The organism is Pseudomaricurvus sp. ABR4_320, assembly GCF_056159445.1.
Genome location: NZ_JBSWVF010000004.1, coordinates 173,014 through 288,356, shown reverse-complemented (window position 1 = coordinate 288,356; position 115,343 = coordinate 173,014). Strand labels below are relative to the sequence as shown.

Genomic DNA, 115,343 nt, shown 5'->3' with positions numbered 1-115,343 from the left:
TTATCGGTTTGTTGATCTTAGGCCCTTCCATGTTACCGGCGATACTGGCACTCTGCCTCCACAACGGCGCAATTTTAGCGCATCTGTTAGGCCGGTTTAGTGAGGATGTTCGTCTTAGGCAGGATGCCTGCCGAGGAGCCAATCGCTATGCTTACGAATTGCTGCCACGTCTTTACCGGCGTTTCCTGGCACTGCTGTTATATCGTTGGGAGGTCATTTTGAGAGAGAGTGCGATACTGGGCATGCTCGGCATCGCAACCCTGGGCTTTTACATTGACTCAGCCTTTGAAGAGCTTCGATTCGACCGTGCGGCATTACTTATTTTATGTACCGCACTGCTGAACATCTGCGTTGACAGTTTCGCCCGCTGGCTGAGGCATCGCTTACACTTAGCGACCACCGTAGAAAGCCGCTAAATGAAGCCGTCCGCCACCTATTATCAAGACCTTGTTCTCGTCGGCGGAGGCCACAGTCATGCGCTGATGTTAACGATGTGGGCGATGCAGCCCCTTGCCGGGGTGAGAGTTACACTAATTTCCAACCAATCCCTAGCGCCCTATTCCGGTATGCTCCCGGGTTTAATCGCGGAGCGCTATACACACGCCGAGACGCACATTGATCTCCACGAATTGACCACGGCCGCCGGAGTTCGCTTCATTCTCGGCAGAGTGACGGGTATTGACCTTGAGAACAAACAGATTCTACTGGAAGACCAAAACCCGGTGGGATTCGATGTAGTCTCAATCAATACAGGTATTCAGCCGCGGGTCAGCATTCCAGCAGCGCCGGGCCGCTTAACTCAGGTCAAACCCATCGCCGATTTCTACACACGCTGGCAACACGTTAAAAACGTTATAAACAGCGCGCCAGAAAAGTCGCTGTCCATAGCCGTCGTCGGCGGTGGCGCAGCAGGCGTCGAGCTGAGCTTTGCCATTCATCAAGCACTGGCAAAACCGGATAAAAAACACTGCCAAACGCGAGTTTCCCTTATTCAGGGAAGCCACCAGCTGTTGCCAAATTATCCGCCGACCGTAACTCGACGGGTGGTATCCCTCATGAACGAAAGAGGTATTCACTACGAAACAGGCAGCCGCGCCGTTGAGATCAGTGCAACCGACGTTGTATTAAGTAATGGCCGACAGCGACCTGCCGACCATATCTTCTGGTGTACACAGGCTGGCGCGCCTTCGTGGCCTGCTCAATCAGGACTCGCAACCACTGCCGGCGGGTTTGTCGCCGTGAATACTTTTCTACAATCAGAATCCCACCCATTTGTCTTTGCTGCGGGAGATGTTGCCCAACAACCAGACCAGCCATTGCCGAGGGCGGGTGTCTTTGCTGTAAGGCAGGCTCCCGTATTATTCGATAATCTGCAGCGTTATTTATTGCGACGTACACTACACCCCTTCCGGCCCCAGAAATACTTTCTCAGCCTGTTGGAATGTGGCGATACCGCAATTGCCGCACGAATCTCCTCCGGTCAAGGCGCGGGTTGGATACGCCGTCAAACCAACGGAATCTTAAGCGCCGAAGCGCCGTGGGTCTTACGCTGGAAAACTAGGATTGATCGCCAGTTTATGGCGCAGTTCAGAGAGCTGCCACCATCCAGTGATATGTCGCTCCAGCAAAACCGAATTCATCCGGTGCTAAAAAAGTCCGAAGATACGGATACTCTACCTCCAGATATGCGCTGTGGAGGGTGTGCGGCGAAGGTGAGCGGCGATACGTTGAGCCGAGTACTTAAGGACATCCAACCGTTTACGAATGATGATGTGGTCAGCGGATTACGAGGCGGTGAAGACGCCGCACTGATTCGTACCCGTCCAAATCAGCTACTGGTGCAAAGTGTCGACATGTTTCGCACCTTGATTGACGACCCCTGGCTGCTCGGAGAAATTGCCGCAGAGCATGCCCTCAGTGATTTGTTCGCCATGAATGCCACCCCTCACAGTGCCTTGGCGATCGCTGTGGTTCCCTTTGCAGCAAACACCCTGATGGAAAGGGATTTACGACGATTGCTGGGCGGTGCCAACCATGTTCTGACACAGCACCAATGCGCATTGATTGGTGGTCACAGTGCCGAAGGACAGGAACTGGCGCTAGGGTTTTCGGTCAATGGCTGGCGCGAAGAAACGCAATTATTACGCAAACACGGACTTAACCCGGGTGACCAACTGATTTTAACCCAGCCCCTGGGGTCAGGCGTCACCTTTGCTGCACAGCCGTTACGGCAAGTCGCCGCACCGTTGATTGATAACGCCCTACACTGGATGCGTACCAGCAACCGGCAGGCTGCTGCCATATTCAGACACTACGGCGCGAGCGCCTGTACCGACATCACCGGCTTTGGCTTGGCGGGGCATCTAAGGGAAATGTTGCACGGTTCGTCACAGCAGGCGGTCATCTCGCTACGATCGATTCCTACCCTTCAAGGAGTGGAAAAATTGTTTACCCAAGGCATCGTCAGCAGCCTTCATCAAGCCAATCAACGTCAGCTGAAAAGTCAACTGATCGTGGTAGCCAATATAAGCGATCACTTGCTTCCCATCATTTATGATCCTCAAACATCCGGAGGTCTACTGGCAGCCGTTGCCAGCAATCAAAGCAATGCCTGTCTCGTTGCACTGCAAGACGCGGGCTACAATGAAGCGAGAATTATAGGTCGAATTGAGCCGGCAACGACAGACAACTCTCGCATCGTGATCGCAGATTAAATCCTCGTCTTTCTCACATATTTAAACGTTGTAAAAGAACCCCTACTCTCAACTCTCGATCACCTTAATTTAAATACCTTCTCGGCATTTCGTTGCATTAACTTTTGCTTAGTTAACAGCGACACATCCAATAAATCGTGGGTACGAACTTCGTCGGGGACATATTGGTAGGGATAGTCCATAGCGTACATAACTCGATCCTCCCCCAGAACATTCTGAGCAAACTTAATCGCCGGCGCCCATGCCATACCGCTGGTGGTCACATAGACATTGGACTGCATGTATTCAGAAATGGTTTTTTTCAGCGGTCGCAGACGCTCATACCGCTGAGACCTGACACCCGCCTGATGCATATAATCAAGCCGATATAACCAGTAAGGCAAGGCCTCCCCCATATGCCCCACAACAATGTTTAAACTTGGGTAACGATCAAAAATGCCGGTCGTGATCAAGCGCAACAAGTGATAACCCGTTTCCACGCCAAAACCAAACACCGCGCCATCCAAGCCGGCGTTGACCATGTCCCCCATCATCGAATCCGGTAACGTTTGGGGATGTATGTAAAGAGGCTGATCGACGTCCACCAGTGCCCGGAAAATCGGGTCAAACTTTTCTTCATCCAAGTACGCACCTTGGGTATGACTGTTAATTTGCACACCACGAAATCCAAGTTCCGCACCACGACGAATTTCAGCAGCACTCCACTCCGGGTCCTGCGGTGCGACACAGGTCATTCCCACGAAGCGATCTGGATGCTTTGCGATCGCATCGGCAAGATGATCGTTCGCCCGTTCGGCCATGCCCCGTGCCAGCTCGACGTCAAAAGGCTGAACGCCCGGCGACGTCAATGCGAGTACGGCCACGTCAATTCCTGTCGCGTCCATATGAGCGATACGTTGAGCGTCCAGATCAAGCAGTCTCTCCATGATTTGCGTAGCGCGCTCCGATGGCGATTGTGCGTAAAACCCCCACAGAGATACGACGCCCTGATCGGCTTTTCCCTTTTTGATTAACGTTAAAAATGCGTCAATTTGCTCTCGCGTTGCAAAGGCTTCTTCCGTAGCAATTCTGCGATAACCACGATCGCCGCCAGTATTAAGTTCGTGAGACATAGTGACCTCAAAGGTTTGTTGTTATTGTTGAGTCAATCATTACTTGAGTGGCCTGACGGTAGATCAGATCAGCCTTCATGGACGGTTTTCGTCACCAGACAGGCATCCAATCCTTCGGGACCATCTTCATGACCATGCCCCGACCATTTCATGCCACCAAACGGTGAATCTGCACCACCGATCATGACCGAATTAATTCCAACCATTCCGGCTTCCAGATCTGTTCCCAGACATTTTTGGCGTTGAGCATCCTGGGTCCAGGCGTAGGCAGCTAAACCATAGGGCAGCCGGTTGGCTTCAGCGATCGCCTCATCGTATGTAGAGAAAGAATTGATCAATGCCACCGGACCAAAAGGTTCGGTATTCATTATCTGCGCTTCCAACGGTACGCGCGTCAGTACTGTGGGTTCAAAGAAAAAGCCTTTACCGGGTACAGGATTTCCACCGCACTGGAGTTCAGCCCCCAAGGAGATCGCTTCGTCGATCAAACCTTTGATATTTTTACGGCCTCGGTCGTGAGCCATCGGCCCCATTTGCACATCGTCTTGCAAACCATCGCCAACGGTTACTGCCTTAGCACGTGTAACAAATCCTGCGATAAAATCATCCATGATTGAATCGTGTACGAGAAATCGTGTAGGAGACACACACACCTGTCCGGCGTTGCGATATTTGTGGCCGACGGCGGTGTTTAACACAGTTTCCAAATCAACATCGTCAAACACCAGCACGGGACCATGGCCGCCCAGCTCCATTGTCGTACGCTTCATATCGTCGCTGGCGAGGCGCATTAAATGCTTGCCGACCACCGTCGATCCGGTGAAGGAAACTTTGCGAATAATGGGTGACGCCAACAGCTGAGTCGAAACATCATCGGGCACGCCAAACACCGCCTGGGCAACCTCGCCGGGTAAACCGGCATCAAGCAAACATTGTAAAACACCGAGCGCCGACGCCGGTGTTTCCTCCGCCGCCTTCATAATGACCGAGCAACCCGCCGCGATGGGCGCACCTAATTTACGGCCGGGATTTCCCAAGGGAAAATTCCAGGGAGCAAATGCCGCTACCGGCCCTACCGGAACTTTGATAACGGTCGATCGCTGGCCCTGCGGGCGCACCAGCGTACGACCATAAATTCTCTGGCACTCTCCGGCATAAAACCGAAAGAGACCAACGTTCATCAAAACTTCGATACTGGCTTCCGCCAGGGGCTTGCCTTCCTCCAAGGTCGCGACATAAGCCAGTTGCTCCTGTCGCTCCAGCATCAGATCCGCCGCCCCCAAAAGCACCTGTTGCCGCTGCTGTGGTGTCGACTTTGACCAAAGCTCGAAGCCTTTAGCTGCGTTATTCAGAGCCAACGCCAGGTCGTTCGAGGTTGCCAATGGCAGATGGCCAATAACGTCTTCCGTGGCGGGATTGATAACCGCTTGTGTCGAGCGCCCCTCAGCAGAGACCTTCTCGCCACCGATGATCATATGAAGTTCGGGATACTGTGACATGCTCATTCCTATGAATCCGCTTCGACGGCAACGGCAGGCATTACTCCAGAAACCATTACCGAAGGACGGTCACGCTTGAAAACGCGACACCCGTCGTGCTCTTGGCGCATTATTATTGTCGAGGGAAATAACACTGTGTTGTTATTTCGCCATACAGGCAGAGTGTTGCGGAAGGGGAATATTTCCGTCAAGCGCAAAGGCGTGTTGGAACGACCTGTTCCAGCGATATCCGCTTATCGCTCGATAGGTTTCAATGCAGTTGGTAACGTTCAACCAGTGACTGCAACTCAGTCGTCAAGCCGCCCAATTGAGCACCATCATCAACCACTCGTTTTATACCTGCGGAAGTTTCAGAATTAAGTGTGTTGATGCTGTGTAGGTTTTCACGAATTGACTGAGTGACGGCCACCTGCTCAGTCACAATCGCGACAAGAGAATCATTGATTTCATTCATCGAACTGACGACATCCGTAATCGCCTTAAAGGCCATACCAGTAATTTCTATCGTCTGAACAGACTGCTCCGCTTGCGAGCGCCCTTGCTGGATCAAATCATCGGCTTCCGCTGTTTTTCCTTGCAGGCGTCCTACCGCCGATGAAATCAAACCGGTATATTCGGTCGTGCGCTTTGCCAAAGCGGCAACCTCACCGGCAACAACGCCAAAGCCGCGCCCGGCATCTCCAGCACGTGCAGCTTCAATACTGGCATTAAGCGCCAACAGTCCAGTCTGACTGGCGATTTCGTCAATTACGCCCGACATTTGACTCACTTCACCAACAAATTCGTTTAAATCCTCCATGACCGGTAGCAATCCTGCGATGAGTTGCTGCATGGCAGAGATTGCCCCCATCGCCATTTCAATCACCTGCGAGGTACTTCCCATTTCGGCTTCTGCTTGTTGCGATGCATTGGACACCCGACAGGTTTCAGCATGTATGGTGTCGGTCATTTCCGTTAATTGCTCGACTGCGTGGGTGATCTCTCTGGTATTGTTCGACTGCACAGAAATGTTCGCTTCTGCGTGATCGCTAAAGGTTAGGACGTTATCCGAGATGGATTTTACTGTTTGCGAACTAATGAGTATCTGCTTTAGATTGAGACAAAAGTCATCCATCAACAAATTGAACTTCTGCGCAACATCACCCGCTTCGGTTCCATTTTCAATGTCGATACGACGCGACAAATCACCACTTTGCGTAATTTCGTGCATCGCCTGCATGGTGTCATACAACACCGTACGCGCACCATGCTCTGCAACATTCAATCCGATGCCTTCTGCGTCAGCGCTTACGCGTAAACGACCAAAGGCTTTTAATAAACAGAATAACAAGAGACCACAGAGGAAAGACCAAACAAAGATTGCAGCAACACCCAGCAATTGAGTCAACAACTGGCTACCCATTGACCCGCGATAGTCAGCCCCACAGAAAAGGGCAACCGCTATAGCACCCCATATCGCAGGAAACCCGTGTATTCCGATGGCGTTTAAAGGATCATCCAGACGCAATACCTTCAACACAAATACCGAACTTAAACTGGCAATTGCACCACCAGCCATACCAACAAGCACTGCTTCTCCAGGTGAAAGCCAAGCGGCACCCGCTGTCACGGCAACCAGCCCCCCCAGCAAACCATTGATACTCTGATCGATACGAATGGTTTGACTGAAGATGCAATTCCACAGTAGGCACACCGCGCCCCCCGCGGCCCCGGCCAACACCGTATTCACCCCGACGAGAGGAATCCCGGCACTTGATTCGTTAAAACTACCGCAATTGAAACCCAACCAACCAAACCACAGTAAAAACGCGCCCAAAGTGGCTAGCGCCAGATCATGGCCATAAATGGGCTGGGGATTACCCTGCTCATCAAAACGGCCCTGGCGAGGGCCCAGCACAATGACACCTGCAAGAGCAATCCACGCACCTAAACTATGTACCGCCGTGGCACCCGCGAAATCCATATAACCCATCGCCTGCAGCCATCCCTGAGGGTGCCAGACCCAGTGAGCGACGACAGGATACACAACAGCAGCCCCTACAAAGGAAATCACCAAATAGCCAATAAATTGCATACGCTCGGCAACGGCACCGGATAAAATTGTAGCTGCAGTTCCGGCGAACATCGACTGGAACAAAAAGGAAGAGAGAGTGCTTGGATCCGCCGTTCCCGACAGCGAACTGCCTCCCCAACCAAACAATCCCGCGATAGATGTACCATTAGCCACCGCAAAGCCGACCAAGAAAAACGCCAGTAGTGCGACCTTGAAATCCGACAAATTCTTTACAGCGACGCTGAGGCTGTTTTTGCGGCGAACACTGCCCGACTCCAGCAGGCAAAACCCCGCTTGCATCAACAAAATTAACGCAGAACAAACCAGCATCCAGCCAAGATCCAGCAGATCGGGAGAAACATCATCCAAGGGTGACGCGATGCAAAATGAAGGGATGAAGAGCAAAACGGCGACAAGCGATCTCATAACAACAGAAATGTATGCTCAAATCAGGTTTGACAAACTACCGGTGTCACTCAATGGCGTATCAAACAACACTCCGGCCTCGAATCCTAAGCTTAGTCAAAAAAATGCTATCAGGAAGGCCTGTTAATGGTGAAATTTAATAACCATAGGTAATCCTGGCGGATCACGCCCGCTGCAATCCCCTCCACCAGAAAGGAAATCTCGACGGCTTGTTTGAAACCCCGCGCTAGTTACGACTAAAGAGGTAAGAGGTCATGGCTAAAGTCCTGGTGAATTCTCCACCATAAGTGGTGTAATCTACGAATTCATAATCACAAAAAACCTGTAGCAAGCGACGCCATGCGGGCATCTAAAAAAATAACGACCATTATCGTTGCTATCTATATGTTCGCGTTTATTGCGCTGGCAGCCCTGATGTTTAATCAGGCGCAACGCGACATACATAGAGAGAGCCGCTCCGCCTTCGCCCTGGCGGAATCTCTCGTATCGCAACAATTACCTGCCCTCTCCCTGGAGACGATTCTGAAACACAATCGGCACCTGCGGACCTGGTGGGTGCCCGCTAACGAGTCCAATCCGGACTTCCAACCTTCCCTTAATTCTTCGTGGCTATACCCTGCAGAAGATAAAGCGTGGCACATTTTGTACAAAGATCCTGACGGACGTGCACAGGACTTACTGATTTTTGGCAATCAGCGGGCAGAAGTCGACGAAATCACATCAACCGTGTTTCAGGTGTTTGGCGTCTTTGCCGGCTCACTGTTGATCACATTGCTGACATTGAGGATTGCGGTATCCGCGAAATTACGCCCCTTAAAAACGTTGTGCAGCGGCTTACGCTCCGTTGAGCAAGGCCACTACGACGTTGCCGTCGAACAGAGCGACATCAATGAGATCAACCAGCTCGTTGATCATTACCGCCAAATGGCAGAATCCCTAAATCGTAAGCAGGGTCAAGTGCTACGCCTGCGCTCTCGACTCGCGAAATTACAAGAACAGGAACGGCGCAATCTGGCCAGAGAGCTCCACGATAACCTGGGGCAATTGGTCACAGGTCTCACCGTACAGGGGTTCATGCTAAAGCAACAAAGCAGCAATACCCCCTATGTCGAACAGACTTGTGATCTAATCCAGCATCAATGCGACGAAATGCAACGCAGCCTGAAACACCTCACCAATCAACTCTACCCGATGCCCCTCAATCGTGTCGGCCTCATACCAAGCCTGAGGCTTTTATGCGAACGCTGGCAGAGCATTCATCAAATAACCGCTAATTTCCGGAGCCTCGGTGAGGACCTCTCAATCGACGTAGACAGGGACACCCACATCTATCGCATTGCTCAGGAGGCTCTAAACAATGTCGCCCGTCATGCCCAGGCGACTTTGGTACACGTCATGTTTGACGTCAACCAGGAAGAAATCACCCTTATCATCGCAGACAATGGCATCGGCATTTCGGTATCGGCAGATTCGCAAATGTCAGAGGGGCTGGGACTGGAGTCCATGCGCGATCGAGCCGCACTGCTGCAGGGACAGCTTGATGTCGACAATAACAATGATGGCGTGCGCTTGCGCCTAAAAATACCATTAATGACTAAAAATGAGACCATATCCCATGAATATTCTGCTTGTGGATGACCATGCTGTGGTTCGGCAAGGCTATGCCGCCCTTTTGTCCATGATGCTTCCGGCAACGACTGTCTTTGAAGCGGAAAGCCCACAGCAAGCCTTAACGTCGCTCAACAACCAAGTTATGGATCTCGTCATCCTTGATATCAATTTGGAGCAGGCTAGCGGCCTGAGTTTGGCATCACGCATATTGAGCCGTTGGGAAGGCACAAAAATCATCTTTTTTAGCATGTTTGATGAAGCCAGCGTTGTTTATCGAGCCATGAAAACTGGCGCCAGAGGCTACCTGAGCAAACGCAGTAAGCCGGAAACCATGATAGAAGCCATCCGCGCCGTTATGGAAGGCAAAACCTACATCGAGCATGACTTAGCCATCAGCCTGGCAACATATTCCTGCAACGAAGAGAAGGACATCTGCGATCAGTTGACTCAAAGAGAGTTCGATGTGTTTATGGGCGTGGCAAAGGGCTTAAAGCGCAATCGAATCGCCACAGATCTGAATATCTCCGACAAAACCGTCTCCAACGCCATCACCCAATTGAAAAGCAAGCTGCAAGTTTCGACCAGCACAGAACTGGTCCACCTGGCGATTGAAAAAGGGTTTGTTAAGGTTGCGGTTTAGCGCTTGTGGGAATTCTCTTCACTGAAAACGGGAAAACTTCCCTTTCCTGAATCATAGCCAAGCGGGATACTGGATTTGGCTTGAAACTTCCCATTCAAGCCATGTCTCCTTGAGAACGGGCCACATCCCGTTGTCATATAGAGCCAACCCTAGCGGGTTGGCTTTTTTTATCCCAAATCGCCACTCTAAAATTCCTAAAAATGAAATGATTAGTTGAATAGCTTTACGGACGAAGAGTCGCTGAATTAAACCAACTACATCTGAAGACTGGACTAGCTCGAGGGAATGGGGTGAGCGACGGGGATCGAACCCGCGACCACTGGAATCACAATCCAGGGCTCTACCAACTGAGCTACGCCCACCATAGAAAATGGTCAATTTCTGTTTCGCCAGAAAATCCCATTTGTATTGCCATTAAAGACGGAAGCACAACCTGACACCGAGCTCGACTGCATCCACGCCGGTGTCGACTACCAAATGGCGCGCCCGGCAGGATTCGAACCTGCGACCATCCGCTTAGAAGGCGGATGCTCTATCCAACTGAGCTACGGGCGCTCTTTCATGCCAGAGCGGCACGGATTGAACCCCGGACGTGAGAACTAAGGAAAGATCTCGACATCGTTGATCATTGGTCGGAGTGGAGGGATTCGAACCCCCGACCCTCTGGTCCCAAACCAGATGCGCTACCAAGCTGCGCTACACTCCGTACATTCACCCCAAGTTGAGGAGGTGCGCATATTACCGATGGGGCCCGACTGCGTCAACGTTTTTTGCTTAAGATTTTGCAAATCACTTGAGAGCAATCTGATCGGTAAATCAATCGGCTAAGCCCCACATGCCTAAATGTAACTCGTTGGAGACCATAACATTTTCTGATTTAAAGAACAAAAACCTAGACCGCGTTTCAACACATAGCTGTCAACGCGCTCCAACCACAAGGCATTCTGGTCCCAACTCCTCGCGCCAGCGTATTGATTGCGATACTGTCGAAAGTCGCGATATAGTCGACGAGACTGTAATAATTACGTCACCTGTCAAAACGAATTCCAATCGCTTTGAAGTGAGCGTGTGTAGTATGAGGCGAGAGAGGCCAACGTATGGCCCAACAGGCAAATTCTTCCATGATTCTGGAGCGACTCCGACAGGAAACCCAAGATCTGCACGACACGGTAGAAGCCGTCGTCGATAGGCACCTTTTCCAAGACGAACTCTCGCCGAACGCTTTCTATACCCTACTCTGTGGATTCTACAAGGCCTATAACCGGTTAGAGACGGCGGCCCAGGCCTTTCCTCTAGGTAGAGAGCTGCTGCAGGAAAGAGCCAAAACTGGGAGACTGCTGCAGGATCTCAACAACTTAAAACAACTGTACTCACCGGCCTCTTCGGACAATCTAACTTGCCAAGCTTTTGGATTTGACTCAGAAGCTAAGATGCTCGGCGCCTGGTATGTTATGGAAGGTGCAACTCTGGGTGGCCAGATCATCGAACGACAATTGCAGCAGCGTCATCCTTGGATCGATCCAGCACAACACCTGAATTTTTTTAACAGTTATGGCGAGAAGCGAGGCTCCCGCTGGCGAGAGTTTCGTCAGCTTATTGCCGATTATGCAAGCCAGCAACCCTTACAACAGAATACCATTATTGAGGGGGCACGTGCCGCCTTTCAGTTGATTACTGACGAAGTCAGAAGAGCTTCCAGCCAGCGGGGAAAGGATGAATACGCGCTTTGATGTAACCCTCGACAACTGTCATGAGGAGCCTATTCATCGCCCACAAAGCATCCAGCCTCACGGGATGTTTTTGGCGCTCCACCAAGAAACGCTCAACGTCGCCTACGCCAGTCGTAATGCCAGTGACATCTTTCAAAAACCGCTGAAAACAATTCTTCAATTGAGCGCTCAGGATCTCCTGCAAGATGGAATCGTAAAAAACCTGCGAGAGGTGGTCTCCCAGGCAGAATGCGATCGCATCAACCCCGTTACGGTTGACTTACCTAATTCCGGAGAACAATTGCAGTTAATTGTCAGCTGCAATGAAGACTATCTTTTGTTGGATTTTGAGCCTTTTCTTGATTTTCAGATGTTACAGACTGCTGACTACTACCACAGTATTCGAAATTTAAACAATCAGTTAGTCAACCTGGAAACGCTAGAGGAAATCTTCTCGACGACGGTCAATGAAGTTCGAGCACTTACGGGATTCGATCGCGTCATGCTGTATCGGTTTGACGATAACTACAATGGCGAAGTGGTCGCGGAATCAAAGATAGAATCGCTGAATTCGTACCTGAAGCAGCATTTTCCTGAATCGGACATCCCTGCACAAGCCAGAGAACTTTACCTTCGCAATCGCATTCGGTTGTTCGCCAATGTCGACGCCGTGCCAGAGCCAATTTTCCCCGATGACCGCTTTATTGATTTAAGCAGCAGCACCCTGCGAAGCGTCTCTCCCATTCACGGGCAATATCTTCGCAATATGGGAGTACAAGCCTCAATGTCGATCAGCATTGTGGTTGAAGATAAGCTTTGGGGGCTCATCGCTTGCCACCATTACGCGCCGCATATCGTTCCATTTCAAGTGCGGGAGATCGCCACCCACTTGGGGATGGCGGTTTCGCATTTAATCACGGTAAAAACCCGCGCACAGGCTCGGATGGTCGTCGCCAGCCTACAGACAATTAATGCAGCGTTGAGCGAGAAGATGGCCAACGCCGAAGACTTTGTCGCCGCACTACGTCGCGAACATCAATTGCTTTGCGAACTCGTGAATGCCGATGGCGTTACCTGGCGCTTGGATAAAGATCTGGAGAGCTTTGGTGTGACCCCTCCAGATGACGTAATTCATCAGATCTTCGACTGGATAAAGTCCCAAGAACTGGAAGATGAATCCATCTATTTTACGGATAATCTTTTTCAGGCATCCGGGAAATTTGCCCATATTGCCGCCGATGCAAGCGGTATTCTGGTGCTACCTATCTCCGTTAAAGAACGAAAGTTTTTGATGTGGTTCCGCAAGGAAGTCATTCACACGAAAAACTGGGGTGGAAAACCGGAAAAAATCATTGAGTTCTTAGACGACGGCAGCCACCGCTTAATGCCACGCAAGTCGTTTGAGCTCTGGAAAGAAAACGTCAAAAATACCTCCCATGGTTGGCAGCAAGTTGAAGTCTCCACTGCCCTCAATTTTCGAAATACCGTTGTCAATTATGAACTGCGGCGCACTGAACAGATCTCCGCACAGAATCGCAAGCTGGAGCGAATGGTCGGGGATCGCACCAGCAAGCTCATGAACGAAATCACCCAACGAGAAATGGCACAGGCCGAGTTGACCAAGGCCCTGCAATCTGTTCAAGCTTCTAATCGTGAATTGGAGCAATTTGCATACGTTGCCTCCCATGATTTGCAGGAACCACTACGTAAAATTCAATCGTTTGGAAATCGACTGCAACACCAGTTAACTAACGGCGGCGTACTCGATGAACGTGGTCTCGACTACCTTAATCGCTTGATCAATGCCTCAAAGCGCATGCAGCTTCTCATCCAGGATCTCTTGACCTTCTCTCGGGTGAGCAAAAAGAGCAAGCCTCAGCAATGCGTCAAAATCAAACCTCTCGTGCAGGATTTAATTGCCGATATTGAGCTCGGTGATAATGAAAGCCAAGTCAGTATTGATGTCACAGATATCGATAAAGTATCAGCCGAACCACAACAATTGTATCGTCTGTTTTTAAATATGCTGCAGAATGCCATCAAATTTCGCAGCCCCGATCGTCCGTGCCAGATTCGAATTACCCAGCACAGTAGCACGACTGATGACATCACCATCTCGGTGCAAGACAACGGAATTGGATTTGAACAGAAATACGCAGAAAAGATCTTTGAATTGTTTGAACGTCTGCACTCTCGCAAAAGCTACGACGGCACAGGTATCGGGCTGGCTATCTGCAAAAAAATTATTGATCAACACCACGGAACTATTTGGGCAGAAAGCACGCCAGGTGAAGGTGCAACGTTTTTTATTAAATTGCCCCGCCATCAGCGCCCATCTGACTCTGACTCCGAAGAGCCGTCAGGCGGCTGATTGTCATCACCATTTAGCTGGGCGACTTTTTCCTTAAGTAACTGGATATCCGCCTCTAAGTGCTCAATTTTACGGGCATCGACAAGCTGCTCCTGAGCAAATACACTGGTGATCTTGCCTTTGACTTTCCAGATTTCGATGACGCTCTCTTGAGAAATACTGTAAGTCCGAAATTCAGGGTTGTCGCTTTTCAGCAGCAGAGTATTTTCTTCATCAGCGTGCCGATAGACACGTTTGGCAACAATGCCATCTCTCGCAATCACGACACACAAAGTGCCGTTTTCTATCGACTCTAGTTCGCCGGCATGCTCACAAATAACAATTTCACGAGGATAAATTGACGGCAGCATGCTGGTCCCGGCCACCTCGAAAAGGCGATATACGCCCTCTTCATAGCCAGGAATTCGATAAACATCCAGGGTGCTGATATAAGCTTCATCACTACAACGATCGATATAACCCGCGTGTGCCTCTTCCTTAATCAGGGGAATCAAACACAAATCCTGCCAAGATGGCTCTACCATACTGTCTCTAACAGCCTGCTGTTTCTTTCTGAGAAATACGACACTGATGCCATTGATCAACCAGTTACAGTCTACGTTATAGGCCTGACTGATTTTCACAATAGAGTCTAACGACAATTTGGATTTACCGGACTCCAACTGCGACAGCGCACCTTGAGTAATCCCCACCTTATCGGCAAATTCACTTTGCGACAGCCCCAACAAATCCCTCAACTCGTTGATTCTACCGCTAACTGTGGTCTGATCACTCATGGGCAGCTATATTACTATAGTAATAAATTTCAAAGTATATTAACATTCTAATGGCTTCAATGAAGATCGTCGATTGAATCAAGTCGCAATAACGAGCACACTCTGTTATGCGCAATTTTAGTAGGCGAATTGTGAAGGCGACCCCGATCAGTATCCTTGAGCAGAGCAAACCATAGATGTGACGTCATGATTTCCAGTTGGCGTCAATTTCCTCTTGACAGAGGGCGATTGAACAGCAGAGTATGCTTTGCCTGTACGTGAAACGCTCAAATTAGCTTTGATCCATGACTAAAACATTACATCCCTTAGCAAAGCCGCCACAGCTGATCATAGCGGAAGATGATCTTGACGATCAATTCCTGCTGCAGGATGCGCTGAAAGATAATGGGATAGATGCTAAAAATGTCACTTTCGTGGAAGATGGGGATGAGCTTCTGACAGCATTACACGGGCTGGAGCAAAAACCCACCATAATCCTTCTCGATCTTAATATGCCTAAGAAGGATGGTCGCGCCGCCTTACAGGAAATCAAAGCAAGTACAAATCTCCGACATATACCGGTCATCGTATTTACTACGTCCAGCTCGGAGGAAGACATCAAGCTCACCTACCAACATGGTGGCAACTCCTTTTTTACTAAGCCTGTTCTCTATGAAGAGCTGGTGGACATTGTCGCTCTCATCAAGAAATACTGGTTTGAATCCGCGCTGTTGGCGTTTCAACCCAACACGTAGAAATCCTGATTAAGACCGCCCAGGCCTTCAGCACCCAATTAACACGGTAGTATGAAGGCGTTTCCACGTTGTGAACCCGCTCTCTGGCGCGCATTTCATTGCGCGATGACCGCACGAGTCATTTCTCAAACCTTCTCAAGGTTCGCACACCACCACAAAAGATCTCTAAACATCGGCGAAAATTTGTTAGGCTTGCCAATTTAGCGCTGATATAAAGAACATCACTTTTCCAACATGCGTCTCGATAAATTTTTGTCCGCAACCACCGACATGTCTCGCCGTGAGGCGAGGTCCTGCGTGAAACGAGGTCGGGTAACTCTAAACGGGGCCATCGTTAAAGACTTTGCCATCGCCATCGATGGACATGCTCAAATCCATTTAAATGGTGAGTTGCTGTCTGCCTTACAGACCCGCTATCTAATGCTAAACAAGCCCAGTGGATACGTATGCACCTGGAAAGACGCTCATCACCCGCCGGTACAAGAGCTTCTAGAGTTACCAAAGCGTGAAAACTTACAAGTTGCGGGCCGCCTGGATGCTGATACAACTGGCTTGGTTCTACTAACCGACGATGGCAGCTGGAACCACTGGATCACCTCTCCTCGGAGGGAATGCTGGAAAGTATACCGCGTGGACTTGGCCGACAAAGTATCCCCACACATCATAGAGCAATTCGCGGAAGGTGTTCTTTTGCATGGAGAGCGCAAAAAAACACTCCCGGCAAAAACAGAAATTATCTCCGACCACTGTCTTCGTTTAACCCTACAGGAAGGCCGCTATCATCAAGTGAAACGCATGTGCGCTGCGACTGGAAACCGCGTTACCGCGCTACATCGTGAAGCCATTGGCGGTATTGTTCTTGACAATCACTTATCTTTTGGTGAGTTTCGAACGTTGAGTGAACAGGAAATTGCATCTGTTACACCGTCCACAAAGCAACAATAACTGATTTAAGAAAGACAATGACCGACCCCAGTGTTTCACTTCTCGTTTCCCGGCTATCCGCTGTTGAAGGCAGTAAGCTGCTGATCGCAGACGAGAACCTGACCCCCAGTCTGGCCAACCTGGTTGGAATCGATAAACTCCAGGTCATCACCAATCGCTTTGATATTTTTCAACAACTTCGGCAAGCAAACATTGACGTGACGCTGAATGATTTTGACTTGGTCTCACTCAATGGAAGCTTTGAAGCGATAGGCTATCGAGTCTCTAAAGAAAAGGCGATTACCCACCGGGTGATTAATCAAGCGTGGGGCAGTTTGAACGTTGGCGGAAGCCTTGTGCTTACCGGCGCAAAAAATGACGGCATAAAGACTTACGTTACCAAAGCGGGCAACTGCTTTGGTCAATCTGGCAAGGCACGCAAGTCAGGCAATGCCTATAGCGGAACCTTGCAACGCTCGGAGAACGACAAACCTGACGCTTGGCTTGACGATGACAACTACACGCACCTTAGAGCCATAGACTCTCTTCACGATCTCCCAATCATGAGCAAGCCCGGCTTATATGGCTGGAATAAAATCGATCAAGGCAGCCAGCTGTTGATGGATACAGCGGACTCATGGCGTGAACAGGTGTTAGATTCACCCACATCGATTTTAGACCTTGGCTGTGGCTACGGCTTCCTGACGGTCAGCACGTCTCGATGGCCAAATATTTCCAAACGTTCAGCCACGGACAACAATGTTGCAGCAATCAGTACCATCACGGAAAATGCGAAAATATTTGGTATTCCTGTCGATGCCACCTGTGACGATTGTGGCTCAAATCTTCAAGAGCAATTTGATCTTATTTTGTGCAACCCCCCTTTTCATCAAGGTTTTGCGACAGAAACCAGCCTGACGGAAAAATTTCTAAGTCACAGCCGACGCTTGCTAACCTCTCAGGGGTACGCGCTCTTTGTTGTCAATCGTTTCATACCCATCGAAGAGCGCGCTCAAGCGTACTTTCAACGCTGCACACTTCTTGCGGAAGACAATCGCTTCAAGGTAGTGGCGCTTTCTCTGTAAGCGTTATATCACCGCTCGGCTGATGCCACTACCCAACTCGACGATGACGCTTTAACACCTCGTAGGCGTGATTAATTTTCGCCGAACTGGCTTCGCTCCCGCCTCGATCAGGATGAGCTGCCATCATGCGTCGCCGGTACTGGCGCCGAATGTCTTCAGAGTCACTGTTAGCATCGCATCCCAATGCCTGCAGAGCCTCAACCACATCATCCTGGGTCAAATAACGCGCCCAAAAGTCATTGAGCAAGGCATCGACACTGTCGTCTGTGGATTGTCGAAAATTTTCCCAGTTAAGGTAGTAAGCAGATAACCCCAGACAAGAACTCTCTATCAACTCACCGTCGGTATCACGAGTTTCCAGGGCCTTGACCAGTGGACGAATGACAAGCGGAGAAATAGATACCCCCCCCATCCCTAGGCTTAGCCGCTGCTGATGGCAGGCATAAAGCGCATTCATCACGCAAAAATGCGTGCGAAACAGTGTCAGAGGCGTTGCACCATAATTCTCTGACAGGGCGCCACGAGCTACCAGCACACCTAAAAGTTCGTGTTCAGACAAAGGCCAAAGTGTCGGCTCTTCCAGAAGCGTCATGACAACAGGGTATAGCGGATTGTTCATAAACAACGAGGCTCCGACGAACAGTTCGTGTGCACGTTTTCACTAAGCCTAGCAAACTTGCCGGGCGGTAAAGCCACTCCCTGACAATTCACGTAACTATCACGATTCTCCAATTGTTTTGTTTTATGAGTCCTACGCCAACAACCAGCCCGACAGTCACAGAGCAACTTTTCGACAGCGGTGATGCGTATTTCGACGGCCTTATTGCGGATATCAACCAAGCTCGTAAACATATCGACCTGGAATGCTATATATTCGCGCGGGATACGATCGGCGACGCCGTTGCCGATGCACTCATTGAAGCCCACCATCGTGGTGTGGCAGTGCGGGTGCTGCTCGACGGCGTCGGCAGCTGGCGCGCAGGTGACTACTACGCTGAACGCCTGGAAGCTGTCGGCATCGAAGTAAAAATATTTCATCCGCTTCCCTGGCAAATACACCATTATCGCCGAGCCCTGCTGCGCGACACTTGGGTCAACAAGCTGGTGTATTTCTTCCGCCGTATCAATAATCGAGATCACCGCAAGCTCTGCATCATTGATCAAGACCGTTTTTGGACAGGCAGCTTCAATATCTGCGCAGACCATATCAGCGTCGCAGCTGGAGGCGCAGGCTGGAGAGACTATGGCTTGCGAGTAACGGGCCCCCTGGTCGCCGACATTCAACAAGATTTTGACAGACTCTGGAACCGACGCCGCCCTCGCCCCAGCAAAAGTTTGTTTCAGAGCTACTGGAGCAATTTCACCCTCAGAGCCAGACGCCGCAAGAGCCGTTTTTTGATAAAACGTATATTGCAGGCGAAAAATCGGGTGTGGATTGTGAGTGCCTATTTTGCGCCGTCTATCCGAGTCGTGAGGGGTTTACGCAAAGCCAGTAAGCGCGGAGTGGATGTACGGCTAGTCGTTCCCGCCAAATCCGACCATCAATTGTCTCGCGCTCTGACCAGCACCTACTATGCTGACCTATTAGCCGGAGGTGTTAAGGTCTACGAATACCAGCCGGCAATGATCCACGCAAAAGCATTGATTCTTGACGATCTGCACATCATCGGCAGCACCAACTTTAATCACCGTAGTTTTCTTCACGACTTGGAGCTCGATGTGGCTTTGCAGGAACCAGACAGCCAGCAAAAACTCCAACAATGGCTGCGGCGTGAGATGTCGGAATCTATCGCACTTGACGCAGCTTCCAGCCGTCAACGACTTTTGCGACGACTGTTCGGATGGTTTGCCATTCTACTGCGCTATTGGATGTGAATATGCCTCAAAAGATTAGAGTTCTCACCTATAACATTCACAAAGGTTTTACACGGGATAACCGCTCCTATGTCCTGGAGCACATTCGCAACGCCATTCGCCGAACCAATGCCGATCTCGTCGCATTACAGGAAGTCCAGGGGGAGCATAAAGAGCGAGCAAAACAAGTCGACGACTGGCACCCAGAAGGTCATTTTGAGTATTTGGCCGACAGCGTCTGGCAACATACCGCTTACGGCAAAAACGCCATTTATGAGGCCGGCCACCACGGCAACGCGCTGCTGTCAAAATATGCGTTTCAGCACCTCAAAAACGACGACATCAGTCTGACCCGCTATTCTCGTCGCTCAATTCTGCATGGAAAAATCGCCCCGACCGCTGCTACCTGCGTTCATGCCGCCTGTATTCATATGGGGTTTATGCCCCTGGAGCAATACCGACAGACACGAAAATTGCAGGACTGGTTAGCAGCGATCCCAGATGATGCGCCCTTGGTGCTTATGGGAGACTTCAACGATTGGCATCTGCGCATCCATCGCAGCCTATCGCAACGCAACAACCTTGAGGAAGCCGTAACCCGCTTCTACGGAAAATTGCAGCCAACCTACCCATCCCATCGCCCCCGCATGCCACTTGATCGCATTTATTTTCGCAATCTGGAAATCTCTCACTGCGAAGTTTGCCACGGAGAACCCTGGGCAGATTTGTCAGATCACTGTCCGATTCTCGCAGATCTAGAGTTCTAATTTCATTTAACGCGCCAAAATTAAGAAATACACCTCCTATTTTAGGTGAATCTCGGCAACTTTTATCTCCCAGAACTACACTAATAGCAGTGTTCATGTACTTTCCGTACAGCAAAAGGAGAAGCACACCGGTATGACACAAGCACAGGAACAATTGATTCGCAGACTGAGCGCTATGCCATGGATTTACTATGGCCTGAATCCCCCGGAGCAAAGCTGGGCAGACGATTGGCAACGTCAATTTCAGGCACAACTCACCGCTCCAGACACCCTATCGGTGGGAGGCGATTGCTTTATTGCACCCGACAGCCGATTCTTGTCTTCATCAGAGAGCGCAATTCACGTCGGCAACTGCTGCCAGATTGCTTGCGACAGCTTTTTAAAGGGCCCGCTTTATATCGCAGATCGGGTTGGTATCAATCGCGGTTGCCTACTCGATGGTGGGCGTGACGGCATTCACATCGGTGCGAATGGCTGGATTTCTCGCGATGCAAAGCTGATCAATAGCCGCTCCTTATTTCGCCAGCTTGATACCCATGTGGATGTCCCGCTCGCGGCGAGCGGTCCATTGATTATTGGGGAAGAAGTCTGGATCGGCGCCGGCGCGATCATTGGGCCCAGTATCACCATCGGTGACCGAGCGGTGATCAGCGCTGGCAGCATCGTCACCCGAGACGTCCCTGCTGACGGCAAGGTGGACAATGCGCCGACAACACCGAGTTTTACCCGGCGATAACGCCCGAGACTGTCTTTAATTGTTCTAGCCCCCGTCAATACTCGAGCCACGGCATTCTTGATTGCGTATAACTCTCCACATCAACGCGCAATCAGAGGAATTTACCGATGGAAACCAGCCATCATTCACTGAGCTCTCTGTTCGACCAACTTGGCTTACCAAGCTCATCGTCGGAGATTGACCGCTTTATCGACGAGCATCGCCCCCTCCCTCGACAGGTCGAATTACATGCAGCAACATTTTGGTCCGAATCTCAATCGAAATTCCTACAGCAAACTCTAAATGACGATGCGGATTGGGCAGAAATTGTCGACCAACTAAACACCCGACTGCGCTAGAGACATCAAATCTTCTGGGGCGAGCTTCGTTCAAGCCCCATAAAACCTGACACTATGGGATGCGCGACGCCGACCTTCTCTGCGATAGACCGTAGATGGAACCCCATTTGTCGAGAAGATTTACACGCCACGTACAATAACTCCCTCATTCTTCGTAGATTTACATCTAACTCTCTGATCTAAAAGAATTTTTAATTTTTGGCACCAAAGCTGCTCTAGTGACCTCAGAAGCCAATACCGGCTCTTACAGTTAACACCATCAGTCAGTGAAGGTCAGTCAGTATGAAGAAGTTTGTTGCCAGCCTGGGCGTCGCAGCCATCCTTACCACCAGTGCTGTACCCGCTTTGGCGTTCAGCCACCAGAAATATGAGAAAGAGCATCTGCCCAACCTTATCGAGTTGATGCGTAAAAAGCGTGCTCAGTTTCAGCAGTTGGATCACCATAAATTTGCCAAGCTGGAAGGCAAAAAATCGCACTTCCACAAGCATGGTCATCGTCCAGGCAAAGGTCCAAAAGCCTCCGTTGACGCTCCTGAGATCAATGCCGCTGGCGCAACCATTGCCCTCTCGCTGATCGCTGGCCTTATTTCTATCGCCCGCGAGCGGAAAGTCCGCCAAGACTGATAATCTGGCGCCAAATCGATGAAAAAGCCCCGGCCGCTCCTCCGGGGCTTTTTTTTGCCCGTCAGATTTGTAACCATTAACGTCCCACCAGGGCCTGCTCCAACTGAACGCCTGCAGAAGCCAGCCGCCAGGTAAAAGTCGCTCGAATTCACCAGTTGTCGCTATCAGTCTGCTATTCTTAAGCAGAATTCTTGTGGATAGTTCTGTGTTGTTACGCGCCCAATCGTTACCGGCAATCAGCCTCGCTCTCGCCGCGCTCCTCCTTCTGGAAATCCTCCTCATCAGTCAGTCTTTCGACGCTCGCATTCTGTTGGGTTCGGACCAACTTACAGGATTGGGACTCGGATTTGCCTATTTGGGTGATCTGGCTAAAGTGGGTGTGCTGACGTTATTTGTATTCGGATTTTTCCTATACCCACGTTATGGTGAATACCTAGAAGCGCTCCAAGCATCCTATTCCTTAAAACGCAGTCTGCTGTTTTTCGTCGCCCATCTCATCTGCCTGATTCCATTTTTCCTGGTCACTCAAATTATCTTTTCAAGCGCCGATACACAGCGATTGTCGCTAGGAATCTACAGCGCCTGGGCGGCCAGTGGCATTGCACTTCTTGTCTGCTGGTTATTGGTACTGGCGCCGACCTCGGTTTTAACGCAATTGCTCCGACGAGAGTGGTTAAGCCTTTTGGCTGCACTCATTATCGGTGCCGCAACCTGGCTGCTTGCGACGGCGAGCCAGGATTTTTGGGACCCCTTAGCAGACAAAACTTTTGCGGTGACTGTCTGGCTTTTGGGAGCTTATCCCGACGAACTCCTCTATGTGGACGCGTCTCGGAAAACACTTGGGCTCGGTGATTTTATCGTTTCAGTCGCCCCCGCGTGCTCCGGTTACGAAGGCATTGGGTTAATCAGTGCCTTCGTTGGGATCTATTTGTTTATCCATCGCCAAGAACTGCGCTTCCCACGTGCGCTTCTCCTATTTCCAATCGGTGCTTTGGTGATATGGCTGCTCAATAGCGCCCGCATCGCTCTTTTGGTCATGATCGGTTATCACTGGTCCCCGGACGTGGCTGTCGGTGGATTTCACTCACAAGCGGGTTGGATAACCTTTATCTTGACGTCTTTGGGCGTTCTCTGGTTCGCCAGCCGCAGCCACTGGTTGGCTCGTAACCCACTGCAAGCGACGCCTTCAAGCGGCAAAATGTCTCAACCGGTAGCGACCTTACTCCCCCTGGTCATACTTCTGGCGTTTACCTTGCTCAGCTCTGCCTTAGTCGCGGATTTCGATTACCTTTATCCCATCAGAGTGATTGCGGTGGCCGCGATTTTGATAAAAGTTTGGCCAATCCTGCAGTTAGGCCCCTATCGCCCTCGCCTTGAGGCGTTTATCGCAGCGGTTGTTGTCGCCGCCCTGTGGGTGATCCTGTTAGGCCAAAATATGGAGGCTAATCAGAAGTTCGTAGAGGGCTTCAGCAGTATGCCCCTGGGATGGGCGCTGGTGTGGCTAGCATTTCGCTTTGTGGGTTCTGCGATTACCGTGCCCATCGCTGAAGAGCTGGCATTCCGAGGTTATTTGCTGTGTCGTTTTTCTCGACACCCTCTGTTGTTAAAAGGCAGACTCCCTTGGGATATTGCAGCCATTTTACTGTCTTCATTAGCATTCGGTGCGCTTCACAACGCCTGGTTGGCCGGCTCGGTCGCGGGCGTTATTTACGCGCTGGTACGTCTTCGAACCGGGCATGTCGGCGATGCCATTCTCGCCCACGCGGGTACAAACGGGTTACTGTGCATTTATGCTGCTACGACCGGAAACTGGTCCGTACTCTAGCGTAAAAAATCTATACGCCAGACTCAAAAAAGAGATGTCGAGAAGATTTACACGCCACGTACAATAACTCCCTCATTCTTCGTAGATTTACATCTAACCCTTTGACCCAAAAGAAATTTTAATTTTTGGCACCAAAGCTGCTCTAGTGACCTCAGAAGCCAATACCGGCTCTTACAGTTAACACCATCAGTCAGTGAAGGTCAGTCAGTATGAAGAAGTTTGTTGCCAGCCTGGGCGTCGCAGCCATCCTTACCACCAGTGCTGTACCCGCTTTGGCGTTCAGCCACCAGAAATATGAGAAAGAGCATCTGCCCAACCTTATCGAGTTGATGCGTAAAAAGCGTGCTCAGTTTCAGCAGTTGGATCACCATAAATTTGCCAAGCTGGAAGGCAAAAAATCGCACTTCCACAAGCACGGCCATCTTCCAGGCAAAGGTCCAAAAGCCTCCGTTGACGCTCCTGAGATCAATGCCGCTGGTGCAACCATCGCTCTCTCCCTGATCGCCGGCCTTATCTCTATCGCCCGCGAGCGGAAAGTCCGCCAAGACTGATAATCTGGCGCCAAATCGATGAAAAAGCCCCGGCCGCTCCTCCGGGGCTTTTTTTCGCAACGACTTTTTGTCGGGATTAATTTCCGAGCAGGTTTTTGACTTCATCCATAGCGCGCTTGGTGTCTTCTTCACCCAGCTTTTCCTTAAGCTTTTCTTGCAGCGCTTCTGTCGCCTTACCTTTCGCCTCTTTTGTTACATAATCCTGAACGGCTTTTTTCGCAGTTGCCAAGACGGGTTTCAGCGCTTCCGCTGCCAACTGTTCCGGCGTCAGACCGTTTTCCGCAGATCCCAGATTCTCTAGAGAGATAGATGGAAGATCCAACTCAGCATCTCCGAGCTGCTCAGACGATAACTGGATTTTCCCTCCCGCAAAGGTGAATTTCTTCACTGCAAGCAACACAGGTTCGCTCGCTCCAGTATCTTCTTCTGCTGGAACCTGCTCAGAGGAACCCGCCCCGGATGTCACCTTATCTAACAAAGCTTGCAGATTGTTGTCCGTGAGATTCTTTTGCTCTGCCAGCAATTGAATGTCACTGATGAGTACCTCGTTGATGACCTTAACGTCCCCCCCGATACTGGCGGGGTCAATCTCAACGGCGACGGCACCCAAACTGATGGCGTTTGCATCACTGAAGCCTTCAGGGTTGTGAACGGTTAGATTATGCAACTCTGCACGCCCGTCTTTAAGAGTGATGTCGACTTCCTGCAAGCCTACCTCAGTTCCCAAAACTCGGGGCCCAACCTCTTCCACGGTGGTTTTCACAATCTTGTCGAGATTTCCTAACACCACGCCAAATACCACCGCCACCAGTAATACAATGACGATGACAACGCCGAGTAGTATTTTCAATGCTTTCATTGCTTTCAGTTCCTTGCTTTAGAAAGATAAAATGACAAGCGACGAACAACAGGGTACGTCTGCCTTTCAAATGTGCTCAATGCCCTCAGGCGCTTTGGGAGTCTGGGGTCTGGTATCTGGCCGCGCTTGCTGTTCCGATTGCTTTTGCTCCTGGGGCGCCGGCTCGCTGATGTCGCCCTCTTGCTCTTTAAGAGCTTCTCGCGCCGACTCAAGCTCGTCTTCAATCGAATTCATCAACGTCTGCCAACCATCGATGATCGCACCATTGGCCTGTCGCACAACGCCCTGAATACTGGACTCATCCAAAGCCTTTACCTGTCCACGCAGTTCATCCACTTCGGCTCTGAGCCCTGCGACCTCTTCTCGCAACTGTGCAGAACTCGCCATCGACTTCTCGAGCTGATAGTGGCTATCCATGTAGGCAAGGCCCAGAGCAATCAATAACAACAGGCCAATGGCAGCAACAATTCGTTTCATAGGATCTCTAATCTCACCTCAGGACTCAAAAGCACATTCAACGTCATCGACCGCCTCGCGCCCCATTTTTGTGACAGATGAACGACCGCCCCAGGGCTTTTGATCTCATCAATGTTGGCCAGTTCCCGCAACCTAAATGGCCAATATCCGGAAACTGGGGAATTTTTTGCCCTCAAGCATGCCCAATAAAAGCGAAACTGGTTAAAATTCGCCCTTTGAACTGCAGTATCCCACGCGTTACCGCATTGTACGTGGACACACCATAATTACGTCAATATGAAAGCACTTTTTAAGAACTCTTTGCCCTTACGTCGCACCCTTCACGCGGTCACGCTGATTGCGCTGACACTGTCTCTACCAGCCGCGGCCCAAGACGATGGCACAACACTCGAAAATCTCTCTTGGCTAGATCGGCAGTATCTGGAAAAGCAAACTGAAAAAATCGATGACATCGCCCGACTGCAATTAGGTATGCAATTGCACGGGAATCACGACGATCTTGAGATACTGCAGCGCATCATTTACAAAGGGCTCATCGCAAAAGACGATGTATCAGGCTTACAGGCAATGGGCGCAGTACTCGGCAACATAATGGTGGAAGAAATTGGGTTGGAATGGAAAGTCTATGAAGACCGGGTTGGACGCAGCCGTGCCACATGTGTGCCCAACTCGTCAGATTGCCTGTTCCCGATAACAATGCTGTCACGACGCATGGAAGTAGGCCTGCTTCCGGACGTCAATAAAGTTTACAGTGAAGCCAAAGACATGATCACCCCTCGCCTGCCCAAGAATCCCTATTTTACCGAATAATTAGAATGAGATTGTCTCTTGCTCGATGGCTAGCATACCGCTATCGTTAACGCCGTCCTTTAAAAACGAACGATTGTCTGCTGTCGGTGACTGTTTTCTTTCAAATCTTAGGATGAACAACCCAGCAGATACTCATCGTTCGATGGGTAGATTGTTGCCTCAATCTGCCTTCAGACAAGCATCCCTGCCACTCCATTTAGCCAACGTCGGAAGCAAAACATGGAAGAAGAATTAGCAGCGAACCTGGAACAGGCACAAGAAATTTACAACATGATCATCGAGTTTTTTGTGAAGTACAGCTTCCAAATTCTCGGTGCAATTATTGTACTACTGATTGGAATCTTCATTGCCCGCAAAGTTGGCAATACGGTCTTAAAACTCTGCCAGAAGAAAAATCTCGATGTCACCCTGAGCCGCTTTATCGCCTCCACGGTGAGAATCATCATTGTGGTCATGGTCGCGGTCATCGCACTGGGCAAACTGGGTATCAGTGTAACGCCTTTTGTCGCGGCCATAGGTGCAGCCTCTCTCGGTGCAGGTCTTGCAGTACAAGGGCTTCTGTCAAACTACAGTGCGGGTCTCAACATCATTTTAGCTCGCCCCTTTATCGTAGGAGACACCATATCTGTTCAGGGCGTGACCGGTCAGGTAGAAGAAGTCCATTTGGCAATGACGGTTCTCACCAACGAAGATGACATCAGGATTACCATTCCAAACAAGCATATCGTCGGCGAGATCATTCACAATTCATTCTCCAACACCTTGGCAGAATTGAGCATCGGTATCGCTTACAGTGAAGATCCTGAAGTCGCCATAGCAGTAATCGAAAAAGCCCTGGAATCAACGGGCGGCTACGACACGGCCAAACCACCGAAGGTCGGCATAGAGTCTTTTGGTGATAGCAGCGTGAATATCGGCATCCGGACATGGATACCGACGAAGACTTACTTTGAGAATTCCTATCGGCTGAATAAAGCAATTTTTGCTGCGTTACGGCAGAACAACATCGATATTCCTTTCCCGCAACAGGAAGTCAGAGTCCTCAACCCCGGCGATTTCGCCAACCAGACCAAAGAAACAACATAAAACCGATTAGCACCAGATTACCGCAGGATGAAATCATCCTGCGTTTTTGGAAAGGTGCTAACCGGTATTTATCAGTAAGCGGCTTCAGCGTTTATCGGGCGATCAGGGTCCGAATCGTCTTTTAGTAGGGCCAGCTCGCGTCTCACGCGCTTCAACTCGACCTGGTAAAACTGCAGTTTAACAAAAAGGTCCTCGAGCTCTTCAGTAAACAACGCAATATCAACGTCATCGCGAGCACGAAACTTTTTGCGATTAATCTGAGCATATTTACGCAGTGACTGACTGTAGAGCCGTAAAAACTTTGTCTCTTCCTGCATGCACTGCCACTGTCTGTACAGCGAACTTTCATGAATCTTTGGCAAAATCGGTATTCTCAATCCACCTGTCCTCAACGAGGTTGATACAGTTAAGGCCAATCGAAAAATCCTTGTGAAAGGATTATTACAATGTAGATAGTTTGGCTCAAATTTCGAAAAATGGTAGAAATTGACGAAAACTTTTTTGCCTCATAAGGCATGTTGAAATAGACGAAAAACCACCGATGAGAATCACATCTCTCGACTGGAGCTTTGCTTTTCAATCAGCAATGCTTTGATCTCATCCAATTGCCTTTGAAGATCTTTCAGCTCCGGCTCTCCGGCCTCTTCCGCTTCCAGCTTTGCAACACGCTGATGTTCTTCTTCCAAGACGTTGACGATAATGCCGATCACCATGTTTAGAAACGCGAATGCCGTCAAAAAAATGAACGAGATATAATACAGCCAGCTCAAGGGATAGACTTCCATGGTGGCGTACATCACGTCCGTCCAATCTTCGAAGGTCATCACCCGAAAAAGTGTTAATAAGCTGAGAGCAATATCGCCCCAAAGCGTCTCATCCACACTTGCAAACAATGTACTGCCAATAGCCGCATAGATATAAAAGATGATGAACAGCATTGCCATCACGTAGCCAAGCTGAGGCATCGCCCGCATTAACGAATTCAGCAGCAACCGCAACTCGGGGATGATCGACACCATCCTCAAGACTCGGAAGATTCGAATTAACCGTCCAACAACCGACATTTCGCTATTGTCGATAGGCACCAGACTGACAATAACGATGAGGGAATCAAAGAGGTTCCATCCGTTGCGAAAAAAATTACGTTTGTCCGGCTCACCCAGAAACCGAATAATAATTTCTGTAAGGAAGATGATTGTGATCAGCCAGTCGAGGACGGTCACAAGTCTAATCAAAGGTGTCGGCAACTCGTAGGTTTTTACACCAACGACCAACGCTGAAAATATAATAATGAAAATAACAAAGGCTTCGAAAAACTTATTCGAGCGAATTCGGAAAAAGCGCTCTTGCAGCTGCGTGCTAAGGGTTGTACTCATGGAAGACAATAACTCAAAACGAAAAATTGGGGAAAATAATCAGTCCACCAGACAGGTTAAAGAAAAGCTCTTCGCTTCAGCATCCGTCCATTCGCTATTGGCTTTTTCCATCATCATTTCACACCATGCCTCGCCGACCAGTGGCTCTGGCTCTGGTTCTGGTTCTGGCTCAGACACCAGAGTCAGTCCTACCATAGCAACCAGCAAGCCGACCAATAATAAAACCAAGACTCCAAGATATTTTTTCAACGATCCCCCCCTGCAGATATATCGTGTTCTGAGGTCATGCTTAACGCAACCATTCTGCTAGGTCGAGAGCGTAGTAAGTAATAATCAACTGGCAGCCTGCTCGCTTAAACGCCGTCATAGTCTCCATTACGATGGCTTGCTCTTCAATGACTCCCGCGTTTGCTGCGGCTTTAATCATGGCGTACTCACCGCTGACATGGTAAACCGCGAGAGGACGTGAACACTCCTGATGTATCCGTTGAATAATGTCCAAATACGCCAGGCCAGGCTTAACCATAAGAATATCGGCACCTTCCGCCTCATCAAGCACCGATTCAGCGACAGCCTCCTGCCCATTCGCCGGGTCCATCTGGTAGGTACTGCGTGTTCCTTTGAAAGTACTGTCCACGGCATCGCGAAAAGGCCCGTAGAAAGCGGAAGCAAACTTGGTCGAATAAGACATGATGGGAATATGGCTATATCCGGCCTCGTCGAGCCCCTGTCGAATAGCCGCCACCATGCCATCAATCATTGTGGATGGCGCAATCATATCGGCGCCGGCGCGCGCAGCAACCACGGCTTGTTTTTGCAAGTTCGCCAAGGTTAGATCATTATCGAGATCGATTCGCCCGCCCGGTTGGGCCGAGACGACGCCACAGTGTCCGTGATCCGTATATTCACAAAAACAATTGTCGCTGATCACCAACATTTCCGGAACAGCTGCCTTCGCCGTCCGAATAAACCTTGCCATCAGTCCGTTTTCATCCCAGGTATCGGACCCACAGTCATCTTTATTTCGGGAAACCCCAAACAGTAGGACTGCTTTAATGCCTTTCTGCCAAACCTGCTGAACCACATCAGCCAATTGTGACTCAGGATAGCGAAACACTCCCGGCATACTGGAAATTTCTACCGGCTGGTCGATACCTTCTTCGATAAACAACGGTAGAATAAAATCATCAACAGTAATCTGAGTTTCCCGCACCAATGCGCGCAGGGTGTCAGTTTGTCGCAAACGCCGAAATCGAAAAGGAGGTGTTGTTAACCTGGACATGGAAAAACCTGTGATCAAAAAACAAAAACGTCACTCAAGCCGCGCCGAAGTGACGTATCGATTGAAAGACGTCTTTACTGGCGACGCCAGCGAGTCCCCTCGCGAGAGTCTTCCAATACAATGCCTGCGGCGCTCAGTGTTGCGCGTACTTCATCAGCACGTGCATAATTTTTATCCAGCTTGGCCTGCTGCCGCTCAGCGATTAATGCCTCAACGTCTTCTGCTGAAATTTCGCCTTCCGCACTGGCCTGCGTAAACCAAGCTTCCGGATTCTCTCGAAGAACCCCGATAAACTCACCCGCCTGCAGCATATCGCCTTTTATCTTGGCCTGGATTTCAGGGTCTTCCTCTCTGTGCAGCCGTCGGGCCATCTGGTGCAATTCACTGATCGCCAGAGGGGTATTGAGGTCATCTAGCAGCGCTTTGTAAAACGTTGTTGAGCGCAGATCACCACTCATATCTGCCGGTACGTTGACCACCTGCCGCAATGCGTTGTAAATGGAGTCGAGACTTGCGCGCGACTGCTCCAACAATCCGGCAGAGAAGTCTAACTCCGAACGATATTGAGCAGAATGCAAGGCAAAGCGGATAACTTCACCGGGGTATTTATCCAGCAATTCACGAACGGTAAAAAAATTGCCCAGCGATTTGGACATCTTCTCGCCGTCGATATTGATGTAGCCGTTATGCATCCAGTAGCGCACATACTCCGCTCCGCCATGCGCACAGCGACTCTGGGCGATCTCGTTTTCGTGATGAGGGAAAATCAGATCCCTGCCACCGCCGTGAATATCAATCGTTTCGCCGAGGTGAGTTTCAATCATGGCGCTACATTCCAGGTGCCAGCCGGGACGACCAAAACCGAATGGGCTGTCCCAACCAGGTTCACCGTTGTTTGAGGGCTTCCACAAGACAAAATCGTTTCCGTTCTTCTTGTAACTTGCAACCCAAACCCTTGCACCCGCCAGCATATCTTCCGGTGTCCGGTTCGACAGCTCGCCATAATTTTTCATCGAATAAACGTCGAAAAGAACATGACCGTCCGCCTTATAGGCATGCCCACTCTTAAGCAGCCTCTCGATCATCGAGATCATCTGCGGAATGTGTTCTGTAGCATAGGGCACCAAAGTCGGCTCTAGCGTATTTAACTGCTGCAGATCCTTTTTATACTCCAGCGCATAGCGCTGGGAAATATCGACAATGGACTCACCGCTTTCGTCCGCAGCTCGCATAATCTTATCGTCGATATCCGTAATGTTGCGGGCGTAAATAACCTCAGGATATTCAGAGCGCAGCACACGAAATAAGGTATCGAAAACCACCGCTGGGCGCGCATTGCCGATGTGGATCAGGTTGTAAACCGTTGGACCACACACGTACATGGTGATGCGCTCAGGATCCAGAGGTTCAAACAGTTCTTTGGTGCGCGCTTTGGTGTTGTATAAATGTAACGCCATAACAGGGTGTCTTACCTTATGTTGATGTGAGCGTATCTCCGCTCGATGTATATCATACCTTGTTTGCCCAATTGTCTTTGAGGCCGATGGTACGATTGAATACCGGCATCTCGGCAGTGGTATAGCGGCTGTCCAGACAAAAATAACCTTCGCGCTCGAATTGATAGCTTTTTTCGTTTTCCGCTGTCAGCAAACTGGCTTCAGCCTTGCAACCGCTTAATATGACCAAGGATTCGGGATTGAGGAAATCGAGAAAGTTCTTATCCCCCGAATCCGGCTGCGGGTCATTAAAGAGACGATCATAAAGGCGAACCTCGCAATTAATACTGGTTTGCACAGGTACCCAGTGGATAACACCACGCGGCCGCACCCCCTCGGGAGGGTTCTCGCCAACGGTACCCGGCACTACGCTGGCCAGGATCCCGGAGACATTACCGGCCTCATCCCGCTCGATGTCATCCGCGCGAATGACATAACCGCCTCGCAATCGAACATAATCCCCCGGCACCAGGCGTTTGAACTTTTTACGCGACAAACTGCTGTCTTCATTGAAATCGTCGCGGTCAATGTAAACTTCCCGCCCCATTTCAAGGATTCGCTCCCCCATCGATGGATCGTTAGGATGCACCGGCAGATGCAAGGTCTCGCAATGATCTTCCGGCAGGTTCGTCAACGTCACTTTCAATGGTTGCAGAACACACATGGCACGAGGTGCGACCTGATTGAGGTCGTCGCGCACACAGAACTCCAGCTGCCCCATATCGATCGTACTAGCAGCCTTGGTGACACCGATCATGTCGCAAAAATTACGCAGTGAGGCCGGTGTGTAGCCCCGGCGACGCATGCCCGAAATGGTCGGCATACGCGGATCATTCCAACCATCGACATGGCTCTCATCTACCAGCTGTTTTAATTTGCGCTTAGACGTCACTGTGTAATTAAGTTCCAAGCGAGCAAATTCATACTGTCGCGGTTCCACAGGAACGGGCAGATGCTCGATAAACCATTCATACAATGGCCGGTGGTCAGCGAATTCCAAGGTGCAAATCGAGTGGGTCACCCCCTCGATAGCGTCTTCCTGGCCGTGGGCATAATCATACGTTGGGTAGATGCACCACTTATCGCCGGTCTGGTGATGGCTCACCTTACGAATTCGGTAGAGCGCCGGGTCTCGCAGATTCATGTTTGGGCTGGCCATGTCAATCTTGGCGCGCAAAGTACAGCTGCCCTCATCGAATTCGCCCAGTCGCATTTTCTCAAAATCCGCCAAATTCTCTTCAACACTGCGGTCGCGCCATGGACTGTCTTTTCCCGGCTTGGTCGCCCAGCCGCGATATTCTTTTACTTCTGCAGCCGTTTGATGGCAAACATACGCCTTTCCCGCCCGAATAAGATGTAACGCCCACTCGTAAAGCGTGTCGAAATATGAAGACGCGTAGCGGACGTCTCCTCCCCAGGTGAAGCCGAGCCAGCGCACATCGGCCATGATCGACTCGACGTATTCCTGCTCCTCTTTGGCAGGGTTCGTATCGTCAAAGCGCAGGTTACACTGGCCTCCAAATTTTTCCGCCAATCCAAAATTCAGGCAAATGGACTTGGCGTGGCCAACGTGCAGGTAGCCGTTTGGCTCGGGAGGAAATCGGGTGATCAGCTTTGCGGTCTTACCGCTATCGAGATCAGCCTGAATGATTTGTTCGATAAAATTGAGGGGCTTTTTAGGCTCTGAATGATGTTCGCTCATGCGTTTCCAGTTCGTGATAATGATGCACAAATTATCATCGTGGGCCGGTGAACCGGCATTGGTAAATCGTGTATTATAGCCGTCTCATGCTGAGTGAAGCACCCATGATTGTCTTTTTAGAGGCAATATTTCCCTATATGACGCCCTGTAAACTCCCCTCCGACCGGAAGTTACGCGACTGGGGGAAACCTTGGGCAAAATACCACCACCAATCATGACGAATTGATGCCCGCGGCCCCTGAGCACCGGGCGAATCACCGCAATAGAGGATTACTGATGATTACCTTACACACCAATTTTGGCGACATCGCCCTGGAACTGGACTTTGAAAAAGCACCCAAAACCGCCGCCAACTTCAAGCAGTACGCTGAGGACGGCTTCTATGACGGTACGATTTTTCACCGGGTCATCAACAATTTCATGATCCAAGGTGGTGGATTCACAGCAGACATGGAACAGAAAAAAACCCGCGAGCCCGTTGAAAACGAGGCGGACAACGGTTTGGCCAATGACGTTTACACGATTGCCATGGCCCGCACAATGGATCCTCACAGCGCAACTGCTCAATTTTTCATCAACGTCAAAGACAATGACTTCCTGAACTTTTCCGGCAAAAACACTCAAGGCTGGGGCTACTGCGTGTTTGGTAAAGTCGTTTCCGGTACCGAAGTGGTCGATAAAATCAAAGGGGTCAAAACGACCAGTGCTGCCGGCCACCAGGATGTTCCAGCTGAAGCAGTTATTATTGATAAAGTTACTGTCGGCGAATAACTCCCCTCTCGCCGAAATCACCAGGCTGCCAGTTGTTGGCAGCCCCGCCATGCGCCCACGGTTACTATGAGCAGAATATTTATTTCCGACCTCCATTTAGAAGAGGCACGGCCCGATATTACGTCGGCATTCGAACGCTTTCTGAGCCAGCGAGCCAATGAAGTGAAGGAGCTTTATATTCTCGGTGACTTCTTTGAAGTGTGGCTTGGTGACGATGATCTATCCGACTTCAATGTGCACATTGCGGCCTGCCTGAGACGTTACACGGAATCGGGTCATAAGGTCTTTCTGATGGTTGGCAATCGCGACTTCCTACTGGGCGAAGCCTTCGCCCAGAGCTGCAACGCAACCTTGTTGGCCGACCCCACGCAGATTCGTGTGGCAGACAAACCAACGCTGTTGATGCATGGTGACAGTCTATGCACTGGCGATAGCGAGTATATGGCCTTTCGACAAATGTCTCGCTCCCCGGAATGGCAGCAACATATGCTGTCTCGAACCCTGGAAGAACGCCGAGCTTTTGCTCGTCAGGTTCGAGCTCAAAGCCAGAATGCGAACAGCATGAAGGCCGAGGATATCATGGACGTCACACCTGCCGAGGTCATCAATACCATGGAATCCTATCAGGTTACCCAGCTTATCCACGGGCACACCCACCGCCCTGCACGACACCCTGTTACAACCCAAGATGCTGATGCAGAACGCATAGTACTCGGCGACTGGGATACCCAGTGCTGGTGGCTCAGAGAATCAGATGCTGGCGACCTGGAATTGCAACATTGCCCGCTTAGTGACGTGTAATTGCGCGATATAGATTCAAATGGACGCCTTTCTCGTCGAACCCATCGCCAGAATCCGCACCCCTTACCCGGAAAAGTTTGCCATCCCACGTCAGCCTGGCCTCGTCTCTGCCGCCAGCGCACAGGTTGAATTACTGCCACCTTTTAATCGCGAAGAGTTACTGCGTGGCTTAGAGGGCTTTAGTCACATCTGGCTGCTATTTCAGTTCCATCAAACACCCGACAATGCTCGTATGACGGTAAGACCTCCTCGACTTGGGGGCAATCAACGACTGGGAGCCTTCGCTACGCGAAGCCCGTTTCGGCCAAATCGTATTGGCATGTCTGTGGTTAAACTGAATCAGGTTATCTGCCGGCAGCAACAATGGTGCCTTGACGTGGACGGTTGTGATTTATTGGATTTAACGCCGATTGTTGATATCAAGCCCTATATTCCCTATTGCGATGCAGTGCCAGAAGCAACCGCCAGCTACGCCGACGCTCCCCCTCCAGGAGACAGATCCGTCGTCTTTTCTAAAGATGCCGAGGTCCATCTAACCGCAATCGCAATGAGCTATCCAGAACTACGCCAACTGATCGAGCAACTGTTACGGCAAAAACCGGAGCCCGCCTACCATCGCAACAGCTCAAGAATCTATGGCATGCAACTCTACGATGTGAACGTACGCTGGCAGTGGCAAGGTAATACTGCATCGGTGATCTCAGTGCTGAGGGCTTCTGAGCAAGAAGACCCTACGACGACGCCTTAATCGCCTCCCAAATAGCCAAGGTCCGCTTAGCTTCCTCAACGTGTAAAATTTCAACCAGTTTGCCATCAACGAGAACCACAGCGCTTCCCTGCACCTCAGCTTCCTGCCAAGCGACCAGAATTTTTTCTGCCCGCTCGACCTCGAGAGAATGAGGGCTATACACCTCGTTAGCCGCGGACAGCTGCTTAGGGTGAATCAAAGACTTGCCGTCAAATCCAAGTTGCCGCCCCTGCTCACAAGCCAAACGAAAACCGACATCATCCTGTAGATCCAGGTACACCCCGTCGATAATATCCAGATTGTTTGCTCTCGCCGCGATAACACACCGACTCAAGGCATATAAAAATCCGATTCTGTCCGCGGTGTGAGGAACGCGCAATTCTTTCGCTAAATCCGATGTCCCCATCATCAACAAGGTCAATCGTGGATCCGCTGCGGCAATTTCCTCTACCGCGATAACACCTGCTGGCGTTTCGATCATAGCCCAGATATCTGGTCCACTGCCCTCTACCGACTGATTCAGCATCGCACTGACGGTTGCGATTTCCTGAGCACTTTCCACCTTTGGCAGACACACCGCCGCAATGGGGGCATCCACAAAAGCCGCAATGTCATCCATCCCCCATGGAGTGGAGAGGCCATTCACACGGACGACAAGCTCCCGGTTACCGTAGCCACCTGCTTGCACCATGCTCAGTATTTGTTGACGCGCCTCGGCTTTTTGTGATGGCGCGACGGCATCTTCCAGGTCGAGCACCAGACTATCTGCGGGCAGTGTTTTGGCCTTTTCCAGCGCCCTGGCATTGGAGCCGGGCATATATAGCACCGAGCGGCGTGGTCTCAGCGAATGGGAATCTGCCATTATTCACTCCTTGTTTGGCTTGCAGTCGTCAGCAGCGAGTCTACGCGAAAGCGAACACATTTTCTTAATCCTCTCGGAAGAAAAAACGTTAGCTGGCGTTTTGTTTACTTGTTACACATCAACAGCCACGGACGACACCACTGCTAAGGTTAAAAATCAACCAACCAGAGGCTCCCTGTGCTGTCACTTATCGCCAAACTCTCTCGCTCCTTAGCGAGCAGCTTTCGAGACCTGATCCCTATTTTGGCTGTCATCGTGTTTTTTCAGGTTTTCATTCTGCAACAACCGCTCCCCAACGTCGCCCAGCTTTTCATCGGCGTATTGCTGGTTGTTTTCGGGCTGACCTTTTTTATTCTCGGCCTGGAGCAAGGGCTTTTCCCGATTGGTGAAACTATGGCCCATACCTTTGCCCGGCAGGGCAAACTCCTGTCCCTGCTCGTCTTCGCATTCTCACTGGGTTTTGGCACGACCGTCGCAGAGCCCGCACTGATTGCCGTCGCCGCAGAGGCTGCTGCCATTGCAGCCGAAGGTGGTGTCATCAACGATAATATGGATGCTCGTGATGGCTACGCCCTGGGGTTGAGGCTAACTGTCGCGGTGGCTGTCGGCATCGCCATCGTCATCGGCGTATTGCGAATTCTGCGCGGCTGGCCCATTCAATGGCTGATTATCGGCGGCTATATTTTGGTGGTCATTTTGACCTTGTTTGCCCCTGCGGAAATCATCGGTATTGCCTACGACTCAGGCGGAGTGACCACTTCCACGATAACCGTGCCTCTGGTAACCGCGCTCGGCGTGGGATTAGCGTCGTCAATCAAAGGACGTAACCCCATGCTCGACGGATTTGGCTTAATCGCGTTTGCGTCGCTGACACCAATGATGTTTGTAATGATCTTCGGCATGGTGGTGGCATGACGTTTTTGCTACTGCTCCTCTCCACCTTAGTGGGTACAGTGCGCGATGTTCTTCCCATCGCTGTCATTATTTTTGTCTTTCAGACGCTCGTGATTCGCCGTAAGCCTGCTCATCTGGGTCGCATACTCGTGGGCTTTGTATGGGTTCTGATCGGTCTGTCGTTCTTTCTGATGGGACTGGAACTCTGCCTCTTCCCCCTCGGGCGCTTGATGGCGGAACAACTCACTGCCCCGGCGTTTCTCTACAGCAACGACCCGGTACAAATCGCTGCGGCTGCTGCGACCGCAGTAAACTGGCGGGACTACCTTTGGGTCTACATTTTTGGCTTTTTCATTGGCTTTAGCACAACCATCGCTGAGCCATCACTGATGGCTGTCGCCATCAAAGCACGAGAAGTCTCTGGTGGCGCCATCAGCATCTGGGGACTAAGAATCGCAGTTGCACTGGGTGTTGCTGTGGGTATCTCACTGGGCTGCTATCGCATCGTCGTTGGCGCGCCGCTTCATGGGTACATCATCGTCGGCTATCTTCTCGTGGTCTTACAAACCGCAACAGCCCCCAAAATGATCATTCCTCTTGCCTATGACTCGGGCGGTGTCACCACGTCTACAGTGACAGTGCCGTTGGTTGCGGCTCTTGGTCTTGGACTTGCCGAAACCGTGCCCGGACGTAGCCCATTATTGGACGGCTTTGGTTTGATTGCCTTTGCCAGCCTCTTCCCCATTATTTCAGTGATGGCCTACGCGCAGCTCTCCCAGGCCATAACCCGCTTCAGTGGACGCAGATCCGAGGTGTAATGCCATGCAATTTAAATTACTGATAGTCTTCGCGGAAGACAACAAAACCAGCGCCATTATTGACGCAGCCCGCAACTTGGGAGCCACGGGTGCCACCGTCATAGGCAATGCTCGAGGTGAAGGCCTAGTGCAAAGTAAAACCTTCTTTGGACTGTCTTTGGATACCCAGCGAGACGTCATTCTATTTTTGGTGGAGCAGCATTTAAGTCGCAAAATTTTGGAAGAAATCAGCCGCACTGGAAAATTTGATGAGCAGCCCGGCTCTGGTATTGCTCTGCAGTTGGATGTTGAGGATGCCGTGGGCATATCCCATCAAGTCAGCAAAATCACCGACGACGTGCAGGAGTTACTATAATCATGAATCGCAGAGTCATCAAAGCCAGAGACATCTTGAATATGGACTTTCTCGAATTGGAAGGTATGGCAACGGTCGCTGACGCATTGACCAAAATGAAGGCGGCCTCTGCCACAGCGGTTATCGTGCGAAAGAGAGATGAGCATGACGCCTACGGCATTGTGCTGCTGGCCGATATTGTCAAAAAAGTGCTGGCGGTAGATAAGGCGCCCGAGCGCACGAATCTCTACGAAATCATGTCCAAACCCGTGGTCAGCGTCGAGCCAGATCTTGATGTTCGCTACTGCGCCCGCCTCTTCGACGCCTTCGGCCTGTCGCGAGTTCCCGTCATTGAGCAGGGGAAAATTCTCGGACTCGTCAGCTACAAAGAGCTGGTGTTTAACGGACTCTGCGAATTGATGGATTGATTGTCTGACACGACCGGAACACCAGAATGAAATCGAAAGCGCCGATCAGGAGAGGTAATATAGTCGGCCTCTGCGTCGAGAAACACAGCAACTCGAGCGCCAATATCCTCTTTGGAAACGTCGCTCGCTAAACCCAGGTAGTCTTGGTAATGACGTGCCTCACTCTTCAGTAGAGACCGATAAAAGCTTGCCAATTCATCGTCCAACAATGGGACAAGAGCGGCAAAGCGCTCACAGGAGCGCGCTTCGATAATCGCCCCCATGATCAGCGTATCAACCAGATTCTCCATCTGCGGCCGCCGGATCAACACCGCCATGTTGCTGGCATAACTACCCGCCTTCAGGATTCGATGAGTTATCCCACGCTTTTTTAGGATTTTCAAAACCTGCTCGTAATGCAGAAGCTCTTCGCGGGCGAGACGACTCATTTTATTGATCAAATCCAAGCGGGTTGGATTGCGAGCGATCAAGGTCATGGCTGACTGTGCGGCTTTCATTTCATTGGCTGCGTGATCCAGGAGCATGATGTCCTGCTGTTGCAGTGCCTTCTCAAGCCAGGCTGCGGGCGTTCGGCAACGCAGAAAATCGTAAATGGGCTCGAGATCCGTCGTTTTTTTCTGGTTTGTCATAATTCAGGAAATACAGGTAACTGCGTCGAAGCGCTTAGCTCTGCGCCGCAGTCGATGCAATGATTTCGGGGAAATAGCGCTCATAATGAGCACAGGATAGCTCGTAGAATTCCCGATCAATCGCCGCCTTAATGGCCTCGGAACCCATATCAAGCCACTCATCGGTGACCACCAATCCCAGCCGCTCCGGCTCGGCCAGAAGGCCAGCATGACTGCGCATCAGTTCCAAGAGCCAATAGTAGGGATTGCGCAACCGATCAAACCGAATCTTCCGTTGCTCAAGACCGGCAATAAAAAGACTTCGATTGACAATCCTCACCTTGTTGCGGATCACCGGCAACAGCAACTGTTCAAGGCGCTTATTCACCAGCTGCCGCTCTGCCGCGGAATAACGGTTCCAGTCAACAACTTCATGGGTGAAGCGTTTACAGCCTCGGCAGACCTGGTCTCCCAGTCCGGTTGTACAGATTCCGACACACGGCGTTCTGGCAGAAGTTTCAGTCATAGGTGGGGCGAGTTCGGACAGTCAAAATTGCGTCGTAAAATTATAGAGCATTTACAGTCTCTTAGCAGCCGTTAACCGATCGAGCACCACAGACCGAAAAAGCCGCTGGAATACGTAGCTATGGCACAGGTATTCACGAAGCGAATATTCACTATAAGCCCTTGATTTTGAACCTAACTTACACGGGTGTTGGAGCTTGTAGTATACTCCTCTGCCCGCGGAGACCCGAAATACCAGCCCGTCAAAGTGTTTTCGGGTACAACGTCAAAAAATGGCGCCCCACATGCTGTCGCTCTGTAAAGATGGCCTCGTCCACGCCCCGGAGCGAATCACTATCATAAATTTCGAGGAACTAATCGTGTTAGAAGCTTATCGTACTCACGTTGCGGAACGTGCCGCTCAAGGCATCCCCCCCAAGCCCCTCACTGCTGATCAAGTTGCCGATCTGGTAGAGCTGCTAAAAAATCCACCAGCGGGTGAAGAAGAGGCGTTGCTGGAGTTGATCACGGACCGCGTTCCTCCCGGAGTGGACGAAGCCGCCTACGTCAAAGCGGGCTTTTTGTCTGCCATTGCCAAGGGCGAAGCCAACTCTCCTCTGATAGACAAAACTGCTGCAGTAAAACTGCTGGGTAACATGCACGGTGGCTACAACATCGAAACTCTCGTTGGTCTTTTGGACGACAGTGAGCTTGCCAATCTGGCGGCAGAAGAACTCAAGCACACATTGCTGATGTTCGATGCCTTTCACGACGTCGCCGAGAAAGCCAAGGCTGGCAACGAAAATGCCAAGGCCGTTATGGAATCCTGGGCCGAGGCAGAGTGGTTTACCAACAAGCCTGAAGTGGCCGACAGCATCAAAATGATCGTTTTCAAGGTCACCGGTGAAACCAATACCGATGACCTTTCCCCCGCACCGGATGCCTGGAGCCGTCCAGACATTCCTCTGCATGCGCGCGCCATGTACAAAATGACCCGCGACGGGCTGAATCCTGAAGAACACGGCGTCGTTGGCCCTATGGGTCAGATCGACGAGATCAAATCCAAAGGACTCCCCGTTGCCTTTGTCGGTGACGTTGTCGGTACCGGTTCTTCGCGTAAATCTGCCACTAACTCAGTTCTTTGGTTCTTTGGCGACGACATGCCTGGCGTTCCGAACAAGCGCGGTGGCGGTGTCTGTATCGGCGGTAAAGTTGCGCCAATTTTCTACAACACCATGGAAGATGCCGGTGCGCTGGTTTTCGAGGCGCCTGTCGACGATTTGAACATGGGTGATGTTATCGAAATTCGCCCATACGACGGCAAGATCCTGGCTGAGGATGGCAAAGTCCTGTCTGAATTTGCTCTCAAGTCTGACGTTTTGCTGGACGAAGTTCGCGCAGGTGGTCGTATCAATCTGATCATCGGTCGCGGCCTCACGTCCAAAGCACGTGAAGAGCTGGGTCTTGAGCCATCGACTCTGTTCCGCACCCCCGTTGCTCCAGAGGACACCGGCAAGGGCTTCACGCTTGCGCAGAAAATGGTCGGTCGCGCTTGTGGATTACCGGAAGGTCAGGGCATTCGTCCCGGAACCTATTGCGAGCCGAAGATGACTACCGTTGGCTCTCAGGATACTACCGGTCCGATGACTCGGGATGAACTGAAAGATCTGGCGTGTTTGGGCTTCTCCGCAGATTTGACCATGCAGTCCTTCTGTCACACCGCGGCCTACCCAAAACCTGTCGATATCGACACCCAGCATACCCTGCCCGACTTCATCATGACCCGTGGCGGTGTTTCCTTGCGCCCTGGTGACGGCATCATCCACTCCTGGCTGAACCGCATGTTACTGCCAGATACCGTTGGTACTGGTGGCGATTCCCACACGCGCTTTCCGATGGGCATCTCTTTCCCGGCGGGTTCAGGCCTAGTGGCTTTTGCTGCAGCGACCGGCGTAACCCCCCTGGATATGCCAGAGTCTGTTTTGGTTCGCTTTAAAGGCAAGATGCAGCCTGGCATCACCCTGCGTGACCTGGTCCATGCCATTCCTTACTACGCCATCAAGCAGGGCTTGCTGACTGTTGAGAAGAAAGGCAAGAAGAACATCTTCTCCGGCAAGGTTCTGGAAATTGAAGGTCTGGATCACCTCACCGCTGAACAGGCTTTTGAACTGTCTGACGCCTCTGCAGAACGCTCTGCTGCGGGCTGTACCATTAAACTGTCAGAAGAGTCTGTGGCTGAATATCTGCGCTCCAACATCGTCCTATTGCGCTCCATGATTGCCGATGGCTATGGCGATGCCCGCACCCTGGAACGCCGCGCACAAAAAATGGAAGAATGGTTGGCCAATCCTAGTCTGATGTCTGCAGATGCGGACGCGGAATACGCTGCGGTAATCGAGATCGACCTGGCGGACGTCAACGAGCCTATCGTCTGCTGCCCGAACGATCCGGACGATGCCAAACTGCTGTCAGAAGTGGCTGGCGACAAGGTTGATGAAGTCTTCATCGGGTCTTGTATGACCAACATCGGTCACTTCCGTGCAGCCGGTAAATTGCTGGATCAGCACAAGGGTAGTATTTCGACTCGCATGTGGATCTCTCCACCCACCAAGATGGATGAGCATCAGTTAATGGAGGAAGGCTACTACAACATCTTTGGCGCTGCCGGTGCCCGTACCGAGATGCCCGGATGTTCTTTGTGTATGGGTAACCAAGCACGTGTAGCGGCTAACAGCACCGTACTTTCGACGTCGACTCGCAACTTCCCCAACCGACTCGGTGATGGCGCGAATGTCTACCTGACCTCAGCTGAACTCGCAGCAGTCGGCGCGATTTTGGGCAAATTGCCGACGCCAGCGGAGTATATGGAATTCGCAGATAAGCTGGATTCCATGTCTTCCGAAATCTACCGTTATATGAATTTCGATCAGATCGCTGAGTTCCAGGCGAAGCACGATCAAGGCAAGAAAATTGCCGCCGTGGAAATTCAAGAGATTTCAGCGTAGGCGCTGGCGCTTGTCTTGCACCGCGGTGCAAGACTCCGCGGTTATCTCAAAAAAGCCGACAGTAATGTCGGCTTTTTTGAAGTGAGTTTGATGTCAGTGTTTGCGACGGACAATAGAAAATTCTTCTTTATCAAATTCTCGCATACGAATAGCCACAATGTCGTTGGATTCCGCCGACACATCGCAACGTCCAAATAACTCAGTCACTTTATCACTGGCTTTACGCATAAAGCCCCCACCGGGCTTGTACTGAATGTTGTAGTACAGATAATTCATGTTCTCTTTCACATCATAACGTGCGGCCCGATCGTCGCTCTCAATGGACACTACTTCACCCTCTACCGCATCGCGCACCGCCTTTTCGCAAGTGGTATAGTTATCGAACACGTCAAAACGCCGAGGTATCGGTGCATTCACATCTGCCGTTTTTGCTTTGGGATCAAAATAGACCAGATACAGTGTTGAAAACGCACTGAGAAAAACGACCAGCAAGCCAATAATGACCGGCAGAACCCACTTAGGCATGTAACACCTCTCCTTTCTCTTTTCATCCGTTGAAGCCACAACGACGCTGCATCAACCGATACTCTCAAAAAACACTGGACATCGCGCCTACTGGAACTCGCCAGTATTCTCACGTTCACGCCTTACTTGCCACAGCAAAAAAATCGAGCAATCTATCTTTCTCCCACATGGTATCCTGGTAGCCCAGGTCAATCAGTTCGTCGATAAATGGTCGCTCAAACAACAGATAACTGGCGGTCGCTGCACCACCGCCTTTTGCCGTTCCACCCGTAGAGCGCATAAAACCACGCACACTGCGTGGCATATAACGCACCTTGCGACCGGCGATCTTGTCCAGGTGACGACTGGGAGAAATGACCAAGGTTTCAGCTGGCTTTAACGCAATACCCTCTTCTTTGAGCCTAGACTCCGGAATCACTCTCAACAACTCATTAACGCGTTCAATGTGCTCTATGTCGCCTTCCAGTCCATCGATAAAGGCACTGCTAAACAGGTGACCGAATACCTGTGCAATAGAGGGAGAATGGCGCTTGGGACGAGCGGCTTTTGCCCAGGAAACAGGGTTGCGATTACCAGAAACCCCAATGACCAAGATGCGGTCTGCTCCCATGTGCAACGCAGGACTGATCGGGGCAAGTTGACGCAAGGCACCATCCCCAAAGTAATCAGTTCCGATTTTAACGGCGGGAAACAAACCGGGAATGGCGGAAGATGCCATGAGATGATTAAAATCCAGACGAGTGGGTACACCAATCCTGCGGTATCTGCGCCAGGGAGCAATCTCTCTGGCGCTTTGAAAAAAAGACACGGATTCGCCACTGTTGTAGTTCATCGCAGTGACAGATACGGCTTGCAAATTGCCTGAACGAAATCCCTGTTCCAATCCAGCTAACGAAATGTGTCGTTGTAGATAGGCCAGTAACGGCGCGTTGTTCAACAAGGCTATGGAGCGACTGCGACCAACCCCCTCGTGAAAAAGAGAGGCAAACAGCCGCCAGCCGCCCCCCAGTATGTCCATCCAGCCAGTTTTGAACACCTGATCCGTCGAGAGATCGCACCAAATGTCCCTCAGATTCTGTACGGCATCGCTGAACTTTCCTGTATGTGTCGCTAGCGCAAGTGCATTTATTGCACCGGCAGAGGTACCGCAAATAATCGGAAATGGATTGGCCGTCGATGTCGGCAGGAGTTCATTGAGCGCCGCCAAAACCCCCAATTGGTAAGCCGCTCTGGCTCCACCACCGGATAAAATTAGAGCATTCGTGGGCATAGTCTACAATGAAAGCCTCTTCCCGCTTCAGGCTTAACGCTATATAGATTATAGTTTCTGTCTGCTACCGCGTTAGAAATCCCCAGCAGCTCTATCCATTACCCTTTCGCGACAACCTCCCTTTTCTCCAATCTAGGACTATCCATGAAAAACCTGCTCGACTTTTCCCAGCAGATCATCGTCATTAACGGTGCCACCAGTGAACTGGGTAAAGCCCTGGCAACGGCTCTCTCTGATAGAGGCGCGAAACTATTATTGTGTGGAAATAATGAGAGTGAATTAGAAAGTCTTGCCACCAATGTTTCCGGACCAGCCGCCGCCCTGGTGTGTGAAACCTGGGATGATGCGCACGGTGAAGCTATGATCGATGCCGCGCTGGAAATCTTCGAAGACATCTCCATGGCGATCAATATCAGCTCACCAGAAGCAGGCCAAGCCTTTCTCATGGAGTTAAACGCAGACGAAGCAGGTCAAGCGCTTACATCGGGATTAGAGCCATTTTTAATACCAATGCAGTACCAGATCGACCATTTTCAGCGACGTGGAGGCGGAGCCATTCTTAACCTGGCCTTTGGTGGTGCGCTGGGATTGGGAGGCTGGCAGGATTTTGGCGCCCTGCCTCACTTAATGTCTGGACTTATTCGAGAGGCCGCGATGCAGTGCCAAGCAGAGAATATTCGCGTGAATGGAGCCATTATTAACAGCTCTGCAATTGTGGAAAACGACGCGGCAAACGATGCCGGACTCGTCATTCAAAAAGACCATTTGGAACAATTGGTTGATGCCATTCTATTGATGTCGACACCCGCCAATCGCCTTTTACAAGGCCAAATGTTGCGCCTTGGCTGATTGCATACATCCATCAGCAGACGCACAAATGTTGAACGTCTATTCGTTTCCCGCAGACCGGCGACCGCTCGCCCGCATCCGTTGGCGGCGGCCTTCTGAGCCGCCTTCAGAATCATCGTCGTCTTCGGTGTGAATAAATTCGAGTAGCATATCCAGGTAGCCCAGAGCCCTGAGTACCGCAATAACGTTTACAAATTTACCAGATCCTCGCACCAGCTTGCCGTAACTTACGCGAGAGAGACCAATAGACTCTGCCAGTTCCTGCTGAGTGAGGTTTTTTTCCAGACGCAATTGCTCTATTCGCGCCCCGAACTCTTCAGCGATATCGCGATCTGACATAATCTCAATGTTCATTGAGCCCCCTTGAAATACACACTATGCTTCCTGCCTGAGAGTCATCAATTGACTGTTTCTCGGGCTTTTCCCGTTACCTTGGTGTTAATGTCGGCAGGCAGAGTCTCTGCCAGACACCGCGCGTCCCTATTAACATCCATGAACTGCTGTCGAATCTCGCTCCGCAAAGGTGTTAACCGGAGGTGTCGATAATTTGACGATCAGTTCAATTTCCACAATACCACGGTCACGAAAATCAACCAGCAATTTTTAACGCCACATTCCTGGGATTGATGTAAACGTAAGTCTTCTTGATACTAAGGTATGATGGGAGAACATTTGATCAGTTTTTATACGGCCCTAAGGCGTCGAACCAAGCTCTCTTGCCAAGTCAGTACGAACCTCAACGGGTGAGGTATTGAATGCCGTGCTCAATACCTTCCAATGTTAATGGGTACATATGATCATCCAGTAACTCCTGGGCAATCTTAATCGTCTGGGTGTATTGCCAATACCGCTCTTGTGTCGGGTTAAGCCAAATAACCTTATCAAAGCTGTCTTGCAAACGTGACATCCAGACATGTCCGGCCTCGTCATTCATATATTCAATGCAGCCATACTTATGGGTAATTTCGTAGGGGGCCATCGTAGCATCACCGACGAAGATCACTCGATAATCACTGGAATAGGTATTGAGAACATCAAAAAGCGGGATGGTTTCCGTACTTCGACGACGATTATCTTTCCACAGGAATTCATAAATAAAGTTGTGAAAATAAAAGTATTCCAAGTGTTTAAACTCGCTGCGACACGCTGAAAATAACTCTTCACAAACTCGGACATAGGGATCCATCGAACCTCCGACGTCGAGAAACAGCAACACTTTAACGGCGTTGTGCCGCTCGGGAACCATTTTTACGTCGAGTAAACCACCCTTTTCAGCGGTGGAGCTGATGGTTGCCTTTAAATCCAGCTCAGTGGGAGCGCCGGAACGAGCGAACTTTCGCAGCTTGCGCAACGCCATCTTGATATTGCGGGTGCCCAATTCCACGTCATCGGAAAGGTTGCGGAATTCACGTTTATCCCACACTTTTGCGGCGGATTTATTTCTGCTCTCACCGCCAACTCGAATACCCTCAGGATGATAACCGCTGTTGCCAAAGGGTGAGGTTCCCCCCGTACCTATCCATTTATTGCCGCCTTGATGACGCTCTTTCTGCTCCTCAAGACGCTGTCTAAATTGCTCAATGAGCTTGTCCAGACCACCGAGCGATTGGATCTTGGCTTTGTCTTCATCGGAAAGTGTCTTGAGAAATTCAGCCCGCGTCCATTCGTCGGGAATCAGCGCCTCAACAATGCCTTCAAGGCTTTCCAAACCTTTAAAATAGGCACCAAACGCACGATCAAAGCGATCAAAATACTTCTCGTCCTTGACCAGGCAAAGGCGTGACAATCGATAAAAATCATCGATACTGCCAAAGGCCAAATGCTGCTCCATAGCTTCGAGCAGAACCAGCAACTCCTTCAACGTGACTGGCAGACCCGCTTTCCGCAATGTGCTGAAAAAGTTAACCAACATGGAACCGCCTCATGGGTAGCTCAACCTTTCCGACATTGAGTCATCAATCGTTGCGACGACGAGTCATAAACGCCAAGCGCTCCAGCAGATGCACATCCTGCTCGTTTTTTAACAGAGCCCCATACAAAGGCGGAATCGCCTGGCGCGCATCCCTGTCTTTAAGAACTTCGTCGGGAATATCATCCGCCATTAGCAGTTTCAGCCAATCCACTAACTCAGAGGTGGAAGGTTTCTTTTTTAGCCCGGGAACATCACGCAATTCAAAAAACATTTCCAGCGCTTCCCGGACCAATGCCGATTTAATGTCCGGAAAGTGTACATCGACGATTTTTTGCATGGTTTCCCGATCGGGAAAAGCGATGTAGTGAAAGAAGCAGCGACGCAAAAAAGCATCCGGCAACTCCTTTTCATTATTACTTGTTATGATGACAATCGGCCGCTGTCGAGCTTTGATTACCTCACCTGTCTCATAGACAAAGAACTCCATCTTATCGAGCTCGACGAGCAAGTCATTGGGAAATTCGATGTCGGCCTTATCGATTTCATCAATCAACAACACCACCTGCTCTTCAGATTCAAACGCCTCCCATAACTTACCTTTTTTCAGATAGTTAGAGATGTTATGAACCTTTTCATCTCCCAGCTGAGAATCTCGCAAACGGGAAACAGCGTCGTATTCGTAAAGGCCTTGCTGAGCTTTCGTCGTAGACTTGATGTGCCACTGCAATAAGCGTTTACCCAAGGCCGCAGCGACCTGCTCGGCCAACATGGTCTTGCCTGTACCAGGCTCGCCCTTGACCAACAATGGTCGCTGGAGAGTCACGGCAGCGTTCACGGCCATGGTCAAATCGTCTGTGGCAACGTAACTGTCGGTACCTTGGAACTTCATAGACACTCCTCCGCGGGTATCGGAAGAGTCTATCATAAGCTTGATGCAGATTAATGCAGAGTTGGAATTAGGAAAGATGCGATATCGCCGAAGATGCCGGTGAGTAAACCACCGGTCACTGCGACAGATTTTGTTTTTGATGAATTATGCGCCAAAAAAACACGCGAACCCCTTGCCTGTTAGGCAGCGCTGGATCCTTTCTTCTGACGCATCAATTGCAGCAAGTTGGCTTCCGCGCGGGAGATACCACAACGACGAGCTACTTCTTCAGGGCTGATACCTGCCCCCAACAAACTGCTTGCTTCCTGCAGTTCCAAGCCCCCAGGCGCCGTTAGCGCATCGCCACTGGCTGTCGTTTCCGAAGCAATCCATTCAGAGGCAGACTCATCCGGTTCGACAAACGTGGTGGGAATATCCTGTTCTGGAATGACCGGCGATTGAGCAACCTTTACAAGCTCATCCAAGGATTCATCAGGAGTATTCATCTGGTCGACCAGCTGCTCTAACACCAGCAGACGACGCCCCATTCCAACGCCAGTGCTGCTCAGTTGATCCGCGCGATCCACCATATGTCTTTGCCAGTGGCGCTGCCTTTCGTCCAGGAGCTTTTGCTTCTGCAAACGCACCAGACTGATCCAGAGTGCGGCGACAGCCACAATCAGAGCCAGGATACCAAGCAACAATTCGGGGGTGATTTGCACAACAGACACAGGTTGTCTCTTAGTCAGTTTCGTTAGAAGTCGTCCATCTCCGCCCACTCGTGCTCGCTCAATAACTTGTCGAGCTCAACGAGAATAAGCAGTTCTTCGTTCTTGTGACAAACGCCCTGGATGAATTTTGCACTCTCTTCATTGCCAACATTAGGCGCAGTCTCAATCTCAGACTGACGCAGGTAAACCACTTCCGCCACACTGTCGACCAGAATACCTACGACATGGTTATCCGCCTCTATGATGACAATACGGGTATTGTCATTGAGTTCGCCGGGCATTAATCCAAAGCGGTGTCGGGTATCAATTACGGTGACGACGTTACCCCGCAGGTTGATAATGCCGAGTACATAATCCGGAGCGCCCGGCACCGGCGCAATCTCGGAGTAACGCAACACTTCCTGCACCTGCATAACATTGATGCCGTAGGTTTCCCCTGCCAGGCGAAACGTCACCCACTGCAGGATGGGATCGTCGCTGCTCTTACTCTTGGTCGAACTGGTTGCCATAAATCTTTCCTCGGTGAATGCTGGGCTGCTGATCCTTGCCGTCGGCCTGTCAGGCTGTCGATATCAGCATCGCCGTATCATTTCGTGCGACTGGCGCCTGCTAAAGTGCGTCCACTCTTTCATTACTATAGTCCAATACCGGCGTTGCCAAGGGGCTTTTAGAGCCGGAGGCCCTCTACTGTCGGGTCGACGGATCTGAGGCTTGTAAAGCGTCGCCCACTTCCGCCAAATCCAACAGCGCACACATGTGTTTTTTCACGGTTCCCGCCAACCAACGCCGTCGAGAGTTTTCGCCGCGCCACTTCACTTCATCAGGCGTCAGCGCAATGGGTTGCTGCACATCACACACGGCAAGGGCCCATGGCAGCCCGTGAAAAGTGACGATATATTTCGCCTCACCGGCATATTCCGGCTGATATCGCTCAGGCATAACAAATTGCGCCGTATTGACCACGCGTACGTTACCCGTCGGAGTATGGGCAATGCCCATCATCCATTCAGCCTGTCCGAATATCGGAGTCAGGCTGTCATCCATCGGGTAGATCTGCCCAAGTAACGTCAAAGGTACGGCGAGAGTCAGACCGCTCACCCCAACCAACAATACATCGAATTCATCCTGGGCCCAGACAGGTTTGCCATCAACCCAGGTTTCCTGAATCTGCTCGACGTCGGTTTCTACCTCTGTAACTGCCTCAAGCTCTGTGGCAGTTTCCACCGCTGTTTCCGTGACAACGGCTTCGGCAACGTGGGTGTCGACCACCGTTTCAACAACGGGTTCGACAATTGTCTCGGCCACAACTGTGGTTGGCGCGGCGACTTCGACCGGTGTTTCGGTTATGACCGGAGCTTCTGCAACGGCAACTTCCGGCAGGGTTTGTAGCATCCGGTTAAGACGCTCAAGGGCCAAACGTCGAAGGTCTTGAGGGTCTGTTTGAGCCTCGGGCAAAGTATCGGTCGCGACCTCTACTAGCGGCTGCCGCAGCAATTCTGGAGAAGAGGGTTCAGGCGTAGAAGGCTCGGGAGAAGCCGCCGGCGTCATCTCGACCTCTGCAGGCTCAACACTTACTGAGAAATCCTCGGCAACCGCAGCCATTGAATTGTCAGCGGGATCTACAAGATCAGCCGATAACGATTCAGCGACCACATTGTCCTCGACAGGAACCTGTTCGACGGATATGTCCTCAGATGCTGAATCAGAGAGGGCCACTTCTGGCTCTGGCTCTGGCTCTGGCTCTGGCTCTGGCTCTGGCTCTGGCTCTGGCTCTGGCTCTGGCTCTGGCTCTGGCTCTGGCTCTGGCTCTGGCTCTGGCTCTGGCTCTGGCTCTGGCTCTGGCTCTGGCTCTGGCTCTGGCTCTGGCTCTGGCTCTGGCTCTGGCTCTGGCTCTGGCTCTGGCTCTGGCTCTGGCTCTGGCTCAATAGATGTTGCCAGCTGCGTATCTTCGATAGCAACCGCCTCTGCAGACTTTTTTACAACTTCCTTATCATCGGAATCGGAGACAAGCAGCTCCGACCCTCCGAGTAAATCATCAAAATAATTCTGTAACACATCGCCAGAATCTTTTGCTGTTGGCGTCATGACACCATACCCTCACTGGCAGACAGAGGTTCGGCGTCGGCGATGACGATCGGCGCCGCACGACGCTTTTTGCCGGTATGCTGCAACAGCGGGTCATCTGAACGAGCGGCCAGCCATTTAAACAGCGAACGGTACGCCTCGACGGCGCGACTTTGTGACTGATAAAGGTTCGGTAACATTCCCGCTTTGCTGGCATCACGCAATTTGGTGTCGACAGGAATCATCCCCGGCCAGATCGATTCGGGATAACTGTTACGCAATTGTCGCAAGCTGGTGACCGATGCTTGAGTACGTCGATCAAACATAGTCGCAACAATCGTAGCCGGTAGCGGTTTGCGGAGAGATCGTGTCAACATATCCAACGTATGCGTCATTCGTTGCAAGCCTTTAATCGCAAGGAATTCTGTCTGCACGGGAATCAATATTTGCTGGCAGGCCGCCAGTGCATTAATCAAAAGTACTCCTAATATCGGAGGGCAATCGATTAACACCATATCAAAATCATCAGCAACCAATTTCAGCGCACGACTGATCACCAATCCCATGCCGTCCTGCGAGATAACTTGTCTCTCCAGCGTAGCAAGCCCAAGTGATGCGGGAAGAATGGATAAATTAGGAAACTCTGTCGGCTGAATACACTCGTGGACCAGGTGTCGATCCATTTTCTTCCGCTGCTGAAAGAGCGTGAAACAGCCTTGATCAACAAGATCCGGATCGCATCCAAGGTAGCTGGATAGAGATCCATGGGGATCCATATCGATAACCAAAACACGCAGATTTTGCTCGGTGCAAAGTCCAGCCAAAGATACGGTGGTTGTGGTTTTACCCACCCCGCCTTTTTGATTCGCAACAGTCCAAACCAACAAAATAATTACCCCTTCTCCGTGTTCGTTTGTCACGGATGAATTCTCTGGCGGTATGACCTATTTCCAATCAACGCCAGCGCGATGTTGTCACTTCAACTCGGCGTCAAGGGTTTGTCGCCAAAGTCACTCTATGAACTGTTGAGCAAGGCCCGTACCAGCCATTAAAGCGCGCTGAATATGCCGTTAAGAGTGACACTGTATGCTCAGAGTTACAGATTCAATTTCTCGGCAAATCCGGATCTGAACTGAACAGCAAACCACCATTTTCGGTTTCGACAGGAGTAATATCGCCGAGAGGTTCTAACCTCTCGACCTGAGATCTCCCATCCTCTTCCTGGTTAGCGGCAGCATCTGGGTTTTCTAAAGGGATGAGTGGTGAGACGCCACTGTCAGAATCATTTTGCTGCAAAGCCGGCTCCGGGTAGGGCGCCGATTCCTCTCTCAAAGATGGCGAAACGGCTTCTTCAACCGCTTCTCGCGAATCCACCGTCGGTCGTTGCCAACGCTCGCGGGCAATCATCACCGCCACCCGCCGATTAGCAGAGCGCCCCTCTTCAGTGTTGTTATCAGCAACGGGCTGAAATTCGCCGTACCCCACCGCCGCCATGCGCTCTGGTTCAATCCCCTCTTCAGCAAGCAGTTTAACAATCGCTGCCGCGCGTGATGCGGAGAGCTCCCAGTTACTCGGAAAGCGGTTGGTGTTAATGGGAATGTTGTCGGTAAATCCTTCGATTTGAATCGGGTTATCAAAGCCTTTTAAAACGTCGGCGACCTCTTGAAAAATGGACTCCGCCTCAAAAGTAACTTCTGCGTCACCACTCTCAAATAAAATTCCCGCGGGAAGTTCCAACTCTAACCAGAATTCATTGCTGTGCACCTGTACAACTTTATCGTCGATCAGATCAGCAAATCGATCTTGAAATAAATCTGATAGCTGAGGTAGGTCTGCAGTACGATCAAAGGCACCGTCGCCCGTAGTGAGATGATTGGTTTCCAATTCTCCACCGTCGGGAATTACCGCAGGTTTTGACTCTAAAGACGGACTACCAATATCGATGGGATTGAAATCCCACGATGTGGCCTGCAGTCCGAAGCTCTGGGTGAGAGTATCGGACAGCACACGATACTTGGTTTCGCTGACCTGAGATACCGAATACATAACAACGAAAAAAGCAAACAACAAGGTAATGAAGTCTGCATAAGACACCAGCCATCGTTCGTGATTGGTAGTAATATCTCTGGCATACCGACGCGGCATCGACAGCCCCCTGTCAGCGCAGATACCCATCGAGTTTTACCTCGATAGATCTTGGATTCTCACCTTCTGATATGGCAATGATGCCTTCGATCATCAGCTCTCGAAATTGAGACTGCTCATAGATACACGTTTTTATTTTATTCGCGACCGGCAATAACAGCAGGTTGGCAAAGGCAACGCCGTAAATGGTGGCGACAAACGCGACCGCTATGCCTGGCCCCAATTCAGCCGGATCAGCCAAATTACTCATCACATGGATAAGGCCCATCACCGCACCAATGATACCGATAGTAGGAGCATAACCTCCCATGGCCTCGTAAAAACGCGCCGCGTCTAAATCCCGTTGCTCGGCGACAATCATGTCTGTTTCCATGACCCGCCGAATCGATTCTGGCTCGTTGCCATCGACCAAGAGTTGTAGCCCTTTACGAGCGAATTGGTCTTTCTCTCTTTGCGCCAGGTTTTCCAACCCCAAGAGTCCTTCGCGACGCGCAGCGTTAGCCCAGCGCACCAAGCGCTTAATCCCATCGCGGTGTTTCTGCGGTGGAGGTCGAAATACCCAAGGGAGAAGCTTAATCGCTTGGCGCAATTGAGTGATAGGCGTCTGCAGCAAACCTGCCCCTATGGTGCCACCGGCAACTATAAGTGCAGCCGGACCATTGACCAGCGATTGCCAGCTGCCCCCCTCCATCAGATTACCGCCAATCAAGGCGGCAAATCCCAGAATGACGCCGATGACGCTCAACAAATCCATGCTTAGAGCTCTCGCGTCAACGTGGAACCAATATCACGTAAGTTCAACACTTTATCCGTCAAATTCGCTCTCGCAACGGCCATCGGCATGCCATAAATCGTGCTGCTATCTTTATCCTGACTCCAGATATGGCCACCGCGCAGTTTGATCAGACGGGCACCTTCACAGCCATCACTGCCCATGCCGGTTAAAATCAATCCCAATGATGCCTTGCCAAAGCTGTTGGCTGCCGCCCCAAAGGTAATATCCAAAGAAGGCTTATAATTCATACGAGCATCACCCGGTAATACACGCACATCACCTTTAGCATCGACCATCATCTGCTTGCCACCCGGGGCAAGTATGGCCAGTCCGGGCTGCAATCGATCACCCGATACGGCTTCCTTAACCGTAATTTTGCAGTTCGTATTGAGTCGCTCAGCAAAGGCCCGGGTAAAGTTCTCCGGCATGTGTTGTACCAATAAAATCGGTACTGGAAAATTCGCAGGTAATTCCGTCAGCACATGATTCAAGGCTACCGGCCCACCCGTAGACGCACCGATGACCAGCAATTTGATGCGGCCTTTTAACGAACCTTGACTCGATGGCGCTGCCGAGGCTGGCTTTCGAGGCGAGGCGGATGGCGTCGCGGGCTTCAACGGCAGTGGACTGGCAGTTGCAATTCCCGACACTTTTTTCTCGACGGTCTGAGTAACCTCAGCACGCCCGACTTTTACCGCAGGTCGCGCAATGGTTAACACGCGCTGATGCAATTTTTTCTTTAACCTCACGGAATCGTTGGCAACTTCCGCGAAATTTTTAGGCAAAAAGTCGACCGCACCCGCCTCTAACGCATCTAACGTTATACGCGCGCCTTCATAGGTCATCGATGAAAACATAAGAATAGGAACGGGACGCTCGCGCATGATCTCTCTGACAGCCGTCACCCCGTCCATCACCGGCATTTCAAAATCCATGGTGATAACGTCTGGCTGCAATCGCCGAGCTTTCTCGACCGCTTCACAGCCATTGGCTGCGATCCCCACAACCCTCAACTGAGGGTGATCCTCCAGCAGCTCACGTAGCCGATTCTGAAAAAAATGGGAATCATCAACCACCAGTACTTTGATGGTCATGAGCTACAACTCCACGCCCGAAGCAGATGATCCACGACGGCAATCATCTGCGCATCAAACACGACCCGCATAACGCTTGAGCATGCTTGGAACATCCAGAATCAGGGCGATAGTCCCGTCTCCGGTGATGGTCGCACCCGCCATTCCAGGGGTTCCCTGCAGCATCTTGCCCAACGGTTTAATGACAACTTCTTCCTGGCCGATCAGCTGATCTACCACGAAGCCAATTTTCTGTGTTCCCACAGTGACAATAACAACGTGGGCCTGATCTGGCTCGTCGAACGCACAGCTACTGCGCACCAGCCATTTCTTCAAATGGAATATGGGTACAGCGCGTTCGCGCACTGTCACACATTCCTGTCCATCAACCACATTGCTTTTGGTGAGATCCATGTGAAAAATTTCATTCACACTGACCAGCGGCAGAGCAAAGGTCTGCTTACCCAGCATAATCATCAGCGTGGGCATAATGGCCAGCGTCAACGGCACTTTAATATTGATTCGGGTGCCCTTACCGGGCGCAGAATCAATTTCAATGCTGCCGTTCAATTGGGTGATCTTGGTTTTGACCACATCCATTCCGACGCCGCGGCCGGATACATCAGAAATCTCTTTCTTGGTCGAAAATCCCGGGGCAAAGATCAGTGAAAAGGCTTCGGTATCGGACAGGCGATCTGCCGCGTCCTGATCCATCAGGCCTTTTTCCACAGCGATTGAACGCAGCTTGTCCGGGTCCATGCCACCACCGTCGTCGGTGATGGAAAGCAGAATGTGATCACCCTCCTGCTCCGCCGCAAGAATGACTTTCCCAACTCTCGGCTTGCCTTTAGCCTCTCGATCCGCAGGCAATTCAATACCGTGATCGATGGAATTGCGCACCAAGTGAACCAGAGGATCAGCCAGAGCCTCGACCAGATTTTTATCGAGATCCGTTTCCTCACCTTGCAGTTCCAGATTGATCTCTTTCTTCAGATTTCTCGCCAGATCACGAACCACTCGAGGAAAGCGGCCAAACACCTTCTTGATCGGCTGCATCCGGGTTTTCATCACGGATGTCTGCAAATCTGCGGTGACAACATCGAGATTTGCGACGGCTTTCGACAGAATTTCGTCGTTCGCCTTAACCCCGAGCCGAACCAAGCGATTGCGGACCAACACCAGCTCACCGACCATGTTCATGATATCGTCGAGACGCTGAGTATCTACACGGACCGTCGTTTCGGTAGCTGCGGCATTTTCCTTGGAAGCCGCTTTTGGTGGCGCGGCTGGCTTCGCCGGAGCCGCCTTAGGCGCAGCCGCGGCAGGCTTAGCGGGTGCAGCGGCTGGCTTCGGCTGTGGTTTGGGTGCAGGCTTCGCAGCAGCGGGTGCAGGCGCTGGCGCAGCAGCAGGAGCCGCCGGAGGGGGAGCTTCGCCAGCCGCTTCTACTTTCGGACCTTTACCTTTGCCGTGTAACTGATCTAACAGTTTCTCGAATTCATCGTCGGTGATCAGATCGCTACCGCCGGCAGCCGGTGCTGGCGCGGCAGCCGCGGGGGCGGATGCGGCTTCTGCGGGAGCGGCCGGAGCCGTTTCGCCACCAGCCTCGGTTCCTGGACCTTTGCCTTTGCCGTGCAGTTGATCGAGCAGGGATTCGAATTCGTCTTCTGAAATATTTTCGGAATCACCAGCAGCGGCCGGAGCTGGCGTGGGTGCGGGCGCTGAAGCAGCAGGCGCCGGTGCTGCGGCCTCACCTTCTGCACTCGGACCTTTCCCTTTACCGTGCAACTGGTCTAACAGCGCTTCAAATTCATCTTCTGAAATATCATCACTGTCCGATGCAGCGTTCAACTCCTGACTTTCATTCGGCGCAGCGGGCGCGGCAGGCGCATCATCCAATGCATCGAGCAGCTCTTCAAATTCCTCGTCGGTAATATCCGCGGCCTGTTCCCCGCCAGCGTCAGCCGCTGGTGCCGCCTCTACCGGCGCCTCTGCGGCTTCTACAGGCGCCTCAGGTTCGGGCTCTGCCGCGACTTCTGCCGCCTCCCCAATGTCTTCACAATTCACGAGACGCTCAAGCGTCTGCAGCAATTCTGGCGGAGCTGGCTCCAATTCAGCGCGTTGCTGGACTTGCTCAAACTGGCTGTTTACCGTATCCAGAGCTTGTAGCACGACATCCATTAATTCGGATGTCACTTCGCGTTTGCCGTTACGTAAGATATCAAACAGGTTTTCTGTTACGTGACAACATTCCACCATGGCGTTGAGCTGCAAAAACCCCGCGCCACCTTTTACTGTGTGAAAGCCACGAAAAATCGCGTTCAACAGATCCTTATCGTCTGGCGACCGTTCAAGATCAACCAACTGTTCAGAGAGTAGTTCCAGGATTTCTCCGGCTTCAACCAGGAAATCCTGCAAAATCTCTTCGTCGTCTCCGAATCCCATTCACAGACCCTCAAATATTCTCAAAAGCCCAGACTGGAAAGTAAGTCGTCAACTTCATCCTGATTTGCGACCACATCTTCGCGTTTGTCCGCATGGATTTGCGGCCCTTCGGCTTCAATATTAGATTTTGTTTTCTTGACGTCGGCATCGCGCTCTCCAGGTTGCATCCCGGTGACCTGTTCAACCTGTCCTGCAACTCGAACCAGATCAACCAGACTGGACTCCACTTCACATATAAGCCCAATAACTTTTGTTAGTACCTGTCCAGTCAGATCTTGAAAGCCCTGCTCAAGAATGATGTCTTGCAAGTTTTTATTGAGTGTATCTGTGCCCTCACGAATGGTGACAAAAAACGCATCAATGCGATGATATGCTTCTCGAAATTCTTCCGGGCTCATTTCCCGTGAGCGCAAGCGCCGCCACTCTTCCTGCAGCGCACTGGCTTCTTCTGACAAATTCTGTGCAATCGGCGCCGAGGCTTCCACCATATCCATGGTTTTGTCTGCTGCCGCGCGGGTGGTTTCGATGACGTGATTCAAGCGCTCTGACGCATCTTTGATTTCAGACGCGCAAATGTCCGGTGGGTCCTTACTGAAATCGCCGTCGACGTTAAAATTGACGATGGCATCGTGCAGGCCGCGTGTCAGCTTGCCGACCGCGTTGAACATATTCTTATCGCGAGCCTCCATCAGCCTTCCGATCAGTTCGGAAGCGCCTTTGTAATCATCGCTGGCCAGCTTTTCGGAGAGTTGTTTGGCGCAGTCCTGCAACTCCTGAATAAACTCTTCGTTCTGGTGTAATTCCGGGACTATATCCATGGGCCAACCTTAGGGAGGTTATTCTTTTAACCGTTGACTCGGTCGAAAATCTTTTCAATCTTCTCTTTCAGCGCAGCTGCCGTAAAGGGCTTCACCACATACCCGTTTACACCACTCTGAGCCGCTTCAATTATCTGATCGCGCTTAGCTTCAGCCGTTACCATCAGCACAGGCAGCGACGATAATCTGGCATCCGCTCTCACCGCTTTCAGCAGATCGATTCCCGTCATACCAGGCATATTCCAATCCGTCACCAGAAAGTCGAAATCACCATTTTTCAACATTGGCAACGCGGTCAGCCCGTCATCAGCTTCCTGGGTGTTGGTAAAGCCAAGATCCCGCAGCAGGTTTTTGATAATCCGGCGCATTGTCGAAAAGTCATCGACAATGAGGATTTTCATGTTTTTGTCCAACTCAAACCTCCGTCTTCCCGGAAAGGGATTTTACTAATAGTCTAGTAGCTGATTTGTCCCTAGCCAGTTTTTCGGCTGACCAATCCGGAAAATGTAAGCTCCGGGGTTCAGCGACAAAAACAGGGCGCCACTAGGAGTCTCGTAAACAGCCCTAAAGGCCGCTTAAAACAGGCGTCACTATCACGTGTTATTTGGTCCAACCTGTCATTCTGGCTCTCAGTCGCATCGCCGCCTGAGAGTGAATCTGACTGACTCTTGATTCGCTCACTCCCAGCACCTGACCAATTTCCTTCAGGTTCATTTCTTCGTTGTAATACAGCGACAACACGAGCTGTTCGCGCTCGGGGAGCGTCGCAATCGATTCTGCCAACGATTTGCGCAGCGACTCCCGCTGGTAATCTTCCTGCGGCGTCGCGAAGGCTCCTGACTCCTCCAGCGGCTCCACCACCGATTCTTCGCCACCGACCTCTTCTTCAAAACTGAAGAGACGACACGACGTTGTGTCGTTGAGTATTGAATGATACTCATCGAGCGAAACGTCCATCTCCTCGGCAACTTCCTGGTCTGCTGCAGTGCGGCCAACACGGGCCTCCACCGTTGCAATAGCCTCTGCCACCCGGCGTGCGTTGCGATGTACTGATCTTGGTACCCAGTCGCCGCGACGCATTTCATCAACGATGGCGCCGCGGATACGAATGCCAGCATAAGTTTCGAAGCTCGCCCCTTGAGAAGGGTCATATTTTTGAGCGGCCTCCAGCAGGCCGATCATGCCCGCCTGGATCAGATCTTCAATCTGCACACTGGCAGGCATACGCATCATCATATGACTGGCAATACGCTTTACCAGGGGCGCGTGATCTTCAACCCGAATGGAGTTCAAGTCCTGCGAGGGATTTTCGTACATAACCGAATCGCTACTTGCCCACATGGTAGAAAACTCACTGACCTCTCAACGCCGTTCAAATTTGATCAGCACCCTGCCTTTCTGAACTCAAGCACTTGCGTGCGCTGGCTGCAGAAGACTTTCAATGAAAAATTCCAGATGCCCCCGCGCACTGCTGGGCCTGGGCCAACGATCCACCTCGGTTGCCATTTGTCGAATGGCCTGCGAGGCTTTGCAGTTCGGCGCATATTGCAACAATGGTTTTTGCTGGCGTACCGCTTTGCGAACATTCTCGTCAAAGGGTATGTGACCGACATATTGCAGAGCCACGTCCAGAAACCGATCACACACAGTCTGCAATTTTGTAAACAGGTTGCGCCCCTCCTGAACACTGCGCGTCATATTGGCAACCACGCGAAACCGCGTCAGGTCGTAATCTTTGTGCAGGAGTTTGATCAGCGCGTAGGCGTCCGTAATCGACGAAGGCTCGTCACAAACCACCACCATGACTTCTTGGGATGCGCGCACAAAACTGACCACTGTGTCCGAAATGCCCGCCGCGGTATCAACCACCAACACATCCAGCTGATGGCTTAATTCACTAAATGCGTTGATCAGCGCGGCGTGCTCCTGATTGCCCAGCGACGCCATCTGTTGAACACCGGAAGACGCGGGTACAATTTTAATTCCGGCAGGGCCCGTCAGCATGACGTCCCGCAAACTGCAGCTACCGTTTAAAACGTCCGCGAGATTCTTTTCTGCTCGCAGCCCCAAAAGGACATCGATATTCGCTAACCCCAAGTCGGCATCGAGCAGTACCACTCGGCGACGCAATTCTGCCAAGGCAATGCTCAGGTTAACGGAAACATTGGTCTTGCCCACCCCGCCTTTACCGCCGGTAACTGCAATAACCTGTACGCTGTTTGAAAGACTCATTGAACTCTTATTCCTCTCGCCGCGTTGCTGGTCGGCAAAACCGGGTTTCAGTGGACCGCCAGGGAAACGGATGACAGCTGCTGTTGTAGCTGTTCGATTTCCTCAACGTCTTCTGGCTCTTCGATCTCGCTATGGGCATTTGCCAAGCGCGCCGCCCTGACGACGAGCTTACGAGAGTCCGCCTGGGATATATCGGCAGGGATCTCCTGTCCGTTAGTGGTGTAATACAAAGGTAGCTGATGTTCGATGATTACGCTTAATGCTTCCCCCAAACTTGCGGTTTCATCGATCTTGGTCAATATACATCCGTGGATATCTTCGCCGGCATGGGCGTGAAAGCTTGCTTTGATCATCTGCAATTGCGTATTGGCGGCGCACACTAGATAGGTCTGAATTTCAGGGATATCCGCCAGCACTTCCAACTGCATCCGCAAATCGGGATCACCATAGCGATACCCGGCGGTATCAATGAGAACCAAACTGCAGTTGCGCAACCGACGCACCAACAATGGCAGATCTTCGATATCTTCAACCACTTTTACCTGCACACCAAGAATGCGGCCCAGGGCGCGCATTTGCTCGTGACCGGCAATACGCGCTGAATCTGTTGTCACCAGTGTGACGCTATGGGGACCATGCTCGAGAACGTGTCTGGCCGCGAGCTTGGCAATGGTGGTGCTTTTACCGACGCCCGTCGCACCGACGAACGCGAAGACGCCACCCTCGGCAACGGGATCATTCGCCGCAATAGGCAGCAGCTGCGCCAGTTGTGACTGAGCGTCGCACCAGGCAGCCTGCATAGAACGCGTTGGCCTTACCCGCCCCAAGACTGCATTGATACTGGCTTCGGTACACCCCAAATTTTGCAGCCGACGCGCCAGACGCTGCTGAAACGGAGTGCGATTAATTGCCGATCCATGAGCAGGCATCGCCACTTGATTGAGCTGCTCCTCGAGCAACAACCGCATATCCGCCAACTCGGTCTGCAATAGCTCCATCTGCCGATTCTGTTCCGCACGCTGTTTTTCCGCCTCGGCCGCCGCCTTGGCTTTTGCCTCTGCACGCGCTTCCGCCTTGGCGACGGCTTCAGCAGACGCCTTCGCTTCGTATGACAAGGGCGCAGGCTCAACAGCGGCAGGAGCCGCCGCCAGAGGTGTGCTTATCGGTTCTGGTTGACGCTCGCCACCCACGACCTCTCCCCGAACTTCGAGGCTGCGATTGCGAGGACGCTGGCTCAATTTTGCTTTTGCCGCAGCCAGGGACTGGTTGGCCAGCATCTGCGCCTGCGCCTTTTCCAATTCCTGAGCAAGAAAGGAGGTCTGTCGATCTGTGCTTTTTTCCCGGCGAGCTTTAACCACTGTCGATTTCTTGGCGATGTCTGTAGCCGCCTGTATGTCACCGGCATCCAAAAGCTCTTTGATCGCCTGCTGGCAAGACTCATCACTGTCGCTGACCAGAGGCATCTCGGTCGCGGATATAAAAGGCTCTGCAGGCGCTTTAACATTCGCGGCGCCATCGGCCTCCAACGAACTGAGTATCTCCACGCCCTGCTTTACGCGCCGACTCGAGAGAATGATGGCGTCAGGCCCCATTTCTTCACGCACCAGTTCCAATGCCCGACGCATGTCCGCTGCTACAAATCGCTTGATACTCATGTTTCTCACTCCAATCGCCAAACAGAAACGACATTTTTCTGTCAAACGTTTCTACAAAATGTTGTCACCGCGAGTGGCTAGTTCTGTACTGCGACCGCCGCCTCGATGGTGACTTGCTTGTTGTCCGGCACTTCCGTATAGGCCAGCACCTTAAGATCCGGCAAACTGTGACGAACGAATTTCGCAATAATCGCTCGCAGAGGTGCCGCAACCAGCAGAATTAAAGGACGCCCTTTCGCCTCCTGTTTGTGCGCTGACTCAATCAAAGATTGCTGCAGCTTTTCCGCCAGTGACGGTTCAATAAAGCTGGCTTCACCGCCAGATTTTTGAACCTGCTGAAAGGTACGGAGCAATAACTGTTCCAAACCGGATTCTAAGGTCATAACCGGTAGCTCTGGGTCTTGTCCAACAATGGTTTGCACGATTTGTCGACGCAAAGCTACCCGCGCCGCGCCGATCAGCGTGTCAGTATCTTGACCCTTGGGAACAGCGACTAACGCCTCGGCAATGGTGCGCATATCACGGATAGACACACCCTCCAACAACAGCCCCTGCAGCACTTTCACCAACTGATTGAGTGTCACCGCACCGGGCACCAGCTCTTCCACCAGTTTGGGGGAATGCTCTTCCTGTTTGTCGAGCAACTTCTGCACTTCCTCATGCCCCAGCAGCTCGCTGGCGTGTTTCTGAAGAATCTGATTGATGTGGGTTGCCACCACCGTGCTGGCATCCACCACGGTATAGCCGAGCGTCTGAGCTTTGTCTTTGCGACTGCGATCAATCCACACAGCATCCAGGCCAAACGCGGGATCTTTGGTGGCGAGTCCATCGATATTGCCAAACACCTGACCGGGATTAATCGCCATCTCGCGATCGGGATGAACCTCGGCTTCGCCGAGAACCACGCCCATTAAACTGATGCGATAACCATTGGGAAGCAAGTCGAGGTTATCGCGAATATGAATGCTCGGAACCAAAAAACCCAATTCCTGAGACAGCTTTTTACGAACGCCTTTGATGCGACTTAAGAGCTCACCACCCTGACTTTTATCGACCAAAGGGATTAACCGATAGCCCACTTCTAAGCCGATAACATCAACCGGCTGTACATCGTCCCAACCGATATCCGCCACTTCTGCCGGCTTGTAATCGTCCGCGTCTACGGTGACCCCTTGTCGGTTGTCACCGGGACCACCCAGCGCGGCAACACCGGGCTTGTCAGGAACTCTGCCTGTGCGTGCGCCATCACCTTCTTCAACTTGTTCTGGGCGGGTTTTACGCCAATGCAGATAAATCGCCAACCCCGCTGCTAGAAACGCCAGCCCCAGAAAAGAGGTGTGAGGCATGCCGGGAATGGCGCCCATAATAAACAGCACAATGGCCGCCACCCCCAGAGCTTTGGGAGAGTCAAACATCTGGCGCATGACCTGCTTGCGCATGTCCTCAGCACTGTTAACACGCGTCACCATGATGGCCGCTGAGGTCGACAGCAACAGAGATGGGATCTGTGCGACCAAGCCATCACCAATGGTCAGCAAGATGTATTTTTCCAGCGCATCTCGAAATTCAAGTTGATGCTGCGCCATGCCAACAATCAGGCCACCGATAATATTGAGTGCCAGAATTAAAATGCCCGCGATCGCGTCGCCGCGCACAAATTTGCTGGCACCGTCCATGGCACCGTAAAAATCGGCCTCTGAGGCAACATCCTGTCGCCGAGTACGAGCTTCATCCTGATCAATCAAGCCAGCGTTAAGATCCGCATCAATAGCCATCTGCTTGCCGGGCATTGCATCCAAGGTGAATCGAGCACTCACTTCCGATATCCGGCCAGCACCCTTGGTCACCACCACAAAATTGATGATCATCAAAATGATAAAGATGATAATACCGACCGCGTAATTACCGCCGATAACCACCTCGCCAAAAGCCTGGATTACTTTTCCCGCCGCATCGCCACCCTCGTGCCCCTCCAGCAGAACCACCCGAGTCGAGGCGACATTCAGAGCCAAACGCAACAGAGTGGCCACCAGTAGAATCGTTGGGAAGACCGCAAAATCCAGAGGTCTTAGGGTATAGACACCAACCAGTAGAACGACAATCGACAGGGCAATGTTAAACGAGAAAAACAGATCGAGCAGAAACGGAGGCAGAGGCAGCGTCATCATGCCCAACAGCATGAGCAACAAAAGAGGAATACCGAGATTGCCCTGACCGGCACTGCGGACATTCGCAAGCGCCGCGCGCCGGTCTATACCGGCGAGCGAACCACGAAGATCCTGGAAAGAAGGCAGTGCCATAACAACGGTTTCTTGACGCTAAAATACGTAATAAGACCGTTGTCGCAAAAACTGTACCTGACTGCGAAAAAATAATGCGACGCGATAAAATATCATTAAAAAACAGAGAGTAAGGCGTATCCCGAAAGATCGAGCAGCCTCAAAAATCACGGGTCATAACGCATGTCCTTAGGTACAGGAATGTTGCGAGGTTTATCTGGCCGATCGCCTGTTCCCTTCCGATAGTTACGCAACTGAAAGACATAGGCCAACACCTGCGCCACAGCCATGTAGAGGCCCGCCGGAATTTCTCGGTCAACCTCTGTCGTATGATAAATAGCTCGCGCCAGCGCCGGCGATTCCATAACAAGCACCTTGTGCTCGCGGGCAATTTCACGAATTTTAAGCGCCATAAAGTCAACGCCCTTCGCGACCACGATTGGCGTCTTCATGGATTCAGGGTCGTATTTCACCGCAACAGAAAAGTGCGTTGGGTTCGTGATCACGACGTCGGCATCCGGCACCGCAGCCAACTGTCGATTATTCGCCATCTCCCGCTGCAGCTGACGAATGCGACCTTTAACTTCAGGCCGCCCTTCACTGTCTTTGAATTCGTCTTTAATTTCTTGACGAGACATCTTCAATTTACGGCTGTTGTCCCAAATTTGAAAAGGAACATCTATGGCTGCAATGGCAAGTGTCACCGCAGACAGGATAACGGCACACCAAATCGCCATTCGAACAGAATCGATCACCGCCGGCACTAACGACTGATTGCTCAGTCGCAAGATATCCTGCTGCGTGATTTTTAATAACACCAGGGCAACGCTGAGAATCAACAACACTTTGGCCAGGGCTTTCAGCAATTCAACCAATCCTTTGATACCGAACATGCGCTTGAATCCTTCCATCGGATTCATGCGCCTTGCTTTTGGCAACATGGACTTACCGCTGAATAGCCAGCCGCCGAGCGAAATTGGCCCAATAATTGACACCACCGCGAGTACGGCGAAGAGCGGCACCAGCGACCAAAAGGCGTCATAAAAAGACATGGCCAATTGTGAGATCATTGCAGCTGGATCAAAAATGCGCTCACGGTCTAACTCAAAGTTATACCTCAGAATATCCATCATCTTCTGAGCCATTTGCGGACCAGAGACCAACAAACCTACGGTGCCGCCCAACAACACCGCGGTCGTTGTGATCTCTCGTGATCGGGGAACCTGGCCATCTTCTCGCGCCTTCTCAAGGCGCCTGGCCGTGGGTTCTTCTGTTTTATCCTGACTGTCGTCTGCCATGGTCAGGGAATGCCCAAAAGATGATGGATAAAGGAATAGCCTTCTTCAACAAAGGCTTCATAACTCGGCAAAAAGCTGGTCATGCTGTACCAGATCAAAAGCAAACCGAAGACCAGAGTTATCGGAAAGCCCACCGCAAACACATTCATTTGCGGTGCCGATCGGCTCATAACACCGAATGCAATATTGACAATCAAGAGCGAGGTCAACACCGGCAAGGCAACCAACAAAGCTCGACCAAACATCCAGCCGCCGCTTTGCGCAATCGCTAAAAACGCATCGGGCCCCAAGCCACGATCGGAAATGGGTAGCGTATAAAAACTGTCAACAATTAAGCGGATCATCAATAGATGTCCATCAAAGCTGATGAACAACAAGGTCGTCAAAATCAAATAATACTGGGACAACACGGTGACGGTGACACCGTTTGCGGGATCATTCATTGACGCAAACCCCAGCCCCATCTTCATTGCCATAAACTGCCCGGCAAGCACGAAGATGTGAAAGACGATTTGCAGAACAAAGCCGATGGTTAAACCAATGATCACCTGCTGTAAAACAATGACCAAACTGGCAAGAGATAACGGTGGCACATCCGGCAGCGGCGGCAACATCGGGACGACCAGTAGAGTCACCATAAACGCCAACACAATACGCACGCGACCGGTCACCACTTTGGCACCGATAACCGGCATGGCAATCATCAGCGAACTGATTCTAAACAACGGCCAGAGATAGCGACCGACGAACTCGGTAATCTGTGCCTCGGTCAAATACCACACAAACCAGCCCCAGCCTTGCTAGCAAAACCCAATTGACCACAATGAGTGGCCATGGCAGCGTTGTAACCCAACGGGAAGCGAATCATAGAGACATCGATCAACTGAGCAGAACCGGAATCTGAGTAATAAGGTTCTCAAAAAGATCCGTAAATTGCTGAATAAGCCACGATCCCGCAAACATGATGGTGCCGATGGTGATAAGCAACCTGGGTAAAAAACTCAATGTCTGTTCGTTGATCTGTGTCGCCGCCTGAAACATGCTGACCAGAAGGCCCACCACCAAACTGGGGCCAACAATCAATGCAACCATAACCACCGTCAGATAGAAAGCAGTCCCCAACAGATCCATAACCACTTCTGGTGTCATTGCTCTATCTCCTCACAGATTGCTGTTTCAAGGCGCCAATTACGGTTCAGCTAGACCGAATAACTGGCCGCCAGAGTGCCAATAATCAATCCCCAGCCATCCACCAAGACAAACAACATAATTTTAAACGGTAACGAAATAATCAAGGGTGACAACATCATCATACCCATTGCCATCAAGACACTGGCAACAACAATATCAATAACCAAAAACGGGATAAAAATGATAAAACCAATTTGAAAAGCGGTTTTAAGTTCCGACATCACAAACGCGGGAACCAATACAGTGATCGGCACAGATTCAGGGCTGGCAATATCCCGTTTATCTGCAATCTCCAAAAACAGACCGATGTCGGCTTCACGGGTTTGCGCCAACATAAATTTATGAAACGGCTTTAACGCTGCGTCAAACGCCTGACGGGAATTCATGGTTTCATTCAAATAGGGCTGCAACGCCGTTTCATTCACTTCATTAAACACAGGCGTCATAATGAAAAACGTTAGAAACAGTGTCATGCCAATCAGAATCTGATTTGACGGCGACTGCTGCAATCCAAGTGCCTGTCGTAAAATCGCAAACACAATGATGATCCGGGTAAATGAGGTCATCATCATCAACAGCGCTGGCAAGACCGACAGCACGGTCATGATCGCCAGAATCTGCAGAGTTACAGAATAGTCTTGCGTACCGTCTGGATTCGTTTGCACCGAAAGAGCCGGCAGCGCTGGGATGCCCTTTACCCCTTCAATGGCATTTTCTACCGGCGCCGAGTTCTGTTGCCCAGCGGGTGCTGCGGGATCTTCCTGGCCATAGGCAAGGGTCGACAACACCAAACTCAGAATAAAAACGAGGCGCAGAATCACGATGGATCCTTATTCGCAACCATGATGTTACGAAGCTTTTCCGCAAAAGCTTCTGGCGGTGTGTCCGCGACGGGCGCATCAACCACAGGCTCATCGAACGTTTGCAAATGGGTGATCGACTGGGGCGTCACCCCAACAAGTATCTGACGACCGCCGATGTCAACCAGCGCAATTTTCTCGCGAGCCCCCAACGCGAGACTGGCAACAATTCGCAAGTGTCTCCCACCGCCCATCGTGCCCTGCCCAACGCGGCGCAACAGCCAGCCCAGCAACACAATCAGCGCCAGAACGACCATCAACCCGAAAAAGACCTGAGCGAGATAGCGCCCCTGGTCTGGCACTTTGCTGACGTCTTCGCCCGCCCATGCGGCAATAGATACTCCCCAGGCCAGCGCAGCGAATAGCGGCCAGCCAAGAGAACGAAAAATTCGGATAGTCATTCAGCTAGCGCAAACGCTTAATGCGCTCCTGTGGACTGATCACATCGGTCATACGAATACCGAACTTCTCATTGACGACCACAACTTCCCCGTGGGCAATCAAAGTGCCGTTTACCAACACATCCAGGGGCTCACCCGCCAGGCGGTCCAATTCAATGACAGAGCCCTGGTTGAGCTGCAAAAGGTTGCGAATGGTAATTGATGTCGAGCCAACCTCCATTGCAATGGATACCGGAATATCCAAAATGACTTCGAGATCAGGGTTCTCACTGGTCGCAGGCCCGCCTTCATCGATCAGCTCTTCCAGATCCAGAGGCTGACTGTCGTCCTCGCCACCTTCCGCTTCGGCCATGGCTGCCGCCCATTCGTCAGCCATCGAATCCTGATCGAGATCCTTGTCATCTTCAGCATCATCACTCATCTGCTTTCTCTCCCAGCTTTCCAGCCACCGCCGTCTGGTTATAAATCTTACTGTGGTCGATGAGGTGATTCACCTTCATCGCCAGGTTGCCATTGGATTGCCCCAGTCCGATACGAAATAGAGGCACACCGTTAACCGTTACAATATGTCGCTCGGGTAATTCAATTGGAATAACATCACCAGCGCGCATGTCCCGCAAATCGCGCAGAGTAATTTTCTGCCTTGCCACTTCACATTCCAGAGTGACTCGCGCATCCATAATGTCGTTGCGCAATGCGTGAATCCAACGATCGTCTCGGTCGTCAGAGTCCGATTGCAAGCCCGCATCGAGCATCTCCCGAATAGGCTCGATCATTGAATAGGGAATGGTGATATGAAGATCACCACCACCGCCATCCAATTCCACATGAAAGGTGCTCACGACAACCACTTCACTGGGACTGACGATGTTTGCCATGGACGGATTCACTTCGGAATTGATGTACTCAAATTCAATCGGCAATACCGCTCGCCAGGCTTCTTTCAAATCGATAAACGCCTGCTGCAAAACTCGCTGAACAATACGCAATTCTGTCGGGGTAAATTCACGGCCCTCGATCTTGGCGTGGCGACCATCGCCCCCAAAAAAGTTATCAACCAGCTTAAAAACCAATTTGGCATCGAGAATGATCAGAGCTGTACCACGCAGCGGCCGAAACTTGACCATATTGAGACTGGTGGGCACGTACAAGGTGTGAACATACTCGCCAAATTTTTGAATCTGTACACCGCCGACAGAAACATCCGCAGAACGTCGCAGTAAATTAAACATGCTGATGCGGGTGTAGCGGGCAAAACGCTCGTTGATCATCTCCAGCGTTGGCATACGACCGCGAACAATGCGGTCCTGACTGGTAAGGTCATAGGATTTTATCGAGCCTGGATCCTCATCCGACTCGGTTTCTATATCCCCGTCATCGACACCGTGTAAGAGCGCATCGATTTCGTCCTGGGAAAGCAAGTCCTGCATAGTTGCTAACTCTCCTTAGGCGTACCGCAATTACTGCATAACCAGATTGGTGAACAGAACCTGCTCGACACCTGGTTTACCGATTTCCTGTTCGAGAAGCTTTTGCAGCGTCTCAAGAGATTTCTGGCGTAGCAGCTCCTTCCCTTCGGGCGTCTGCAGCTCCGCATAATCCTGGCCACTAAACAACATCAGCAAACTGTGTTGAAGCATGGCGCTGTGCTCTTCAATCGCCGTGACCACATCCTCTTCACGCACCAAAAGACTGACTTCTGCCTGCATGTAGCGCTGCTTACCGCGCGCATTAAAATTAACAATAATCGTGGGTTTCAGTGGATAGTAGATCGCCGGCCCTTTGACCTCTTCAACCTCTTCTTCTTCGACCTCTTCCGCGGCGGCTTCCTCTCCCTCGGCGACTTCAGGCTCATCGCCACCCATCATTTTTACCGCAAACAGAGTGCCGCCGACAGAAACACCGATCAGCAACAGAGCAACGACGGCAAGAATAATGATTTTCTTTTTTCCACCACCTCCGCCTTCACCTTCTGTTGCTTCTGTGTTGTCATCATCCGCCATGTCAATTTCCCGTCGCTAAAGCTGAATACATGGGTCTGAGCAAGAGATGTGCCACGAAAAATATGCTGCCTATCCCAGTTCGCTACAAACCACAGCACAATTTTAGTCGACCCTAAAAAAATCGAGAGGAAATTGTCGAGAAAATGACACAAGCGCCAAACAGGAAATTGCCAGCGCAAAAGATCTGTCAAAAAGAAAGGGCCGACGCAATCGCAGATACGACAGAGAAAGCTGCAGTCAACACGGGTTAACCGCAAGCCTTAAACCAGTAAGGATCGCGGCAACCCCCAATGGCAATCAGACAAACTGATCGACCAACCCTCTAGAGACCGTCATCTGAGGTTGAGTCTCATCAGTGGTTGCGCCTTCACCACTACCATCGGCCAAACCCTGAGCGCCCGACTGGGAACCGGACTCGCCGTCTCTCTGCTGCTGGAAAGATTGATCAGAAACATCCACGTCCACCAGATTTAAACCTTCTGCGTCAAACATTTCACGCAAGCGCGCTGCCGTCTGGTCTAGCGCATCCCGGACTTGAACATGGGGGCTTACGAAACTGACGCTGGCCTGATCATGGTTTATTGTCACCCGGACTTGAAGCATGCCCAATTCCGGCGGATCCAATTGAATCTCGGCACTGCTGAGATTTTGCGAGGCCATCATCATGACCTTTTCTGCGACCGCGTTATTCCACTGATTCTGTCCGAATGCCGTTTTCAGAGATTCCGCAAACGTTGACGGTTGTGCCGTGGTCACACCTGTAGCAGTCGCTCCGTTGCGGTTCTGGTTTGCCGCCGTCTGAGCGGCAACCGCCACAGAACTGTCAATACTGGCCTTGTCAGTAGAGACTACGGCTGCCTTACCCACATCGATTTGCGTGGCTGCCGGTGACGTACCTGCGCCACCAACCAGAGACTTCAATGTCTCAGCCAGGGACGTGGCAGCCCCCTGGCGACCGTCCGTCACCAGCGTGGCATCCGCCTCTGTCCCATCGGTTGAAGGCTGAGAAGCAATCGCCTCTTTTAACCCCTGCAACCCCTTAACCAAATCCGTGGTCGCTGCATTGGGGAGCGTGGTTGACGCACTTTGGGAATTTGCCGTCAATGTCTTCGAATCCGCCAGTAAATCAGCGGTTGCAGCAAGCGCACTCTCACCACTAGAGGCACTCGCAGCTGTCGCGGAAGCCGCATACTTCTGTTGCTCGGCCAATACCGCATCAGCCAGCGGCTTATTCACCAGCGACTGACGCTGATTCTGATCCATCAAGGCCAGGCGGTCCATCAGTGCCGCCAATTCATCAGCAATGGCGTCTGCATCTGTCTGTGACACCGCCAGTTGGCCTTGGCTATCCACCAAAGACTCCGACACCAAAGCGCCAATCATTTGGGAAAGTGACGCAGGCTCGCCGCCCTCCCCTTGTAAAGTAAACTGTTCCAACTGTTGAGCCAGTGCGTCGGGGATCGATCCGGTTTGCAGCTGATCAATCAATTGATTGATGGTTTCAACCAGATTTTCCAGCGTCATCTCACTGTCGACAGGTAGATCAATCGCTAAGGATTCGCCATCCATATTCAGCCATTGCACCAGCGGATTGAAATCCGCCGTGGAATCCAGATCCACTTGAACGGGCAGATTCATTTCCTTCAAGGGTGAAGGAATAGAAACCGAGCTCAATTCTGTAGTACCCCCCTGAGCCGCGCTATCTTCAGTTGCGTCCGTGGAGTGAGATGCCGTCGATTTTTCAGACGTCGAGGCAAGAGTTTGCCGGTCTTTCGTACCCTCCGGCTTTTCTTCCGTTGCACTGCTATCACTCTGAGATTGGTCCTTGGCGACGTGTTGAGTCTCATCGCCCTGTTTCGCCGATGACGACTCCGTCTTAGACGTATCAACATCATCATTTTTTTGAGGCGTCTTAGCAGCGATTTTCTCCGAAGCAGAAGATCCCTGCTCATTCTTACCAGACGGTTGATTCTGTTGAACTGAGGGGGAAGCGCTCTTTGATGAGTGATTAGAAGAATCCGATACGGAATTGTTTGTCGAACTTGCTTTTTGCGAGGCCATCACGGAACGAAAATCCAACAGCGTCGAACGACTCGCCTTTTGCATCAGTACATTTGAATCGATACCACCGTTACCTAACAGTTGTGAAAACGAAATACCAGAGAGATTGGTTTCCATTGTGCGCTTGGGCTCCGCTTGCATCGGCGGCAGGAAATTACCGCCTAATACCGAAATTACATTGATTTCTTCAAGTTGAGCAAAACCAGTGCCAGGGAACTGAGAGAAACAGGTTGAGGCGCCAGAACGTTCAGCGCCCCCTGAACAGGGTTGGTGACGGAGGAAGCACCGGGAAGCAGAGTCTGAAAAAGCCTTGCTCCCAAAGGTCTCTCATCACCCAGAAACAGTGACGAGATTACCAGCAGAAATTCACGAAGATGGAACGCCACCCGCGGGGCGACTGGATGAGGAGAAGTCAGAAGTGCCGGACAAGGTCCGGCGCAACGTTTATCGAAAAGACGTTTGCAGAATCGCTCTCGGTATGGCGTTGAGCGGTAAGATTTCCTTGGCGGCGCCCAACTTTGCCGCTGCTCCGGGCATGCCCCAAACAACGCTGGTTGCTTCGTCCTGAACAATCGTATGGCAACCGGCGTCGTGAGTCCGTTTCATCGCTTGTGCGCCATCGGCACCCATCCCCGTTAACATTACAACGGTAGCGTTTTTTCCAACGGTCTCTAACACAGAATCGAACAAAACTTCGACCGAGGGTTTATGACGGTTCACGGGGTCGCTGTCTTCAAGCTTACAGACAAAACCGTAGGCAGACTTGGCGACCTTCATATGATAATCACCGGGAGCGATATAGGCACAGCCTGCCCGAATCGGCATATTATTCTCAGCCTCTAACACCGATATCTCACTCTGCTTATCGACCCGCTCCGCAAATGAGCGGCTGAAACTACCCGGAATGTGCTGAGTCACGACAATGGGTGGCGAATTTTTCGGAAGTACTTTCAACACATCTTTAATGGCCTCCGTGCCACCGGTCGAGGCGCCGATGGCACAGAGAAAGCCCGCCTTAAGACGTTTGTTTTCACCAAATCCCTCGACTTTGGTTTCGACCGTTTTATTTTCAATAAAGTGAACATTGGCACCTGCCGCTGCTTTTACTTTATCAATAATCTCTCGACCATATTCCTCCAAACCCGCTGAACCGGTCTGCTTTGGCTTGGCGAGAAAATCCACTGCACCGATTTCCAGCGCTTCAAGGGTTGCCGGAGCACCTGCCTGTGTCAGTGTGGAAATCATAACGACAGGCATGGGACGCAAACGCATCAAGTTCGCCAAAAACGTAATACCGTTCATTTTAGGCATTTCGATATCTAACGTAAGCACATCGGGATTCAGCTTCTTGATCATTTCCCGAGCTTCATAGGGATCCTGGGCGGCACCGACAACCCAGATATCAGAATCGTTTGCCAAAATATCCGTTAATAAAGAGCGCACCAGGGCTGAGTCGTCGATGATAAGGACTTTTATTCGTTTGCTCATTAGAAAAGCTCCACACTTCCGGTGTCAGGCTTCTGCACCAAGGTTTTGCAGTACTGCTGCTCCCGCTGCTGTACGGTTTCATTGCTGGTGGATTTGAGACGGCGCATTTTGACCGACCCAGTATCGGAAAAATACAGGACTTTGCGTGGCCAAGTCCCGCCGATATCAGAGGCCACCACTTTCAGTTTTTCCTGCTTCATGTATTCAAGAACAAATTCAATATTGCGCGCGCCAATATCCGTCATGTTTTTCATGATCTGACCGCCGCCGAACAATTTCACTTCCAGGTTTTCTCGCTTGCCGCCGACCTTTAAAATGCCGTTGATCAAATATTCCATGGCCCAGTTGCCATAGCGTGCGGCAGAACTGGCCTCACTGGTATCCCAGCTGCTATGTTCGTTGGTTGCCGGCAGCATAAAGTGATTCATTCCACCTATGCCGATTTTTTTGTCACGAACACAGGCCGCGATACAAGAGCCCAATACCGTTACAACCATTTCTCCCTGATCACTAACATAAAACTCGCCCGGCAAGATCTTAGCAGCGGGAACGCCCATGGATTTGTCCCAGTAACGATTGACATGGGCGTACCCCGGCAGGGGCTTGGGTAAGGATGGTTTTGACATGAGTACTCCTCGGACTCAGCGTATTTTCTGATAGATGGTTCGCCCAAGAGATTGGAACCTGTCTGTCACTTTGTGGAGGCTTTCAGAATGCCCAATGATCAAATACCCGTTGGGAGCCAGAATATCCGCGTAGCGATCAAAGAGTCCCTTCTGAGTTTCCTTGTCAAAATAGATCACGACATTACGGCAAAAAATAAGATCGAAAGGCCCTTTCATTGGCCAGGGCTTTAACAAATTCAGAGACTTGAAAGAAATGATTTCCTGCAAGGTGGGCTTCACTCTGACTTCGTCCCCCTTCGGCGAACGCATAAACCAGCGGCGCTTTCGCTCTTCACTGATTGAGTCAATACGATCTGCGGAGTAAACACCCTGCTGACCATGGGCGACAACGTTCGTATCCAAATCTGTCGCCAATAATTTGATATCCCAACTTGCGACCGGCAACTTTTCGTTGATACAAATCGAAATGGAATAGGGCTCCTCCCCGGTCGAGCATCCCGCAGACCAAAAACGAATTTTTCGGGAACTCATATTTTTCTTAATCAGTTCAGGAAAAACCGTCTCTTCGAGAAATTCAAAATGATGATTTTCACGAAAAAAGCTGGTGAGATTGGTCGTGATCGCGTTGATGAAATCCGTCATTTCATAATTTCCATCCGTGGAAATTAGGGCCACATACTCATCAAAAGAATTTAAGTTGCACTGACGAATACGACGAGCCAAACGGCTGTATATCATATTCTTTTTTTGTTCAGACAAATTTATGCCGGTATGCTGGTAGGCAATCTTTCTGATTTGATTAAAATTCGCCTGGCTCATGGGAAATTCACGAGCCATGTGGGAATTATCACTAACTGCTGCCGTTGCCATGGTTTGAACCTATCGACCGTATTTCGGAAAACGTTGAGAAACCTTTGTCACCATCACGATGTAGATCGCCAAGCTTCGGACAGGGAATGTCGTCGACAACCGATATCCATATCGACATGTGTTCTACTTCGGCTGCACCCTCAATTCTTTTGATCGCAGAAATTGCGTCAGCCCTGGGGCTGAACGACACTGGCATCAAATTGGCGCGCCACGGGTCGTGGTTCGTTGTGACAGACCAATAATCAGATTGGTGAGAACAAAGTGGGTATTCTGAAAAGGGAAGCCCGTCAGATAACGGACTTCCCTCTCATCTCTACCGGATTAAAATTCTTCCCACTCGTCATCGCCACCGCCGCCAGACGTCGCCTTAGGTGCAGCGCGCGGTGCACTGCGGGGCGCTGAATGGCCACTGCTGGCGCTGGAGGAGCTGGAATCCATTCCGCCAACGGTAAAGAAGTCCATCAAGTTATTCATACTGCGAGCTTGTTCCGCCATGGCTTCCCCAGCTGCCGAGGCTTCTTCAACCAAAGCCGCGTTTTGCTGAGTCATATCATCCATCTGTGAAACCGCGGTATTTACCTGCTCAATACCACTCGTCTGTTCCTGAGCCGAATCGCTGATCTCTTTCATCATGTTGCTGACTTTATTGACCGCCGCAACAATTTCTTTCAGTGTCTCACCAGACTGGTTGACCAGATCTGTGCCATCGATGACCTTACCTTGGCTATCCCGAATCAACTCTTTGATTTCTTTCGCAGCACCGGCGGACCGCTGAGCCAGATTGCGTACTTCACCGGCGACCACCGCAAAGCCCCGTCCCTGTTCACCGGCGCGCGCCGCTTCGACCGCAGCGTTCAACGCCAGCAGGTTGGTCTGGAAGGCGATTTCATCGATAACACCGATAATATCGGCGATCTCTTTACTGGATTTATTGATCTCTTCCATCGCCGTTACCGCGCGACTGACGACCGCACCACCCTGTTCAGCTTTTTTCTGGGCTTCACTGGAAAGGGAATTGGCCTGCAGGGCATTTTCGGCACTGTGGCGAACCGTAGAGGTCATTTCTTCCATACTGGATGCCGTCTCTTCAAGCGACGAAGCCTGCTCTTCGGTACGCTGACTCAAGTCTGCGTTACCCTGCGCGATTTCATTCGCCGCCGAGGAAATAGCGCCGGCAGACGTGCGGATATTGGCAATGACGTCGGTGAGTTTTTCAGCGGTGGCGTTAGCGTCGTCTTTCAACTGACCGAAGCTGCCCTGGTACTCACGAGTAATGCGCTCGGTAAGATCCCCTTTCGCCAGGGCCCCAAGCACCCGCAGGACATCATTAAGCGCGACCTCTGTCGTACTGACCAGGTTGTTCAAGCCCTGACTCAGGTTGGCAAAGAACCCGTCTTTACCCTCCATGGAAATTTGTTTGGTAAAGTCACCGGTAGAGGCGGCATCGACAATACTATCAATCTCCGATTCGATGTTAACTTCCGCCGTCCGATCGACCCACTCAAGCAGCGTGCCGAGTCGATTTCCTTCCAGATCGAGCCATGGCGATGCGCTCAAAGAGAAGGATAACTTACCAACTTTAATTTGAGTTTTGTGAGTACTGGACAGCGCTTTCAACATGGATCGCTGATGTGCGGGATTCTGGTGAAACACATCGACGTTTTGTCCAATCAGACTGTCGACCGCAAAATTAGGCAAGACTTTGCGCAGTTCAGGCTCGTTACCCCGCAACATCTGCTTGACCGAGTCATTCAAATAGCTGATGTTGAGGTCATTATCCGCCATCATCACATTGGATTGACAGAGTTTAAGCGCGCTGGAAAGGTTGGCCAGACGCTTCGCCTCTACAGCTTGCTGTTTCTGAGCCGTAATATCCGTGGCAAATTTAACCACCTTTATCGGCTTGCCCTCTGGATCAAGAATAGGATTGTAGGATGCCTGGATCCAGATCTCGCGACCGCCTTTGGCCATCCGCATATACTCGCCAGAATCAAACTCACCACGGTTGAGTTTATCCCAGAACTGACGATACTCGGGGCTTCCCGCCAACCCTTCCGGGGCGAACATACTGTGGTGCTGGCCAATAATTTCATTGGCAGAGTAACCCATAGCATCGAGAAAATTTTGGTTGGCATCGATAATGGTGCCATCCATTTTAAATTCGATCACCGCCTGGGAGCGGCGAATGGCATCGACGTACGCCGTATTGTTATTCGCGCTCAGCTTTTGTTCGGTAATATCACTGGCAAATTTTACGACCTTGACCGGTCGGCCTTCCGGGTCGAAGATCGGGTTATACGACGCCTGAATCCAGATTTCTCGACCGCCTTTCGCGATACGCTTGTATTCTCCTGCATCGAATTCACCGCGATTGAGTTTCTCCCAGAATTGTCGATACTCGGCACTGCCCTTCAGTTCGGGAGGTGCAAACATGCTGTGGTGCTGGCCGACAATTTCGTTGGCGGAATAGCCGACCGCGTCAAGAAAATTCTGGTTGGCCTTTAATATCGTGCCGTCCATTTTAAATTCAATAACCGCCTGGGAGCGATCCATCGCCGAGACATAGGCGTCGTTTTGAGCCGCCATCAATTTCTGTTCGGTAATATCCGTCGCAAACTTAACGACTTTGTACACCTGACCACTGGCATCGCGTAATGGGTTGTAGGAACCGTTAATCCAGATTTCCCGGTTACCTTTACCGACACGGCGAAAATCTTTGACAAAGTGCTCGCCTCGCCCAAGTGCCGCCCAGAACTGACGATACTCGTCTCTGTTAGCTTCACCTTCAGGCATAAACATACTGTGGTGACGCCCGACAATCTCTGCTTTCGTATACCCCACGGTCTGCAGGAAATTATCGTTGGCATCGAGAATTTGCCCGGTGGGATCAAATTCAATGATGGCTTGCGTTCGGCTGACCGCATTCAGCTTCTCTGTTAGTTCGTGGCTGTTATTGGTGCCTTTTAAAAAGTTGAGCATTGTCGACTCCGAGGATTATTCTTGGCGCGGTGTTCAGCCTTGCGCGGCTTCCAGCGATAGTTTTTCCGTGATCTGACTTAAATTCGGCAGATCGTCCATACTCAGCAGACGGTTTATTTCCAGCAAGATAATCATTTTGCCGTTGACGTTGACCAGTCCCCGAATGAATTCTGTATTGACCGAATCGCCAAGATCCGGTGCGGTTCTAAGATCTTCTTCCGCCAGCGTGTGCACATCAGAAACAGCGTCGACGACGATGCCCATGACACGGCTGCTGCCATTAGCGATGACTTTCAAGACGATGACGACGGTTACAGAGCTGTACTCTATCGCCTCAAGCCCGAAGCACTGGCGCAGATCAACAATGGGAACGATGGTGCCGCGAAGATTGATTACGCCTTTGATGTTCGGCGGCGCATTGGGGATTGGCGTCGCCGACTCCCAACCGCGAATTTCCTGAACACAAAGAATATCGACTCCGTATTCCTCACCGGCCATGATGAAGGTGAGGAATTGATTGTCTGCATCCGGCTCTGCCGCACCCAGCTCTATGGGATCCTGGGTAGATTCCTGATTGCCCGCTGACATACTTCAATCTCTCCTAAGCGATTTGTTGCAGATCCCGATGAGACTTACCGAGACTGGCGACTCGGGTATGCAACTGATGATTTATTCCAGCCAACTTGACCAGGCCGGGAATGTCCAGAATCAGCGCGACTGTGCCATCACCGAGTATGGTCGCACCGGAAACCCCTTCCACCGGCTGATAGTTCTGTTCAAGGCTTTTAATAACCACCTGCTGTTGCGCCTGCAGATCGTCGACCACAACACCAACCTTTTCACCCTCATATTCAACGACCACCAACAGTGAATCATCGAGAGACGTTGACTGAGGACGAATATTAAACAGCTCGTGCAGACGAATAATCGGAACATATTCTTCGCGCAGCTGCAGAACATCACAGCCTCCCGCAACACGTCGTACCATGTCTTCTTTCGACTGCAGTGATTCGACGATAGAAACCAGTGGGAAGATATAGGTTTGTCCACCTACGTGAACCAGTTGTCCGTCGAGAATCGCCAACGTCAAAGGAAGACGGATCGTGATACGAGATCCCTTGCCTTTGTTAGATGTTATTTCGACCGTGCCGTTAAGTTCTTGAATATTTCTTCGAACAACATCCATTCCGACACCGCGACCGGAGACATCGCTCACTTCTTTTGCCGTAGAAAACCCAGGCTGGAAAATCAAATCATAAACTTGATCATCGGGCATCAACGCCGCATCACGGGCGTTAACCAAACCTTTTTCAATACCCTTCTGTAACAGTTTTTCACGATCCAGACCTTTGCCGTCATCCTTAATTTCGATAACGACATTGCCGCCCTGGTGATAGGCATTAAGCGTTACTGTACCCATCTCGGGCTTACCGGCGGCCACACGTTCTTCTGGAACTTCAATGCCGTGATCTAGTGCATTGCGCACCAAGTGCACCAGCGGATCGCCAATTTTTTCCATGACGGTCTTATCAAGTTCCGTCTGTTCTCCGAGCAGTTTCAGCTCAATTTGTTTGTTGAGTCGACGACTGAGGTCTCGCACCATGCGAGGAAAGCGGCTGAACGCGAAGCTGATTGGCAGCATGCGAATGCGCATCACGCTTTCCTGCAACTCACGCGTGTTGTGCTCTAACTGACTGAGGCCTTCCAGGAGTTTCGGCAGGTTTTCCATTTCGAATTCACTGCCTAGCTGACCGAGCATAGACTGGGTAATGACCAGCTCGCCCACCATATTGATCAGAGAATCGACTTTGTCGATACCTACCCGTATAGACGATGTATCCGCCGACGATATCTTCTTCGGCTTAGGCGCCTTCGGCATCGCGGGCTTGCTGGCATCCGCGGCACCGGCTTCTGCCGCCGGTGCGGGGGACGCGGGTGCTGATGCTGCTGGCGCAGATGTCGTAGCAGCGGGCGCTGGCGCTGCTGCAGCGGCGGGAGCTGCCGCGGGCGCCGCGACAGCAGGCTTATCTATTGTCAGTTCGGAGCTGTCTACAACCCATTCAAACGCCTCATCAATGGCGTCTTTTTCGGCGCTTGACTCTAATTGAAGATCCCATGCGAGATAACAATGCGTGGGTTCCAAAGCAGAAAATTCGGGTACCGCATCGACGTGACAGCTGGCGGTACACTCTCCAGACTCCGCCAATTCACGAAAAATTCTGAGAGGTTCGTTGCCCGTTAGAAGAATATCTTCTTCCGGCTTGAAGTAGATTTTCCACGCGGAAGAAGCAGTAACTTCAACCTCTTCTATTTCTATGATCGCTTCATCGCTCACCCATTCAAAGGCGGCATCGATACCCTCGCGATCGATATCGCCAGACAGCTCCAGAGTAAATCCTATGTAGCAGGACTCTGGATCCATCACTGTCATTTCCGGAATTTTATCCAGCTGCGAGCTTATCTTAACGTCAGCCTGCTCGCCAAGTTCCTGAAATATTCTGAGCGGTTCATTACCCGTACGAAAGGTATCCCGATTTGGGCAGAAGTTGATCTTCCACCCTTTTGCAGTCGCCACCGCCACCTCGGCGACGTCTTCTGGCGCAGCGGCAGTCGCTCCACCACCACTGTCGCTGCCTAGAATCGCTTCAAACGCCTGGCGGAGCTCTGTCGATTGTCCAGGATCCGGTTCTTCGCCGCCTTGCAGTGCGGTTAACAGATCCCGTAAACAATCTACGGACTGCAGGAACAGATCAATATGTTCCTGACAGGTACTGCGAGTGCCATCTCGAATTTCGTCAAGTAAGGTTTCAAGTACGTGGGTGAACTCTGCAACAATGGTAAAACCAAATGTGGCACTTCCACCTTTAATCGAGTGTGCGGCCCTAAAAATGGTATTAATGGTTTCACTGTCTACAGCGACGGGATCGAGCTCCATCAATGCAGACTCCATAGCATCTAGCCCTTCGAAACTCTCTTCGAAGAAGACCTGATGAAACTGCGAGAGATCAACCGACATACGTTTATAGCACCTTTTTAACCGTGGCCAGAAGCTGGTCTGGATTAAAGGGTTTTACGATCCACCCAGTCGCGCCTGCCGCTTTTCCCTGGCCTTTTTTGTCGGCACTGGATTCTGTGGTTAACATCAGAATCGGGGTAAATTTGTAGGCTGGTAGTGTTCTCAGCTCTTTGATCAGACTAATCCCGTCCATGTTGGGCATATTCACATCGGAGATGACCAAGTCAACTGGACCCTTTTTAGCCATATTTAGCGCTTCGACTCCGTCACAGGCTTCCATAACGTTATGGCCCGCTCCTTTTAAGGTAAAGGACACCATTTGACGCATGGAGGCAGAGTCATCAACCGCGAGGATCTTTGCCATAGTTTTTTCTCCAGTTGGCTCAGAACGAAATTAGTTGGTTTTCATTGCAAGATGGCTGTCGATTCCCAATTGGGTCGCAGACGTCATCAACGTTTCGGAAATGGCTTTCCAGCTCACCGAAGCGCCATGATTCTTTTTAAGAGTGTGTATAAAGGCATAGACCAATTGCAGTCCGGCCGTATCGACGCGCTCTACCGCCTCGCCGTTAAGGACCACGTCTTGTCCTTCAAGGATATGAGCTTCCAGATCGTGGTGAAATTTTTCTGCGGTGGCAATTGTCAGGTTGTCGGGCAGATCGATAATTGTCGTGGCACTCACAACTCGATTCCTTATTGGTGCTGTTTCTGCGTGACGATGCAGAAATTCAGCTCGGTTTTAATCTAGGGTCTTCGTTATTTAGTCTAGTCGCAGTTCCACAGTGTGCGAGAAATCCACGAGGGATTTTTAGTTTCTGATATCGATTCCCTAAAACGGGCGACGGGAGAGGTTGGCGAGGTCGTCTAATTCCTTTTGTAGCCGCTTTTCGGCGACTTCATCGTCTTCTCTGGACAAGCGTTCTATCAATTCTTCAAGCGCTTTGCGACGCCGATGCGCGGTCTGCCATTGGCTGAGGCTCTCCGCTTCTTTTGCTTCCAGCTCGCCGACTTGCTGACGCTGCACGTCACAGGCATCGCTCAGGCGATTCAAAAATTCACGATCGTTCACCAGTGAAAACGCGTTTTGCGGCTGACGATTGTCGTTGAGACGCCGTGAGTACTCGTTGGCGTAATTTTCCAACTGCCGCTGTTGCGAGACCCCTACCGCGACGGCCTGTCGTGCCTGGGCCAACAGGGTTGCTGCCGACTTTTCTGCCTGCTCAACCAACTGCAGAACGACCTGCATACGTTTGGCACGGCTCATCGGGAATCACCCGCGGCGGCGGCTTTCACCGGTTGAGGTCTCGCGACCCCTTGGGGCTGCGCCGGTGCGGACGTCAAGACTGCATCCAATTCCGTAAGGCTACTGGTGAAACCCACTTTTTCCGACAAACCCTGTTTGATATAGCTGCGCAGATGGGGTTGCCGATCAATCGCCCGGTCGACATCCGGCTGGGAGCCGGCTCGATAGGCACCAATACTGATGAGGTCGCGATTTTCCCGGTACAAGGCCAGAAGTTGTTTAAAGTTCTGCATCTGTTGCAGGTGTTGCTCAGAGACAATATTGGGCATTGCCCGACTGATTGATGACTCGACATCTATTGCCGGGTAAACACCTTCTCCCGCCAAGCGTCGGGAGAGTACAATATGGCCATCGAGAATCGCTCGCGCAGAATCGGCAATAGGATCCTGCAAATCGTCGCCTTCGGTTAACACCGTATAAAACGCCGTAATCGAACCACCACCCTCTGGCCCGTTACCCGCCCGTTCAACCAGCTGCGGCAGTTTGGCAAAAACCGAAGGTGGATAACCTTTGGTGGCAGGCGGCTCACCAATCGCCAGAGAGATTTCCCGCTGCGCCTGGGCATAGCGCGTAAGAGAATCCATCAGGAGTAATACACTGCGCCCCTGATCCCGGTAATATTCTGCGATGCGTGTACACAGTTGTGCGGCGCGCAGTCGCATTAAAGGCGCGTCGTCCGCAGGCGAGGCTATGACCACGGCTCGGCGCAGTCCCTCCTCCCCGAGAATGTGATCAATAAATTCTTTGACTTCTCGCCCCCGCTCGCCGATCAACCCCACGACGACGATATCCGCTTCGGAAAATTTGGTCATCATGCCAAGCAGCATACTTTTACCGACGCCACTGCCGGCAAATAAGCCGATACGCTGCCCTCGCCCCACGGTCAACAAGCCGTTGATCACACGAATGCCAACATCCATGGGCTCAGATATCGGATGACGCTGCAGAGGATTGATCAAATGAGGCGCCAGGTCGAGGAAGGCTTCTCCCGCCCATGGCTTTATACCGTCGAGAGGTTGGCCCAAACCATTGATCACACGGCCGAGTAAACCCTCGCCCACTTTAAAACCATTGTGTCCCCCCAACGGACGAACCGGCGCCCCAAGCTGCAAGCCATCAACTTGCTGAATGGGCATGAGGTACACTTTTTCATCCGCAAACCCCACCACCTCCGCCTCTACAACTCGGCCTCGGCCAGTGACCACTTCGCACTGAGTTCCAACGGACACATTGAGCCCAACCGCTTCAAGGGTCATTCCCACCAAACGCACCAGTCGTCCTTCCGCTTTGGGCTCGTGATATAATGGCCGCACAGGTCGTTGGGCCTGTAATGTCGCCAGTAGGCTCATGGAGCCTCCTCAGGGTTTTCCGGTGTCGATTGCGCAGGTGACGCCCCTGTTTTTTCGGAGTCGATCACCGGTGCGCTTTCGTCCTCACTTGGAGAAACGGGGAGATCGACAACAGACACTAAGGAATCGTCCGGCTCGTCCTCAGCCACAACCTCTTCCACCTCTTCGCCGACAACTGCAAGCTGACCGTCGAGATACTGTTGTGAAAGCTCAGCAAGGCGCTTCTCGATACTGTTATCCACCAGACTGTCAGGCGTTTTTACTCGACAGCCTCCTGGTTGCAAGTCAGGATCCCCTTGAAACAACCAGTCGAGACCTCGCTCTTGTGCATAGTTTTCTACCAGAGCTAAATCATCTGGGTTTAGAGAGACGGTAATATGGCCAGCGCCGATTGGTAAGGCTTGAACCGCAGATTGAACGGCGCCAAGAACTTGACTTGAATCCAGCAGCAACTCGCGCTCAATAACATTTTTTGACAACAGTAATACATAGTCCTGCAAAACCGTTGCAAGCTCAGCCTCCTGCCCAGCGATCGGTTGCGCTACCGCTTCGGCGATCATCAGCAGACGTTCAACGAGATCCTGTAGCTGCTGTTGCATTTCTTGCTCGGCAGCTGCCAGCCCTGCTGCATGGCCCTCCGCATGACCCGCCGCCACGCCTTCTTTGTGCCCTTCGGCGTGGCCCTCTTCGCGAGCAGCGGCCGCAATCTCTTCTAACTGTTCGGCGGTAAACCCCGGCAACAAGAGTTCCGCCGGGTCGACATCCTCAATCAGTTCGCTGTCGTCTTCCGAGTTTTCCAGACTGTCGCCTTCGCCGACAGACTCCGACTCTTGAGGGCCGGGATCACCCCGGGTGTTTGTACCCACGTCAGGAAAGCACCAGCGATCGACATCCTCCAGATCAGCGGCGGCAATACGACTGGGTATTTTCGAACTCATAACGTGTCCAACTCTGCCCGGAACTTAGGGCTACATCATCTGCTCGCCACCACCGCCCAGCATAATTTCGCCGGCGTCGGCCATGCGGCGGGCAATGGTGAGAATTTCTTTCTGCGCACCTTCGACTTCGGAAACTTTGACAGGCCCTTTGGTTTCCAAATCATCACGCAGCAATTCTGCTGCTCTCGACGACATATTCTTGAAGACCTTTTCCTGCAGAGCTTCGTCGGCGCCTTTGAGCGCAACAATCAAAATGTCGGAAGATATCTCGCGCAACAAGGTCTGAATACCGCGATCGTCGACTTCTTTGAGGTTGTCGAAGACAAACATAAGATCCTGAATCTGGTTGCCCATCTCTTCGTCGGCTTCTTTGATGGCATCCATAAGATCCGCTTCGATGGAACTGTCCAGATTGTTCATAATCTCTGCAGCACACTTTATGCCGCCAATTGACTTGGTCTGAGACGACGCATTGCCAGAGAATTGTTTTTCGAGAATATCGTTGAGTTCCTGCAGTGCGCTCGGCTGAATGGTATCCAGAGATGCGACCCGCATAAGAATATCCAATCGAACTTTGTCACTGAATTGCGCCAGAATTTCGGCGGATTGATCGGAATCCAGATAGGCGATGACAATGGCTTGAATCTGCGGGTGTTCGTTGCGAATAATGTCGGCGACCGAGCGTGCTTCCATCCACTTGAGCGTATCCAGCCCCGTGGTGTTGCCGCCCAGCAGTATACGATCGATCAAGCCATTGGCCTTGTCTTCACCGAGCGCCGAGACCAGCATATTACGAATGTAGTTATCAGATCCCATGCCGAGGCCGGTCAAGGTTCTAACTTCATCGAGGAAGTTCCCCAATACCGACTCAACCGTCGAACGTTCGACGTTGGCCAGTTGAGACATAGCGGTTCCCAGGCGCTGAACTTCTTTCGGTCCCATGTGCTTGAGGATTTCTGCGGCATCCCCCTCCCCCAGGGTCATAAGAAGAATAGCAGCCTGCTCCAGTTTTGGAATTTTGGGAGCCGGTGGGGCGTTGCCTCCCGCGTTTTCATCAGCCATCTTCGTTTACCCAACTCTTAATCACTTGCGCAACGCGTCCCGCGTCTTCGGCAATCAACCCACGAATCGCATTGAGTTGTTGCTCATAGCTTTCCTCTGGACTGGGCAGCGCCAAAGCTTCGCCACCGGTCAGCGTTACCGTCTCATCGGACAGTCCTTCGTAATTATCCAGGCCGGCAGATTCAAGCGCGGCCATTTCACGAGCTTTCTCGTCCTCACGCGCTTTGATGCCCGACACAGTTAAACTTTTCAGCACCGGCTTCAAGAGCCCCATGACCAGAGCGATGATGATCAGCAAACCGACCAATTGCTTGATAATGGTTTGAAACCAAGGGCGCTCCCACAGCGGCGGCTGGTAGAGTTCATCGCCATCACCACGGTCCTGGAAAGGACTGTTCAAGACATTGACGCTGTCGCCGCGGGCGGCGGAAAACCCGACCGCATCTCTTACCAGTATAGCCAGTCGTTCCAGTTCATTATCGGTCCAGGGGATGCGGCTCTGGGCTCCGGTTTCGGGATCCGTAAAAATACGGTCGTCAACCACCACAGCCACCGTGAGTCGACGCAGCTTACCCAACTGATGCTTGGTGTAGCTGATGGTGCGATCCAGCTCAAAATTACGTGTCGCCTGCTTACGACTGTTTCTCGGCCCGTTGGCATTGGCACCGCCCTCCCCATTGGCCACCTCGGGAGCATCGCCGTTGCCGGGCGGCTGATTCGTCAAAGCTCCGGGAATGCCTGCGTCGTTGGCAGGGCCTACGCGAGCTTCCTCCATTGTCTGCTCACTGCGAATGGCGGGAAGATCCGGATTATAGATTTCCTCCGCCTGCTCAATAGCGTCAAAATCCACATCGGCACTGACTTCCGCTTTAAAGCTGGAACTGCCGACCACCGGATTAAGAATATTGTTAATGCGCTGGATGATGTCGTCTTCGATTTTGCGGGTATAGGTTCTCTGTTTACCCGCGAGCATCATCTCGGGGTCTTCGTCATTGAGACTGAGAAGGTTCCCCTTCTGATCAACCACCGTGACATTTTCCTGAGTTAACTCGGGAATACTGGAGGCTACCAAATTGGCAATGGCTTTCACCTGCTCTTGCTTGATACCACGACCCGCGTAGAGCTCTACGAACACCGAGGCACTGGGCTGACGGGCCTCGCGGACGAACACCGATCGTTTGGGTAACGCCAAGTGAACTCGCGCCGCACGCACAGAGCGAATGCTGGTAATGGTGCGCGCCAGCTCGCCTTCAAGACTGCGGCGAAAACGCGCGTTTTCCATAAATTGACTGGTACCGAGCGGTTGCTCCTGGTCGAGCAATTCAAAACCGACGGATCTGTCACCCGGTAGTCCGGCTTCCGCCAGCTTGAGTCTTGCCCGGTGAATTTCTTCATCGGCAACCAACAACGCACCACTCTTTTCGTCGACCCGAAACTTGATGTCATTGGCTTCAAGGATGTCGACAATTTCTCCGGAATCCAATTGATCGAGGCTGGCATAAAGCGGGCGATAATCTTCACCCTGAGTCCAGAGCACAACGGCAAAGCCGATAGCAACGCTGGCCGCAAGGCCAATCATCAGCCCCGCCTGACGCAACAAATTGAGGTTGTTAAACCCCTCCATCAAGTCGTTGGCAAAACCCGTCGTGACGTGTTCTTCAACTTCTGTATCTGCACTGGCCATGATTTACCTACACGCGACCTGTTGACCACAATCCATCAGAGCTATACCGGCATGTTCATAACGTCGCGGTAGGCATCGATCAATTTGTTCCTTACCTGCAACATGGATTGAAAGGAAACGCTGGCTTTTTGAGAGGCCACCATGACATCGGTGATATCCACATTGGGGTCACCCAATTCATAAGCTTTCGCTGTTTCTGAAGATGTCTTTTGCACGTCGTTGACTTTGTTGACCGCGGATTCGAGCATCTGCCCAAACGATGGTACGGACTTTTCGTCACCAACTTTTACGCCTTTCTCGATGCCACCTTTTGCCACATCCTGGGCAGCCAGTGATCCTGGCGCCTGAAATGCCTGGGTCTGGGTTTTCAGCGCTCGCATTTCAACCAGTAAGCGATTGATATCCACCCGATCAGTCATAACTCTGCTTTCCCGTTACGGCTCTGTCGTTAACGTCTCGAAACGACAAATATTTGGCTTTTTCACCCTCTGACAAGGGATTTATCAGAGAATTTGCACAAACTGGGCCAGCTCAGAAAAATTCTTTTATTTTCAAACAGGAAGCGATAGATGCCATAAATTCTTCACTAAGAGTTCACAGAATGATCATCAGAAACTATTGACCCGGATCAATCCACGGGTAATATTCGAGACAGCAGTCTTGCAAAGCGGCTGCGAAACAGGGCTGATTTTGACGTACAACCTGGTAACTTTTAGGCCACTGGTCTTTGGGCAGTGAATATCGACACGGAGGAATTTCGGTATGAGCGGTGATGTGTTATCCGTCAATTTACCAGCGCAGGATAATATCGATGATGTTATCGGCGAACAGCTTTTGGAAAGAGCGTCTGGCAAGGCCAATATAGATGCTCGCAGAAGATTGGAAGAGAGGCTCGAGGAGTTGCGTCTGCAGAAGGATCTGAAAGAGTTCGACTTCGAATTTTAAATGCAAAATAACGCTGGACGTTCCAGCGTTATTTTCATTTGACGCTTGGCAAACATGCCTAGGCGTTTAAACGTCAGCACCCTGCTGGGGATTTTGTGTGTGATTCGCTTAGGCCGCAGACACATCCAACCCCAGCTCTTTGAGGCGTGCGATTTTATAACGCAGCGTTCGTGGGCTGATGCCCAATCGCTCGGCCGTATTTTTTTTGCTGCCTCGCTCTTGGCGCAAGGTACGGACGATAATTTCAAATTCCCGGTACTTTAAATCACCGCCGAGATCCGATCCCTCATCGCTCAAGGCAGCGGATAAATCACCGCTCAAAAGATCGTCTTCGCCACCGACGGGCACTGCCTGAAATTTTTCCACAGCACTGACTCCCGATGACGATGTTGGCTGCAACGATGAGCCATGCGCTCCAATCATCTCACCCGTTGATGTCGACATTCCCGCTTGCGTCAAACTCGGTTTGGCACTGAATCTCTGCTCGGCCTGCAGCCCCAAATCCTGCGCTTGAACTTTTTGCCCGGGCTGCAAGATCAACGCTCGCTGCATAACATTGTCCAACTCCCTGACATTGCCAGGCCATGGATAGGCAACCAAAGCCGCTTCAGCCGTCTCACTCAAAGCAATGCCCTTGCGATGCTGCTTGCGGGCGTGACGGGAAAGCAGCTGTCTTGCCAGCGGCAGAATATCCGCCGGACGATCACGCAACGGACTCCAATGCAAAGGCAGAACACTCAGACGGAAATACAAGTCCTCTCTGAACTTACCGGCTTCAACGTATTCGCGCATGTCCCGGTTCGATGTAGCAATAATTCTGACGTCGAGCCGAATGGTGCGTCGCCCCCCCAGTCTTTCCACCTCACGTTCCTGTAAGACCCGCAACAGTTTCGCCTGCAGTCCGATATCCATCTCAGAGATTTCGTCCAATAACAGAGTGCCGCCGTTTGCCTGCTCAAACTTTCCCGGAGAAGAACTGACCGCTCCGGTAAAAGCGCCTTTCTCATGACCGAACAACATCGCTTCGAGCATGTTTTCCGGAATAGCCGCGCAGTTGATTGCGATAAATGGTTGATCCGCTCGCTGAGAATGACGGTGCAGATAGCGGGCGAGAACCTCTTTTCCCGTTCCCGACTCACCTATGATGAGAGCAGTAGTATCCGTTGCGGCGACACGTCTCGCCAAAGCCAGCAGATCCTGACTGCGAGGATCTTCGGCGATCAGTTGATCATCTTTCGGAAGCACCGCAGCACCTAAATATCGCCCAACGGTTTCCAGCAAGACTTGAGGTTCAAAAGGTTTCACCAAGTAGTCTGCCGCGCCCTCTCGCATGGCTTCAACCGAGCGGGAAATGCTTCCGTATGCGGTGTTCAGGATAACTGGAATCTGCGGATGATGCTGCTTGATATGGCCTAGCAACTCGTGCCCGTCCATACCGCCCATATTAACGTCTGAAACTATGCAGTCGACATTGACGGACTGCAAACTTGTCAGCGCTGCCTCTCCACTGTCGACAGCAATGACCTCAAAGCCAGCCAGCTGTAACGTATCGGTCAAAGCCTCCCGAAGATCGGCATCGTCCTCCGCGATTAATATGCGACCGGTTTGAGGTTTCTCAGCGAGACTCCCGTTCATAACATACACCCACTCACGTTTAGTTCATGCCCGTGTGATTGCGAGCTCCGGCTATCGATTAACGGCAAACAAATGGTTGCTTCAACGCCGTGACCAAGCTTAGAAGAAAGTTCAAATTTACCCCCGTGGCGTTTGCTGATCGTCTCGACGACCGCTAGCCCAATACCAGTACCTTGGGATTTGGTAGTAACAAATAATTCTTTAACCCGCGACATCAATTGCGCATCCATACCAGGACCGTCATCTTTGACGCAGATCGTCAAATAACCATCGTCGGTTAACGAGAAATTTATGTCTAACTGCAGGCCATTACCGGCAGCCTGAATTGCGTTGTGCACCAGGTTACTGATTGCCCCAATGAGGCTTTCTTTATGGCAGCGCAGGCGCCGGTCTGGACAGTCGATGTACCAACGACAGCGAGCATCATGGCTGCTCAACAATATTTCGACTTCCTCCAGTAAACAGCTCCGCAATTCAGCAACCGTGACTGTCTCGGTCATCGGCAAATCACCTTTGACAAAAACCAGCATATCCTGAACTTGCCGCTCCATAAATTTCAGACGCTTCAGCAACTTTTGGGAAAACTGTTTCTGCTGATCCCTGTCGATGTCTTCGCCACACAAATGTCCGGCGTACAGCATTGCCGTAGACAGAGGCGTTCGTATTTGATGAGCAAGTGCCGACACCATTTTCCCCAAAGCAGACAGCCTCTCGTGACGACTCAATTCACTTTGTAAACGACGGGTTTCGGTTTGGTCGGTCAGCAGTATAATCTGCCCCTCCCCGGCCAATGAACTGGTCGCCACGCTAAAGCGACGTCCATCTTTTGTAGAAATCTCATGACCGTCATCATCTTTGGGACGGAAATTACGACCAATAACACTGCGCCAGCTGGCCCCCTTGAGCGGCTCACCAAGCATACTTAAGGCGACGGGGTTTGCTTCAACCACCAACCCACGACGGTCGATAATAACGACACCGGCTGGCAGCACTGACAGAAGGGTTTGCATTCTTTCCGAGAGTCGGTCCTTCTCTGCCTGTTCCTGTTCTCGCCGAGCAAGTGCCGAATCCAACTCTTCAGTGAGATCAGCCACCCGATGCTCAAGATCTTGATAGGATTTATTTAACTGACCAGACAACGCCTGAAAGGACTCAAACGTATCGAGTAAATTATCATCATCAACGCGAGACGCCTGCCCGCTACGATCCGGTGATTGGACAGTCGTCGATTGACGCTCAGTCATGCAACACTCCTGGTTTTTCCTCGAAAACGTCAAACATCCAACGTTTTCCCTTCTTAAACAGGTAGATTGCAAGGCCGGTGCCAGTTTGAAAATTCGTAGAACAAAGAGCAGATAAATCGCGACGGCAGCCTACTATTTTTCTGCAGTAGGATTCGTCCACGCGTTCCTTACAGATGGCTTATCGAAAGAGTTGCAACGGGAGAGAGGAAGAAAGGAAGAAAAAAAGAACCAAAACCGACAGGAATGAAGCCCGGACTTTACCCGCGTAAAATCCGGATCCTTAAAGAAGAATACACTCAGAAATCAGGTGCGATGCAGCTCGTACTTGCGCATTTTCTCGACCAAAGTTGTCCGACGAATTGAGAGTCGGTCGGCCGCTCGAGCGACCACACCACCACTATCGTCCAACGCCTGCTGAATCAGGTTTTTTTCCAAGGTCGTCAAATATTCTTTCAGATCTATGCCCTGATCAGGCAACAGTGTGGTGTCGTTCATGCTGATCACTGTCGCCTGCGAAGATGGCATTTCCATCTCGAATGAAAACTCTTCCTCTTCACTTTCGAGATGCTGGTATTTCTTGGGTAAATCACTCACGCCAATAACGCCCGAGGGATGCATAATGGCCATGCGCTCTACCAGATTAGCCAGCTCGCGGATGTTCCCCGACCACTCGTGCCGGTACAGAGACATGATGGCTGCCGAGTTAAACCGTATAGCGCCCTTGTTTTCGCTTTCGATACGCGACACCAGCTCACTGAGCAGCAACGGCAAATCTTCCGATCTCTCTCTGAGGGACGGCATTTCAATTGGAAAGACATTCAGACGATAAAATAAATCTTCGCGGAAATTGCCCTCTTCGATCATTTCTTCAAGATTGCGATGGGTCGCAGCAATGATTCTTACATTGACTTCCTGGGTGCGATTAGAACCTACCCGCTCGAAGGTGCGCTCCTGCAGTACCCGCAGAATTTTCACCTGCATGTTGAGCGGCATATCACCAATTTCATCCAGGAACAAAGTGCCACCCTCTGCCATCTCGAAACGTCCGGCACGGGTACTGATGGCCCCGGTAAAAGCGCCCTTCTCGTGCCCAAACAATTCGCTCTCTAAGAGCTCGGCAGGAATAGCGCCACAGTTGACCGGCACAAAGGGCTTATCCCGCCGATCCGAATGGTAGTGAAGGTTTCTCGCCACGACTTCCTTACCGGTTCCCGACTCTCCGGTGATCAATACGGTCACGTCTTTGTCGGCAACCTGAGCCATCATTTCACGGACTTGCGTGATCTGACGGCTGGTACCCACCAGGCTGCGGAACAGGTGTACGGGACGACCGCTCAGTCGCTGACTGGAGTCTCTCGCCTCACGATAACGTTGTGCCCGGTAAAGGGTATCCAAGAGTTGGTTATAGGTTGGTGGCATGGTCAAATTGTCCACCAACATATGCCTCAAATCAGCGGGCAGACTCAACGATTCCGTTAATTCGGTTTCTCCAACCGTGACAACAGCAACATCTGGATTCCAATCTTTGATGTCTGAGACACAGCTTTCAATCGCAACTCCGGTGCGACCAACCGCAATTGTCGCTCCCAACAGTACACAGATCACCGGGGAATCTGACTGATGGAAACCATCGACTTTCGCCCGCCAATCGCCCAGGTCTGCAGTTTCTGCAGCCACCCCCAAAAAGTCCAATACCAGCTTCAGGTCACGCAAACGCTGCACATTGTCGTCAATAACCAAAACCTTTAATTCGCGCCACATAATTCGGTTGACCCTTAAGAAACCCTTTTTAATCCTTAGTTGCTACGACAGACCGCCGATAAAAAAGCGTCTCTTAGCTACGTCAGTTTTTGTCTCAGATACTGGCTTGTTGATCCGTTTTGCGTCGAGGCAATACAGCCAGTGTCACGACTTTCGTCCTGAAAGTAATAGTCAACAAGGGTGAACCGGTCAAATTTCTGACGACGCCAGACGTGGCGTGATGGATGACATAAAAAGGAAGAATTTCCGTCGCGCAACAACAAAAATCCTAGAATGGATCGCAAAGAAGTGACGAAGTCTCTAGCCGTCGAACTTCTGCGCAAAGAACTGCAATTTACGAGATCTGGCCAATTCCGGACCAAATATGTTAAGAATCGTTTTACCCCGATCAGCCTAGCAACATTGCCGCACAGCGGAAAATTCTTACCGCCTGGGCGACAGACAACAGAATTTAGTCACCGCCCGTTACACTGACCTTCCAAAGGGTAGAAGCAAATTATCCAGGCAGTTTGGACAGGCTAAGATCACAGTCATCCACAACTTTCTTGTACAGTTGCACCAGACCACGAAGCTCTTTCAGCAGGAGATGCATATCCCGTCGTGGGTCCTGCGTGGCAGCTTCCAATACGGCTGACAGGCGATGGTCTACGTCGCGCACCGATTGCCAATCACGCTCTGCATGAGCATGAGTAATCTGCTTACGCAAGCGACAAATTTCGAGATGAGAGGACGGCACATAGCGTGAAGATGTCATTTCCTGAACCCTGCTTGTTATAAACTGTGTCAGGAAATCTAACGGCTGTCTGGCGGAATTCTTTAGAGGTAGTCTACCTAAACGTAACTCAGGCACGGCGCAGAAACGCACTCACACGTTTTTACGCCCAGCTGATCCCACTTGCTTACCGGCACTGCACCTCAAGAAACGACGATACGACCACCTTCGCCTCTGTGCGTCAATGGCGGAGCACGATTGGAGTTAACAGGTACAGTCCATTGAATGGACAACAGAATGCCATCAGCCTGTTAACAGCCTTAACCGCAAAGAAACACCCAATTCTAAATTTCAGCGAACGCTTTTCTGAGCGAAGTTCAGTTAGGTATCTGGTCCCAACCGGATTTTAATTCGCCCAGCATTTCAGCGGTTTCCGCAAGAATAACCTCGCCGGTATCTGACTCGGCTTCTGCCAGACGAGAAACCAAATAGGCATAGAGGCGATCCAGGCGCATGGCCATTTCACCGCCGCGCTCAAAGTCCAAGCTTTCGCGCAGTCCGTTGATAATACCAATGGCTTTTTCCATCAGACGCCCTGCTTCCACTTCTTTACCGCAACGCAGATGCAATGCTGCATCATCGAGTCGCTCCAACGCCCCTTCCAATAATAATTGGATCACTTCGTGAGGGGTCAACTGCTCGTTTTGAGCTTCCATTTTATATGCTGCGCGAGTTGCCGATATCGTCATAGTCAATTCCTCAAGCTTAAAACTCGAATTGGGTGGCAAAAATTTGTCACTGTTCACACTTTGAGCACAGAATGTGCCATGTCATGAATCCTTCATTGATACCTCGACAGCTGGTCTATACTTTCCAGAACCCCTAATCTCTTCTGGTTTGGTACTCTTCAAGGACATGGCGTCAGGAATAAAAGACAGATGCGGCAAATAGACGCAATAAGAATCTACCAACGCAAGCGCTGCCTCGTTATCGATGACATGAGCGAGGTGCGCGGCAGTATGAAGCGTATGCTGAAGACATTCGGCATGGCGGAGATTGATACAGCCGCAACCAGTAAGCAGGCGAAAGAGCTGTGTAAGCTCAGACACTATGATTTTGTTTTTTGTGATTACAATCTGGGCGATGGCCAGGACGGCCAGCAAATGCTGGAAGAGCTGCGCTACTCGGGATTATTAAAGAACGTCAGCATGTTCCTGATGATTACCGCAGAGACATCGCGGGAAATGGTTATCGCGACTCTGGAGTATCTTCCCGACGACTATCTCAGCAAACCGATTACGCCCAGACTGCTGCAGGCAAGACTGAGCCGTATTGCTATTCGTCACGAAGACTTGCTGCCGATCAAAACCGCTATCGACGATCACGACTACGCCAAGGCGATTGAACTCTGTAAAGACAAGCTGGAAAACGGCGGCAAGTACACCGGGAGCTACAACCGCATTCAGGCCGAACTGCTGTTTCGTATGGAACGCTTTGAAGAGGCGCAAGTCATCTACGAAGAGGCGCTGCAGGATAAAACCCGCATCTGGGCTCAGCTTGGGCTGGGCAAAACATTTCTGGCACAAAAACGCTTCGCCGATGCCGAAATTGCGTTCCGAGCGGTTCTTGCCAAAGACAATCGATTCGTCGAAGCCCATGACCTGCTGGCTGATCTCTACGGGGAAACCGGCGATCAGGAAGCCATGGTGAAATCAGTCAAAGATGCCGCGGCAGTATCCCCCAAATCGGTGCTGCGACAACGCCGTCTGGCAACCGTCGCAAAAGTGACGAATGAACAGGACGTGAGCATGGAAGGTCGCCGTGCGGCGTTAAAATATGGCGAGCACTCTTGCTACTACTCCCCCCAGGATTACTTTGACATTGTTTCTGAACTGTTGGAACAGGCGGACTCAGACAATGTTGAGGAGCGTGTAAGAATCGCCAAAGAAGCGAACATGTACATCAATCGTGCAGAGCGTAAACACGCGGACGACCCATCGATAAAAATCCAAGTGGCATCGGCCCGCTCGCGTCTCGCGAGCTTCCAGAAGAAAACGGAAGAAGCGGCACGCCATCTAGAAGAAGCCAAGAGCCTTGCCGACGAGGGTGTCGAAGACGCCTACGCGCAACTCGAGCTGGCCATGGCGATGTCAGATGCCGGCGATAAAGAGGGGGCGGAAAAAATTCTTCGTCAGATTGCTGCCGAACACCCCAACCATGAAGATCTGGTTAACCGTGTTGATGCGGCCTCGGAAGAACCGCTCAGCGCCAAAGGTCGTCGAATTGCCGTCGATTTGACCCGCCGGGGCATCGAGCTCTACGAGAAGAAAGAATACGATGCCGCCCTTGAGGTCTTCCTTAAAGCGATCGGAATGTTTCCCAATCATGTTGGCTTGAGGCTCAACATTATTCAGTCAGCCATATCAAAGACCAAGGCCGATGGGCCCAGCCCTGAGCTGATGGTCATTTGCAAAGACAGTCTGCAAGCGATTGAGAACATCGATGGTCGCCATAAGCAGTACAAGCGGTTTCAATTGCTCTACGGTGAATTTGACCGTCTCTACGGCGAAGATTTGGTCAGCTAGGCTCCGCCAGCCTACTTTTACCATAAAAAATCGTTATCATAAAAAAAGGGGCTCAAAGCCCCTTTAGTGCTACAGCGGTTAGCGCATTTACTGCTTCAACTGCTCGCCCATTTCGCGCCACCCGGTGGCCACCTCGTTAATGAGACGAGCACATTCGTCGAGCTTTTCCTCATCGGATTTGGCATGAGCCTGCACCAGAATTCTCTGTACATAGTCATACAGTGCGTCGAGGTTTTCAGCCAGCTCACCACCCGCTTCAATATTGAGACTGGATTTCAACCCCAATAGGATGCGACTGGCTTCATTGATTTTACGGCCACGCATCTCGATATTCTTTTGATGAATGGCGCCCTTAGCTTGAGCCACGCGCTCAAGAAAACCATCGAATAACATCTGCGTAAGACGATACCCATCAGCCTCACAAAGGCCAGCATCCAGCTTGACCGATCCGTAACTTTTTAATGCGGACTGCGCGTTCATCTAATCCTCGACTATAAAACGTTGCCAGTTATATAGCTTATCGACCCAAGCCAAAAAGACTTTAATGAATTTCGCAGAATTATGCGGACTTAAGCGCCACAGTAAAAGTGTCAATGACACTTTATTTTGGTATAGATTCTGCACTTTACTGTGCGAGTTGCATCTATCGACAGTATTTTGACAGACGAAAAGGCTGGAAGCACAATATGGAAAAACTTGACGAACTCATTCGCCAGACAGAACTCCAGCAACTGCAACTAACTCTGCATCGGCAAAAAGAAAAAAACCTAGAGTACTTTCGTCACTCCAACCCCTCCATTTTTAAAAAGTTTCACGACTATACCCCCAAAACACTTCAACTGGGGTTAGATACTAACGGCCATCTCAATCTTTTAAACATTCACGGTGGCGGAGTCCCCGTCTACCCCATTGAGCCGCGCCAGTTTGCACAAGCGCAGGTGCGACACTATTTATCTCAGCCGGGCTTTTTTAAGTACAAACTCGAATCCAGTACCGACAAAGCAACCCACAGCGGTGGCCGCCAGGATCAACATCATCTGTATCGAGATACTCTCAAAGAATTCCAACAGCTTGATCATTCGCCGCGCCTAACACTGAAAACACCGGTAGGCTATATGCTGATACTAGGCTGTGGCCTTGGCTATCATATTGAGGCTTTACTACGGCACTTTACGATTTATACCTTGTATCTCTATGAATCGAATCCCGATTCCTTTTATGCCAGTCTTCATACCGTCGACTGGGGATCGATCATCGCCCGCCTAGTTGAAAATGGCCGAGGAGAGATTCGCTTCGCGATTGGTACGGCACCAGAGTACGCGGCCATCGATATAAAAAATCTGCCCCATGAGATCGGCTCTCACAGGGTTATTCGACCCTATTTTTACACCCATGTGGACAATCCGTCCCACAACAAACTGGGTACGATGACCCGTGATGCCCTGCTGTTCGCCACGCGCGCGAACAAGGCCTTTACTCAGGAAGCCGGTAGTTTAGCCGCCAGTCTGAGTAACTTTTCTTCTGGACACGCGCTCTTAAAAGAAACGGTTAAATCTGTGCCTTTGCCGCCCGCGCTTATTGTCGGTAATGGTCCCTCCCTCGATGGGCAGTTGGACTTTATCCGGGATCATCAGGACTCCTGTGTCATATTCTGCTGCGGCAGTACCCTATCGACACTGACCAACGCGGGGATTCGCCCGGATTTTCAAGTAGAAATTGATCACCGAAAAGTGGTTGCCGAGCTCTATCCTCGTTATGCCCCAGACGATGTTCGGCACAACATCTGCCTTTTGGCCTCGAACAAAGTCCATCCAGACACCTTGGCACAGTTTGCACAATCTCGACTGTTTCTCAACGCAGGAGACATTGGCGTCGACCTGCTACGCAGTGTGAGTGCGTTGAAACATGTGGGACGGGTTGCCTGCGCCAACCCCACGGTAACCAATGGCGGTTTGAGCTTTGCGATTGAACTGGGATTTCGCGAGATCTGTCTGCTTGGCTGCGACTACGGCAGTATTGCTCCAGACAGAACCCATGCCGACAACAGTTTGCATTTTGAACTGAGCGCCGAAAAAGGCGCAAAATTTTATCGGCTGGAAGGAACTGCCCAGGGTAATTTTAGAGAGCGAATCTACACCACCCCCGTCTTTGAGTTGGCCCGCGACAGCGCTCAAACCCTGTTACACGCGCACAGGGACGTCACCTGCTACAACCCCAACGACGGGATTCTCATTGATGGCGCGGTGACAATTCAACTTTCCGAACTGCATCTGACAAAAGCGATTGCCAAATCCAAGGCACTGGCCGCACTACATTCAACTGCCTTTGCCGATTTAAAGGCGAAACTTCCAAAGCCGGAAGTACTGGAAAACACCATCCGCAGTAAAGTGCAAACCCTTAAAGAGTATATCGAGAAGCAATCTTTGCCGACAACGCAAGTAGAAGCCATGGATCGTTTAGACGATATTTTTCGTCAAATCGAGGCAATGAAAGCAACTGACGGTGTCACTTATACAGTCCTACGGTCACTGTGCGACAGTCTGCTGCAGGTTATCAGTCTTTACAGTACTGGCGCCGGCGGTGAGGACGCCATTGCCGACTACTATGATCTCGGTCGTCGGCGCCTAATCGCCCTGTTTGACCAGGTCGTTCTAGAGAGAGCCCCTGGCGACTTGATGGCTCTGGATGACTCTCACAATTTTACGACGGGATAGATAGCTGCGCGCCCTGTCAATGACGCGCTTGCATCAGCGCATCGACCACGAGCCAGTCAAACCCCGTATCGATATCAACCGATCGCTCAACCGGCATGACATAGGCAAAGGTTTTCGAGGAAAATAAACCTCCACGGGAATGACTGCGCCAATAGGCCGCAGAAAAGAGATAGATTGCGCCATTCAGCCGGTAATAATTCGGCAAATCTTGGCTGCGCTTGCCTTGAACCTCAGTGCGGATAAACTCCGCCATGCAACCGTCGTCGGGCAGCGTATTTGACCAGAGCGGTGAATGTTCACAGGCACACACAGACACCACACCATCCCCTTTTTTTGAATGGTGCATTCTCGCAGCTGCATCGATATCGTCCGAGGATCTCAGCGGCGACGTCGGTTGCAACAAGGTCACCATAGTAGTATCAGAAATTTCCAGGGCTGTTAATGCATGCAAGACGACATCCATACTGGACGCGGAATCCGTGGCCAAATGGGGCGGCCTTAAAAAGGGAACCTCTGCGCCTGCACGACGGGCGATATCGGCGATATCAAGGCAGTCCGTAGATACCACGACCCGATCAACCCCCGGAGAAGACAAGGCTGCTTCAATTGACCAGCAAATCAACGGTTTGCCTTGGAGGTTGCGAAGGTTTTTTCCCGGCAACCGTTTACTGCCCGCCCTCGCCGGAATTAACGCGAGAGAGGATGTAACAGGATCAGACATAGGCGCTATGGTATTTACAGCAAACTGACGGCATCTTTTTGTGCCTGCTCAAAGTCGTTGACCCGCCCCACATCCAGCCAGTATTCGTCCAGTGGATACATGCTCACTTGCCGACCTGCAGCCGCTTCACGGTTCAGCAATGTGGGCATATCCAGTCGCTCGCCTTTTGGCACCCTTGCCACCAAATCCGGACTGAGCACATAGATACCCGCATTAACGTAATAGCGAGATACAGGCTTTTCTTCTATCGAGACAATTTTGAAATCCTGACTTTGAATAACACCATAAGGCACTTGATATTCATGCTGTTTCACACACAGAGTCGCGTCGGCCGCAGACTGTACGTGATACTGCAACAAGCGACTAAAATCCACTTTCGTCAGAATATCGCCATTCATCATAACCAGCGGAAGGCTACCAATGTCGTCTGGCAACAGCGACAGAGAACCTGCTGTGCCCAAAGGCTGTTTCTCTTCCGTGTACTGAATGGATACCCCCCATCGCGAACCATCCCCAAAATGGTTTTGAATCATTTCAGGCAGATAGTGAGTGGAAATGTAGAAGCGATGAAACCCGTGCTCGACAAAGCTTTCCAAAATTGTTTGCAGAATGGGCTGAGTTCCCACGTTCAACATCGGTTTGGGACAGCGTTCTGTCAAAGGATAAAGTCGGGTTCCAAATCCACCAGCCATCAGAAACACCGGATTATCCAACACGGGTTTACTGTCGATATCCTGGCGAGATAAAACCTCTACCAGGCGCCCAAATTCGTCGATGATCGGCATGTGAAGAAATTTTTTAGCATCCATCAAACGCAGAATGGAACTGTGACTGTCTTCCGGCCGGCAGGTAATTGGCGACGCATTCATTACCTGGGTGACTGACTCGTTGAGCCCGATATCGCCAAGAATGCCCCGGCGAACGTCGCCATCAGTAACCAAGCCCACCAGATGCTGCTGTTCATTTACCACAAATGCTGCTTGCGTCGCTTCCCGATCGATAATTTTAAGGGCTTCGATGATTGTGCAGTCTGGTGCGACGACCGCATTCTGCCAATTGTATGTCATGACTAACTCTCCAATCACTTCAGGCAACATCCCGCGGCAACCAAACCACCCGCAGCTAACACCTGTTGCTGGATGACGGTTGCATTAGCGCCAACAAAAGCCCCATCGCCAATTACTGCGTCGCCACAAATGACAGCACCCGGTGCGATATGCACATGATCACCAATGGTGACACCATGCTCGACAGTCGCATTGGTATTAATAATGGTATTGTCGCCAATGTGCGCGCCCGGATTGATGACGCAACCCGCCAATAACTGAACCCCAAGCCCAATTGTCACCTCACGAGCAATGCACGCACGGGGATGAACCACACTGGTAAATACATAGTCCCGAAGTCGCCAGCTTTCAAATATTCGATAGCGATTGGATTCCTGCCAACGCCCGGGCATTTGGCCAACACCGTTCGCTAACACAATTCGCTCAGGGTCATAGTGCCCCAACAACTCATCGTCGCCCAAAACCGTCAAATTCATATGCCAGGCACTACCGGGTGATAAGTGAGGATCGATAATGCCAAGCACCGGCTGGCGACAACTGAGCAGCGCATCGGCAACAACCAGGGCGTGCCCCCCGCCCCCGATAATGACAACAGGCTTACTCACGCAGAGGCTCTCCTGTGTCGTAATTTCGAAGCGCTTCGCGTCCCAATAAATCCCAATACAACATTGGACTCACACCGTTGCCAGGACGGCGTATCACCAATTGATCGGCCTGGATCACATCGCCTGCGACGATGGGGTCTCTGGCTTGAATACTTTTGCGAGCTGCGTTGCGAGTGTCCTCCTCCACCGCTGAAGGTGCTTTCTCTGCCGAGCCGAGCGCAGCTTCCGCCTCTCGCACGGAATTTACCAGAATGGTAAATTCGTCTGGCTCCAACGAGCACCTGTGGTCCGGCCCCTCCATTGAGCGATCGAGTGTCAAATGCTTTTCCAAGATCCGAGCCCCTAGAGCGACAGCCGCAATGGGCACCGTAATACCCAAGGTGTGATCAGAATATCCTGTCACGAGCTCCCAGCGATTGGCCATGGTTACCATTGCTCGCAGATTGACGGAATCTATCGGCGCTGGATATTGCGATGTGCAATGCAACAGAGAAACTTTATCACGCACTAAGGATTGATATTTATCTTGTCCAAGTAAGCGACGACACGCCTGAAGTCCTCTTGGGGTTTCCGTGGGAAATGCCATCCCAAACGCCAGCACAGCCAGTGCATTGTCAATGTTCTCAGGTGTTGACATACCGGTTGAAAGAATAACATCCAGCTGTCGACGACCAATCTCTAGCAACATAGGGCCATTAGTAATTTCACCGGAGGCCACTTTCACACAGTTTGCATGAAGTTCGTCGGACAGAAATGTCAGGCTTTCGTGATCGAAGGGTGACGCGAGATAACCGATCGATTGACTGTCACAATACTCTTTAATTTGCTGATGCTCCGCCGAGGTCAACTCGAGTTTTTTCAGCATACTCTGTTGAGACTCTCGACGGCCTAGGTTATGCACTTGATAGGCAGCCATCGGCGCGACACTGCTGGCGAGATCTTTCGCGGAAAAGATCTGAAATTTTACGACATCAGCGCCCGCTAATTTTGCGGCATCTACAAGGGCTATTGCGGTATCTAACCGTCCATTGTGATTAACACCTGCTTCTGCAATAATTTTGACTGTCAATTTCAAGCCTCCGCAGTCAGTGCAAAATTAACGCTATGCGACAATAGGTAAATCATAGAAGGACTTTCTACGTAACAGAGACAAATCGAAACGGATCAAAACATCAACAACATCTTGACTTGGCTGATCTCCCCGATAGGGATTTATATTCCGACTAGCACGCTTCTGGCAATCAGCGCTTTGGGACCGGGAAATACTGGCAACGATGTCTTGAGTCTGACAAGCACAGTGGATGACGGACTCGGAACTCACTCTCCCCTTCTGGCGATCACCAATATTCACCGTCGGAACCCCTAAACTTGGGATCTCTAAAATCCCACTGGATGAGTTTCCAATAACGGCATTAACCTGCTTCGCCAGACCTAAATATCGGATCTGACCAAGATGGGGTACAAGACGAGCTCTCCGCGAACGTGCGACATAATCTCTCAAAGCAGTTTCAACAACACAATTACCTGGATCTGCATTGGGTCCAGTAAATATGATTGTCGCATCAGGAAATGCATCCAGCGCGGCCAAAACCTGGTGGATTTGCGCGGGCTCTGGTTCATCAGCCAGAGTTTCCGGATGCCAGGTAACTAGAAACGTTGTCTGACTCAATGACACATCTAGATCGCTTTCCAGTGCGGCACGATCAGGCAAAACGAGGTTTTCCAGTACTTCAATGCCAAGAGCGCCAACACAAAAAACTCGGGAGGGATGCTCCCCCATCTGAATGACACGCTGCTGGTATTCTTGCAAAGCGGTAAAGTGAAGGTGTGATAATTTCGTCATTCCGTGGCGCAACTGTTCATCGAGTGCACCTTCTGTTTTTTCGCCACCGTGAATGTGGGCAATAGGAATACCAACCATAGTCGCAGCCACAACAGCACAGAAGCTCTCGTATCTGTCGCCCAGCACTACCAACAAATCTGATTTTAACTCAACCAAAGACTCAGCGACTCGTGACAAAATAATCGACATCATTTGGGTTGTAGCTAGCGCCGAATCGCTAGAACTCTCAACAGGTATCATGGCGGCAATCGGAATACCGCTCGCCTTAATATCAGTAATGGTTCGCCCATGAGAATCCGAGGTATGACTGCCGCTAACCAGCAATTGCAAGGTGCATTCTGGGCTTGCCTGTAGCTTCTGCAAAACAGGTAGTTGCAATCCAAATTCCGCGCGACTTCCTGTAAAAACAGCAATATTACGCACCCGCTAATCTCCTGCGACAGGAACTCGGGAGATTCAATAAACGACCTTGCATTTCTCTCGCCACAGTCAGTGGGCCTCTTTGCATATGGCGATAAGCGGGACTGTCGCACACCAACTCCCAGGGCGGCCGCAACTGAATGGATTCTTCGACAGATCGCTCCAACAGGTAACGTCGTTGGGATTCTGTTTCACACAATATTGTGTTTAACCAATTATTTGACTGAGTGTTGTCAGCAGCCTCGACGAAATCTCCGGGCAGCGAATGCATGAGTTGGCGATAGGCATTCGCCAGTTCCACCTTATCGGCGAGAATAGCGTCAAGACGATCCAGTTGCGCACAGCCCAGGGCCGCATTAATGTTCGGCATACGGTAGTTATACCCAACTTCATCGTGGCAGGTTTCCCAAGGATGGCTGCATTTCGCGGTAGTCGCCAAATGACGAACCCTCGCCGCCAAAACATCGTCGTCTGTCAACAGTGCACCACCGCCACCGGTCGTGATCACTTTATTGCCGTTAAAGCTCAAGGCCAACCAGCGTCCGGCATGACCAACGTGCCTACCGGCGAAGTAGCTACCTAAGGCTTCAGCACCGTCCTCAAGTAGAGCGATGTCAAACTCATGACATACACTTCGCAACCCCTCCAGATCCGAAGGCATGCCGAAGGTATGCATACACAGACACCCCAATATGCGCTTACCGGTCGACCGATTGACACAGTGTTTACCATCACGACGTGTATTTTCCGTCAGCCAGTCACGGAGCTTGTGAGGACAGACTCCCAAGTGACGCTTTTCAATATCGACAAAGACCGGTGCAGCCCCTGTGTAATTAACTGCATTGGCCGTCGCAATAAACGTCAACGGCTGCATAATGACCTCGCAGTTGGCATCTGCCCCTAGGGCCAAAAGTCCCAAGTGTAGTGCGGCAGTCCCATTGACCGTTACGATTGCGTGTTTGTGGCCAGTGTACTGCCCGAGGCGCTCTTCAAACTGTCTGACCATGGGCCCAATGGATGAAACGAACGACGAGTCGACACAACGGCTTAAATAACATTTTTCGTGGTCGCCCAATAATGGGCGATGCAAAGCGATGGGACTTTCATCGGGAAACCAGCTGCGAATAAAGTCAAAAAGCGGCTCAGACATTGTAGAGGTGGGCCTTATAATGACGAAGGTTTTCAGGTTGGCTAAACCAATTGATGGTTTTTTGAAGCCCCTCTTCTAGAGAGACTTCTGGTTGATAGTCCGTCAGAGCGGCCAGAGCCCTGTGGTCACCACAAAGGCGGTACACTTCCGATCCGGCAGGACGCAGTCGTTGATCATCAGTGACAATGGGCGAATCCGTTCCCATGATCACCTGAATGCGGTGGGCGAGATCACCAATGGAGATTTCTTTTCCCGTACAGATGTTCAGTGCCTTGCCGATCGCCTCATCACTATCAGCAATGGCGAGAAACCCGCGACAGGTATCGCCGACAAAATTAAAATCCCGGGTTGATGCCAATTCGCCGAGCTGTAATTCCGTTTTCCCCGCGGCCAGTTGAGCAATAATTGCGGGAATAACCGCCCGCGCAGATTGTCGAGGACCGTAAGTGTTGAAAGGCCGTGCCACCGCCAACGGTAAATCAAAGCTGTGATAAAAGCTTAGGGCCATCGCATCGGCGGCAATCTTTGAGGCACTGTAAGGAGATTGCGGCTGCAATGGGTGCTTCTCATCAATCGGAACATATTGCGCCGTTCCATACACCTCACTGGTGGATGTGTGGACCACGCGCCGCACACCTTTTTCCAACGCCGCCTGGCAAATGTTCAAAGTGCCTTTGATGTTAGTATCGACGTAACAATCTGGCGCCTGATAGGAATAAGGTATCGCGATCAACGCCGCCAGATGGAACACCACCTCAACATCGTCAACCAATGAACGACAAAACGCGGCATCGCGAATGTCACCACAGCGCAGCTCAACCTCGCTTAGGTCGGGCACGTCTTCCAACCAACCCCAGTGATTAAACGAATTGTACTGGGCGAGCGCTCTTACCTGCCAACCCTTGGCGAGCAGCAGCTCGACTAGGTGGGAACCGATAAAACCGTCTGCGCCGGTCACCAGTGCTTTCATAAAACCCCTTTTCTACCTGCCGCATCTACTGGTTTCATCATGCGCCGTTGCGCCTGACCTGTTTTCCCAGACGTCAAAATGCTTGACCGGAAACTAACGGAATACCCTGAGTATAGGACGGAGTCAGAATATTGGCGGAAATCCGTCACCTAACCCCGCTATAAAGGGTGCAGCAAGAAATGCGCCTGAGTGAACGCGCCAGCCAAAGCCGACGTAAGACGTCGTAGGAGAAGCCTGCAAGGGGCGCGCACAATCTTTTAAAACGTGCTTTCTAAGAAGACTTGACGGGATTAGCTACTGGCCGTATTCGGCAGTCGGTCGGCAAGATCTTCAAGAAAAGAGGCATCGGAATCAATGCTGGCGATAATGGTTTCCATCGCCAAAAACTGAGCCTGCAGCCGCTCTTGGTAAGCGGTCATACGGGTATCCAGTCGATCCTGATCGTCGTCAAGATCGTCCAAATCCGATTCCAGATTATCTTCTCTTCCAGCAATGATGCCCCCGGACTCCAAATAGGCGTCGATGAGTTTACTCAGCTCATCACCGAAACCTCGGGAAAAGCCGATTGTTGCATTGGTTGCACCTGGCTCAATAAGAAACTTCAAACCGTAAGACTCGGCATCCAGATCGGGTAGCAACACCTGACCGGAGCCGAAAGCGGGTTCACCATCGATGGTGCCTTCGACATCCTTACCGGCGGTTGATGTACCTGTGTCAAGGCCCAGATCAGCCGCTCGAGAGCCTACTGCTGTTACGGAAACCGTGGATTGCGTTCCCCAACCATTTGAGGTGACAACAAACTGGCTGCCGTCCCAACTAACGTCAACAGATTTGTTATCACCTGCCAGCGTCGGGTCGGCATTGATCTTATCCTGTATGTGCGCTGCCAATTCTTCGTTACTGCCATAGGCAGCTGGGGTTAGGCTGATGGTTTCTGACGTGGAACCATCGACACTGATGGTAAAATCATACTCCTGGGTATCCAGGGAGCCCGCAGTGGCTTCTCCATCACTCAGCCCGAGTCGACTGGCCAGTCCACCAATAGGCGCCAATCCCGAAACGGTCGAGCCTTCACCAGAGCTTTGGGACTGGATCTCAAAATGGTCGTTATTCCAGGTGACATTGACGGAAACACCTGCACCGGACAGGTTGCTGTCACTATTGATTTGAGTCTGCAATGCAGCAGCCACAGAATCTTGGTCCGCATAGCTGCCCGGCGGTAACGAGATAACACCAGAGCCAACACCATCCACCGTCAAACTGAAGTCAAAGTCGTTGGCACCACCGGTGCCGGGAACGGATGTTCCTGTGCTCAATCCCAGCGTCTCTGCGGCTGCACCAATGTCCGTTACGGAGACTGTGGACTCAACGCCACTGCCCGTCCCAGTGATGACAAAGTGATCCGTATCATAAGCGACCGAAACACCGGAAAAATTGGCGTCTGAATTAATGGCGAGCTGTAGCGCAGACGCCATGTCGTCATAATTCAGATAGTCGATGACAGGCAAGCTGATGGGCGCAGCAGAATCCACACCATCAATCGTAATTGCAAAATCATAGTCGCCACTGGCAGCACCATTCGTCAAAAGGTTTAATGGCGCGGTAACTTCCTCACCGGTTAGATTGCCTGACGAAGGCAGCAGATCATCCAATAAACTGGACGCGGCACTTGAGCCCGTATAGTAACCCGGTGAGGTGCTGGCTGAGGCCAAATCACTCAACAGAGAGCCAGAGGGAGCGGTACCCGTCAGATAGCCGTGTTCCGGGTCTGCAGTGATTTCCACTTCATAGGAGCCTGGTGTGGTTTTATCACCCCAGCCATTAACGGTAATGAAATCAGAGCTGGAAGACGCCTGCGGGGTAAAAATATCTTTAATCAACTCATAGTTGCTGGCGAACGCTTCACTGAAAATCTCTTCATTTAGACTGATGGTACCATCCAGTTCGGTTTGAATCCCCACGTTAGCCAGCGCGTTAAAGCCTTCTTCAATCCCCGGTACCGCAGAGCTGATCAGATTTCGCATCTGATTCAATATCGTTTTGGTGGTGGCATCACGGTAGAGACTGCCGTTGTCTTCAATCTCTTCGTTGTAGCCAATCGCAGGCTCGATCGCCTCTAAAAAGGCATTAAACGCATCGACGAAACCACGCACGGCTTCCTGAGCAACCGACGTGTCTTCAGTAATGCTGACGGTAATCACCTCACCGGGTGTGGCCTTGGCGAGACTGAATTTGAAGCCTTCTAGAACATCATCAATGTCATTGCTGCTGCGTGAAATGGGCAACCCGTTGAAGGTCAACTGAGCGTCGGTCCCCGCCTGCTGTTGCGTTATAGCCTGTGTTGTCTCATCAAAATTGAAGCTCGCCAGCCCTGGAGCCGAGGCATTTTCTGCAGCGGTAATGGAAAGCTGATTTTTCGCGCCGGTTTCCGCGCTGATGAGCAAGCGATAGCCATCAACACCGTCGTTGATGACGCTGGCCTTGACGCCCATATCCGCTTCATTGATGGCGTTCGCCAACCCGGTCAGAGAGTTATTGCTGTCATCGATGGTTATCGTAACGGACTCTTTCGAGGTATCCCCAGTAAAAGTGGATAGATCCTCACTCCATTCGCCAAAGTTAAACGTCAAGGTCCCCTTGCCCACCGCAGAGCTGGGATCTTCGTAGGAAGAGCTCGTAGACAGTGATTGCGACAGCGCAATGGACTCTACCGTGAACGCGTAGTTGCCCACCGGAGCCTCTTCTGCCAGCTCGGTTGGAACGATGCTGGAGTTTTCGCCGAGTGTCGCCGTTTTGGTATTAAACGTTTCTGAATTACCGAGCAGATCTGCACTTTCCTGCAAAGTCGACAACGCACTTCGAACCAATCCGTAGTCAGAAATTTGCGCTTCAATGGTTTCGCGTTTGGTATCAATGGTGTTCTGTTTGACAGAGCCTTCCAATTCGACCAGTTGAGAGGTCAAAGAGCCTGTATCAATACCCGAGCCGGCACCCAGCGCGGTAATGATGTTGCTGCCAATGGTTGTGCTGTCTACTGAGTCCACCATAATGAATAACCTGTGTTGAAGCCTTTTGCTTCTGTGCTGCGGTTAAAGTATTTATCGGCGGGACGAGAAAAACTTGAAGGGTGGATTGGACAAATTTTTTGACAACGTCTACCGCAGAAAATCCATGTATTCTTACTGTAAACGCTAAAATGCAAAGGGAGTGCCAACCAGGAACGGGTTGGTACTCCACTTTGCTCTAGAGTGTTTTCGACATCAACCTTGAACGTTGATCAGATTCAGGGCGTCGTTCTCTTGAACGTTTCGTGCCAGCTCCAAAAAGACTTCATTTGGAATTTGACGAATAATATCGCCACTGTCACGGTCCATCACCTTAACCACCGTTTGACCGGAAGTTTCGTCGACACTGAACTGAAGATCGCGGCGCTCGGATTGAACGAATTCGTTCATCTGGGCGACGGCATCCTGAAGATCCTGTGGGGACGCTTCACGAGTGTCAGCTTTCTTCTGCTCAGGCAGCTCCTCTGTAACCGGCAATTTCTTGCCGGTTTCAGCGGAAGCTGTTGAGACATCGACAGCACCCTTTGATGAAGCAGACCGGGTAAGTGCCGCGGTTGGCAGCTGTCCTGATACTTCATTCATGTGGGTTACCTCTCTAACTCTTTAGTGAAATCCGGGCCGGCTATTCAGCCGGCTCCAGACGCCGAGCTAATTGATGACTCATTAGCGGAGCAGTGAAAGAACTTGCTGCGGAGCAGCGTTCGCCTGAGCCAACATCGCCTGAGAAGCTTGCTGCAGAACCTGGGCCCGAGACAGATTGGCCGTTTCTGCTGCGAAGTCCGCATCGACAATACGCGAGCGGGATGCCGCCGTGTTTTCCGATACGTTCATCAGGTTACTCACCGTGTGATCGAGTCGGTTATTCACCGCACCCATATCGGCTCGGGTTGCGTTAATTTCTTCCAGCGCGCTGTCGATAATGTCAATCGCTCGCTGAGCACCCGCCTGGGTACCGATAGAGATACTGGCAACAGAGCCAGCGCCTTCTGCGGCATTTTGCTCGGATAAACCAAATGCAGCTTCAGCATTAGCGGCAGTAATGCCCTCGCCGTATTCGATAGAGATGGGGTCGCCACTTGCAGAACGCAGCGCCATGGCAGTACTACCGTTATCGTAGGCAACAACGCCAGTTTCGTCCGAGACCTTATTAATCGCATCAATGGCGTTAGCCAGAGTGGTCGCAGCCGCAGCACCGCCGGCAAAGCCTTCAATTTCTACGCCATTGATAATTAGGTCGCCGTCGTTTACGTCCGCCGTACCCGTAACGGCACGACCCTGTAAGTTGCCCTGATCATCGGTTAGCATAACACCGAGAGCTTCAGATTGAGTGGTAGTTATATTACCAGCCTCAATGGTAATTGGATCGCCGTCGGTACTGGTGAAGACCATTGAGAAGTTTTGTGTCGCTGCCGCACCGCCTGTAGAGAACCCGGCTGAATCACCTGTGGTATCGGTGTCGGTAATTGTTATCGACGCCACATTCGATTGACTCAGAACCAACTTACCTTCCGAATCCAATGACGCACTAACAGACGTGTCCGAGTTGATTTTATCAACCAGCTCATCCATGGTTTGTGTACCAGTTAGCGAGAAGGAATTGGTATTACCATTGTTATCGACAACCGCAATGTCTAGGGTATCAGACCCGGCGATTAACAGGCCATCACCGACGGTGGATGCTGTGTAAGATACGAGATTACTAACTTCGACACCAACCGAATTAAAATCGGCATTCATCAAGTCGAGAGCTTCTTGCACAGTTGTCGCACTTGAGTATGCGGTGTTATCAATACCATTAATGGTAATGTCGCCAGCGGCATCAAGACTGGTGATGTCTGCCAAGCCGTTGGTTGCTGCTTGACCGATAATGTCACCACCCGATCCACCGAGAGAGGACGCGTTCATGGAGCCGAGCTCCATGGATATCAGCTCGTTGGCTTGCGAACCCACCTGCAGATCCACTTTACCCAGAGAGCCATCCAGCAATGTCTGTCCATTAAAAGTAGTGGTATCGGCAATACGATCAATTTCATCTTTCAGCTGCTGAACTTCCGCATCCAATGTTGCGCGGTCTGCATCTGAATAGATTCCGTTCGCGGACTGAATAGACAGTTCACGCATACGTTGCAGAATCGAGGTGGTTTCATCCAGCGCCCCTTCTGCCGTTTGAATCATGGAAACGCCGTCGTTAGCGTTGGCCACCGCACGGTTCAGACCGTTGATCTGAGAGGTCATGCGGTTAGAGATGGCCAGACCTGCCGCATCGTCAGCAGCAGTATTAATGCGCTTGCCCGAAGACAATCGCTCCATGGCTTGATCTTGTTCCATTCCGGATTGCACCAGCTGCCGCTGGGAGTTCAGCGATGGAACGTTACTGTTAATGACTAAAGGCATGGTGTGCCTCCTACAAGGTTATTTAACTTCGCGCCAGCGGTAGTACTAGCTATTCAATGTGTATCCGGAATAATCGGTTTAACTTTCGATGCTTCCTGTCAGGGTTATCGACGACTAAAAAGGAAACTTTAACGGCGTGAAAAGGAATATAGCGGCAGGCACGAGCAAAAATAATTTAATATCTTTTTGTTTTTCAAAAACTTACGAAACAAAGAATAAAAGGGAAATTTTTATAAATAAACAAGCTAACAAACTGGGGAACCAAATATGCGTGTTCCTGTGACAGACAGCACAAAGCCCCTGAGACTTGAGTCTCAGGGGCTTTTACAAAAAAGGCTGACCGCTTACAGAAGACGGAAATTAACCGTTCAACAATTGCAGCACCTGTTGCGGCGCAGCATTCGCCTGAGCCAACATCGCCTGGGATGCCTGCTGCAATACTTGCGCACGAGACAGGTTTGCTGTTTCTGCAGCGAAATCCGCATCCATAATACGTGAACGAGACGCCGAGGTGTTTTCCGACACGTTCATCAAGTTAGAAATGGTGTGCTCCAGACGATTCGTCACAGCACCCATATCAGAGCGGACCGCATTTATCTGCTCTAACGCTTCATCGATAATACCGATGGCCTTCTGAGCAGAGTCGGCCGTAGCCACACTGATACTGGAAACAGAACCAGCGCCCGTCGCAGCGTTTTGCTCCTGCAAACCGGTTATCGCCAAAATATTGGTCGCATTGGCGCCATTACCATATTCGATAGAAATGACATCACCACCCACCGAGCGCAACCCCATCGTATTGGCAGTCGACGCAAAAGCGACAACGCCTGTCTCTGCGGACTGCTTGTTAATGGCTTCGATTGCGTTCGCCATACTGGTAGGCCCACCGGCGACACCAACGAACTCATCAATTTCTACGCCATTGATGATGATGTCACCTTCGTTAATCGTCTGAGCGGCACCTGCAATGGCAGCACTTTGTAAATTCCCTTCGCTGTCGGTAAAGCTGACGCCCAAAGCCAAAGCCTCTGCCGTCGTCAGCCCAGAGTTCTCGATAATAATGGGATCACCGTCCTGACTGGAAAAGGTGAGCGCAAAATTATTAGCGGTCGCAACGCTGACACCCGTTGCATCCCCACCGGTCGAGTCGTTAAAAGCGATAGACTCTGCGCCTTCTTGCGAGACGGTTAAACGACCATTATCATCGATCGAAGCCGTAATACTTGTGTCCGCATTAATTTTGTCGACCAAATCTTCAAGAGTCTTGGTACCGGTAATCGTATAAGTCGAACTGTTTCGATCGCCGTCAACGACCGTAATTGCCAAAGTATCTGTTCCAGCAACCAACTGCCCATCACCAACCGAAGACGCGGTAAAATTCACCAGCGACCCCGCTTCAATTCCCAACCCATCAAAATCCGCATTCATGATGGAAAGGGCTTCGCTAACCGATGCCGTACCAGTCAGAGCGCTGACATCAACCCCGTTGATGGAAAAATCTGCAGCAGCCACGGTGGTGAGATCACCCAGTCCGTTGGTCATGGCTTCACCGATAATGTCGCCACCAGAACCACCCAGCGTACCGGCAGACATGGATCCAACTTCCAGTGTGACCGTTTCGTATGCTTGCGAACCAATTTGCAGATCTACTTTCCCAAGACTGCCGTCAAGCAATAGCTGGCCGTTAAACGTGGTGGTATCGGCGATACGATCCACCTCTTCAATCAGCTGCTGAACTTCTGCATCGATCGTAGCCCGGTCATCATCGGAGTAAATTCCGTTCGCCGATTGAATCGCCAATTCGCGCATACGCTGCAGAATCGAGGTGGTTTCATCCAGGGCGCCTTCTGCGGTTTGCATCATGGAGATGCCGTCGTTCGAATTTCGAACAGCCTGATCCAAGCCCATAATTTGCGATGTCATTCGGTTGGCGATGGCCAGACCAGCGGCATCATCAGCGGCGGTGTTGACCCGTTTGCCCGAAGACAGACGCTCCATGGCCTGGTCCTGCTCGAGGCCGGATTTAACCAACTGGCGCTGAGAGTTAATTGCCGCCACATTGGTGTTAATAACTAATGGCATAACGTGTCTCCTGTGGTTGAGCGCTGCCAGATCGCCAGTAGGTCTGTGCAAACCGAGTCGGTCGACAGCAAACTTACTGCGAAGATACTGCGTCGGAAGTTTTCCAGACGTTACTTATCCCGATACCGCAGGGAAAAAGCCCGACGCAGCATCGTCTTGGCAGACCAACTGCAACCCCTATGCCAGCCGCATTATTTTTCTGTAACCAACTGTATTTATTGCTTATTTTTATCTGTCGAGACAAGACCGGGCGCGTCAAGAGCACCGTCGGCTATACTGAAGCGGCAAGCTGCTGCCGCGTTCTGCCTGCAAAGTCTTGCCTACCACCGGCGTTCGCATAACGTTTTGCAGCCCTGCTGACAAACAAAAGAGGTAAAGATGGTTTCCATTGAAGAATTAATCGACGAACTCGAGGGACTGCTCGAACTCAGTGAAGCGCTTCTAAGTGAATGCCGGGAAGGCAACTGGCAAGCCGTCGAATCCCTAGAGCAGCATCGCCAACAGCGACAAGCCGCCCTGACAAAAAAAGGCATTCCCAAAACGTTACCGGATGAGCTGCGTTCTACGCTGAATACACTGACGCAACTGAATCGCGAGATCGCCAGCGAACTCAACAATGCTAAGGGAAAAACAGCATCGGCTTTGCGCACAGCCCGAACGGGATCAAGTGCGGTAAAGTCATACGCGTCAACCGGCAAACTCTAGCCCATTAAGGCAGCTCGCTGCCTCGTGATTAACACGCCAAAGTCAGATATCCTAACGGTGAAAAATAATGAGGATATCTCAATGACATTTTCACTCTACGAAGCAACCATCCCGTCTTACCTTCAGATCATCGCCGCCTGCCAAGGTCTGCTCGATAAGGCAGAAGACTGGTGCAGCACGTCCAGCACCCCTGCCGCACAACTGATTGACTGCAAATTGGCTGATGACATGCTCCCATTTAGCTACCAAATCAAATCTGTGCATACACACAGCGTCCGTGCGATTGAAGGTGCAAAAGCAGGTACATTTTCGCCAGACCTGAGCGAACCGCCTGGCGACTTCACCGGGCTCCGGCAAAAGTTGGCCACTGCGACCGAGTATTTGGAGACATTGTCAAAAGCAGAGATCGATGATTTGATCGGCGGTCACACGACATTCGAGTCACGGAATTTCCAAATGCCGTTTACGACTGAGAATTTTCTACTGAGTTTTTCTCAACCAAACTTTTATTTTCACGCCACTACGGCCTATGACATTTTACGCAGTAAAGGTGTGGACATTGGCAAAAAGGACTTTCTTGGCCCGGTTCGAATTATCAAGTAAACCCGCACCTTTTAGAGACGGCTGAAGAGAGTGAGCTGACTCACCTTGCTAAAGGCTGCCTGAGCGGCTTCGAGAATCAATGTTTGAGCCGACAGCCTACTGGCAGCCTCAGCGTAATCCAGGTCTTTGAGATCCGAGAGGATCT

At 51.2% G+C, this 115,343-nt stretch carries 108 protein-coding genes and 3 tRNA genes (2 of these 111 only partly in view); 32 read left to right on the top strand and 79 right to left on the bottom strand.

Annotation, left to right across the window (positions count from 1 at the left end):
• Together ACXAFR_RS10365 and selD are read left to right on the top strand one after the other, a co-directional pair.
• Nucleotides 1-416, top strand: the end of a protein-coding gene (locus ACXAFR_RS10365) for a PhnE/PtxC family ABC transporter permease (protein ID WP_475176384.1). It extends 1,078 nt beyond the left edge of the window; only the last 416 of its 1,494 coding nucleotides appear in the window; its start codon lies beyond the left edge, outside the window; its stop codon occupies nucleotides 414-416.
• The gene (gene selD, locus ACXAFR_RS10360) at nucleotides 417-2,714 is read left to right on the top strand and encodes a selenide, water dikinase SelD (protein WP_475176382.1); all 2,298 of its coding nucleotides are present in this window, start codon (nucleotides 417-419) and stop codon (nucleotides 2,712-2,714) included. It begins immediately after the preceding gene.
• A 59-nt stretch (nucleotides 2,715-2,773) separates the two neighbouring features.
• Here selD and ACXAFR_RS10355 read toward each other — a convergent pair whose 3' ends face one another.
• The 3 genes from ACXAFR_RS10355 to amt form a co-directional block, all read right to left on the bottom strand.
• Nucleotides 2,774-3,826 carry an amidohydrolase family protein gene (locus ACXAFR_RS10355; protein WP_475176379.1) on the bottom strand — a complete coding sequence of 351 codons (1,053 nt, stop codon included), beginning with the start codon at nucleotides 3,824-3,826 and terminating at the stop codon, nucleotides 2,774-2,776.
• A gap of 68 nt (nucleotides 3,827-3,894) precedes the next feature.
• A complete protein-coding gene (locus ACXAFR_RS10350; RefSeq protein WP_475176377.1) occupies nucleotides 3,895-5,325 on the bottom strand; it encodes an NAD-dependent succinate-semialdehyde dehydrogenase in 1,431 nt (476 codons plus the stop codon).
• A gap of 250 nt (nucleotides 5,326-5,575) precedes the next feature.
• Nucleotides 5,576-7,747, bottom strand: a complete 2,172-nt coding sequence (gene amt / locus ACXAFR_RS10345) for an ammonium transporter (protein WP_475176374.1) — start codon at nucleotides 7,745-7,747, stop codon at nucleotides 5,576-5,578.
• Nucleotides 7,748-8,143: 396 nt separating this feature from the next.
• Here amt and ACXAFR_RS10340 point away from each other — a divergent pair, with 396 nt between their 5' ends.
• Together ACXAFR_RS10340 and ACXAFR_RS10335 are read left to right on the top strand one after the other, a co-directional pair.
• Nucleotides 8,144-9,442, top strand: coding sequence for a sensor histidine kinase (locus tag ACXAFR_RS10340; RefSeq protein WP_475176373.1), 1,299 nt, complete (start codon nucleotides 8,144-8,146; stop codon nucleotides 9,440-9,442).
• Nucleotides 9,420-10,055, top strand: a complete 636-nt coding sequence (locus ACXAFR_RS10335) for a response regulator transcription factor (protein ID WP_475176371.1) — start codon at nucleotides 9,420-9,422, stop codon at nucleotides 10,053-10,055. The genes ACXAFR_RS10340 and ACXAFR_RS10335 overlap by 23 nt, the downstream gene beginning before the upstream one ends.
• 286 nt (nucleotides 10,056-10,341) lie before the next feature.
• Here ACXAFR_RS10335 and ACXAFR_RS10330 read toward each other — a convergent pair.
• The 3 genes from ACXAFR_RS10330 to ACXAFR_RS10320 form a co-directional block, all read right to left on the bottom strand.
• Nucleotides 10,342-10,417, bottom strand: a tRNA-His gene (locus tag ACXAFR_RS10330).
• Between the two features lie 116 nt (nucleotides 10,418-10,533).
• A tRNA-Arg gene (locus ACXAFR_RS10325) sits at nucleotides 10,534-10,610 on the bottom strand.
• A 74-nt stretch (nucleotides 10,611-10,684) separates the two neighbouring features.
• A tRNA-Pro gene (locus tag ACXAFR_RS10320) sits at nucleotides 10,685-10,761 on the bottom strand.
• Nucleotides 10,762-11,152: 391 nt separating this feature from the next.
• Here ACXAFR_RS10320 and ACXAFR_RS10315 point away from each other — a divergent pair.
• Together ACXAFR_RS10315 and ACXAFR_RS10310 are read left to right on the top strand one after the other, a co-directional pair.
• A complete protein-coding gene (locus tag ACXAFR_RS10315) occupies nucleotides 11,153-11,785 on the top strand; it encodes a biliverdin-producing heme oxygenase (RefSeq protein ID WP_475176367.1) in 633 nt (210 codons plus the stop codon).
• A complete protein-coding gene (locus ACXAFR_RS10310) occupies nucleotides 11,769-14,135 on the top strand; it encodes an ATP-binding protein (RefSeq protein WP_475176363.1) in 2,367 nt (788 codons plus the stop codon). Before ACXAFR_RS10315 ends, ACXAFR_RS10310 begins: the two co-directional genes overlap by 17 nt.
• Here ACXAFR_RS10310 and ACXAFR_RS10305 read toward each other — a convergent pair.
• The gene (locus ACXAFR_RS10305; protein WP_475176360.1) at nucleotides 14,090-14,911 is read right to left on the bottom strand and encodes an XRE family transcriptional regulator; all 822 of its coding nucleotides are present in this window, start codon (nucleotides 14,909-14,911) and stop codon (nucleotides 14,090-14,092) included. The two genes, ACXAFR_RS10310 and ACXAFR_RS10305, sit on opposite strands and share 46 nt — an antisense overlap.
• A gap of 284 nt (nucleotides 14,912-15,195) precedes the next feature.
• Between ACXAFR_RS10305 and ACXAFR_RS10300 the strand changes: the two genes are divergently transcribed.
• The 3 genes from ACXAFR_RS10300 to ACXAFR_RS10290 all read left to right on the top strand — a co-directional run bounded on the left by ACXAFR_RS10300 (nucleotide 15,196) and on the right by ACXAFR_RS10290 (nucleotide 17,654).
• On the top strand, nucleotides 15,196-15,645 hold the full coding sequence (locus ACXAFR_RS10300) for a response regulator (protein WP_475176359.1): 450 nt from the start codon (nucleotides 15,196-15,198) through the stop codon (nucleotides 15,643-15,645).
• A 234-nt stretch (nucleotides 15,646-15,879) separates the two neighbouring features.
• Nucleotides 15,880-16,590: a pseudouridine synthase gene (locus ACXAFR_RS10295; RefSeq protein ID WP_475176357.1), complete on the top strand. Its 711-nt coding sequence runs from the start codon at nucleotides 15,880-15,882 to the stop codon at nucleotides 16,588-16,590.
• 17 nt (nucleotides 16,591-16,607) lie between these two features.
• A complete protein-coding gene (locus tag ACXAFR_RS10290; RefSeq protein ID WP_475176354.1) occupies nucleotides 16,608-17,654 on the top strand; it encodes a class I SAM-dependent methyltransferase in 1,047 nt (348 codons plus the stop codon).
• A 28-nt stretch (nucleotides 17,655-17,682) separates the two neighbouring features.
• On the opposite strand, the gene ACXAFR_RS10285 is transcribed toward ACXAFR_RS10290, so the two are convergent.
• Nucleotides 17,683-18,273: a DNA-J related domain-containing protein gene (locus tag ACXAFR_RS10285; protein ID WP_475176353.1), complete on the bottom strand. Its 591-nt coding sequence runs from the start codon at nucleotides 18,271-18,273 to the stop codon at nucleotides 17,683-17,685.
• Nucleotides 18,274-18,398: 125 nt separating this feature from the next.
• Here ACXAFR_RS10285 and ACXAFR_RS10280 point away from each other — a divergent pair, with 125 nt between their 5' ends.
• The 7 genes from ACXAFR_RS10280 to ACXAFR_RS10250 all read left to right on the top strand — a co-directional run bounded on the left by ACXAFR_RS10280 (nucleotide 18,399) and on the right by ACXAFR_RS10250 (nucleotide 24,349).
• A complete protein-coding gene (locus ACXAFR_RS10280) occupies nucleotides 18,399-19,529 on the top strand; it encodes a phospholipase D-like domain-containing protein (protein WP_475176352.1) in 1,131 nt (376 codons plus the stop codon).
• A 2-nt stretch (nucleotides 19,530-19,531) separates the two neighbouring features.
• Nucleotides 19,532-20,275: an endonuclease/exonuclease/phosphatase family protein gene (locus tag ACXAFR_RS10275; RefSeq protein WP_475176349.1), complete on the top strand. Its 744-nt coding sequence runs from the start codon at nucleotides 19,532-19,534 to the stop codon at nucleotides 20,273-20,275.
• Nucleotides 20,276-20,408: 133 nt separating this feature from the next.
• Entirely contained in the window at nucleotides 20,409-21,011 is a 603-nt protein-coding gene (locus ACXAFR_RS10270; protein WP_475176346.1) for an acyltransferase, read from the top strand.
• Between the two features lie 107 nt (nucleotides 21,012-21,118).
• Nucleotides 21,119-21,349 carry a DUF2789 domain-containing protein gene (locus ACXAFR_RS10265; protein ID WP_475176344.1) on the top strand — a complete coding sequence of 77 codons (231 nt, stop codon included), beginning with the start codon at nucleotides 21,119-21,121 and terminating at the stop codon, nucleotides 21,347-21,349.
• Between the two features lie 282 nt (nucleotides 21,350-21,631).
• Complete coding sequence (locus ACXAFR_RS10260) at nucleotides 21,632-21,973, top strand: hypothetical protein (protein ID WP_475176340.1); 342 nt, start codon at nucleotides 21,632-21,634, stop codon at nucleotides 21,971-21,973.
• 193 nt (nucleotides 21,974-22,166) lie between these two features.
• On the top strand, nucleotides 22,167-23,798 hold the full coding sequence (gene xrtE, locus ACXAFR_RS10255) for an exosortase E/protease, VPEID-CTERM system (RefSeq protein ID WP_475176338.1): 1,632 nt from the start codon (nucleotides 22,167-22,169) through the stop codon (nucleotides 23,796-23,798).
• 209 nt (nucleotides 23,799-24,007) lie between these two features.
• Nucleotides 24,008-24,349: a hypothetical protein gene (locus ACXAFR_RS10250; protein ID WP_475176335.1), complete on the top strand. Its 342-nt coding sequence runs from the start codon at nucleotides 24,008-24,010 to the stop codon at nucleotides 24,347-24,349.
• Nucleotides 24,350-24,425: 76 nt separating this feature from the next.
• On the opposite strand, the gene ACXAFR_RS10245 is transcribed toward ACXAFR_RS10250, so the two are convergent.
• Complete coding sequence (locus ACXAFR_RS10245; protein ID WP_475176334.1) at nucleotides 24,426-25,208, bottom strand: DUF748 domain-containing protein; 783 nt, start codon at nucleotides 25,206-25,208, stop codon at nucleotides 24,426-24,428.
• A gap of 66 nt (nucleotides 25,209-25,274) precedes the next feature.
• Entirely contained in the window at nucleotides 25,275-25,685 is a 411-nt protein-coding gene (locus tag ACXAFR_RS10240) for a hypothetical protein (protein WP_475176332.1), read from the bottom strand.
• A 276-nt stretch (nucleotides 25,686-25,961) separates the two neighbouring features.
• On the opposite strand from ACXAFR_RS10240, the gene ACXAFR_RS10235 reads away from it, so the two are divergent.
• Together ACXAFR_RS10235 and ACXAFR_RS10230 are read left to right on the top strand one after the other, a co-directional pair.
• The gene (locus ACXAFR_RS10235; RefSeq protein WP_475176327.1) at nucleotides 25,962-26,495 is read left to right on the top strand and encodes a DUF3806 domain-containing protein; all 534 of its coding nucleotides are present in this window, start codon (nucleotides 25,962-25,964) and stop codon (nucleotides 26,493-26,495) included.
• Between the two features lie 219 nt (nucleotides 26,496-26,714).
• On the top strand, nucleotides 26,715-27,581 hold the full coding sequence (locus tag ACXAFR_RS10230) for a mechanosensitive ion channel family protein (protein WP_475176325.1): 867 nt from the start codon (nucleotides 26,715-26,717) through the stop codon (nucleotides 27,579-27,581).
• A 71-nt stretch (nucleotides 27,582-27,652) separates the two neighbouring features.
• Here the strand turns inward: ACXAFR_RS10230 and ACXAFR_RS10225 are convergent, their stop codons facing one another.
• The 6 genes from ACXAFR_RS10225 to ACXAFR_RS10200 form a co-directional block, all read right to left on the bottom strand.
• The gene (locus ACXAFR_RS10225; protein ID WP_475176323.1) at nucleotides 27,653-27,898 is read right to left on the bottom strand and encodes a hypothetical protein; all 246 of its coding nucleotides are present in this window, start codon (nucleotides 27,896-27,898) and stop codon (nucleotides 27,653-27,655) included.
• A 231-nt stretch (nucleotides 27,899-28,129) separates the two neighbouring features.
• Nucleotides 28,130-28,957: an ion transporter gene (locus ACXAFR_RS10220; protein ID WP_475176320.1), complete on the bottom strand. Its 828-nt coding sequence runs from the start codon at nucleotides 28,955-28,957 to the stop codon at nucleotides 28,130-28,132.
• 39 nt (nucleotides 28,958-28,996) lie between these two features.
• Entirely contained in the window at nucleotides 28,997-29,206 is a 210-nt protein-coding gene (locus ACXAFR_RS10215; protein WP_475176318.1) for a DUF3012 domain-containing protein, read from the bottom strand.
• Between the two features lie 40 nt (nucleotides 29,207-29,246).
• Entirely contained in the window at nucleotides 29,247-30,239 is a 993-nt protein-coding gene (gene hemB / locus ACXAFR_RS10210; RefSeq protein WP_475176317.1) for a porphobilinogen synthase, read from the bottom strand.
• Between the two features lie 74 nt (nucleotides 30,240-30,313).
• Nucleotides 30,314-31,696: a cysteine--tRNA ligase gene (gene cysS / locus ACXAFR_RS10205; protein ID WP_475176314.1), complete on the bottom strand. Its 1,383-nt coding sequence runs from the start codon at nucleotides 31,694-31,696 to the stop codon at nucleotides 30,314-30,316.
• Between the two features lie 52 nt (nucleotides 31,697-31,748).
• Entirely contained in the window at nucleotides 31,749-33,437 is a 1,689-nt protein-coding gene (locus tag ACXAFR_RS10200; RefSeq protein WP_475176312.1) for a glutamine--tRNA ligase/YqeY domain fusion protein, read from the bottom strand.
• Nucleotides 33,438-33,713: 276 nt separating this feature from the next.
• On the opposite strand from ACXAFR_RS10200, the gene ACXAFR_RS10195 reads away from it, so the two are divergent.
• The 3 genes from ACXAFR_RS10195 to tsaA all read left to right on the top strand — a co-directional run bounded on the left by ACXAFR_RS10195 (nucleotide 33,714) and on the right by tsaA (nucleotide 35,757).
• Nucleotides 33,714-34,208 (top strand): peptidylprolyl isomerase, encoded by a 495-nt coding sequence (locus tag ACXAFR_RS10195; RefSeq protein WP_475176311.1) that lies wholly within the window; start codon nucleotides 33,714-33,716, stop codon nucleotides 34,206-34,208.
• A gap of 66 nt (nucleotides 34,209-34,274) precedes the next feature.
• Nucleotides 34,275-35,009 carry a UDP-2,3-diacylglucosamine diphosphatase gene (locus tag ACXAFR_RS10190; protein WP_475176309.1) on the top strand — a complete coding sequence of 245 codons (735 nt, stop codon included), beginning with the start codon at nucleotides 34,275-34,277 and terminating at the stop codon, nucleotides 35,007-35,009.
• A gap of 19 nt (nucleotides 35,010-35,028) precedes the next feature.
• A complete protein-coding gene (tsaA, locus tag ACXAFR_RS10185) occupies nucleotides 35,029-35,757 on the top strand; it encodes a tRNA (N6-threonylcarbamoyladenosine(37)-N6)-methyltransferase TrmO (protein WP_475176307.1) in 729 nt (242 codons plus the stop codon).
• Here the strand turns inward: tsaA and ACXAFR_RS10180 are convergent.
• Complete coding sequence (locus ACXAFR_RS10180) at nucleotides 35,741-36,619, bottom strand: HpcH/HpaI aldolase/citrate lyase family protein (RefSeq protein WP_475176305.1); 879 nt, start codon at nucleotides 36,617-36,619, stop codon at nucleotides 35,741-35,743. The genes tsaA and ACXAFR_RS10180 overlap by 17 nt on opposite strands.
• A gap of 177 nt (nucleotides 36,620-36,796) precedes the next feature.
• On the opposite strand from ACXAFR_RS10180, the gene ACXAFR_RS10175 reads away from it, so the two are divergent.
• From ACXAFR_RS10175 to ACXAFR_RS10160, 4 genes are read left to right on the top strand one after another with little or no spacing between them, the layout of a single operon-like run.
• Nucleotides 36,797-37,534, top strand: coding sequence for a DUF1538 family protein (locus ACXAFR_RS10175; protein WP_475176304.1), 738 nt, complete (start codon nucleotides 36,797-36,799; stop codon nucleotides 37,532-37,534).
• Nucleotides 37,531-38,331, top strand: a complete 801-nt coding sequence (locus ACXAFR_RS10170; RefSeq protein ID WP_475176301.1) for a DUF1538 domain-containing protein — start codon at nucleotides 37,531-37,533, stop codon at nucleotides 38,329-38,331. The genes ACXAFR_RS10175 and ACXAFR_RS10170 overlap by 4 nt, the downstream gene beginning before the upstream one ends.
• A 4-nt stretch (nucleotides 38,332-38,335) precedes the next feature.
• Nucleotides 38,336-38,686, top strand: a complete 351-nt coding sequence (locus ACXAFR_RS10165) for a P-II family nitrogen regulator (RefSeq protein ID WP_475176300.1) — start codon at nucleotides 38,336-38,338, stop codon at nucleotides 38,684-38,686.
• Nucleotides 38,687-38,688: 2 nt separating this feature from the next.
• A complete protein-coding gene (locus tag ACXAFR_RS10160; protein ID WP_475176297.1) occupies nucleotides 38,689-39,093 on the top strand; it encodes a CBS domain-containing protein in 405 nt (134 codons plus the stop codon).
• Here the strand turns inward: ACXAFR_RS10160 and ACXAFR_RS10155 are convergent.
• Both ACXAFR_RS10155 and ACXAFR_RS10150 read right to left on the bottom strand, forming a co-directional pair.
• Nucleotides 39,048-39,722, bottom strand: a complete 675-nt coding sequence (locus tag ACXAFR_RS10155; protein ID WP_475176295.1) for a MiaE family protein — start codon at nucleotides 39,720-39,722, stop codon at nucleotides 39,048-39,050. The genes ACXAFR_RS10160 and ACXAFR_RS10155 overlap by 46 nt on opposite strands.
• Nucleotides 39,723-39,756: 34 nt before the next feature.
• The gene (locus tag ACXAFR_RS10150) at nucleotides 39,757-40,227 is read right to left on the bottom strand and encodes a DUF1289 domain-containing protein (protein ID WP_475176293.1); all 471 of its coding nucleotides are present in this window, start codon (nucleotides 40,225-40,227) and stop codon (nucleotides 39,757-39,759) included.
• 358 nt (nucleotides 40,228-40,585) lie between these two features.
• Here ACXAFR_RS10150 and acnB point away from each other — a divergent pair, with 358 nt between their 5' ends.
• Entirely contained in the window at nucleotides 40,586-43,210 is a 2,625-nt protein-coding gene (gene acnB, locus ACXAFR_RS10145) for a bifunctional aconitate hydratase 2/2-methylisocitrate dehydratase (protein ID WP_475176291.1), read from the top strand.
• 93 nt (nucleotides 43,211-43,303) lie between these two features.
• On the opposite strand, the gene ACXAFR_RS10140 is transcribed toward acnB, so the two are convergent.
• The gene (locus tag ACXAFR_RS10140; RefSeq protein ID WP_475176289.1) at nucleotides 43,304-43,735 is read right to left on the bottom strand and encodes a hypothetical protein; all 432 of its coding nucleotides are present in this window, start codon (nucleotides 43,733-43,735) and stop codon (nucleotides 43,304-43,306) included.
• A gap of 115 nt (nucleotides 43,736-43,850) precedes the next feature.
• Nucleotides 43,851-45,005, bottom strand: a complete 1,155-nt coding sequence (locus ACXAFR_RS10135; RefSeq protein ID WP_475176288.1) for a patatin-like phospholipase family protein — start codon at nucleotides 45,003-45,005, stop codon at nucleotides 43,851-43,853.
• 144 nt (nucleotides 45,006-45,149) lie between these two features.
• Here ACXAFR_RS10135 and ACXAFR_RS10130 point away from each other — a divergent pair, with 144 nt between their 5' ends.
• Nucleotides 45,150-45,854 (top strand): SDR family oxidoreductase, encoded by a 705-nt coding sequence (locus ACXAFR_RS10130; RefSeq protein ID WP_475176286.1) that lies wholly within the window; start codon nucleotides 45,150-45,152, stop codon nucleotides 45,852-45,854.
• Nucleotides 45,855-45,893: 39 nt separating this feature from the next.
• Here the strand turns inward: ACXAFR_RS10130 and ACXAFR_RS10125 are convergent, their stop codons facing one another.
• The 40 genes from ACXAFR_RS10125 to fliE all read right to left on the bottom strand — a co-directional run bounded on the left by ACXAFR_RS10125 (nucleotide 45,894) and on the right by fliE (nucleotide 88,396).
• Complete coding sequence (locus ACXAFR_RS10125; RefSeq protein WP_475176285.1) at nucleotides 45,894-46,208, bottom strand: helix-turn-helix domain-containing protein; 315 nt, start codon at nucleotides 46,206-46,208, stop codon at nucleotides 45,894-45,896.
• A gap of 382 nt (nucleotides 46,209-46,590) precedes the next feature.
• A complete protein-coding gene (locus ACXAFR_RS10120; protein ID WP_475176283.1) occupies nucleotides 46,591-47,766 on the bottom strand; it encodes a vWA domain-containing protein in 1,176 nt (391 codons plus the stop codon).
• 43 nt (nucleotides 47,767-47,809) lie between these two features.
• Nucleotides 47,810-48,655, bottom strand: coding sequence for an AAA family ATPase (locus ACXAFR_RS10115; protein WP_475176281.1), 846 nt, complete (start codon nucleotides 48,653-48,655; stop codon nucleotides 47,810-47,812).
• A gap of 179 nt (nucleotides 48,656-48,834) precedes the next feature.
• On the bottom strand, nucleotides 48,835-49,365 hold the full coding sequence (locus ACXAFR_RS10110; protein WP_475176280.1) for a DUF2802 domain-containing protein: 531 nt from the start codon (nucleotides 49,363-49,365) through the stop codon (nucleotides 48,835-48,837).
• A gap of 23 nt (nucleotides 49,366-49,388) precedes the next feature.
• Nucleotides 49,389-49,874, bottom strand: a complete 486-nt coding sequence (locus ACXAFR_RS10105; protein ID WP_475176277.1) for a chemotaxis protein CheW — start codon at nucleotides 49,872-49,874, stop codon at nucleotides 49,389-49,391.
• A gap of 175 nt (nucleotides 49,875-50,049) precedes the next feature.
• Entirely contained in the window at nucleotides 50,050-51,450 is a 1,401-nt protein-coding gene (locus ACXAFR_RS10100; protein WP_475176275.1) for a chemotaxis protein CheW, read from the bottom strand.
• Nucleotides 51,447-52,316 carry a ParA family protein gene (locus ACXAFR_RS10095; protein WP_475176887.1) on the bottom strand — a complete coding sequence of 290 codons (870 nt, stop codon included), beginning with the start codon at nucleotides 52,314-52,316 and terminating at the stop codon, nucleotides 51,447-51,449. The genes ACXAFR_RS10100 and ACXAFR_RS10095 overlap by 4 nt, the downstream gene beginning before the upstream one ends.
• 217 nt (nucleotides 52,317-52,533) lie before the next feature.
• Nucleotides 52,534-53,574, bottom strand: a complete 1,041-nt coding sequence (gene motD / locus ACXAFR_RS10090; RefSeq protein WP_475176273.1) for a flagellar motor protein MotD — start codon at nucleotides 53,572-53,574, stop codon at nucleotides 52,534-52,536.
• Nucleotides 53,575-53,587: 13 nt separating this feature from the next.
• Nucleotides 53,588-54,328: a flagellar motor protein gene (locus ACXAFR_RS10085; RefSeq protein ID WP_475176271.1), complete on the bottom strand. Its 741-nt coding sequence runs from the start codon at nucleotides 54,326-54,328 to the stop codon at nucleotides 53,588-53,590.
• A gap of 2 nt (nucleotides 54,329-54,330) precedes the next feature.
• Nucleotides 54,331-55,443: a protein-glutamate methylesterase/protein-glutamine glutaminase gene (locus tag ACXAFR_RS10080; RefSeq protein WP_475176270.1), complete on the bottom strand. Its 1,113-nt coding sequence runs from the start codon at nucleotides 55,441-55,443 to the stop codon at nucleotides 54,331-54,333.
• Between the two features lie 54 nt (nucleotides 55,444-55,497).
• On the bottom strand, nucleotides 55,498-57,864 hold the full coding sequence (locus ACXAFR_RS10075; protein ID WP_475176267.1) for a chemotaxis protein CheA: 2,367 nt from the start codon (nucleotides 57,862-57,864) through the stop codon (nucleotides 55,498-55,500).
• A gap of 20 nt (nucleotides 57,865-57,884) precedes the next feature.
• Nucleotides 57,885-58,682 carry a protein phosphatase CheZ gene (locus ACXAFR_RS10070; protein WP_475176266.1) on the bottom strand — a complete coding sequence of 266 codons (798 nt, stop codon included), beginning with the start codon at nucleotides 58,680-58,682 and terminating at the stop codon, nucleotides 57,885-57,887.
• Between the two features lie 26 nt (nucleotides 58,683-58,708).
• Nucleotides 58,709-59,095 (bottom strand): chemotaxis response regulator CheY, encoded by a 387-nt coding sequence (cheY, locus tag ACXAFR_RS10065; RefSeq protein WP_475176264.1) that lies wholly within the window; start codon nucleotides 59,093-59,095, stop codon nucleotides 58,709-58,711.
• A gap of 187 nt (nucleotides 59,096-59,282) precedes the next feature.
• Nucleotides 59,283-60,023 carry an RNA polymerase sigma factor FliA gene (locus tag ACXAFR_RS10060; RefSeq protein WP_475176262.1) on the bottom strand — a complete coding sequence of 247 codons (741 nt, stop codon included), beginning with the start codon at nucleotides 60,021-60,023 and terminating at the stop codon, nucleotides 59,283-59,285.
• Between the two features lie 63 nt (nucleotides 60,024-60,086).
• Nucleotides 60,087-60,914, bottom strand: coding sequence for a MinD/ParA family protein (locus tag ACXAFR_RS10055; protein WP_475176261.1), 828 nt, complete (start codon nucleotides 60,912-60,914; stop codon nucleotides 60,087-60,089).
• Nucleotides 60,915-60,961: 47 nt separating this feature from the next.
• Complete coding sequence (flhF, locus tag ACXAFR_RS10050) at nucleotides 60,962-62,569, bottom strand: flagellar biosynthesis protein FlhF (protein ID WP_475176260.1); 1,608 nt, start codon at nucleotides 62,567-62,569, stop codon at nucleotides 60,962-60,964.
• Nucleotides 62,570-62,646: 77 nt separating this feature from the next.
• Nucleotides 62,647-64,869: a flagellar biosynthesis protein FlhA gene (gene flhA / locus ACXAFR_RS10045; RefSeq protein ID WP_475176258.1), complete on the bottom strand. Its 2,223-nt coding sequence runs from the start codon at nucleotides 64,867-64,869 to the stop codon at nucleotides 62,647-62,649.
• 146 nt (nucleotides 64,870-65,015) lie between these two features.
• Nucleotides 65,016-66,152 (bottom strand): flagellar biosynthesis protein FlhB, encoded by a 1,137-nt coding sequence (gene flhB / locus ACXAFR_RS10040; protein WP_475176886.1) that lies wholly within the window; start codon nucleotides 66,150-66,152, stop codon nucleotides 65,016-65,018.
• Nucleotides 66,149-66,928 carry a flagellar biosynthetic protein FliR gene (fliR, locus tag ACXAFR_RS10035; protein WP_475176257.1) on the bottom strand — a complete coding sequence of 260 codons (780 nt, stop codon included), beginning with the start codon at nucleotides 66,926-66,928 and terminating at the stop codon, nucleotides 66,149-66,151. The genes flhB and fliR overlap by 4 nt, the downstream gene beginning before the upstream one ends.
• A 97-nt stretch (nucleotides 66,929-67,025) precedes the next feature.
• Nucleotides 67,026-67,295 (bottom strand): flagellar biosynthetic protein FliQ, encoded by a 270-nt coding sequence (locus ACXAFR_RS10030; RefSeq protein ID WP_475176255.1) that lies wholly within the window; start codon nucleotides 67,293-67,295, stop codon nucleotides 67,026-67,028.
• Nucleotides 67,296-67,345: 50 nt separating this feature from the next.
• Nucleotides 67,346-68,158, bottom strand: a complete 813-nt coding sequence (gene fliP, locus ACXAFR_RS10025; protein ID WP_475176253.1) for a flagellar type III secretion system pore protein FliP — start codon at nucleotides 68,156-68,158, stop codon at nucleotides 67,346-67,348.
• The gene (gene fliO, locus ACXAFR_RS10020) at nucleotides 68,155-68,598 is read right to left on the bottom strand and encodes a flagellar biosynthetic protein FliO (RefSeq protein ID WP_475176250.1); all 444 of its coding nucleotides are present in this window, start codon (nucleotides 68,596-68,598) and stop codon (nucleotides 68,155-68,157) included. The genes fliP and fliO overlap by 4 nt, the downstream gene beginning before the upstream one ends.
• Before the next feature lie 4 nt (nucleotides 68,599-68,602).
• Entirely contained in the window at nucleotides 68,603-69,019 is a 417-nt protein-coding gene (gene fliN / locus ACXAFR_RS10015) for a flagellar motor switch protein FliN (RefSeq protein WP_475176248.1), read from the bottom strand.
• The gene (gene fliM, locus ACXAFR_RS10010) at nucleotides 69,012-70,028 is read right to left on the bottom strand and encodes a flagellar motor switch protein FliM (protein WP_475176246.1); all 1,017 of its coding nucleotides are present in this window, start codon (nucleotides 70,026-70,028) and stop codon (nucleotides 69,012-69,014) included. Before fliM ends, fliN begins: the two co-directional genes overlap by 8 nt.
• Nucleotides 70,029-70,058: 30 nt before the next feature.
• Nucleotides 70,059-70,601 (bottom strand): flagellar basal body-associated FliL family protein, encoded by a 543-nt coding sequence (locus ACXAFR_RS10005; RefSeq protein WP_475176243.1) that lies wholly within the window; start codon nucleotides 70,599-70,601, stop codon nucleotides 70,059-70,061.
• Between the two features lie 297 nt (nucleotides 70,602-70,898).
• A complete protein-coding gene (locus ACXAFR_RS10000) occupies nucleotides 70,899-72,779 on the bottom strand; it encodes a flagellar hook-length control protein FliK (RefSeq protein WP_475176241.1) in 1,881 nt (626 codons plus the stop codon).
• 327 nt (nucleotides 72,780-73,106) lie between these two features.
• Nucleotides 73,107-74,150 carry a protein-glutamate methylesterase/protein-glutamine glutaminase gene (locus ACXAFR_RS09995; RefSeq protein ID WP_475176239.1) on the bottom strand — a complete coding sequence of 348 codons (1,044 nt, stop codon included), beginning with the start codon at nucleotides 74,148-74,150 and terminating at the stop codon, nucleotides 73,107-73,109.
• Nucleotides 74,150-74,776 carry a chemoreceptor glutamine deamidase CheD gene (cheD, locus tag ACXAFR_RS09990; RefSeq protein WP_475176237.1) on the bottom strand — a complete coding sequence of 209 codons (627 nt, stop codon included), beginning with the start codon at nucleotides 74,774-74,776 and terminating at the stop codon, nucleotides 74,150-74,152. Before cheD ends, ACXAFR_RS09995 begins: the two co-directional genes overlap by 1 nt.
• A gap of 15 nt (nucleotides 74,777-74,791) precedes the next feature.
• Nucleotides 74,792-75,646 carry a CheR family methyltransferase gene (locus ACXAFR_RS09985; RefSeq protein WP_475176234.1) on the bottom strand — a complete coding sequence of 285 codons (855 nt, stop codon included), beginning with the start codon at nucleotides 75,644-75,646 and terminating at the stop codon, nucleotides 74,792-74,794.
• Nucleotides 75,647-75,967: 321 nt separating this feature from the next.
• On the bottom strand, nucleotides 75,968-78,625 hold the full coding sequence (locus ACXAFR_RS09980) for a methyl-accepting chemotaxis protein (protein ID WP_475176232.1): 2,658 nt from the start codon (nucleotides 78,623-78,625) through the stop codon (nucleotides 75,968-75,970).
• Nucleotides 78,626-78,658: 33 nt separating this feature from the next.
• Nucleotides 78,659-79,213 carry a chemotaxis protein CheW gene (locus tag ACXAFR_RS09975; protein WP_475176230.1) on the bottom strand — a complete coding sequence of 185 codons (555 nt, stop codon included), beginning with the start codon at nucleotides 79,211-79,213 and terminating at the stop codon, nucleotides 78,659-78,661.
• Between the two features lie 13 nt (nucleotides 79,214-79,226).
• Nucleotides 79,227-81,641, bottom strand: a complete 2,415-nt coding sequence (locus ACXAFR_RS09970; RefSeq protein WP_475176227.1) for a chemotaxis protein CheA — start codon at nucleotides 81,639-81,641, stop codon at nucleotides 79,227-79,229.
• Between the two features lie 4 nt (nucleotides 81,642-81,645).
• Entirely contained in the window at nucleotides 81,646-82,005 is a 360-nt protein-coding gene (locus ACXAFR_RS09965) for a response regulator (RefSeq protein ID WP_475176225.1), read from the bottom strand.
• 30 nt (nucleotides 82,006-82,035) lie between these two features.
• Complete coding sequence (locus tag ACXAFR_RS09960; RefSeq protein WP_475176221.1) at nucleotides 82,036-82,323, bottom strand: STAS domain-containing protein; 288 nt, start codon at nucleotides 82,321-82,323, stop codon at nucleotides 82,036-82,038.
• 147 nt (nucleotides 82,324-82,470) lie between these two features.
• Complete coding sequence (fliJ, locus tag ACXAFR_RS09955; RefSeq protein ID WP_475176219.1) at nucleotides 82,471-82,905, bottom strand: flagellar export protein FliJ; 435 nt, start codon at nucleotides 82,903-82,905, stop codon at nucleotides 82,471-82,473.
• Nucleotides 82,902-84,293, bottom strand: coding sequence for a flagellar protein export ATPase FliI (gene fliI, locus ACXAFR_RS09950; protein ID WP_475176216.1), 1,392 nt, complete (start codon nucleotides 84,291-84,293; stop codon nucleotides 82,902-82,904). The genes fliJ and fliI overlap by 4 nt, the downstream gene beginning before the upstream one ends.
• Complete coding sequence (locus tag ACXAFR_RS09945; RefSeq protein WP_475176215.1) at nucleotides 84,290-85,231, bottom strand: FliH/SctL family protein; 942 nt, start codon at nucleotides 85,229-85,231, stop codon at nucleotides 84,290-84,292. Before ACXAFR_RS09945 ends, fliI begins: the two co-directional genes overlap by 4 nt.
• A gap of 30 nt (nucleotides 85,232-85,261) precedes the next feature.
• Nucleotides 85,262-86,293: a flagellar motor switch protein FliG gene (gene fliG / locus ACXAFR_RS09940; RefSeq protein WP_475176214.1), complete on the bottom strand. Its 1,032-nt coding sequence runs from the start codon at nucleotides 86,291-86,293 to the stop codon at nucleotides 85,262-85,264.
• The gene (gene fliF / locus ACXAFR_RS09935; protein ID WP_475176211.1) at nucleotides 86,286-87,977 is read right to left on the bottom strand and encodes a flagellar basal-body MS-ring/collar protein FliF; all 1,692 of its coding nucleotides are present in this window, start codon (nucleotides 87,975-87,977) and stop codon (nucleotides 86,286-86,288) included. Before fliF ends, fliG begins: the two co-directional genes overlap by 8 nt.
• A gap of 41 nt (nucleotides 87,978-88,018) precedes the next feature.
• The gene (gene fliE, locus ACXAFR_RS09930) at nucleotides 88,019-88,396 is read right to left on the bottom strand and encodes a flagellar hook-basal body complex protein FliE (protein WP_475176210.1); all 378 of its coding nucleotides are present in this window, start codon (nucleotides 88,394-88,396) and stop codon (nucleotides 88,019-88,021) included.
• A 343-nt stretch (nucleotides 88,397-88,739) separates the two neighbouring features.
• Here fliE and ACXAFR_RS09925 point away from each other — a divergent pair, with 343 nt between their 5' ends.
• The gene (locus ACXAFR_RS09925) at nucleotides 88,740-88,922 is read left to right on the top strand and encodes a PA3496 family putative envelope integrity protein (protein ID WP_475176209.1); all 183 of its coding nucleotides are present in this window, start codon (nucleotides 88,740-88,742) and stop codon (nucleotides 88,920-88,922) included.
• A 108-nt stretch (nucleotides 88,923-89,030) separates the two neighbouring features.
• Here ACXAFR_RS09925 and ACXAFR_RS09920 read toward each other — a convergent pair whose 3' ends face one another.
• From ACXAFR_RS09920 to ACXAFR_RS09900, 5 genes are all read right to left on the bottom strand, one after another.
• Nucleotides 89,031-90,557: a sigma-54-dependent transcriptional regulator gene (locus tag ACXAFR_RS09920; protein WP_475176206.1), complete on the bottom strand. Its 1,527-nt coding sequence runs from the start codon at nucleotides 90,555-90,557 to the stop codon at nucleotides 89,031-89,033.
• Nucleotides 90,554-91,801, bottom strand: a complete 1,248-nt coding sequence (locus ACXAFR_RS09915; protein WP_475176203.1) for a sensor histidine kinase — start codon at nucleotides 91,799-91,801, stop codon at nucleotides 90,554-90,556. The genes ACXAFR_RS09920 and ACXAFR_RS09915 overlap by 4 nt, the downstream gene beginning before the upstream one ends.
• Before the next feature lie 303 nt (nucleotides 91,802-92,104).
• Nucleotides 92,105-93,562 carry a sigma-54 dependent transcriptional regulator gene (locus tag ACXAFR_RS09910; RefSeq protein WP_475176201.1) on the bottom strand — a complete coding sequence of 486 codons (1,458 nt, stop codon included), beginning with the start codon at nucleotides 93,560-93,562 and terminating at the stop codon, nucleotides 92,105-92,107.
• A gap of 496 nt (nucleotides 93,563-94,058) precedes the next feature.
• Nucleotides 94,059-94,316, bottom strand: coding sequence for a hypothetical protein (locus ACXAFR_RS09905; RefSeq protein ID WP_475176200.1), 258 nt, complete (start codon nucleotides 94,314-94,316; stop codon nucleotides 94,059-94,061).
• Nucleotides 94,317-94,651: 335 nt separating this feature from the next.
• Complete coding sequence (locus ACXAFR_RS09900) at nucleotides 94,652-95,023, bottom strand: flagellar export chaperone FliS (RefSeq protein ID WP_475176197.1); 372 nt, start codon at nucleotides 95,021-95,023, stop codon at nucleotides 94,652-94,654.
• Between the two features lie 189 nt (nucleotides 95,024-95,212).
• On the opposite strand from ACXAFR_RS09900, the gene ACXAFR_RS09895 reads away from it, so the two are divergent.
• Complete coding sequence (locus ACXAFR_RS09895) at nucleotides 95,213-96,859, top strand: tetratricopeptide repeat protein (protein ID WP_475176196.1); 1,647 nt, start codon at nucleotides 95,213-95,215, stop codon at nucleotides 96,857-96,859.
• 87 nt (nucleotides 96,860-96,946) lie between these two features.
• Here ACXAFR_RS09895 and fliS read toward each other — a convergent pair whose 3' ends face one another.
• Complete coding sequence (gene fliS, locus ACXAFR_RS09890; RefSeq protein WP_475176193.1) at nucleotides 96,947-97,339, bottom strand: flagellar export chaperone FliS; 393 nt, start codon at nucleotides 97,337-97,339, stop codon at nucleotides 96,947-96,949.
• A gap of 206 nt (nucleotides 97,340-97,545) precedes the next feature.
• Here fliS and ACXAFR_RS09885 point away from each other — a divergent pair, with 206 nt between their 5' ends.
• Nucleotides 97,546-99,573 carry a motility associated factor glycosyltransferase family protein gene (locus ACXAFR_RS09885; RefSeq protein ID WP_475176189.1) on the top strand — a complete coding sequence of 676 codons (2,028 nt, stop codon included), beginning with the start codon at nucleotides 97,546-97,548 and terminating at the stop codon, nucleotides 99,571-99,573.
• A gap of 16 nt (nucleotides 99,574-99,589) precedes the next feature.
• Here ACXAFR_RS09885 and ACXAFR_RS09880 read toward each other — a convergent pair whose 3' ends face one another.
• The 11 genes from ACXAFR_RS09880 to ACXAFR_RS09830 form a co-directional block, all read right to left on the bottom strand.
• The gene (locus ACXAFR_RS09880) at nucleotides 99,590-100,294 is read right to left on the bottom strand and encodes an acylneuraminate cytidylyltransferase family protein (protein ID WP_475176187.1); all 705 of its coding nucleotides are present in this window, start codon (nucleotides 100,292-100,294) and stop codon (nucleotides 99,590-99,592) included.
• Between the two features lie 14 nt (nucleotides 100,295-100,308).
• Nucleotides 100,309-101,361 carry a nucleotidyltransferase family protein gene (locus ACXAFR_RS09875; protein ID WP_475176185.1) on the bottom strand — a complete coding sequence of 351 codons (1,053 nt, stop codon included), beginning with the start codon at nucleotides 101,359-101,361 and terminating at the stop codon, nucleotides 100,309-100,311.
• A 14-nt stretch (nucleotides 101,362-101,375) separates the two neighbouring features.
• Nucleotides 101,376-101,966 (bottom strand): NeuD/PglB/VioB family sugar acetyltransferase, encoded by a 591-nt coding sequence (locus ACXAFR_RS09870; RefSeq protein WP_475176183.1) that lies wholly within the window; start codon nucleotides 101,964-101,966, stop codon nucleotides 101,376-101,378.
• On the bottom strand, nucleotides 101,959-103,035 hold the full coding sequence (neuB, locus tag ACXAFR_RS09865) for an N-acetylneuraminate synthase (RefSeq protein ID WP_475176182.1): 1,077 nt from the start codon (nucleotides 103,033-103,035) through the stop codon (nucleotides 101,959-101,961). Before neuB ends, ACXAFR_RS09870 begins: the two co-directional genes overlap by 8 nt.
• 33 nt (nucleotides 103,036-103,068) lie before the next feature.
• Entirely contained in the window at nucleotides 103,069-104,232 is a 1,164-nt protein-coding gene (neuC, locus tag ACXAFR_RS09860) for a UDP-N-acetylglucosamine 2-epimerase (protein WP_475176180.1), read from the bottom strand.
• Entirely contained in the window at nucleotides 104,225-105,379 is a 1,155-nt protein-coding gene (locus ACXAFR_RS09855; protein ID WP_475176177.1) for a LegC family aminotransferase, read from the bottom strand. Before ACXAFR_RS09855 ends, neuC begins: the two co-directional genes overlap by 8 nt.
• Entirely contained in the window at nucleotides 105,372-106,349 is a 978-nt protein-coding gene (locus ACXAFR_RS09850) for an NAD-dependent 4,6-dehydratase LegB (protein ID WP_475176174.1), read from the bottom strand. The genes ACXAFR_RS09855 and ACXAFR_RS09850 overlap by 8 nt, the downstream gene beginning before the upstream one ends.
• A 290-nt stretch (nucleotides 106,350-106,639) precedes the next feature.
• Nucleotides 106,640-109,396 (bottom strand): flagellar filament capping protein FliD, encoded by a 2,757-nt coding sequence (fliD, locus tag ACXAFR_RS09845; RefSeq protein WP_475176172.1) that lies wholly within the window; start codon nucleotides 109,394-109,396, stop codon nucleotides 106,640-106,642.
• A gap of 213 nt (nucleotides 109,397-109,609) precedes the next feature.
• The gene (locus tag ACXAFR_RS09840) at nucleotides 109,610-109,996 is read right to left on the bottom strand and encodes a flagellar protein FlaG (RefSeq protein ID WP_475176170.1); all 387 of its coding nucleotides are present in this window, start codon (nucleotides 109,994-109,996) and stop codon (nucleotides 109,610-109,612) included.
• A gap of 81 nt (nucleotides 109,997-110,077) precedes the next feature.
• On the bottom strand, nucleotides 110,078-111,808 hold the full coding sequence (locus ACXAFR_RS09835) for a flagellin N-terminal helical domain-containing protein (protein ID WP_475176167.1): 1,731 nt from the start codon (nucleotides 111,806-111,808) through the stop codon (nucleotides 110,078-110,080).
• A 360-nt stretch (nucleotides 111,809-112,168) separates the two neighbouring features.
• Nucleotides 112,169-113,890 carry a flagellin N-terminal helical domain-containing protein gene (locus ACXAFR_RS09830; protein WP_475176166.1) on the bottom strand — a complete coding sequence of 574 codons (1,722 nt, stop codon included), beginning with the start codon at nucleotides 113,888-113,890 and terminating at the stop codon, nucleotides 112,169-112,171.
• 378 nt (nucleotides 113,891-114,268) lie between these two features.
• Between ACXAFR_RS09830 and ACXAFR_RS09825 the strand changes: the two genes are divergently transcribed.
• Entirely contained in the window at nucleotides 114,269-114,595 is a 327-nt protein-coding gene (locus ACXAFR_RS09825; protein WP_475176165.1) for a flagellar protein FliT, read from the top strand.
• 81 nt (nucleotides 114,596-114,676) lie between these two features.
• Entirely contained in the window at nucleotides 114,677-115,198 is a 522-nt protein-coding gene (locus tag ACXAFR_RS09820; protein WP_475176162.1) for a DUF1993 domain-containing protein, read from the top strand.
• Between the two features lie 11 nt (nucleotides 115,199-115,209).
• Here ACXAFR_RS09820 and flgL read toward each other — a convergent pair whose 3' ends face one another.
• Nucleotides 115,210-115,343 carry the 3' portion of a flagellar hook-associated protein FlgL gene (gene flgL, locus ACXAFR_RS09815; RefSeq protein ID WP_475176161.1) on the bottom strand. 1,126 nt of this gene lie beyond the right edge of the window, so the window shows 134 of its 1,260 coding nt (coding positions 1,127-1,260); its start codon lies beyond the right edge, outside the window; it ends in the stop codon at nucleotides 115,210-115,212.

Bases quoted from the DNA above. Each gene is read 5' to 3' on its own strand.
- ACXAFR_RS10355 (WP_475176379.1), bottom strand. From the start codon at position 3,826: ATGTCTCACGAACTTAATACTGGCGGCGATCGTGGTTATCGCAGAATT.
- ACXAFR_RS10150 (WP_475176293.1), bottom strand. From the start codon at position 40,227: ATGACTGAAACTTCTGCCAGAACGCCGTGTGTCGGAATCTGTACAACC.
- selD (WP_475176382.1), top strand. From the start codon at position 417: ATGAAGCCGTCCGCCACCTATTATCAAGACCTTGTTCTCGTCGGCGGA.
- ACXAFR_RS10290 (WP_475176354.1), top strand. From the start codon at position 16,608: ATGACCGACCCCAGTGTTTCACTTCTCGTTTCCCGGCTATCCGCTGTT.
- ACXAFR_RS09925 (WP_475176209.1), top strand. From the start codon at position 88,740: ATGAGCGGTGATGTGTTATCCGTCAATTTACCAGCGCAGGATAATATC.
- ACXAFR_RS10055 (WP_475176261.1), bottom strand. From the start codon at position 60,914: ATGAGTCTTTCAAACAGCGTACAGGTTATTGCAGTTACCGGCGGTAAA.
- fliO (WP_475176250.1), bottom strand. From the start codon at position 68,598: ATGACTATCCGAATTTTTCGTTCTCTTGGCTGGCCGCTATTCGCTGCG.
- ACXAFR_RS10265 (WP_475176344.1), top strand. From the start codon at position 21,119: ATGGAAACCAGCCATCATTCACTGAGCTCTCTGTTCGACCAACTTGGC.
- ACXAFR_RS09995 (WP_475176239.1), bottom strand. From the start codon at position 74,150: ATGAGCAAACGAATAAAAGTCCTTATCATCGACGACTCAGCCCTGGTG.
- ACXAFR_RS09830 (WP_475176166.1), bottom strand. From the start codon at position 113,890: ATGCCATTAGTTATTAACACCAATGTGGCGGCAATTAACTCTCAGCGC.
- fliG (WP_475176214.1), bottom strand. From the start codon at position 86,293: ATGGCTGATGAAAACGCGGGAGGCAACGCCCCACCGGCTCCCAAAATT.
- ACXAFR_RS10225 (WP_475176323.1), bottom strand. From the start codon at position 27,898: ATGCAGGAAGAGACAAAGTTTTTACGGCTCTACAGTCAGTCACTGCGT.
- fliN (WP_475176248.1), bottom strand. From the start codon at position 69,019: ATGAGTGATGATGCTGAAGATGACAAGGATCTCGATCAGGATTCGATG.
- ACXAFR_RS10245 (WP_475176334.1), bottom strand. From the start codon at position 25,208: ATGAAAGCATTGAAAATACTACTCGGCGTTGTCATCGTCATTGTATTA.
- motD (WP_475176273.1), bottom strand. From the start codon at position 53,574: ATGCCGCGTCGGTATGCCAGAGATATTACTACCAATCACGAACGATGG.
- fliS (WP_475176193.1), bottom strand. From the start codon at position 97,339: ATGAACGCGCAGTCCGCATTAAAAAGTTACGGATCGGTCAAGCTGGAT.
- ACXAFR_RS10165 (WP_475176300.1), top strand. From the start codon at position 38,336: ATGCAATTTAAATTACTGATAGTCTTCGCGGAAGACAACAAAACCAGC.
- ACXAFR_RS10160 (WP_475176297.1), top strand. From the start codon at position 38,689: ATGAATCGCAGAGTCATCAAAGCCAGAGACATCTTGAATATGGACTTT.
- fliE (WP_475176210.1), bottom strand. From the start codon at position 88,396: ATGACTGATCGGGTGGATATCAATCGCTTACTGGTTGAAATGCGAGCG.
- ACXAFR_RS09915 (WP_475176203.1), bottom strand. From the start codon at position 91,801: ATGACTGAGCGTCAATCGACGACTGTCCAATCACCGGATCGTAGCGGG.
- fliD (WP_475176172.1), bottom strand. From the start codon at position 109,396: ATGGTGGACTCAGTAGACAGCACAACCATTGGCAGCAACATCATTACC.
- ACXAFR_RS10240 (WP_475176332.1), bottom strand. From the start codon at position 25,685: ATGAAACGAATTGTTGCTGCCATTGGCCTGTTGTTATTGATTGCTCTG.
- fliM (WP_475176246.1), bottom strand. From the start codon at position 70,028: ATGCAGGACTTGCTTTCCCAGGACGAAATCGATGCGCTCTTACACGGT.
- ACXAFR_RS10235 (WP_475176327.1), top strand. From the start codon at position 25,962: ATGAAAGCACTTTTTAAGAACTCTTTGCCCTTACGTCGCACCCTTCAC.
- ACXAFR_RS10285 (WP_475176353.1), bottom strand. From the start codon at position 18,273: ATGAACAATCCGCTATACCCTGTTGTCATGACGCTTCTGGAAGAGCCG.
- ACXAFR_RS10305 (WP_475176360.1), bottom strand. From the start codon at position 14,911: ATGAGTGATCAGACCACAGTTAGCGGTAGAATCAACGAGTTGAGGGAT.
- tsaA (WP_475176307.1), top strand. From the start codon at position 35,029: ATGGACGCCTTTCTCGTCGAACCCATCGCCAGAATCCGCACCCCTTAC.
- ACXAFR_RS10075 (WP_475176267.1), bottom strand. From the start codon at position 57,864: ATGGGATTCGGAGACGACGAAGAGATTTTGCAGGATTTCCTGGTTGAA.
- ACXAFR_RS10000 (WP_475176241.1), bottom strand. From the start codon at position 72,779: ATGGAAACCAATCTCTCTGGTATTTCGTTTTCACAACTGTTAGGTAAC.
- ACXAFR_RS09985 (WP_475176234.1), bottom strand. From the start codon at position 75,646: ATGGCAACGGCAGCAGTTAGTGATAATTCCCACATGGCTCGTGAATTT.
- ACXAFR_RS10230 (WP_475176325.1), top strand. From the start codon at position 26,715: ATGGAAGAAGAATTAGCAGCGAACCTGGAACAGGCACAAGAAATTTAC.
- ACXAFR_RS10350 (WP_475176377.1), bottom strand. From the start codon at position 5,325: ATGTCACAGTATCCCGAACTTCATATGATCATCGGTGGCGAGAAGGTC.
- fliI (WP_475176216.1), bottom strand. From the start codon at position 84,293: ATGAGCCTACTGGCGACATTACAGGCCCAACGACCTGTGCGGCCATTA.
- ACXAFR_RS10030 (WP_475176255.1), bottom strand. From the start codon at position 67,295: ATGACACCAGAAGTGGTTATGGATCTGTTGGGGACTGCTTTCTATCTG.
- ACXAFR_RS09825 (WP_475176165.1), top strand. From the start codon at position 114,269: ATGGTTTCCATTGAAGAATTAATCGACGAACTCGAGGGACTGCTCGAA.
- ACXAFR_RS10170 (WP_475176301.1), top strand. From the start codon at position 37,531: ATGACGTTTTTGCTACTGCTCCTCTCCACCTTAGTGGGTACAGTGCGC.
- ACXAFR_RS09855 (WP_475176177.1), bottom strand. From the start codon at position 105,379: ATGTCTGAGCCGCTTTTTGACTTTATTCGCAGCTGGTTTCCCGATGAA.
- ACXAFR_RS09885 (WP_475176189.1), top strand. From the start codon at position 97,546: ATGGAAAAACTTGACGAACTCATTCGCCAGACAGAACTCCAGCAACTG.
- ACXAFR_RS10005 (WP_475176243.1), bottom strand. From the start codon at position 70,601: ATGGCGGATGATGACAACACAGAAGCAACAGAAGGTGAAGGCGGAGGT.
- ACXAFR_RS10300 (WP_475176359.1), top strand. From the start codon at position 15,196: ATGACTAAAACATTACATCCCTTAGCAAAGCCGCCACAGCTGATCATA.
- ACXAFR_RS10275 (WP_475176349.1), top strand. From the start codon at position 19,532: ATGCCTCAAAAGATTAGAGTTCTCACCTATAACATTCACAAAGGTTTT.
- ACXAFR_RS10260 (WP_475176340.1), top strand. From the start codon at position 21,632: ATGAAGAAGTTTGTTGCCAGCCTGGGCGTCGCAGCCATCCTTACCACC.
- cheD (WP_475176237.1), bottom strand. From the start codon at position 74,776: ATGTCAAAACCATCCTTACCCAAGCCCCTGCCGGGGTACGCCCATGTC.
- ACXAFR_RS10335 (WP_475176371.1), top strand. From the start codon at position 9,420: ATGAATATTCTGCTTGTGGATGACCATGCTGTGGTTCGGCAAGGCTAT.
- ACXAFR_RS10340 (WP_475176373.1), top strand. From the start codon at position 8,144: ATGCGGGCATCTAAAAAAATAACGACCATTATCGTTGCTATCTATATG.
- ACXAFR_RS10100 (WP_475176275.1), bottom strand. From the start codon at position 51,450: ATGACGCCAACAGCAAAAGATTCTGGCGATGTGTTACAGAATTATTTT.
- ACXAFR_RS09920 (WP_475176206.1), bottom strand. From the start codon at position 90,557: ATGAACGGGAGTCTCGCTGAGAAACCTCAAACCGGTCGCATATTAATC.
- ACXAFR_RS10085 (WP_475176271.1), bottom strand. From the start codon at position 54,328: ATGGATTTGTTGAGCGTCATCGGCGTCATTCTGGGATTTGCCGCCTTG.
- ACXAFR_RS09965 (WP_475176225.1), bottom strand. From the start codon at position 82,005: ATGGCAAAGATCCTCGCGGTTGATGACTCTGCCTCCATGCGTCAAATG.
- ACXAFR_RS10130 (WP_475176286.1), top strand. From the start codon at position 45,150: ATGAAAAACCTGCTCGACTTTTCCCAGCAGATCATCGTCATTAACGGT.
- ACXAFR_RS10080 (WP_475176270.1), bottom strand. From the start codon at position 55,443: ATGACCATCAAAGTACTGGTGGTTGATGATTCCCATTTTTTTCAGAAT.
- ACXAFR_RS10135 (WP_475176288.1), bottom strand. From the start codon at position 45,005: ATGCCCACGAATGCTCTAATTTTATCCGGTGGTGGAGCCAGAGCGGCT.
- ACXAFR_RS10070 (WP_475176266.1), bottom strand. From the start codon at position 58,682: ATGGATATAGTCCCGGAATTACACCAGAACGAAGAGTTTATTCAGGAG.
- ACXAFR_RS10190 (WP_475176309.1), top strand. From the start codon at position 34,275: ATGAGCAGAATATTTATTTCCGACCTCCATTTAGAAGAGGCACGGCCC.
- ACXAFR_RS10200 (WP_475176312.1), bottom strand. From the start codon at position 33,437: ATGAGCGAACATCATTCAGAGCCTAAAAAGCCCCTCAATTTTATCGAA.
- fliJ (WP_475176219.1), bottom strand. From the start codon at position 82,905: ATGAGCCGTGCCAAACGTATGCAGGTCGTTCTGCAGTTGGTTGAGCAG.
- ACXAFR_RS09895 (WP_475176196.1), top strand. From the start codon at position 95,213: ATGCGGCAAATAGACGCAATAAGAATCTACCAACGCAAGCGCTGCCTC.
- ACXAFR_RS09835 (WP_475176167.1), bottom strand. From the start codon at position 111,808: ATGCCTTTAGTCATTAACAGTAACGTTCCATCGCTGAACTCCCAGCGG.
- ACXAFR_RS10315 (WP_475176367.1), top strand. From the start codon at position 11,153: ATGGCCCAACAGGCAAATTCTTCCATGATTCTGGAGCGACTCCGACAG.
- fliF (WP_475176211.1), bottom strand. From the start codon at position 87,977: ATGGCCAGTGCAGATACAGAAGTTGAAGAACACGTCACGACGGGTTTT.
- ACXAFR_RS09910 (WP_475176201.1), bottom strand. From the start codon at position 93,562: ATGTGGCGCGAATTAAAGGTTTTGGTTATTGACGACAATGTGCAGCGT.
- ACXAFR_RS10060 (WP_475176262.1), bottom strand. From the start codon at position 60,023: ATGTGGGCAAGTAGCGATTCGGTTATGTACGAAAATCCCTCGCAGGAC.
- ACXAFR_RS09840 (WP_475176170.1), bottom strand. From the start codon at position 109,996: ATGAATGAAGTATCAGGACAGCTGCCAACCGCGGCACTTACCCGGTCT.
- ACXAFR_RS10105 (WP_475176277.1), bottom strand. From the start codon at position 49,874: ATGGCAACCAGTTCGACCAAGAGTAAGAGCAGCGACGATCCCATCCTG.
- ACXAFR_RS10270 (WP_475176346.1), top strand. From the start codon at position 20,409: ATGACACAAGCACAGGAACAATTGATTCGCAGACTGAGCGCTATGCCA.
- ACXAFR_RS10140 (WP_475176289.1), bottom strand. From the start codon at position 43,735: ATGCCTAAGTGGGTTCTGCCGGTCATTATTGGCTTGCTGGTCGTTTTT.
- ACXAFR_RS09975 (WP_475176230.1), bottom strand. From the start codon at position 79,213: ATGTCAGCGGGCAATCAGGAATCTACCCAGGATCCCATAGAGCTGGGT.
- ACXAFR_RS10115 (WP_475176281.1), bottom strand. From the start codon at position 48,655: ATGAAGTTCCAAGGTACCGACAGTTACGTTGCCACAGACGATTTGACC.
- ACXAFR_RS09900 (WP_475176197.1), bottom strand. From the start codon at position 95,023: ATGACGATATCGGCAACTCGCGCAGCATATAAAATGGAAGCTCAAAAC.
- ACXAFR_RS09880 (WP_475176187.1), bottom strand. From the start codon at position 100,294: ATGTCTGATCCTGTTACATCCTCTCTCGCGTTAATTCCGGCGAGGGCG.
- ACXAFR_RS10280 (WP_475176352.1), top strand. From the start codon at position 18,399: ATGAGTCCTACGCCAACAACCAGCCCGACAGTCACAGAGCAACTTTTC.
- ACXAFR_RS10220 (WP_475176320.1), bottom strand. From the start codon at position 28,957: ATGAGTACAACCCTTAGCACGCAGCTGCAAGAGCGCTTTTTCCGAATT.
- ACXAFR_RS09945 (WP_475176215.1), bottom strand. From the start codon at position 85,231: ATGAGTTCGAAAATACCCAGTCGTATTGCCGCCGCTGATCTGGAGGAT.
- ACXAFR_RS09850 (WP_475176174.1), bottom strand. From the start codon at position 106,349: ATGAAAGCACTGGTGACCGGCGCAGACGGTTTTATCGGTTCCCACCTA.
- ACXAFR_RS10180 (WP_475176305.1), bottom strand. From the start codon at position 36,619: ATGGCAGATTCCCATTCGCTGAGACCACGCCGCTCGGTGCTATATATG.
- ACXAFR_RS10195 (WP_475176311.1), top strand. From the start codon at position 33,714: ATGATTACCTTACACACCAATTTTGGCGACATCGCCCTGGAACTGGAC.
- ACXAFR_RS10310 (WP_475176363.1), top strand. From the start codon at position 11,769: ATGAATACGCGCTTTGATGTAACCCTCGACAACTGTCATGAGGAGCCT.
- ACXAFR_RS10120 (WP_475176283.1), bottom strand. From the start codon at position 47,766: ATGTTGGTTAACTTTTTCAGCACATTGCGGAAAGCGGGTCTGCCAGTC.
- ACXAFR_RS10155 (WP_475176295.1), bottom strand. From the start codon at position 39,722: ATGACAAACCAGAAAAAAACGACGGATCTCGAGCCCATTTACGATTTT.
- ACXAFR_RS09905 (WP_475176200.1), bottom strand. From the start codon at position 94,316: ATGACATCTTCACGCTATGTGCCGTCCTCTCATCTCGAAATTTGTCGC.
- flhF (WP_475176260.1), bottom strand. From the start codon at position 62,569: ATGAGTATCAAGCGATTTGTAGCAGCGGACATGCGTCGGGCATTGGAA.
- ACXAFR_RS09970 (WP_475176227.1), bottom strand. From the start codon at position 81,641: ATGTCGGTTGATCTCTCGCAGTTTCATCAGGTCTTCTTCGAAGAGAGT.
- cysS (WP_475176314.1), bottom strand. From the start codon at position 31,696: ATGGCGTTACATTTATACAACACCAAAGCGCGCACCAAAGAACTGTTT.
- hemB (WP_475176317.1), bottom strand. From the start codon at position 30,239: ATGTCCAGGTTAACAACACCTCCTTTTCGATTTCGGCGTTTGCGACAA.
- ACXAFR_RS09980 (WP_475176232.1), bottom strand. From the start codon at position 78,625: ATGCTCAACTTTTTAAAAGGCACCAATAACAGCCACGAACTAACAGAG.
- ACXAFR_RS09820 (WP_475176162.1), top strand. From the start codon at position 114,677: ATGACATTTTCACTCTACGAAGCAACCATCCCGTCTTACCTTCAGATC.
- ACXAFR_RS10295 (WP_475176357.1), top strand. From the start codon at position 15,880: ATGCGTCTCGATAAATTTTTGTCCGCAACCACCGACATGTCTCGCCGT.
- ACXAFR_RS10125 (WP_475176285.1), bottom strand. From the start codon at position 46,208: ATGAACATTGAGATTATGTCAGATCGCGATATCGCTGAAGAGTTCGGG.
- ACXAFR_RS10250 (WP_475176335.1), top strand. From the start codon at position 24,008: ATGAAGAAGTTTGTTGCCAGCCTGGGCGTCGCAGCCATCCTTACCACC.
- flhA (WP_475176258.1), bottom strand. From the start codon at position 64,869: ATGGCACTGCCTTCTTTCCAGGATCTTCGTGGTTCGCTCGCCGGTATA.
- ACXAFR_RS09875 (WP_475176185.1), bottom strand. From the start codon at position 101,361: ATGACATACAATTGGCAGAATGCGGTCGTCGCACCAGACTGCACAATC.